Source organism: Saccharothrix syringae (genome assembly GCF_009498035.1).
GTDB lineage: Bacteria > Actinomycetota > Actinomycetes > Mycobacteriales > Pseudonocardiaceae > Actinosynnema > Actinosynnema syringae.
Map to the genome: position 1 here is coordinate 2,334,483 of NZ_CP034550.1, position 115,343 is coordinate 2,449,825.

Annotated in this window: 97 protein-coding genes and 2 pseudogenes (2 of these 99 cut by a window edge); 68 read left to right on the forward strand and 31 right to left on the reverse strand. The window is 73.1% G+C overall.

The annotated features are described in order from the left end of the window. The 4 genes from EKG83_RS11040 to EKG83_RS11055 all read left to right on the forward strand — a co-directional run. On the forward strand, positions 1-355 hold the 3' portion of the coding sequence (locus EKG83_RS11040; RefSeq protein ID WP_033434497.1) for a serine hydrolase domain-containing protein. It extends 671 nt beyond the left edge of the window; 355 of the gene's 1,026 nt are visible here — the last part of the coding sequence; its start codon lies off the left edge, out of view; its stop codon occupies positions 353-355. Positions 356-422: 67 nt separating this feature from the next. After that, positions 423-662: a transposase gene (locus EKG83_RS11045; protein ID WP_033434528.1), complete on the forward strand. Its 240-nt coding sequence runs from the start codon at positions 423-425 to the stop codon at positions 660-662. Positions 663-749: 87 nt separating this feature from the next. After that, positions 750-1,007, forward strand: coding sequence for a hypothetical protein (locus EKG83_RS11050; protein WP_153278010.1), 258 nt, complete (start codon positions 750-752; stop codon positions 1,005-1,007). A gap of 238 nt (positions 1,008-1,245) precedes the next feature. After that, positions 1,246-2,166: a LysR family transcriptional regulator gene (locus tag EKG83_RS11055; RefSeq protein ID WP_063741460.1), complete on the forward strand. Its 921-nt coding sequence runs from the start codon at positions 1,246-1,248 to the stop codon at positions 2,164-2,166. 287 nt (positions 2,167-2,453) lie between these two features. Here EKG83_RS11055 and EKG83_RS48980 read toward each other — a convergent pair whose 3' ends face one another. Next, on the reverse strand, positions 2,454-3,242 hold the full coding sequence (locus tag EKG83_RS48980) for a helix-turn-helix domain-containing protein (RefSeq protein ID WP_033434495.1): 789 nt from the start codon (positions 3,240-3,242) through the stop codon (positions 2,454-2,456). A 96-nt stretch (positions 3,243-3,338) separates the two neighbouring features. On the opposite strand from EKG83_RS48980, the gene EKG83_RS11065 reads away from it, so the two are divergent. Beyond that, positions 3,339-3,689 (forward strand): VOC family protein, encoded by a 351-nt coding sequence (locus EKG83_RS11065; protein WP_033434494.1) that lies wholly within the window; start codon positions 3,339-3,341, stop codon positions 3,687-3,689. Between the two features lie 49 nt (positions 3,690-3,738). Here the strand turns inward: EKG83_RS11065 and EKG83_RS11070 are convergent, their stop codons facing one another. The 4 genes from EKG83_RS11070 to EKG83_RS11085 all read right to left on the reverse strand — a co-directional run bounded on the left by EKG83_RS11070 (position 3,739) and on the right by EKG83_RS11085 (position 11,177). Next, entirely contained in the window at positions 3,739-5,925 is a 2,187-nt protein-coding gene (locus EKG83_RS11070; protein ID WP_033434493.1) for a discoidin domain-containing protein, read from the reverse strand. Between the two features lie 309 nt (positions 5,926-6,234). Beyond that, positions 6,235-7,278, reverse strand: coding sequence for a LacI family DNA-binding transcriptional regulator (locus EKG83_RS11075; protein ID WP_033434492.1), 1,044 nt, complete (start codon positions 7,276-7,278; stop codon positions 6,235-6,237). Between the two features lie 4 nt (positions 7,279-7,282). Further along, entirely contained in the window at positions 7,283-9,739 is a 2,457-nt protein-coding gene (locus EKG83_RS11080) for a glycoside hydrolase family 3 C-terminal domain-containing protein (protein ID WP_051766742.1), read from the reverse strand. Positions 9,740-9,953: 214 nt separating this feature from the next. After that, positions 9,954-11,177, reverse strand: a complete 1,224-nt coding sequence (locus EKG83_RS11085; RefSeq protein ID WP_033434491.1) for an ROK family transcriptional regulator — start codon at positions 11,175-11,177, stop codon at positions 9,954-9,956. Between the two features lie 189 nt (positions 11,178-11,366). Between EKG83_RS11085 and EKG83_RS11090 the strand changes: the two genes are divergently transcribed. From EKG83_RS11090 to EKG83_RS11115, 6 genes are read left to right on the forward strand one after another with little or no spacing between them, the layout of a single operon-like run. Beyond that, the gene (locus tag EKG83_RS11090) at positions 11,367-13,022 is read left to right on the forward strand and encodes an ABC transporter substrate-binding protein (protein ID WP_033434490.1); all 1,656 of its coding nucleotides are present in this window, start codon (positions 11,367-11,369) and stop codon (positions 13,020-13,022) included. Continuing rightward, entirely contained in the window at positions 13,019-14,101 is a 1,083-nt protein-coding gene (locus EKG83_RS11095) for an ABC transporter ATP-binding protein (protein ID WP_033434489.1), read from the forward strand. Before EKG83_RS11090 ends, EKG83_RS11095 begins: the two co-directional genes overlap by 4 nt. Next, on the forward strand, positions 14,098-15,078 hold the full coding sequence (locus EKG83_RS11100) for an ABC transporter permease (RefSeq protein WP_033434488.1): 981 nt from the start codon (positions 14,098-14,100) through the stop codon (positions 15,076-15,078). The genes EKG83_RS11095 and EKG83_RS11100 overlap by 4 nt, the downstream gene beginning before the upstream one ends. A 4-nt stretch (positions 15,079-15,082) precedes the next feature. Continuing rightward, positions 15,083-16,087: an ABC transporter permease gene (locus EKG83_RS11105; RefSeq protein WP_051766741.1), complete on the forward strand. Its 1,005-nt coding sequence runs from the start codon at positions 15,083-15,085 to the stop codon at positions 16,085-16,087. Beyond that, on the forward strand, positions 16,084-17,088 hold the full coding sequence (locus EKG83_RS11110) for an ABC transporter ATP-binding protein (protein ID WP_033434487.1): 1,005 nt from the start codon (positions 16,084-16,086) through the stop codon (positions 17,086-17,088). Before EKG83_RS11105 ends, EKG83_RS11110 begins: the two co-directional genes overlap by 4 nt. A 45-nt stretch (positions 17,089-17,133) precedes the next feature. After that, positions 17,134-18,534: a GH1 family beta-glucosidase gene (locus EKG83_RS11115; protein ID WP_033434486.1), complete on the forward strand. Its 1,401-nt coding sequence runs from the start codon at positions 17,134-17,136 to the stop codon at positions 18,532-18,534. 129 nt (positions 18,535-18,663) lie between these two features. Here EKG83_RS11115 and EKG83_RS11120 read toward each other — a convergent pair whose 3' ends face one another. After that, entirely contained in the window at positions 18,664-20,775 is a 2,112-nt protein-coding gene (locus EKG83_RS11120; RefSeq protein WP_033434485.1) for a discoidin domain-containing protein, read from the reverse strand. A 199-nt stretch (positions 20,776-20,974) separates the two neighbouring features. Here EKG83_RS11120 and EKG83_RS11125 point away from each other — a divergent pair, with 199 nt between their 5' ends. From EKG83_RS11125 to EKG83_RS11150, 6 genes are all read left to right on the forward strand, one after another. Continuing rightward, the gene (locus EKG83_RS11125; RefSeq protein WP_033434484.1) at positions 20,975-21,886 is read left to right on the forward strand and encodes a DUF1996 domain-containing protein; all 912 of its coding nucleotides are present in this window, start codon (positions 20,975-20,977) and stop codon (positions 21,884-21,886) included. A 65-nt stretch (positions 21,887-21,951) separates the two neighbouring features. Then, complete coding sequence (locus EKG83_RS11130; protein ID WP_033434483.1) at positions 21,952-22,707, forward strand: DUF427 domain-containing protein; 756 nt, start codon at positions 21,952-21,954, stop codon at positions 22,705-22,707. 320 nt (positions 22,708-23,027) lie between these two features. Continuing rightward, positions 23,028-23,639: a uracil-DNA glycosylase gene (locus tag EKG83_RS11135; RefSeq protein ID WP_033434482.1), complete on the forward strand. Its 612-nt coding sequence runs from the start codon at positions 23,028-23,030 to the stop codon at positions 23,637-23,639. Positions 23,640-23,926: 287 nt separating this feature from the next. After that, a complete protein-coding gene (locus EKG83_RS11140) occupies positions 23,927-24,160 on the forward strand; it encodes a hypothetical protein (RefSeq protein ID WP_033434481.1) in 234 nt (77 codons plus the stop codon). Positions 24,161-24,201: 41 nt separating this feature from the next. Next, entirely contained in the window at positions 24,202-24,675 is a 474-nt protein-coding gene (locus tag EKG83_RS11145; RefSeq protein ID WP_033434480.1) for a TspO/MBR family protein, read from the forward strand. 81 nt (positions 24,676-24,756) lie between these two features. Further along, the gene (locus EKG83_RS11150) at positions 24,757-25,269 is read left to right on the forward strand and encodes a DinB family protein (RefSeq protein ID WP_033434479.1); all 513 of its coding nucleotides are present in this window, start codon (positions 24,757-24,759) and stop codon (positions 25,267-25,269) included. Here the strand turns inward: EKG83_RS11150 and EKG83_RS11155 are convergent. Beyond that, positions 25,266-25,712: a cupin domain-containing protein gene (locus tag EKG83_RS11155; protein WP_033434478.1), complete on the reverse strand. Its 447-nt coding sequence runs from the start codon at positions 25,710-25,712 to the stop codon at positions 25,266-25,268. The two genes, EKG83_RS11150 and EKG83_RS11155, sit on opposite strands and share 4 nt — an antisense overlap. Continuing rightward, positions 25,709-27,268, reverse strand: coding sequence for a GGDEF domain-containing protein (locus EKG83_RS11160; RefSeq protein ID WP_051766739.1), 1,560 nt, complete (start codon positions 27,266-27,268; stop codon positions 25,709-25,711). Before EKG83_RS11160 ends, EKG83_RS11155 begins: the two co-directional genes overlap by 4 nt. 252 nt (positions 27,269-27,520) lie before the next feature. Here EKG83_RS11160 and ruvC point away from each other — a divergent pair, with 252 nt between their 5' ends. The 8 genes from ruvC (at position 27,521) to EKG83_RS11200 (ending at position 37,068) form a co-directional block, all read left to right on the forward strand. Continuing rightward, positions 27,521-28,150, forward strand: a complete 630-nt coding sequence (gene ruvC, locus EKG83_RS11165) for a crossover junction endodeoxyribonuclease RuvC (RefSeq protein WP_051766738.1) — start codon at positions 27,521-27,523, stop codon at positions 28,148-28,150. Continuing rightward, a complete protein-coding gene (gene ruvA, locus EKG83_RS11170; RefSeq protein ID WP_033434477.1) occupies positions 28,147-28,737 on the forward strand; it encodes a Holliday junction branch migration protein RuvA in 591 nt (196 codons plus the stop codon). The genes ruvC and ruvA overlap by 4 nt, the downstream gene beginning before the upstream one ends. Beyond that, on the forward strand, positions 28,734-29,783 hold the full coding sequence (gene ruvB / locus EKG83_RS11175; protein ID WP_033434476.1) for a Holliday junction branch migration DNA helicase RuvB: 1,050 nt from the start codon (positions 28,734-28,736) through the stop codon (positions 29,781-29,783). The genes ruvA and ruvB overlap by 4 nt, the downstream gene beginning before the upstream one ends. Positions 29,784-30,074: 291 nt before the next feature. Continuing rightward, a complete protein-coding gene (gene yajC, locus EKG83_RS11180; RefSeq protein WP_033434475.1) occupies positions 30,075-30,455 on the forward strand; it encodes a preprotein translocase subunit YajC in 381 nt (126 codons plus the stop codon). 158 nt (positions 30,456-30,613) lie between these two features. Continuing rightward, positions 30,614-32,467: a protein translocase subunit SecD gene (secD, locus tag EKG83_RS11185; protein WP_051766737.1), complete on the forward strand. Its 1,854-nt coding sequence runs from the start codon at positions 30,614-30,616 to the stop codon at positions 32,465-32,467. A 1-nt stretch (position 32,468) separates the two neighbouring features. Beyond that, entirely contained in the window at positions 32,469-33,665 is a 1,197-nt protein-coding gene (secF, locus tag EKG83_RS11190; protein ID WP_033434474.1) for a protein translocase subunit SecF, read from the forward strand. After that, the gene (locus EKG83_RS11195; RefSeq protein WP_033434473.1) at positions 33,662-34,180 is read left to right on the forward strand and encodes an adenine phosphoribosyltransferase; all 519 of its coding nucleotides are present in this window, start codon (positions 33,662-33,664) and stop codon (positions 34,178-34,180) included. The genes secF and EKG83_RS11195 overlap by 4 nt, the downstream gene beginning before the upstream one ends. A 584-nt stretch (positions 34,181-34,764) precedes the next feature. Then, positions 34,765-37,068, forward strand: coding sequence for a RelA/SpoT family protein (locus EKG83_RS11200; RefSeq protein WP_153278011.1), 2,304 nt, complete (start codon positions 34,765-34,767; stop codon positions 37,066-37,068). Between the two features lie 718 nt (positions 37,069-37,786). Here the strand turns inward: EKG83_RS11200 and EKG83_RS47630 are convergent. Next, the gene (locus EKG83_RS47630; RefSeq protein WP_033434472.1) at positions 37,787-38,650 is read right to left on the reverse strand and encodes a peptidylprolyl isomerase; all 864 of its coding nucleotides are present in this window, start codon (positions 38,648-38,650) and stop codon (positions 37,787-37,789) included. Between the two features lie 145 nt (positions 38,651-38,795). Between EKG83_RS47630 and EKG83_RS11210 the strand changes: the two genes are divergently transcribed. The 3 genes from EKG83_RS11210 to EKG83_RS11220 are packed head-to-tail and all read left to right on the forward strand — an operon-like array spanning position 38,796 to position 41,379. Further along, complete coding sequence (locus EKG83_RS11210; RefSeq protein WP_033434471.1) at positions 38,796-39,494, forward strand: MBL fold metallo-hydrolase; 699 nt, start codon at positions 38,796-38,798, stop codon at positions 39,492-39,494. Between the two features lie 2 nt (positions 39,495-39,496). After that, complete coding sequence (gene hisS / locus EKG83_RS11215; RefSeq protein ID WP_033434470.1) at positions 39,497-40,759, forward strand: histidine--tRNA ligase; 1,263 nt, start codon at positions 39,497-39,499, stop codon at positions 40,757-40,759. Then, a complete protein-coding gene (locus EKG83_RS11220; RefSeq protein WP_033434469.1) occupies positions 40,756-41,379 on the forward strand; it encodes a hypothetical protein in 624 nt (207 codons plus the stop codon). The genes hisS and EKG83_RS11220 overlap by 4 nt, the downstream gene beginning before the upstream one ends. 61 nt (positions 41,380-41,440) lie before the next feature. Here the strand turns inward: EKG83_RS11220 and EKG83_RS11225 are convergent, their stop codons facing one another. Both EKG83_RS11225 and EKG83_RS11230 read right to left on the reverse strand, forming a co-directional pair. Next, a complete protein-coding gene (locus tag EKG83_RS11225; RefSeq protein WP_033434468.1) occupies positions 41,441-42,304 on the reverse strand; it encodes a spermidine synthase in 864 nt (287 codons plus the stop codon). A gap of 143 nt (positions 42,305-42,447) precedes the next feature. Next, on the reverse strand, positions 42,448-43,821 hold the full coding sequence (locus EKG83_RS11230; RefSeq protein WP_051766735.1) for a YibE/F family protein: 1,374 nt from the start codon (positions 43,819-43,821) through the stop codon (positions 42,448-42,450). A gap of 166 nt (positions 43,822-43,987) precedes the next feature. Here EKG83_RS11230 and EKG83_RS11235 point away from each other — a divergent pair, with 166 nt between their 5' ends. Beyond that, positions 43,988-44,614 carry a nitroreductase family protein gene (locus EKG83_RS11235; protein WP_084716997.1) on the forward strand — a complete coding sequence of 209 codons (627 nt, stop codon included), beginning with the start codon at positions 43,988-43,990 and terminating at the stop codon, positions 44,612-44,614. Here the strand turns inward: EKG83_RS11235 and EKG83_RS11240 are convergent. Together EKG83_RS11240 and pnuC are read right to left on the reverse strand one after the other, a co-directional pair. Further along, positions 44,604-45,689, reverse strand: coding sequence for an AAA family ATPase (locus EKG83_RS11240; protein ID WP_033434466.1), 1,086 nt, complete (start codon positions 45,687-45,689; stop codon positions 44,604-44,606). The genes EKG83_RS11235 and EKG83_RS11240 overlap by 11 nt on opposite strands. Beyond that, a complete protein-coding gene (gene pnuC, locus EKG83_RS11245) occupies positions 45,686-46,327 on the reverse strand; it encodes a nicotinamide riboside transporter PnuC (protein WP_033434465.1) in 642 nt (213 codons plus the stop codon). The genes EKG83_RS11240 and pnuC overlap by 4 nt, the downstream gene beginning before the upstream one ends. Before the next feature lie 46 nt (positions 46,328-46,373). Here pnuC and EKG83_RS11250 point away from each other — a divergent pair, with 46 nt between their 5' ends. Next, a complete protein-coding gene (locus EKG83_RS11250) occupies positions 46,374-47,624 on the forward strand; it encodes a hypothetical protein (RefSeq protein WP_228122569.1) in 1,251 nt (416 codons plus the stop codon). After that, a complete protein-coding gene (locus EKG83_RS47635; RefSeq protein ID WP_228122570.1) occupies positions 47,624-48,250 on the forward strand; it encodes a radical SAM protein in 627 nt (208 codons plus the stop codon). Before EKG83_RS11250 ends, EKG83_RS47635 begins: the two co-directional genes overlap by 1 nt. 28 nt (positions 48,251-48,278) lie before the next feature. Here EKG83_RS47635 and EKG83_RS11255 read toward each other — a convergent pair whose 3' ends face one another. From EKG83_RS11255 to EKG83_RS11265, 3 genes are all read right to left on the reverse strand, one after another. Beyond that, on the reverse strand, positions 48,279-49,226 hold the full coding sequence (locus EKG83_RS11255) for an IS481 family transposase (RefSeq protein WP_153278013.1): 948 nt from the start codon (positions 49,224-49,226) through the stop codon (positions 48,279-48,281). Positions 49,227-49,334: 108 nt separating this feature from the next. Continuing rightward, positions 49,335-50,738 carry an FAD-binding oxidoreductase gene (locus tag EKG83_RS11260; RefSeq protein WP_228122571.1) on the reverse strand — a complete coding sequence of 468 codons (1,404 nt, stop codon included), beginning with the start codon at positions 50,736-50,738 and terminating at the stop codon, positions 49,335-49,337. 128 nt (positions 50,739-50,866) lie between these two features. Continuing rightward, positions 50,867-51,292, reverse strand: coding sequence for a hypothetical protein (locus EKG83_RS11265; protein WP_228122572.1), 426 nt, complete (start codon positions 51,290-51,292; stop codon positions 50,867-50,869). A gap of 148 nt (positions 51,293-51,440) precedes the next feature. Here EKG83_RS11265 and EKG83_RS11270 point away from each other — a divergent pair, with 148 nt between their 5' ends. The 8 genes and pseudogenes from EKG83_RS11270 to EKG83_RS11305 all read left to right on the forward strand — a co-directional run bounded on the left by EKG83_RS11270 (position 51,441) and on the right by EKG83_RS11305 (position 60,614). Next, positions 51,441-51,830, forward strand: a complete 390-nt coding sequence (locus tag EKG83_RS11270; protein WP_033434463.1) for a hypothetical protein — start codon at positions 51,441-51,443, stop codon at positions 51,828-51,830. 92 nt (positions 51,831-51,922) lie between these two features. Further along, positions 51,923-52,516 (forward strand): TetR/AcrR family transcriptional regulator, encoded by a 594-nt coding sequence (locus EKG83_RS11275; RefSeq protein ID WP_033434462.1) that lies wholly within the window; start codon positions 51,923-51,925, stop codon positions 52,514-52,516. Then, complete coding sequence (locus EKG83_RS11280) at positions 52,513-53,253, forward strand: TIGR03084 family metal-binding protein (RefSeq protein ID WP_033434461.1); 741 nt, start codon at positions 52,513-52,515, stop codon at positions 53,251-53,253. Before EKG83_RS11275 ends, EKG83_RS11280 begins: the two co-directional genes overlap by 4 nt. Next, positions 53,250-54,808, forward strand: a pseudogene (locus EKG83_RS11285) (acyclic terpene utilization AtuA family protein). Before EKG83_RS11280 ends, EKG83_RS11285 begins: the two are co-directional and overlap by 4 nt. Further along, positions 54,805-55,959, forward strand: coding sequence for an acyl-CoA dehydrogenase family protein (locus EKG83_RS11290; RefSeq protein ID WP_033434460.1), 1,155 nt, complete (start codon positions 54,805-54,807; stop codon positions 55,957-55,959). Before EKG83_RS11285 ends, EKG83_RS11290 begins: the two are co-directional and overlap by 4 nt. Continuing rightward, complete coding sequence (locus EKG83_RS11295; RefSeq protein ID WP_033434459.1) at positions 55,956-57,551, forward strand: acyl-CoA carboxylase subunit beta; 1,596 nt, start codon at positions 55,956-55,958, stop codon at positions 57,549-57,551. Before EKG83_RS11290 ends, EKG83_RS11295 begins: the two co-directional genes overlap by 4 nt. Before the next feature lie 7 nt (positions 57,552-57,558). Beyond that, a complete protein-coding gene (locus EKG83_RS11300; RefSeq protein ID WP_033434517.1) occupies positions 57,559-59,454 on the forward strand; it encodes an ATP-binding protein in 1,896 nt (631 codons plus the stop codon). A 2-nt stretch (positions 59,455-59,456) separates the two neighbouring features. Then, a complete protein-coding gene (locus EKG83_RS11305; RefSeq protein WP_033434516.1) occupies positions 59,457-60,614 on the forward strand; it encodes an acyl-CoA dehydrogenase family protein in 1,158 nt (385 codons plus the stop codon). A gap of 1 nt (position 60,615) precedes the next feature. Here EKG83_RS11305 and EKG83_RS11310 read toward each other — a convergent pair whose 3' ends face one another. Next, complete coding sequence (locus EKG83_RS11310) at positions 60,616-61,575, reverse strand: hypothetical protein (RefSeq protein ID WP_033434458.1); 960 nt, start codon at positions 61,573-61,575, stop codon at positions 60,616-60,618. 651 nt (positions 61,576-62,226) lie between these two features. On the opposite strand from EKG83_RS11310, the gene EKG83_RS11315 reads away from it, so the two are divergent. Beyond that, positions 62,227-63,354: a S8 family peptidase gene (locus EKG83_RS11315; protein ID WP_033434457.1), complete on the forward strand. Its 1,128-nt coding sequence runs from the start codon at positions 62,227-62,229 to the stop codon at positions 63,352-63,354. A 189-nt stretch (positions 63,355-63,543) separates the two neighbouring features. On the opposite strand, the gene EKG83_RS11320 is transcribed toward EKG83_RS11315, so the two are convergent. After that, complete coding sequence (locus EKG83_RS11320; protein WP_033434456.1) at positions 63,544-64,002, reverse strand: GNAT family N-acetyltransferase; 459 nt, start codon at positions 64,000-64,002, stop codon at positions 63,544-63,546. A 234-nt stretch (positions 64,003-64,236) separates the two neighbouring features. Here EKG83_RS11320 and EKG83_RS11325 point away from each other — a divergent pair, with 234 nt between their 5' ends. From EKG83_RS11325 to EKG83_RS11345, 5 genes are all read left to right on the forward strand, one after another. After that, positions 64,237-65,418, forward strand: coding sequence for a S8 family peptidase (locus tag EKG83_RS11325; RefSeq protein WP_033434455.1), 1,182 nt, complete (start codon positions 64,237-64,239; stop codon positions 65,416-65,418). Positions 65,419-65,808: 390 nt separating this feature from the next. Further along, on the forward strand, positions 65,809-67,581 hold the full coding sequence (aspS, locus tag EKG83_RS11330; protein WP_033434454.1) for an aspartate--tRNA ligase: 1,773 nt from the start codon (positions 65,809-65,811) through the stop codon (positions 67,579-67,581). Positions 67,582-67,584: 3 nt separating this feature from the next. Beyond that, the gene (locus tag EKG83_RS11335) at positions 67,585-68,526 is read left to right on the forward strand and encodes a DUF389 domain-containing protein (protein ID WP_033434453.1); all 942 of its coding nucleotides are present in this window, start codon (positions 67,585-67,587) and stop codon (positions 68,524-68,526) included. A 112-nt stretch (positions 68,527-68,638) separates the two neighbouring features. Next, on the forward strand, positions 68,639-69,838 hold the full coding sequence (locus tag EKG83_RS11340) for a hypothetical protein (protein WP_033434452.1): 1,200 nt from the start codon (positions 68,639-68,641) through the stop codon (positions 69,836-69,838). Between the two features lie 51 nt (positions 69,839-69,889). Further along, a complete protein-coding gene (locus EKG83_RS11345; protein WP_228122573.1) occupies positions 69,890-70,729 on the forward strand; it encodes an SGNH/GDSL hydrolase family protein in 840 nt (279 codons plus the stop codon). Here EKG83_RS11345 and EKG83_RS11350 read toward each other — a convergent pair. From EKG83_RS11350 to EKG83_RS11360, 3 genes are read right to left on the reverse strand one after another with little or no spacing between them, the layout of a single operon-like run. Further along, positions 70,726-72,531 carry an ArnT family glycosyltransferase gene (locus EKG83_RS11350; RefSeq protein WP_033434451.1) on the reverse strand — a complete coding sequence of 602 codons (1,806 nt, stop codon included), beginning with the start codon at positions 72,529-72,531 and terminating at the stop codon, positions 70,726-70,728. The two genes, EKG83_RS11345 and EKG83_RS11350, sit on opposite strands and share 4 nt — an antisense overlap. Beyond that, a complete protein-coding gene (locus EKG83_RS11355; RefSeq protein ID WP_228122574.1) occupies positions 72,528-73,817 on the reverse strand; it encodes a bifunctional glycosyltransferase family 2/GtrA family protein in 1,290 nt (429 codons plus the stop codon). The genes EKG83_RS11350 and EKG83_RS11355 overlap by 4 nt, the downstream gene beginning before the upstream one ends. A 38-nt stretch (positions 73,818-73,855) precedes the next feature. Continuing rightward, positions 73,856-75,625 carry an ArnT family glycosyltransferase gene (locus EKG83_RS11360; RefSeq protein ID WP_033434450.1) on the reverse strand — a complete coding sequence of 590 codons (1,770 nt, stop codon included), beginning with the start codon at positions 75,623-75,625 and terminating at the stop codon, positions 73,856-73,858. 371 nt (positions 75,626-75,996) lie between these two features. On the opposite strand from EKG83_RS11360, the gene EKG83_RS11365 reads away from it, so the two are divergent. From EKG83_RS11365 to EKG83_RS11380, 4 genes are all read left to right on the forward strand, one after another. Next, a complete protein-coding gene (locus tag EKG83_RS11365) occupies positions 75,997-76,164 on the forward strand; it encodes a hypothetical protein (protein WP_153278014.1) in 168 nt (55 codons plus the stop codon). Between the two features lie 359 nt (positions 76,165-76,523). Beyond that, the gene (locus EKG83_RS11370) at positions 76,524-77,519 is read left to right on the forward strand and encodes a helix-turn-helix transcriptional regulator (RefSeq protein WP_051766733.1); all 996 of its coding nucleotides are present in this window, start codon (positions 76,524-76,526) and stop codon (positions 77,517-77,519) included. A gap of 5 nt (positions 77,520-77,524) precedes the next feature. Further along, positions 77,525-77,674, forward strand: coding sequence for a hypothetical protein (locus EKG83_RS11375; RefSeq protein WP_153278015.1), 150 nt, complete (start codon positions 77,525-77,527; stop codon positions 77,672-77,674). Positions 77,675-77,736: 62 nt separating this feature from the next. After that, positions 77,737-78,042, forward strand: a complete 306-nt coding sequence (locus EKG83_RS11380; protein ID WP_033434449.1) for a hypothetical protein — start codon at positions 77,737-77,739, stop codon at positions 78,040-78,042. A gap of 162 nt (positions 78,043-78,204) precedes the next feature. Here EKG83_RS11380 and EKG83_RS11385 read toward each other — a convergent pair whose 3' ends face one another. Next, on the reverse strand, positions 78,205-79,644 hold the full coding sequence (locus tag EKG83_RS11385; RefSeq protein WP_033434448.1) for a sensor histidine kinase: 1,440 nt from the start codon (positions 79,642-79,644) through the stop codon (positions 78,205-78,207). Then, positions 79,622-80,362, reverse strand: coding sequence for a response regulator transcription factor (locus EKG83_RS11390; protein WP_033434447.1), 741 nt, complete (start codon positions 80,360-80,362; stop codon positions 79,622-79,624). Before EKG83_RS11390 ends, EKG83_RS11385 begins: the two co-directional genes overlap by 23 nt. A gap of 161 nt (positions 80,363-80,523) precedes the next feature. Here EKG83_RS11390 and EKG83_RS11395 point away from each other — a divergent pair, with 161 nt between their 5' ends. The 4 genes from EKG83_RS11395 (at position 80,524) to mug (ending at position 84,193) form a co-directional block, all read left to right on the forward strand. Continuing rightward, entirely contained in the window at positions 80,524-81,069 is a 546-nt protein-coding gene (locus tag EKG83_RS11395; protein WP_063741465.1) for a hypothetical protein, read from the forward strand. 10 nt (positions 81,070-81,079) lie between these two features. Then, positions 81,080-81,760, forward strand: coding sequence for a copper resistance CopC family protein (locus tag EKG83_RS11400; protein ID WP_051766731.1), 681 nt, complete (start codon positions 81,080-81,082; stop codon positions 81,758-81,760). 124 nt (positions 81,761-81,884) lie between these two features. Then, positions 81,885-83,687 (forward strand): bifunctional metallophosphatase/5'-nucleotidase, encoded by a 1,803-nt coding sequence (locus tag EKG83_RS11405; protein ID WP_033434446.1) that lies wholly within the window; start codon positions 81,885-81,887, stop codon positions 83,685-83,687. Then, positions 83,684-84,193, forward strand: coding sequence for a G/U mismatch-specific DNA glycosylase (gene mug, locus EKG83_RS11410; protein WP_228122575.1), 510 nt, complete (start codon positions 83,684-83,686; stop codon positions 84,191-84,193). Before EKG83_RS11405 ends, mug begins: the two co-directional genes overlap by 4 nt. On the opposite strand, the gene EKG83_RS11415 is transcribed toward mug, so the two are convergent. Continuing rightward, entirely contained in the window at positions 84,170-85,144 is a 975-nt protein-coding gene (locus EKG83_RS11415) for a DUF742 domain-containing protein (RefSeq protein WP_153278017.1), read from the reverse strand. The genes mug and EKG83_RS11415 overlap by 24 nt on opposite strands. A 183-nt stretch (positions 85,145-85,327) precedes the next feature. On the opposite strand from EKG83_RS11415, the gene EKG83_RS11420 reads away from it, so the two are divergent. The 6 genes from EKG83_RS11420 (at position 85,328) to EKG83_RS11445 (ending at position 96,243) form a co-directional block, all read left to right on the forward strand. Continuing rightward, the gene (locus EKG83_RS11420; RefSeq protein ID WP_033434445.1) at positions 85,328-85,570 is read left to right on the forward strand and encodes an RNA-binding S4 domain-containing protein; all 243 of its coding nucleotides are present in this window, start codon (positions 85,328-85,330) and stop codon (positions 85,568-85,570) included. A gap of 841 nt (positions 85,571-86,411) precedes the next feature. Continuing rightward, the gene (locus EKG83_RS11425) at positions 86,412-87,893 is read left to right on the forward strand and encodes a sugar transferase (RefSeq protein ID WP_153278018.1); all 1,482 of its coding nucleotides are present in this window, start codon (positions 86,412-86,414) and stop codon (positions 87,891-87,893) included. Positions 87,894-87,906: 13 nt separating this feature from the next. After that, entirely contained in the window at positions 87,907-88,956 is a 1,050-nt protein-coding gene (locus tag EKG83_RS11430; protein WP_153278019.1) for a Gfo/Idh/MocA family protein, read from the forward strand. Positions 88,957-89,015: 59 nt separating this feature from the next. Then, positions 89,016-90,017, forward strand: a complete 1,002-nt coding sequence (locus EKG83_RS11435) for an SDR family NAD(P)-dependent oxidoreductase (RefSeq protein WP_153278020.1) — start codon at positions 89,016-89,018, stop codon at positions 90,015-90,017. An 8-nt stretch (positions 90,018-90,025) separates the two neighbouring features. After that, entirely contained in the window at positions 90,026-91,156 is a 1,131-nt protein-coding gene (locus EKG83_RS11440; protein ID WP_033434442.1) for a DegT/DnrJ/EryC1/StrS family aminotransferase, read from the forward strand. A gap of 245 nt (positions 91,157-91,401) precedes the next feature. Beyond that, a complete protein-coding gene (locus EKG83_RS11445) occupies positions 91,402-96,243 on the forward strand; it encodes a DUF4082 domain-containing protein (RefSeq protein ID WP_153278021.1) in 4,842 nt (1,613 codons plus the stop codon). A 107-nt stretch (positions 96,244-96,350) separates the two neighbouring features. Here EKG83_RS11445 and EKG83_RS11450 read toward each other — a convergent pair. The 3 genes and pseudogenes from EKG83_RS11450 to EKG83_RS11460 all read right to left on the reverse strand — a co-directional run. After that, a pseudogene (locus EKG83_RS11450) lies at positions 96,351-96,888 on the reverse strand (IS110 family transposase); the annotation flags it as partial. A 325-nt stretch (positions 96,889-97,213) separates the two neighbouring features. Beyond that, positions 97,214-98,578 (reverse strand): O-antigen ligase family protein, encoded by a 1,365-nt coding sequence (locus EKG83_RS11455; RefSeq protein ID WP_051764178.1) that lies wholly within the window; start codon positions 98,576-98,578, stop codon positions 97,214-97,216. 1 nt (position 98,579) lies between these two features. Beyond that, the gene (locus tag EKG83_RS11460; protein WP_153278022.1) at positions 98,580-99,713 is read right to left on the reverse strand and encodes a hypothetical protein; all 1,134 of its coding nucleotides are present in this window, start codon (positions 99,711-99,713) and stop codon (positions 98,580-98,582) included. A 76-nt stretch (positions 99,714-99,789) separates the two neighbouring features. Here EKG83_RS11460 and EKG83_RS11465 point away from each other — a divergent pair, with 76 nt between their 5' ends. The 3 genes from EKG83_RS11465 to EKG83_RS11475 are packed head-to-tail and all read left to right on the forward strand — an operon-like array spanning position 99,790 to position 101,591. Continuing rightward, positions 99,790-100,755: a TolB family protein gene (locus EKG83_RS11465; RefSeq protein ID WP_033427312.1), complete on the forward strand. Its 966-nt coding sequence runs from the start codon at positions 99,790-99,792 to the stop codon at positions 100,753-100,755. A 60-nt stretch (positions 100,756-100,815) separates the two neighbouring features. Further along, entirely contained in the window at positions 100,816-101,325 is a 510-nt protein-coding gene (locus tag EKG83_RS11470; protein WP_153278023.1) for a hypothetical protein, read from the forward strand. After that, entirely contained in the window at positions 101,322-101,591 is a 270-nt protein-coding gene (locus EKG83_RS11475; protein WP_033427105.1) for a hypothetical protein, read from the forward strand. The genes EKG83_RS11470 and EKG83_RS11475 overlap by 4 nt, the downstream gene beginning before the upstream one ends. 603 nt (positions 101,592-102,194) lie before the next feature. Here EKG83_RS11475 and EKG83_RS11480 read toward each other — a convergent pair. From EKG83_RS11480 to EKG83_RS11490, 3 genes are read right to left on the reverse strand one after another with little or no spacing between them, the layout of a single operon-like run. Further along, positions 102,195-103,412, reverse strand: coding sequence for a rhamnosyltransferase WsaF family glycosyltransferase (locus EKG83_RS11480; protein ID WP_033427107.1), 1,218 nt, complete (start codon positions 103,410-103,412; stop codon positions 102,195-102,197). Continuing rightward, on the reverse strand, positions 103,409-104,851 hold the full coding sequence (locus EKG83_RS11485) for a lipopolysaccharide biosynthesis protein (protein WP_084715806.1): 1,443 nt from the start codon (positions 104,849-104,851) through the stop codon (positions 103,409-103,411). The genes EKG83_RS11480 and EKG83_RS11485 overlap by 4 nt, the downstream gene beginning before the upstream one ends. Then, positions 104,836-105,885 carry a glycosyltransferase family 2 protein gene (locus tag EKG83_RS11490; protein WP_033427108.1) on the reverse strand — a complete coding sequence of 350 codons (1,050 nt, stop codon included), beginning with the start codon at positions 105,883-105,885 and terminating at the stop codon, positions 104,836-104,838. The genes EKG83_RS11485 and EKG83_RS11490 overlap by 16 nt, the downstream gene beginning before the upstream one ends. Before the next feature lie 81 nt (positions 105,886-105,966). Between EKG83_RS11490 and EKG83_RS11495 the strand changes: the two genes are divergently transcribed. From EKG83_RS11495 to EKG83_RS11505, 3 genes are all read left to right on the forward strand, one after another. Next, the gene (locus EKG83_RS11495; protein WP_033427109.1) at positions 105,967-106,827 is read left to right on the forward strand and encodes a glycosyltransferase; all 861 of its coding nucleotides are present in this window, start codon (positions 105,967-105,969) and stop codon (positions 106,825-106,827) included. A 14-nt stretch (positions 106,828-106,841) separates the two neighbouring features. After that, positions 106,842-108,101: a hypothetical protein gene (locus EKG83_RS11500; protein ID WP_033427110.1), complete on the forward strand. Its 1,260-nt coding sequence runs from the start codon at positions 106,842-106,844 to the stop codon at positions 108,099-108,101. Positions 108,102-108,214: 113 nt separating this feature from the next. Continuing rightward, positions 108,215-109,537: a YVTN family beta-propeller repeat protein gene (locus tag EKG83_RS11505; RefSeq protein WP_033427111.1), complete on the forward strand. Its 1,323-nt coding sequence runs from the start codon at positions 108,215-108,217 to the stop codon at positions 109,535-109,537. On the opposite strand, the gene EKG83_RS11510 is transcribed toward EKG83_RS11505, so the two are convergent. Continuing rightward, on the reverse strand, positions 109,499-110,797 hold the full coding sequence (locus EKG83_RS11510) for an MFS transporter (protein ID WP_084715808.1): 1,299 nt from the start codon (positions 110,795-110,797) through the stop codon (positions 109,499-109,501). The genes EKG83_RS11505 and EKG83_RS11510 overlap by 39 nt on opposite strands. An 85-nt stretch (positions 110,798-110,882) precedes the next feature. On the opposite strand from EKG83_RS11510, the gene EKG83_RS11515 reads away from it, so the two are divergent. The 3 genes from EKG83_RS11515 to EKG83_RS11525 form a co-directional block, all read left to right on the forward strand. Then, positions 110,883-111,665, forward strand: a complete 783-nt coding sequence (locus EKG83_RS11515) for a WecB/TagA/CpsF family glycosyltransferase (RefSeq protein ID WP_033427112.1) — start codon at positions 110,883-110,885, stop codon at positions 111,663-111,665. Between the two features lie 2 nt (positions 111,666-111,667). Beyond that, positions 111,668-113,713: a glycosyltransferase gene (locus EKG83_RS11520; protein ID WP_033427113.1), complete on the forward strand. Its 2,046-nt coding sequence runs from the start codon at positions 111,668-111,670 to the stop codon at positions 113,711-113,713. Between the two features lie 240 nt (positions 113,714-113,953). Next, positions 113,954-115,343: the 5' portion of a serine/threonine-protein kinase gene (locus EKG83_RS11525; protein WP_033427114.1), read on the forward strand. The gene runs 146 nt beyond the window's last position; 1,390 of the gene's 1,536 nt are visible here — the first part of the coding sequence; it begins with the start codon at positions 113,954-113,956; its stop codon lies beyond the right edge, outside the window.

Below are 115,343 nucleotides of genomic sequence, written 5' to 3' on the forward strand. Positions count from 1 at the left end.
CACCCTGATGAACCCCTCCCTGGACTGGGCCGCGGGCGAGATGATCTCCACCACGAGCGACCTCGACCGCTTCCTGGAGGCCCTGCTGGGCGGCCACCTGACCAGTGCCGAGTCCCTGGCGGCCATGCGCACCACCACCCCCACCGGCTCGATCTTCGCCTACGGCCTGGGCCTCCAGCGCTACGACCTGCCCTGCGGCCGATCGGTCTGGGGCCACGGCGGCGAACTGATCGGCTACCTCACCTACGCCGTCCGCGCCGACGACGGGAGGAGGGCCGTGCTGTCCTACAACCCCCTGCCGGGCGAGGTACCGGCAGAAGCCGTGATCGGCCTGTTCAGCGACGTGTTCTGCTGACCGGTCGGTTCGCAGTGAATCGACGTGCCGGCTTCTCCGGCGCAGCGATGCGTTCCGAGATCGCCACGTGCGCGAGGAGGTCTCGACCGATGAGCCGTGGGCTCGTCCGGAGCCGTTGATCCCAGTGGGTCCGAGGCGCTTCCGCCACCCGGGCCGCGGGCGTGCCGACGACCGGGCCGCCTTGGCGGGCATCCTGTACGCGGTGCGCACCGGCATCGGGTGGAACAGGCTGCCCACCGCCCTGTTCGGCACCTCGGGCACGACGTGGCGGCGGCGATTGCGCGGGTGGCGTGGGGCTGGGGTGTGACGGTGGTGCCCGAGCGGCTGCGCGGGTGGCGCGGGGCTGGGGCGCGATGTGGTGGCGGCGGTTGCGCGGGTGGCGTGGGGCTGGGGTGTGACAGCGGTGCACGAGCGGCTGCCCGCCGAGCCGCGCGCCGCCGGGCCGCCGGACCTGTCCGCCACGCCGGTCGACTCGCCCCACCCGCGCCCCCGAAGGGGGACCACACCGGGCCGCCCCCGCTCGACCGACGCGACCTCGGCCCTCGGCACCACCCGGTCCCCGACGCCACGGGCGTCCCGCCCACCGCCACCCCGCCCACCGCGCCACCCCGACCACGACAACCGCAACGACGCCACCCAGCAGACCCGCTGATCGACACCGTCCCGCCGGTCCGGGACGTGCTCGGCACACCGCGCCACCGGCCTCACCCGCTCTACACCGACCGAGGCCACGACCGGACAAGTACCGCAGCCTGCTCCGCGCCCGCGGCATCACTCGGTCATCCTGGGTGCGGGTAGTGGCCGACCGCGGCGACGCCATCACCGGCACCACCACACCGGCCCCGGGAATTACCCGTCCTGCGGTTCCCCACTACCCATACCCTTCGGCCATGAGTCCCCTCGACGTGGACACGCGCGTGCTGCGCTACTTCGTGGCCGTGGCCGAACGGTTGAGCTTCACCGCCGCGGCCCGCGACCTGTACGTGTCCCAACCCGCGCTGAGCAGGCAGATCAAGCAGCTCGAAGAGGACCTGGGCACGGAGCTGTTCGTGCGCACCGGCCGCGAGATCCGCCTGACCGGCGCCGGCGCCGAAATGCTCCCCCTGGCCCGCCGGGTCCTGCACGACTGGCGCGAGACGGCCCGCGTGGTCCGCTCCGCGGCCGCCGCCGAGCGGAACGTCCTGCGCGTCGGCTTCGTGGCCTCCGGCGGCGGCAGCGTGGCCAGGAGGGCGAGGGCGACGTTCGCCGAGCAGCGACCGGAGGTCACCGTCGAGCCCAAGCGCTTCGACTGGGGCGGCGAACCCGACGCCCTGCGCCAGGGCCTGGTGGACGTGGCGTTCGTCTGGCTGCCCGCCGACACCACCGGCCTGCGCTCCCGGGTCGTGGCGACCGAGCAGCGCTACGTCGCCCTGTCCCGCGACCACCGCCTGACCGGACGGCCGTCGGTGTCCATAGCCGACCTCGGCGACGAGCCGCTGATGTGGACGCGCAAGGCGCCCAAGGAGTGGGTGGACTGGTGGGCGGTCAACCCCAGGCCGGACGGCCGCGAACCCGTGTGGGGACCGGAGAACGACAACGTCGAGGAGATGCTGGAGCACGTCGCCACGGGAGCGGCGGTGTGCATCGGCCCCGAGTCGATGGCGCTGTACTACGCCCACCCGGACCTGGCGTGGAGGCCAATCGTCGACATCGAGCCGCTGCGCATCGCGGTGGCCTGGGTGCCGGAGAGCCGGAGCGAGGTGGTGGAGGCGTTCGTGGAGGCGGCGGTGAGGTTGGCCGGCGAGGTCCCGCAGGACGTCCAGGGCGGGTGAGAGGTCCGGCACCTCGCCCCCACGGCCCCGCCGGCGGAGTGCTTCACCGCCTCGACCGGCATGGGGGTGCCGCGCCACGCGATCCTGATCAGCCCCGAGGCCGGGAACCGCGATTCGCGTGGTCGGCGGAGTGCGACTGACTGCCGCCCGCTGCCCCTCGTCGTCCGTCCCCGTCCACCCCGACCGACGAGTTCCGGCCGGCGAGTCCCGGCCGGCGAGTCCCGGCCCGCGAGTCCCACCCAACGAGCCCCACCCAACGAGCCCCACCCAACGAGCCCTGACCAGCGTCAACGACGCGCGAGCAGCCGCCGCAAGGAGGTGGGCGTGTACCCCACGTGCTGCCGCACCGTCCGCGTCATGTGGGCCTGATCGGCGAACCCCAGCTCAACCGCCAACCCGGCCAGGTCCTCCTCACCCGCCTCCAACCGGTCCACCACCCGGTTCACCCGCACCCGGTTGCGGAACCGGGTCAGCGACACCCCGACCTCCTGGCTGAACGCCCGGCTCAACCGGTACGGCGACACCTCCAGCGCCGCGGCCAGCGGCACCAGCCCCACCGCCTCCGGCGCGTCCGCCAGCACCGCCGCGCGGGCCCGGGCCACCACCCGCCGGTCGGGTTCGCCGGGCAGGGGGCGGTGCACCAGGGCGCCCACCCGCTGACCGAGCAGCCGGACCAGCGACTCCGCCACGCCGAACGCCACGTCCGGCCCGGTCAGCCTGCGGTGCGCCAGCGCGACCGCCGCGTCGACGTGGAACGTCTCCCGCGCGGGCCGCCGGTCGCCGAACACCGACAACCACAGGTCGGGCCGCATCCTGACCGACGTGCACCGGTCGCCCCCGCCACCGGGGTGGGCGAACTCCACCGGCTCGTCGGGCAGGCCCACGTACGCCGTGCCGGGCTCGATGTCGTCCGCGCCCCGCCGCGTCCGCCGCCGGAACCGGCCCCGCCGGTTGAGCACCAGCACGTACGAGGGGCACGTCTCGGGCTCGGCCCACCCCTCGTGGTGCTCCTCCGTGCACGTCACCGCGCTGACCTCGAAGTCGTCCGACACCGCCAGCGGAACCGAGGTGATCACCCCTCCGACCGTACGCCGGGGGACGGCAAAAAAGTTCAAGACCGCCCGGTCGGCCGCGCGCGAGGCTTGCGGCACCGAAGCACGAAAGGACCAGTAATGCGCTTGACCTCCGTGATCCTCGACAGTGCCGACCCGACCCGGCTGGCCGCCTTCTACCACGAGGCCACCGGCTGGCCCGTGGTCGACTCCGGCGAGGACTACGCCTCCCTGAGCGCCGGCGACGGCCTGTCCCTCGGGTTCCAGCGCGTCCAGGGCTACCAGGGCGGCGGGTGGCCCGACGACCGCAAGCACGCCCACGTCGACTTCGCGGTGCTCGACGTGGACGGGACGGTGGCGAAGCTGGTCGCCCTGGGCGCGTCGAAGCCCGACTTCCAGCCGGGCGGGGACGGCTGGACGGTCGTCGCCGACCCCGAGGGGCACCTGTTCTGCCTGTCCCGGGCCGAGTGAACGAGCGCGCCCCGCCGGGTCCCGGACCCGGCGGGGCGCGCTCCTCACGTCACGGGTAGTTGACCACGTACCGCTGCTGGGTGGCCAGGTTCGCCGCGCCGCCCACGCCGTTGATCACGTTGTTGATCGTGCCGACGCCGCCGAGGGACACCGTGACCAGGTCGTGCATCCGCACGCCGGACCTGTTGGGCACCTCGAACCCGTTCGCGGTGACCACGTTCGGGTTGGCCTGGTTGAAGCAGTAGACGCCCAGGCCCCAGCCCTCGTGGGTGGTCACGCCGTCGGCCACCTTGTACCCGGCCCAGCCGGGGGAGGAGCCGTTCATCCACGACGCCTGGTTCGGCGGGTCGTACGGCAGCTCGTTCTGGAAGAAGTACGTGCGGCCGCCGTTGCCGTTCCACAGCACGTTGTACTGCTGGTAGTGCTCGACGAACAACCCGTACGCGGTGACGTTGTCGCCGTTGACGACCACGCCGTTGCGGCCGGTGTTGACGTTCCAGCCCACGCCGCTGCCGTGGTCGGCGCGCCACACCCAGGTGTGGTCGACGATCACGTCGTCGCTGTTGATCTCCAGCGACACCGTCGCCTTGCCCGCCTGGGAACCGCCGACGCGCAGGTACACGTCGTGCAGCGAGGTCGGGTTGGCGGCGTGCGAGGCGGCCGCGCCGGTCGGGCCGACCTGGAGCAGGACGGGGGAGTTCTGCACGCCCGCGTCCACCAGGAAGCCCGCGAGCTTCACGCCGTCCACATCGGACACGGCCAGGGCGGCCTTGCCGGTGTCGGGGGACAGGGTCGCCAGGCCCAGGCCGAGCACGACGGTGTTCGGGCGCGTGACGTTGATGGTGTCGGTCAGGCGGTGCACGCCCGGCGTCAGCAGCAGGTGCTTGCCCTGCGCCAGCGCGGCGTTCGTGGTGGCCACCGGCGTGCCCGGCTTGACGATGAAGAAGTCCGCCAGCGAGATGGACTGGCCGGCGGGCGCGCCGGACTCCCAGCTGGTGCCGCGCGAGTTCTGCCGCAGCGCCGGGACGAACACCTTGTACTCGCCGTTCTCGAAGTACAGGAACGGCTTCTCGCGCACCACCGGGGTGGTGTCCACCGTGGTGTGCGACGGGTTCGGGAAGTGCTGCGCGGGCGAACCCGGCGAACCGACGAACACCATGTTCCACACCGAGCCGTTCCAGCCGCCCGCGAGGTTGCTGTTGCGGGTCAGGAACTGCTGCTGCGAACCGGAGACCGTGACGCCGTCGATCTTGCTGTCCACGATGAGACCGCCGGACGCCCAGCCGTCGCCGCCGTTCCACAGCTGCACCTGGCCGCTGAGGTGCATGCGCCGGTACGACGCGGCCTGCGACACCGCCCACCGCTCGACCTGGCCGGCCGGCAGGTTGACGAACAGGTTCTCGGCCTGGCGCCAGAAGTTCTGCGTCGCGTTGCCGAGGTTGTTCGGGTTGTCACCCTGCTGGAGCCAGTCCGCCTCGACGCGCACGTGGCCGTTGAGCCGCACGTCGTCCGGGCGCAGGCCCAGGCCCGCGACCTGCGTGTAGAACCGCAGGTTCACGTCGGCGTCGTACACGCCCGGCTTGTAGAGCACCGCGTAGCGCTCGGTGCCGAACTGGTTGGTCTTCATCTGCGCCGAGATGGCGTCGAGCCTGCTCTGCATCGCGGCCCGGTCGTAACCCGGCCCGTACACCAGCACGTTGGGCCCGAAGTCGGGGTTGCGCGGGTCGGTCGGCGGGATGGTCGGCCCACCGGTCGACTCGGTGTTGACCGCCAGCTCCCACAGGGAGTAGCCGTAACCGGTCGAGCGGGCGGTGCCGTACACGCGGACGTAGCGGCCCGAGCCCGTCACGGCGAGGGTCTGCGTGCCGCCGGTGCCGGTGGTCGTGGAGTAGACGGTGTTCCAGGTGGACGCGTTGTCGGAGAGCTGCACCTGGAACGCGCGCCCGTAGGCCGCCTCCCAGGACAGCGCCACCCGGCAGACCTGTTGCGTGGAGCCGAGGTCGACCTGGATCCACTGCGGGTCGGAGAACGCGCTGGACCAGCGGGTGCCGGTGTTGCCGTCGACCGCGGCCGAGGCGGGCGTGCCCGCGTTCTCGGCGGACGACGCGGTGGCGGGCCGGTTCAGCGCGGCGTTGGACGTGCCGCACTCGGCGGCTTGCGCGGAAGGGGTCGCAGGGTTGAGGACCGCGACGAGGCCGAGGGCCAGCGCGGCGGTCAGCAAACGGGGGAAGCTCATGGTCCTACCTGACGAGGTAAGGGGCGGCAGAGGCCCGGAGCTGTGCCTCCGTGGCACCGGAGGCGCTGAGAGAGCGCTCTCTCGGAGCGTAACGCCCGGGTTGCGAAGACGTCAACGACGGAAGTCCCCGCTGCGTCCCAAGCGGACCGAGGCCCGTTCCCGGCCCGGTTCCGGCTGTTCCGGAGGGGTGCTCGGGGGCCGGGCCGGACCGGGACCCGCGATCACCGACGCCGGTTCCGGGAGGTGATCCGGGAGGTGCCGGAGCCGATCCCCGGCGGTGGTTCGAGACGCGCCCGCGCCCGCGTCGGCTCAGGCCGACTCGCGGACCACCAGCGCCGGCTCGAAGATGACCGACCGGGGCGGCAACCCCGGCTCGTCGACGTGGTCGAGCAGCAGGGACGCCATGCGCGCGGCCATGTCCTCGACCGGCTGGCGCACCGTCGTCAGCCGGGGTCGGCAGGCCAGCGCCGGGCTGCTGTCGTCGAAACCGACCAGCGCGACGTCCTCCGGCACCCGGCGGCCGTGCTTGTGCAGCACCAGCAACGCGCCCTGCGCCATCAGGTCGTTGGCCGCGAACACGCCGTCGACGCCGGGGTGCTCGGCCAGCAGCCGCTCCATCGCCGCCTCGCCGCTGGCCGCGGTGAACCCGCCCTCGGCGATCGGGACGTACGGGAAACCGTGCCGCGCCAACGCGTCCCGGAACCCGGTCAACCGGTCCTGCGAGGCCGGCACGTCGAGCGGCCCCGAGATCGTGGCGACCTGGCGGCACCCGCGCTCGACCAGCAGGTCCGCGGCCAGCCGCGCGCCCGCCTGGTGGTCGAGGTCGACGTAGCTGATCGGCGCGGGCCGGGCCGGGCGGGCGAACAGCACCGCGGGCAGCTTCGCGTCGATCAGGCGGGACGGCAGCGGGTCCTCGGCGTGCGTGGAGACCAGCAGCGCGCCGTCCGCGCTGCCCTGCCGCAGGAACGCCAGCACGTCCTCGCGGGTGCGCTCGGTGTCGGCGACCATCAGCACCGGGTGCACGCCGCGGGTGCGCAGGAAGCCGAGCACGCCGCTGGCCACCCGGCCGAAGAACGGGTCGGAGAGCACCCGGGCGGCGAACGAGTCCTCCTCGCCCTGCTCGCCCGAGCCCGACACGACCAGCGCGATCGTCCCGGCCCGCTTGGTCACCAGCGAGCGGGCCGCGCGGTTGGGCGCGTAGCCGACCTCCTCGATGGCGGCCCGCACGACCTCCTGGATCCGGCGGTCGACGTTCCGCGTGCCGTTGACGACCCGCGACACGGTCGCGCGGGACACGCCGGCGACCCGCGCCACGTCCTCCAACGTCGGCGGGGCCGTCGGCGGTCTGCTCATGCGGTCATTCTGCCACGCTTGGAGAGCGCTCTCCGATCCGCAGCGCCGCGCTGCCCGCGTTGGGGCCCACCACCAGGCCGCCCGACCCGTCCGCGACCCGGGCGCGCCACCGCTCCGGCACCTCGACGTCGACCGTCACCACCTCGCCCGGCCCGGCCTCCGCGTGCGCCCAGCCGACCAGCCCGCCGCCGGTCGCGTAGACCTGGACCAGCTCGCGACCGGCCCGACCGCCGGTGTTGCGCACCCGGACCCGCACCCCCGCCGGGGTCGCCCCGACGTGCTCGTAAGCCCAGGTCGTGTACCCCAGCCCGTGCCCGAACCAGTAGGCGGGCGCGGTCCCGGCGCGGTGCCAGGCCCGGTACCCGATGTCCGCCCCCTCCGCGTAGCGCAGCACGCCGCCCTCCGGCCGCACCTCGGACACCGGCAGGTCGGCCTGCCGGACCGGCCACGTCGTGGGCAGCCTGCCGCCGGGCTCGCGGACGCCGAACAGCACGTCGGCCAGGCCGTGCCCGGCCTCCTGCCCCGGGAACCAGGTCAGCAGCACCGCGGCCACCTCGTCCTGCCACGGCAGCTCCACCGGGCTGCCCGCGTTGACCACGACCACCGTCCGCTCGTTGACCGCCCGCACCGCGCGGACCAGCTCGTCCTGCCCGCCCGGCAGGGCCAGGGAGGCGCGGTCGAAGCCCTCGCTCTCGATCTCCTCGGTGGTGCCCACCACGACCACCGCGACGTCACTGGTCCGGGCCAGCTCCACGGCCCGGGCGAACTCCTCGGCCGCGCCCGGCCGGGGCGGGTCGGCGGCCAGCACCGTCGCCACGCCGGTGTGCTCCAGCAGCTCGCGGCGCGCGACCAGGTCGACCGGCCGCCCCGCGACCAGCCGCGCGGTGACCTCGCGCTCCGGCGGGGTCAGGCTGATCACCGCCGGGTCGTCGGTGTCCAGGGGCACGCGCTCGTCGAGCAGGCGCTCGCCGGCCACGTCCAGGGTGAGGCGGCCGAACCCGGCCACCGACAGGCGCCATTCGCCGTCGACGTCGGGGGTCAGCCTGCCGCGCACCTCGACCGTGCGCGCGCCCGCCACCCGGGCGACGTCGAGCACCCGGCCCAGCAGGCGGCGTTCGGCGGCCAGCTCGGTGCCGTCGGCGTCGAGCTGCCGCACCAGCACGCCGGGTTCGCCGCTGCGCGGGTCGACGCTGTCGAGGGTGGTCAGGGGCGTGGGCCGGTCGCCGAGGCGGACGCCGGGGGTGTGCACGACCTCGGTGACCTCGCGCAGGCCGTCGAGGAACGAGACCACCGACTCGGGGTAGACGCCCGCGCTGCCGCCGCCCTGGATGCGGGTGGCGGCGGCGTTCGGCCCGAGGACGGCGACCCGCGTGCCGGGGGAGAGCGGCAGGACGCCGTCGTTGCGCAGCAGCACGGTCCCCTTGGCGACCGCCTCGCGCAGCAGTTCCCGCGACGCCTCCACGCGCGGCGCTTCCACCCGCGATGCCTCCACGCGCGGCGCTTCCACCGGCGGCGTCTCCACCCGCGATGCCCCCACCGGCGGCGTCTCCACCCGCCGCGTCTCCGGCGTCTCCGGCGTCTCCACCTGCGGTTCGACCGGTCGGGCGCCGTCGAGGGCGCCGACCCGGGCGGCCAGCCGCAGCAGGCGCTTGACCTTGGCGTCGACCGCGGCCTCCGGCACCTCGCCGCGCTCCACGGCGGCCACCAGGTCGCGCCACGGCCCGTCCGGACCGGGCATGGCCAGGTCCTGCGCGGCGTTCGCGGACGCGGCGGTGGAGCGGACCGCGCCCCAGTCGGACACGACCAGCCCGTCGAAGCCCCACGACCCCTTGAGCGGTTCGGCCAGCAGCGGGTTCTCCGACATCGTGGTGCCGTTGACGCCGTTGTAGGCGGACATGACCACCCACACCCCGGCGCGCACGGCATGCTCGAACGGCACCAGGTAGACCTCGCGCAGGACGTCCTCGTCGACCCGGGCGTCCAGGGTCATGCGCTCGGTCTCGGAGTCGTTGGCGACGTAGTGCTTGGCCGTCGCCGCGACGCCACCGCCCTGCACGCCGGTGATGTAGGCGGCGCCGATGCGCGCGGTCAGCAGCGGGTCCTCGGAGAAGCACTCGAAGTGCCGCCCGGCCAACGGCGTGCGGTGCAGGTTCAGGGTGGGCGCGAGCAGCACGTCCACCCCCTTGCGCCTGGCCTCGGCGGCCAGCAGCAGCCCCAGCCGCTCGACCAGCCCGACGTCCCAGGAGGCGGCCAGCGCGGTGGGCGAGGGCAGGGCCACCGACGTGCTGCGCTCGTCCCACCCCTGGCCGCGCACCCCGATCGGCCCGTCCGACATGACGATCGACCGCAGGCCGATCTCCGGTTCGTCGTGCGTGCGCCAGTCGGTCGCCCCGGTCAACAACCGCACCTTGCGCCCCAGCTCCAACTTGCCGACCAACGCGTCGAGATCGACCTCGTCCACCCTTCCCCCTCTACCTCGGAGAGCGCTCTCCCATCACCCTCACTTCACCTCCGCCCCCTGTCAACACCCCGAACGTGGAACTCGGGGGTCCGGAACGCATGACACGCGAGGTCTGAGCGCATGACACGCCGGTGTAAAAGCATGAACCCGCGCGTGTCATGCACTCAGGGCCGGCGTGTCATGCGTTCGGGGCCGGTGAGTTCTGCGTTCAGAGTCAGGCGATGTTGGTGTGGGGGGCCGGTTTGCGGGGGTCGGCGGCGCCTTCGAGGAGGGCGGCGACGGGGAGGGTGGCGGCGCCCACGGCCACGGCGTCGGGGCCGAAGCGGCCCAGTTCGATGGAGATCTGGTCGTACGGGTGGCGCAGGGCGTGGGCCCGGGTGGCCTCGACGATGCGGTCCAGCTGGTGGGCGCCCAGGGCCAGCCCGGCCCACCCGCCCAGCACGATGCGCTCGGGGTTGAACAGGTTGACCAGGTTGGCGATGCCGGCGCCGAGGTAGCCGGCGGTCTCCTCCAGCACGCGGGCGGCCGTCCGGGAGTGCGCGGCGGCGGCGATCAGGGCGTCCACGGTGGACTGCTCGTCGGTGCCGGCCAGCACGCGCCCGCGCGCCCTGCGGTACCGGTCGAGGATGGCCTCGGCGCCCACGTACGCCTCCAGGCAGCCGCGCGCGCCGCACCGGCACGGCCGACCGCCGTAGGAGATGGTGGTGTGCCCCCACTCGCCGGCGGAGCTGGTGGCGCCCCGGTACACGCCGCCGTCGGTGACCACGGCCGCGCCGACGCCCGAGCCGATCAGCGCTATCACCACGTGCCGCGCCCCGCGCCCCGCGCCGAACCACATCTCGGCCTGGCCCTGCGTCTTGGCGCCGTTCTCCACGTACAGCGGCCAGGTGCCGCCCGCGGCGCGGATCAGGTCCTCCAGGCGGACCGCGTCCCACCCGATGGTGGGCGCGTGCACGACCGCCGCCGCGCCCTGCTCGACCGTGCCGGGGACGCCGATCCCGACGCCGAGCACGGTCGACACCGGGACGGCCGCCGCCGCGACCACCTCCCGGACCGACGACGCGATCAGCGACGCCACGGCGGCGGGGGAGGAGGGCGACAGGGCGTGGTCCCGGGCGGCGAGCTGGGTCAGGCCCAGGTCGAACAGCTCGACCTTGATCCCCGTCTCGCCCACGTCCACCCCGACCACGTGGCCGAACGCGGGGTTGACGCGCAGCAGCACGCGCGGCCGGCCGCCGTCCGAGTCGACCGAGCCCGCCTCCACCACGAGCCCGTCCTCGACGAGTTCCGCGGTCACGTTGGACACCGTCGCGGCGGACAGCCCGGACCGCGCGGACAGCTCGTACCTGCTCAAAGGCCCGTCGAAGAAGAGGGTCGACAACAGCGTCGAACGGTTCTGCCGACGCAGGTCGCGGACGGTGGTGCGCTTCGGGGCCACGCCGTCGACCTTAGTTTGCGACTTAAAATTAGACTAAGTTTGTAACGTGTTCGTTATTGACGTGACTTGTCTCACCGGGGTTGGCTCTCCAGCAACACCGGGACGCCCGGCGTCCCAACCGCGATGGCACCCGCGGTCCGCACCACCCCGAGAGCGCTCGCCCTCCCCCCGTCCCGACAAGGAGAACCCATGCGACTCAGGCGAACGTCCGCCCTCGCCGTCGCGGCAGCACTGCTGTTCTCGGCCGCCTGCTCGTCGAGCAACCAGGGCAGCCAGAACACCCAGACCGGTGTGCTGAACGTGGGCATGCCCAACGGTCCGCAGACCGAGAACAACAACCCGTTCCTCAACTCGTCCGCGGCCAGCTCGCTGGGCTACCGCAGGCTCATCTTCGAGCCGCTGGCGATGGTGAACGAGGTCAAGATCGGCGAGGAGCCCAAGCCCTGGCTCGCCACGAAGTGGGAGTGGAGCGACAACTACTCCAAGCTGGCCCTGACCATCCGCGAGGGGGCCACCTGGTCGGACGGCAAGCCGCTGACCGCCGAGGACGTGGCGTACACCTTCCAGCTGCTGCGCGACAACCCCGGCCTGAACATCGAGGGCGTCCCGTACACGGACATCTCGGTGAGCGGCAACGTGGTCAACGCCGGCTTCCCGCGCTCGCAGTTCGTCAACCAGAAGAAGATCCTCGAACAGCTGATCGTGCCCAAGCACATCTGGTCGACGATCGCCAACCCGTCGACCGAGACGCTGAAGAACCCGGTCGGCAGCGGCCCGTACACGCTGAAGACCTTCACCCCGCAGACGGTCACCCTCCAGGTGCGCGACAGCTACTGGCAGGAGCTGCCGCAGGTCAAGGAGGTCCGCTACACCTCCTACAGCGACAACAACGCGCAGACCACCGCGCTGGCCACGGGCGCGTCCGAGTGGAGCTTCGTGTTCATCCCGAACTACGAGGCCGTCTACACCTCCAAGGACCCCGCGCACTTCAAGCTCTGGTTCCCGCCGGTGCTCGGCGTGCACGGCCTGTGGTTCAACACCAAGAGCAAGCCGTGGGACAACCCGGCGCTGCGCCGCGCGGTGAACCAGGTCATCAACCGTGACGACATCTTCACCCAGGCCGAGGCGGGCTACTTCTACCCGAAGGTCGACAACATCACCGGCATCCCCAGCGCCGGTGAGGCCCTGCTCGCCCCCGAGTTCAAGGGGCAGGCGCTCAAGGTCGACATCGACAAGGCCAAGAAGGAGCTGACCGACAACGGCTTCACCTACGACGGCGACAAGCTCAAGGACCCGTCGGGCCAGCCCGTCACCATCAAGATGACCGTGCCCACCGGCTGGTCGGACTACGTGACCAGCCTGGAGATCATCAAGGACAACGTCTCCAAGATCGGCATCGAGGCCACGGTCGACCTGCAGAACGCCGACTCGTGGACCAAGGCGCTCGACACCGGCGACTTCCAGGCCGCGCTGCACTGGACCAACAACGGCGCGACCCCGTACGACATCTACCAGTCCATCATGGACGGCGCGCTGTTCAAGCCGATCGGCCAGGCGGGCGTCAACGGCAACTACGGCCGCTACGAGAACCCCGAGGCCACGCAGCTGCTCAACGAGTACGCCAACGCGGCCGAGGAGGCGGGTCGCACCGAGGCCCTGCACAAGCTCCAGCGGCTGTTCGTGCGGGACATGCCGGTCGCCATCACCTCCGCGGCCAACGGCGGCGGCCAGTACAGCACCAAGAACTGGGTCGGCTGGCCGGACGACTCCAACCCCTACGGGCCCGTCCAGCCCACGCTGGAGAACGCGCTCGACGTCGTCATGCACCTGAAGCCGGCCGCATGACAACGGGCACGACGCCGTCGGCCTCCGAGACCACCGAGGTGGTCCTGGAGGCCGACGGCCTGACCAAGCACTTCCCGATCCGCAAGCGCGGGCGCGAGCTGCTGTCCCGGACCACGCGCGCGGTGCGCGCGGTCGAGGACGTGGACCTGCGCCTGCGCCGCGGTCGGGTCACCGCGCTGGTCGGCGAGTCCGGTTCGGGCAAGTCGACCGTGGCCCGCCTGCTGGCGCAGCTGTACCCGCAGACGTCGGGTGCCGTCCGGCTGCACGGCGAGCCGGTGGACGCCAGGGGCAGCCGGCGGTTCCGCGCGTACAGCAAGCGGGTCCAGATGATCTTCCAGGACCCGTTCGCGTCGCTGAACCCCGTGCACACCGTGCGCTACCACCTCACCCGGGCGCTGAAGATCCACGGCAACGCGGGTTCCTCCGCCCAAGACCTGGAGCGGGCGCTGGCCGACCTGCTCACCCGCGTGCAGCTCACCCCGCCCGAGCGGTACGTGGACAAGTTCCCGCACGAGCTGTCCGGCGGCCAGCGCCAGCGCGTGGCCATCGCCCGGGCGCTCGGCGCGGACCCCGAGGTGCTGCTGGCCGACGAGCCGGTGTCGATGCTGGACGTGTCGATCCGGCTCGGCGTGCTCAACCTGCTGCGCGACCTCAAGGAACGCCTCCGGCTGGCCGTCCTCTACATCACCCACGACATCGCCTCGGCGCGCTACTTCGCCGACGAGACGTTCGTGATGTACGCGGGGCGCGTGGTCGAGGGCGGCGACAGCGAGACGGTCACCCAGCGGCCCGCCCACCCGTACACGCAGCTGCTCATCGACTCCGCGCCGGACCCCGACCGGCCCGCCGCGGAGGAGAAGGACGGCGGGACGGGCGAGCCCCCGTCGCTGATCAGCCCGCCCGCGGGCTGCCGGTTCAACCCGCGCTGCCCGCACGCCATGCGGGTGTGCACCCGGGAGGTGCCCCCGCCGTTCCCGATCGACGACGGCCCGGGGCACTTCGCCGCGTGCTGGCTCTACGGCGAGGTCACCGGCGCGGACGCGGAGAAGCCGCGCGCGAGCCGCGAGGAGGTGCTGTGAGCTACCTCCTCAAGCGCATCGCGTTCTACCTGTTCACCGCCTGGGCCGCGGTCACCATCAACTTCTTCGTCCCGCGCCTGATCCCCGGCGACCCGGTCCAGGCGCTGATCACCCGCAGCCGCGGCCAGATGACCACCGACGCGGTGCAGTCGCTGTACGTGCTGTTCGGCCTGGACAAGAACACCAGCCTGCTGGAGCAGTACTTCAGCTACCTGGGCCAGCTGCTGCGCGGCGACCTCGGCCTGTCGTTCACCTTCTTCCCCACCCCGGTGTCGGAGGTGATCGGCGACGGCCTGCCGTGGACCCTGGGCCTGGTCGGCGTCACCACGGTGCTCGGCTTCCTGCTCGGCACCGGCCTGGGCACGCTGGTCGGCTGGCGGCGCGGGTCGTGGGCCGACTCGCTGATCCCGATCACCACGTTCCTGTCGTCCATCCCGTACTTCTGGCTGGGCCTGATCGCGATCGCCCTGCTCACCGGCCCGGACAGCTTCTTCCCGGCGTCCGGCGCCTACGACCCGGGCCTGGTGCCGGGCTGGGACTGGGAGTTCGTCGGCAGCACGCTGCGCTACGGCCTGCTGCCCGCGTTCACGATCCTGATCTCCTCGATGAGCGGCTGGATCCTCAGCATGCGCAACATGATGGTGACGGTGGCCTCGGAGGACTACGTGACCGTGGCCCACGCCAAGGGCCTGCCCGAGCGGCGGGTCATGGTCGGCTACGCGGCGCGCAACGCGCTGCTGCCCAACGTGTCCGGCTTCGCGCTGTCGCTGGGCTTCATCGTCGGCGGCACCCTGCTGGTGGAGATCGTGTTCTCCTACCCGGGCCTGGGGCTCCAGCTGTTCCAGGCGGTCGGCGCCAAGGACTACCCGCTGATGCAGGGCATCTTCCTGATCATCACGCTGTCCGTGCTGCTGGCCAACTTCCTGGCCGACGTCGCCTACCTCGCGCTGGACCCGCGCACCCGACGGGAGGGCTGAGCCGATGGCAGTCGTACCCACGACCACCGCGGCGACCCCGGTCGCCACGCCCGCCAAGCGCCGCAGGCTGCGGTTCGTGGCCAACCCCAAGGCCACCGCGGGCCTGGTCATCATGGGCTTCTTCGTGCTGCTCGCGGTCGTCGGGCCGTGGATCGCGCCGTTCGACCCGTCCGAGCGCACCAGCGACCTGCTCCAGCCGCCGTCCGCGGCGCACTGGTTCGGCACCACCCACCTCGGCCAGGACATCTTCAGCCAGGTGGTGGTCGGCACCCGCAGCGTGGTGTTCGTCGGCTTCGTGGCGGGCGTGCTGGCCACCGTGCTGTCGATCATGGTCGGCGTCACCTCCGGCTACCTCAGCGGTGCCGGCAGCGAGGGCCTGTCCGCCCTGTCGAACGTGTTCCTGGTGATCCCGGCGCTGCCGCTGATCATCATCATCACCTCCAGCCTGCCCGAGACCACCGTGCTCACCATCGCGCTGGTCATCGGCCTGACGTCGTGGGCGTGGGGCGCGCGGGTGCTGCGGGCGCAGACCCTGTCGCTGCGCAACCGCGACTACGTGGAGGCGGCGCGCGCCACCGGCGAGCGGACCTGGCGGATCATCGTGTTCGAGATCCTGCCCAACCTGACCGCGGTCATCGCCTCCGGCTTCGTCGGCACGGTGATCTTCGCGGTGACCTCGCTGATCACCCTGGCGTTCATCGGCGTCAGCGCGGGCAACGACTGGAACTGGGGCACCATCCTGTACTGGGCGCAGAGCCAGCAGGCCCTCGCCCAGGGCGCGTGGTGGTGGTTCGTGCCCGCGGGCCTGGCCATCGCGCTGCTGGGCACCGCGCTGTCGCTGCTGAACTTCGGCATCGACGAGTTCGTCAGCCCCCGGCTGCGCGGCGGCGGCCGGACCAGCGTCAAGACCGCCGACGGGCGCACCGTGAGGATGCGCGTCGGCTTCACCCCGGTGCTGTCCACCCCGGTGCAGCCCACCCCGGTCCTGGGCGAGGAGGCCAAGCCGTGACCGACGCCGTGCTGGAGATCCGCGGCCTCAACGTGGACTACGGCCTGGGCGACCAGGCCGTGCACGCGATCCGCGACGTCAACCTCACCCTGCACCGGGGCGAGGTGCTGGGCCTGGCGGGGGAGAGCGGCAGCGGCAAGTCCACCCTCGCCTACGGCATGACCCGGCTGCTGCCGCCGCCGGGCGTCGTCGCGGGCGGCGAGGTGCTGTACCACGGCGAGGACGGCCCGGTGGACGTGCTCCGGATGACCCACGCGCAGCTGCGCGCGTTCCGCTGGGCGCAGACCGCGATCGTGTTCCAGGGCGCGATGAACTCGCTCAACCCGGTGCACCGGATCTCGACCCAGCTCACCGACGTGATCAAGGCGCACCGCCCCGGCATGACGGCCGCGGCGCGCCTGGACCGGGCCCGCGAGCTGCTGCACCTGGTCGGCATCGCCGCCGACCGGCTCGACAGCTACCCGCACCAGCTCTCCGGCGGCATGCGGCAGCGCGTGATGATCGGCATGGCGCTGGCGCTGGAGCCCAAGGTCGTCATCATGGACGAGCCGACCACCGCGCTGGACGTGGTGGTGCAGCGGCAGATCCTGCGCCAGCTCGTCGAGCTGCGCGAGCGGCTGGGCTTCTCGGTCGTGTTCATCACCCACGACCTGTCGCTGCTGGTCGAGTTCTCCGACCGGATCGCCATCATGTACGGCGGGCGGATCGTCGAGGAGGCGAACTCCGCCGAGCTGTACCGGGACCCCAGGCACCCCTACAGCGCCGGGCTGCTCAACTCCTTCCCCGCCCTGCGCGGGCCCAAGCGCGAGCTGACCGGCATCCCCGGCTCACCGCCGGACCTGCGCGCCATGCCGCCGGGCTGCTCGTTCCACCCACGCTGCCCGCACGCGATGGAGCGCTGCGGCGCGGAGGTCCCGGTGCTGGGCGTGCCCCTCGACCACGTGGGGCCCGACCGCACCGCGGCCTGCTGGCTGCACCCCGTTCACGACAACGGTCTCTGAACCCGGGTCCACGACAACCCGGTTCGGAAACCCCAGAGGAGATCCATGGACACCACGGCGCCGACCGTCGGGCTCGACCCCGCGATCGACACCCTGCCCGCCTCGTTCCGCTGGGGCGTGGCGACCTCCGCGTACCAGATCGAGGGGGCGCACGACGAGGACGGTCGCACACCGTCCATCTGGGACACCTACTGCCGGACCCCGGGCATGGTGCACAACGCCGAGAACGGCGACGTCGCCTGCGACCACTACCACCGGATGCCCGAGGACGTCGCGCTCATCGCGTCGCTGGGCGTGGACACCTACCGGTTCTCGGTGGCCTGGCCGCGGGTGCAGCCGCGCGGCCGGGGCCCGGTCAACCCCGCGGGCCTGGCCTTCTACGACCGGCTGGTCGACGAGCTGCTGGGCAAGGGCGTCGACCCGTGGGTCACGCTCTACCACTGGGACCTGCCGCAGGAGCTGGAGGACGCGGGCGGCTGGCCCGCCCGCGACACCGCCTACCGGTTCGCCGACTACTCGATGCTGGTCTTCGACGCCCTGTCCGACCGGGTGCGCACCTGGACCACGCTCAACGAGCCGTGGTGCTCGGCGATGCTCGGCTACTACGAGGGCCGCCAGGCACCCGGCAGGCAGGACTTCGGTGCCGCCATCCACGCGGTGCACCACCTGCTGCTCGGCCACGGCCTGGCCACGCAGCGGATGCGCGAGGCGGCCACCCGGCCCACCGAGTTCGGCATCACGCTCAACATGAGCCACTCCTCGCCCGCGAGCGACAGCGAGGCCGACCGCGAGGCGGCCCGCCGCGCGGACGGGCTGTCCCGGCGCATCTACCTCGACCCGCTGGTCAAGGGCTCCTACCCCGAGGACGTGGTGGCCGACCTGGCGCTGCGGGACGTGAAGATCCCGGTCGAGCCCGGTGACCTGGAGATCATCCGGCAGCCCATCGACGTGCTGGGCGTGAACTACTACTCCAGCCACAAGTTCGCCGGCACCGACGAGGACGGCAACACCACCGACGCCGACGGGCTGCCCGTGGACCGCACCCTGCGGTTCGGCCTGCCGGTGACCGCGATGGACTGGGAGATCATCCCCGAGGGCTTCACCGAGCTGCTGGTGCAGATCTCCCGGGACTACCCGGGCGTGCCCATGGTGATCACCGAGAACGGCGCGGCGTTCGACGACGAGGCCGACGAGTCCGGTTTCGTCCGGGACGACGACCGCACCGCCTACCTGGAGTCGCACATCGCGGCCGTGGCCAAGGCGCGCGAGCTGGGCGCGGACGTGCGCGGCTACTTCGCCTGGTCGCTGATGGACAACTTCGAGTGGTCCTACGGCTACGAGAAGCGGTTCGGCCTGGTGCACGTGGACTACGACACCCAGGTCCGCACGCCCAAGAGCAGCGCCCTGTGGTACCGGGACACCATCCGGCGCGTCAAGGGCGGCTGACGTGGTGAGGGGCGCCCCGCGGTCGTGACGCGGGACGCCCCTCCTTCGTGCGCGCAACCCACTCCAGGACGCGCACACGGCCGATGGCCGGGAGGACCCACTCCTCCCGGCCATCGCCCGTCTTCGCGGTCAGCGCCGGTAGACGCCGAACTCGTAGAGCGAGTAACCCCAGCCGGTGCCGCGCTGGGTGGCGTGCAACCGCACGTACCTGCCGCCGGCGGTGACGTCGATCGAGTCGACCCCGCCGTTACCGGTGGTGGTGCCGTACACGGTGCGCCAGGTGTTGCCGTCGTCGGACACCTGGACCTCGTAGGCGCGGCCGAACGCACCCTCCCACACCAGCTGCACGTGGTTGAACGTGGTCACCGCGCCCAGGTCGACGCGCAGCCACTGCGGGTCGGACCAGTCGGTGGCCCAGCGGGAGGCCGCGTCGCCGTCCACGGCGTTCGACGGCGGGAAGGGGGCGCCGTCGCCGACCTGCTGGTAGGACGAGGCGGTGACGGGCCGGTTGAGGGCGATGTTGGTGCCCGCGGGCCGCGGTGCGACGACCCGGACGGACCTGGTCTCGATGCCGATGTTGCCGCGGCCGTCCTCGGCCATCACGTACACCTTCCACACGCCCAGCCGGTCGGGCGCGGTGACGGTGAGCCGGTTGCCGTTGACCTGCACGGGGGTGCCGGCCAGGCCACCGCTGTTGTCGACGTACTTGGAGTTGAACGCGGCCGACCAGGTGATCGGGTCGCCGTCCGGGTCGCTGGCCGCCACGTCGACGTCGAGCCGCGCGCCGGCCGCGACGGTGGTGGGCAGGTTCATCGCGGTGATCACCGGCGGGGTGTTGGCCGGCGTGGCGCCGCCGAAGGCCCGCTGCACCGAGTAGAACGACAGCCGCTTCTTGCCGCCCGGGGTCAGGTTGAACCACACCGCGCCGAAGTCCCACTCGGTGCCGTAGTGGAACAGCGTGCCGCCGAAGGACACGCCCCGGTGGCCGGTGATGCAGTTCCACGCCCGGGTGTAGCCGTCGCGCTTCTGCACGTCGGTGGGCTCGGCGGGCACGCCGTTGACGTCGTCCGGCACCTCCCACTCGCCGGGCGGGCCGGCCTCGGTGAGCAGGTAGGGCTTGGTGTAGCCGCCCGCGACCCAGTCGTCGCGGACCTTGCACACGTTGCCGTAGGAGTTCACCGAGTACAGGTCGAGGTCGGGTGCGTGCGCCTTGAGGTAGGCCCACGCGCCGGTCCACGCGTCGGTGTTGGTGACCGGGTGGTCGGCGTCGACGGCGTGGATGGCGCGGGCGGCCTCGTTGACGTACCGGGCGTAGGCCACCCGCTGGTTCTCCAGCTCGGTGCCGGAGAAGCAGTTCTGCAGGCCCAGGATGGACTCGTTGCCCACGTTCCACATCAGCACGCCGGGGTGGTCCCGGTAGGTGGTCACCCACTGCCGGATGGTGTCGAGCATGGACGTCTTGTAGGCGGTGTCGGTGACGTAGTCGACGCAGCCGCCGGAGCCGGGGCCGCCACCGGGTTGCAGCCAGAAGCCCAGCATGACCCGCATGCCGTTGGCCGCGGCGGCGTCGAGCAGCGGGCGGCTGGTGGCGTCGGTGCCCCACGTGCGCAGGGTGTTGACGCCCAGCGAGCGCAGCTCCGGCATGTACCGGGCGGCGTCGGCGGCGGGCGGGCCCCAGGTCAGGCCCTTCACCGTCCACGGCTGGCCGTTGACGGTGAGCTGCCAGTTGCCCTGGGAGCCGGTGACGCGCACGGCGCCGGGCGCGGTGGTGCCCTGGCTGCCGTAGACCCGGAACTCCCAGAGCGAGTAGCCGTAGCCGTTGGCGCGCTGGGTGCCCAGGACGCGGACGTGCCGGCCGGTGCCGGTGACGTCGAAGCCCTGGCGGCCGCCCGTGCCGTTGGTGGTGGTGTGCACGGTGGTCCACGCGCTGCCGTCGGCGGAGACCTGGAGCTGGAACGCGGTGGCGTGGGCGGCTTCCCAGTCCAGCTCGACGCGGCTGACGGTCGAGGTGGCGCCCAGGTCCACGCTGAGCCACTGGGGGTCGCTCCAGGCGCTGGACCAGCGGGTGCCGGCGTCGCCGTCGACGGCCGCCGACGCGGGCGTGCCCGCGCCTTCGCTCGACGAGGCGGTGGCCGGTTTGCCCTGGGACAGCAGCACGGGGGCCGCCTGCGCCTGGCCCGGGACCACGAGGAGTCCCAGGAGCAGCGCGGCGGCGGTGCCGGCGGATCGGAGGCGGTGCATGGCGTCTCCTGCTGGAGTTGTCGGGTCGACGTGCGGGAGAGCGCTCTCTCAACCCGGCTCGAAGTGTTGCGAACCGGTTGCGGATCTGTCAACGGTCCCTCGGGGAACGGCGTCTTGACACTCGGGTGGAGCAACGGGCAACCTCATTTCGGAGAGCGCTCTCCCAACTACGTTCGTCAACGTAGGCAGGAGGACACAGGTGTCCCGAAAAACCCGCGTGCCGGTCGCCCTGGTGGCCGGCCTCGTCGCGAGCGTCCTGTCGGTCGCCGCGCCGTCCGCCCAGGCGGACGACCTGGTGACCCACCACGAGTTCCAGGCCAACTGCTCCGTCACCCACCACCGCCCGGACGACCCGATCGTCTTCCCGCGGCTGCCCGGCGCGTCCCACATGCACACGTTCCTGGGCAACCCGACCACGACCGCCGCCACGACGACCGACTCGCTCAAGGCCGGGCAGACCAACTGCAAGACGCCCGACGACAAGTCGGCCTACTGGTTCCCGACGCTCTACAACGGCGACCAGGTCGTCGCGCCCAGCGGGCCGCAGGTCGTCTACTACAAGTCCGGCGTCCTGGACTACCGGCAGGTCCGCTCGTTCCCGGCCGGGCTGCGGTTCGTGACCGGCAGCCCGTCGGCCACGCAGGACCAGTTCCGCACCGCGCCCGGCGCGGTCGAGGGCTGGGAGTGCGGCGACAGCTTCAAGAACTGGGACTTCCCGTCCTGGTGCGCGCCCGGCAGCCAGCTCAACATCCGCTACCAGGCGCCCAGCTGCTGGAACGGGCGCGACCTCGACTCGGCCGACCACAAGTCGCACATGGCCTACCCGGACCGGGCGACGCTGGTGTGCCCGTCGACGCACCCGGTGCCCGTGCCGATGCTGGAGTTCAAGATGGCATTCCCGGTGTCGGGTGACATGTCGCGCGTCCGGCTGTCCAGCGGGCGCGGCTACACCTGGCACTACGACTTCATGATGGCGTGGGACGGCCCCACGCTCCAGGCGCTGGTGAGCCACTGCATCAACGGCGGCCTCCAGTGCGACCCGCGCGGCTACGACCAGTACAAGCCGGACCGGGGCGCGGCCCTCGGGCCGGACTACCGCCTGCCGCGGTGACGCCCGATCCCGGGGGCGCCCGTTCCCCGGCGTCCCCAGGATCCCCGCGCGGGTAGCGTCGTGCCATGAGCGCTGCTGCCGAACGCGGCCGGGTGCGGGTGGAGACCGGCTTGAAGCGGGTCCGGGCGTACCTGGGGGGCGAGCTGGTCGCGGACACCACCCGGCCGGCCCTGGTGTGGGAGAAGCCGTACTACCCCACGTACTACGTGCCCGTCGCGGACGTGCGGGCCACCCTGGTGCCGACCGGCGAGGTCAGGCACTCCCCGAGCCGCGGCGACGGCCGGGTGCACGACGTGCGGACCGCCGCCGGCACCGCGGCCGGCGCGGCGCAGCTGTTCCCCGACTCCCCGCTGGAACCGCTGCGCGACCTGGTCCGGCTGGAGTGGGACGCGATGGGCGAGTGGTTCGAGGAGGACGAACCCGTCTACGTCCACCCGCGCGACCCGTACACCAGGGTGGACGCGCTGGCGAGCAGCCGCCACGTCCGGGTGGAGGTCGACGGCGTGGAGGTCGCGAACTCCCGCCGCCCGGTGATCCTCTACGAGACCGGCCTGCCCCCGCGCTACTACCTGCCCATGACCGACGTGCGCGTGGACCTGCTGCGCCCGACCTCCCTGCGCACCGCCTGCCCCTACAAGGGCACCGCCGAGTACTGGTCGGTAACCCTCCCCGACGCCACCCACGACAACCTGGCCTGGTCCTACCGCACCCCCCTCCCCGAGAGCCAGAAGATCGCCGGCCTGATCGCCTTCTACAACGAAAAGGTCGACATCCACCTGGACAACACCCACCTCCCCCGCCCCCGAACCCCCTTCTCCTAACCCCACCCCCGCGCGTGTCCTCCACCCAGACACCGCGTGTCCTCCACTCAGACCGCGCGAGTCGAACCTCCAGACCCGTCGTGTCGAACCTCCGCGACCCCCGAGTTCCACATTCACGCACCTCAGGCGTTCGACCCGGGGGGCGCGAACGTAGAACTCGGGGGTCCTGAGCGTTCGACACGAGGGTCCTGGAGGGTCGACTCGCGGTGTTCGAGTGGAGGACACGCGGTGTCCGAGTGGAGGACACGCGGGGTTAGCGGGGGGTGGGGGGTGCCGCCCGGACGGCGGATGGTCGGGGTTGGGCCGTCCGGGGACGCTTCATGACCATGGATGTCTTCCCCACCGTGCCGAGAGCCCACCGCAACCCCGTGGTCGTCGCTCGGAAGACGGCCCTGCTCACCGCGCCCCACATGGCGAAGCTGACGGAGTTCGCCCGGCGGATCGCGACCGAGCGCAAGGCCGACGTCCCGCTGTTCGACCCGGCCGGCGGTGGCGTCAACAGCAAGGTGCTGCTCCTGTTGGAGTCACCGGGGGAGGGGTCCGCCAAGTCCGGCATCAACTCGCTGGACAACGACGACCCGACCGCCGCGAACGGCTTCACCGCGATGGCGGAGGCGGGCCTGTCGCGGCGGGTGTGCCTGAGCTGGAACGTCGTGCCGTGGCAGCTCAACGGCCGCAACCCCACGCCCGCCGACCTGCGGGCGGCCGTGCCGTACCTGGTCGAGCTGCTGCGGATGCTGTCGGGCCTCCAGGCGGTGGTGGTGCTCGGCCGACCGGCGGGCACGGGGTGGACGCTGTCCGGGCGCGGGCACAAGCTCAAGGTGTTCAACGCGCCGCACCCGTCCCCGCTGTCGATCAACCGCGACCGGGCCACCCGGTGGCCGCAACTGGTGGATGCCTTCCGGCAGGCCGCGGCGGTGGTGGCCGGGTGAGGTCGAATCGGGGTGCGCCCGGAGGGCCGCCGGAGGCCGGCGAGTAGCCGATGAGGAGTCGCCGGTGGAGGAAATCGAGTTCGCGGGAGTAGGTGGTTGCGGGATCGTCGGTCGCGCGGGTGGTCGGTCGGGCAGGGGGGGAGGGATCGCCGCCTCGGGCCGGGGAGTGCCCTGGAGTCCACGGAGTGGTGGGCGCGAGGGCGAGGTTTTCCCCGCGGGGTGTCGATCCGGGGCAGTCTGCTTCGTCGAACGGGTAGTGAGCCACCCGAACGCGGAGGGAGAGCACCATGGACACCACCACCATCACCCCGAGGGACCGGGCCGTGCTGCGGGCCGTCGCGGCCGGGCGCTGCGCGTACGCGTCCGGCACGCTCCTGGTCGACGGGATCTGCTGCTGCGACCAGTTCGTCGGTCCCAGACTCGTCCGCGCCGGCCTCATCGGCGACCGGACCGGCCCGGCGCGGCTGACCCCGGCCGGCCGGGCGCTGCTGGCCGGCGACCTGGCCCCGCGGGCCGCCTGAGCCGTCGTGCGGGGCCCGCGGGTCCTCCCTAGCCTGGGTGCATGACCCACCTGGCGGCACGACGCCCCCTGGCCGGCCTCGCGGTGTTCGTCGCCGCGGTCGCCGCGACGGCGGTGGTCGGCGCCCTGGCCGCGACCTCCGCCCCGGCCGAGTACGAGCGGCTGGTCACCCCGTCCTGGGCACCGCCCGCCTGGCTGTTCGGTCCGGTGTGGACCGCCCTGTACGCGCTGGTCGCGGTGTCCGGCTGGCTGTTCTGGAAGCGGTTCGGGGCCACCCGGGAACTGGGCCTGTTCGCCGTCCAGCTGGTCCTCAACGCCGCCTGGACGCCGCTGTTCTTCGCCGCCGGCCGCTACGGCTGGGCCCTGGTCGACATCGTCGCCCTGCTGGTCGCCGTCGCCGCCCTGGTCGTGCTCTTCGGCCGCCGGCACCGGCTCGCGGCGTGGCTGCTGGTGCCCTACCTGGCCTGGGTCGCCTTCGCCACGGCCCTCAACGCGGGCATCCTCGCGCTGAACTAGAACCCTCCGCGATCGCGGACCGGAGTTGTCCGCATTGGGCCATAGCGTGGTCTCGACACCGCAACCGGAGGGACGAACCCGATGACCACCGCGACCACCCGCACCGAGATCGACGACCTGCTGACCGCCCTGGCCCAGAACCGCCACTTCCTCCGCTTCACCGCCAACGGCCTGACCGACGAGCAGGCCAGGCTCCGGCCGACCGCCAGCGAGCTGTCCATCGGCGGCCTGATCAAGCACGTCAACACGGTCGAGCGGGCCTGGGTGCGGTTCGCCGTCGGCGGCGCCGAGCTGATGGAGAGCCACGACGGGGAGGCCGACCAGGACTGGGCCGACGGCTTCCGGCTGACCGGGCGCGAGACGCTGGAGGGCGTGCTCGCGGCCTACGAGGAGACCGCCCGCGCGACCGAGCGCACGCTGCGGGGGCTCGACCTGGGCACCGCCCACCCGCTCCCCGTCGCCCCCTGGTTCGAGCCCGGCGCCTCCTGGACCGTCCGCCGCGTGGTGGCGCACCTCATCTCCGAGACCGCCCAGCACGCCGGGCACGCGGACATCCTCCGCGAGACCATCGACGGCCAGAAGACGATGGGCTAGCGCCGGCACAGCCGGCGGATCGCCCCCGCGTGGTCGGGGTAGGCGGGGGCGAGGTCGTCGGCCGCGCCGAAGGTCACCACGTCGTCGGTGTAGGGCGGCACCACGACCGTGCCCACCAGCGACCACCCGCCGACCGGCTCACTGGCCTGCCACACCCCGGCGGGCACCACGACCTGCGGCCGCTGCCCGGCGGCCAGGTCCGGGCCCAGCACCGGCGTGGTCACGCCCCCGCCGGGGTGCAGGAGCAGCATCCGCAGCGGCGCGCCGGCGTGGTGGGCGTAGACCTCCACGTGGTCCAGCCGGTGCACGCCGGAGAACTCGCCCTCGCGCAGCAGGTAGTAGATGGCGGACACCTCGGGCGAGCGCCACGACTGCCCGAACCACCCGCCCTCGACCGGCAGCTCGGCCAGCCCCAGCGCCGCGATCACCTCGTCCGCGTTCACGTCATCTCCGGGTTCATCCCGGCGGCCACGTCGGCACCCACGTCGGGGTCGACCTCCCCGTGCACCACGACCATCCCCTTGCCCAGCCGCTTGGCCGTGTACATCGCCGCGTCCGCGTTGCCCAGCAGGTCGTCCGCCGTCAGCGCCGGGTCGAACGCCTCCCGGTGCGAGATCCCGATCGACGCCCGGACCACGTGCGCGCCCGCCGCCGTCCGGTGCGGTTCGCGCAGCGCGTCCAGCACCCGCCTGCCGATCTCCTCCGGCGGCTGCGGGTAGCCGTCGACCAGCACGCCGAACTCGTCCCCGCCCAGCCGCGCCACCAGGTCCTCCGCCCGCACGCAGCGCTGGAGCCGCGCCGCCACGATCCGCAGCACCGCGTCGCCCTCGGCGTGGCCGTAGTTGTCGTTGACGTCCTTGAACCCGTCCACGTCGATGAACAGCACGACCAGCGGTGCGGGCCCGGCCAGCGCCGCGTCCAGCCGCTCCCGGAACAGCGCCCGGTTGGCCACCCCGGTCAGCGGGTCGTGGTAAGCCTGGTGCCGCAGCCGCTCCCGGCTCACGCGCAGCTGCTCGACCAGCTTGACGTTGTCGATCAGGGTCAGCAGCTGCCGCGCGATCACCAGCAGCACCACGCCCAGGCCGACGTAGATCTCCAGCGGGTTCAGCCGCACCCCGGTGGCCGTGCCGACCACGATGAACAGGCCGGTGACCATCATCGGCAGGTACGGCACCAGCAGGTGCAGCAGCTCGCCCGCGCGCAGCCGGGCCGTGCCGTGCCGCTCGCGCCCGCCGCCGCCCGGCGCGATCGCGCTGAGGAAGAACAGGGCCGGGCACACCATGAACCCGATGTCGGCGGCCGTCGGGATGGCGGTGGCGCCCTGGCTGACCAGGTACGCGAACATCCAGCCCGACGCCGACTGCGCCACGCCCGCCAGCGCGATGAACAGCACGGGCAGCTGCCGCACCGAGCGGTGCGTCCACGACGAGACCAGCAGCACGACCAGCATCACCAGGTACGCCGCCGGGTGCGCCACGACGGTGGCGAACCCCGGTCCCGAGGTCGCCCAGGCGCGGACCATCGACTCCAGCAGCGACACCCAGGTGAGCACGAACAGCGAGCCGACCACGATCAGCCCGTCCAGCACGACCACCAGCTTGCTGCGGTGCCCGGGCAGCGTGCCCGAGCCGCCGTGGGACAGCACCACCACCGCGCACAGCGTCAGCGTGGGCACCAGCATGAACCCCAGCGGCGCCAGCGTCGACGACGGCAGCGACACGCCGAGGAACACCTGGCCCCAGATCCACGCGCACAGGCCCACCACCAGGCTGGCCATGGCCGCGGTCATCCACAGCCGCCAGCGCCGCGCCACGCCCGGCCGCCGCCGGGCCGCCCGCCAGTACGACACCATCGCGGCGGCCGCGGCGACCAACTGGGTGAACTTGTCGACCGCCACCGAGGCGGACCGGTCCAGCACGCCGGAGACGACGAGGCAGACCAGGGCCAGCACCAGGGCGCAGACGGCTGCGACGATGACGCCGAACCGCCTCAGGGTCATGGCACCCCGCCTATGCCGCGACTGGAGTCGATCAGGTGGACCGAGCCACTGTAGTGACTTTCGTGACGCTGTGTCGATCGGGGGTGCCCCTTGGTGACACTGCGCGTGTCACGGGCGTGGGGGACCCCGCGACCCTCTAAAGTTTCGAACGGGTGTTCGCCAACGCCCGCACGATGCCAGGGCGCCCTGACGGTACACCGCCGGGACGCGGTCGGGGCGGGCTCGTCGGGGCGGGCGGTGGAGAGGAGCGGCGTGCGCGTGTTCGGAGTCGACCCCGGCCTGACCCGGTGCGGGTTCGGGGTGGTCGACGGCGGTCCCGGGCGCACCGTGCGGCCGGTGGCCGTGGACGTGGTGCGCACGCCCGCCGACGCCGACCTGGCCGTGCGGTTGCTCCAGCTCTCCGACGCCGTCGAGCGGTGGCTGGACACCTACCAACCGCAGGTGGTGGCCATCGAGCGGGTGTTCAGCCAGCACAACGTGCGCACCGCCATGGGCACCGCGCAGGCGGGCGGCGTGGTGGCGCTGTCGGCCGCGCGCCGCGACCTGCCGGTCGTGTTCCACACGCCCAGCGAGGTCAAGGCCGCCGTCACCGGCTCGGGCCGGGCGGACAAGGCCCAGGTCACCGCCATGGTCACCAAGCTGCTCGGGCTCAAGACCGCGCCCAGGCCCGCCGACGCCGCCGACGCCCTGGCCCTGGCCATCTGCCACCTGTGGCGGGCGCCCATGCGGTCGCGGCTGGAGGAGGCGCAGGCGAGGGCGGCCGAACTGGCCCGGGCGCACCGCGCGAGACTGGCGCAGGCAGTCGCCAGGACGGAAGGCGTCGCCAGGACGGGAACCGCGGCCAAGGCGGGAACCACCAAGACCGGAGGGAAGGCCCAGTGATCTCGTCGCTGCGCGGGCAGGTGCTGTCCATCGGACTCGACCACGCGGTCGTCGAGGTCGGGGGCGTGGGCTTCGCCGTGCAGGCCACCCCCGCGACCCTGGCCGGCCTGCGCCGCGGCGAGGAGGCCGTGCTGGCCACCTCGCTGGTGGTCCGCGAGGACTCGCTGACCCTGTTCGGGTTCGCCGACACCGAGGCCCGCGAGCTGTTCGGGCTGCTCCAGACGGTGTCCGGGATCGGCCCGCGGATCGCGCTGGCGACCCTGGCCGTGCTGGAGCCGGACAAGCTGCGGGCCGCGCTGGCCGAGGGCAACGTCACCGTGCTCACCCAGGTGCCCGGCATCGGCCGCAAGGGCGCCGAGCGGCTGATCATCGAGCTGCGCGACAAGGTCGGGCAGCTGGCGCCCGCGCCGGGCGCCGAGCAGGGCACCGGCCAGGTGCGCACCCAGGTCACCGAGGCCCTCCTCGGCCTCGGCTTCCCGGCGAAGCACGCCGAGCAGACCGTGGACGCCGTGCTGGCCGCGGACGGCACCCTCGGCACGTCCGAGGTGCTGCGCCGCGCCCTGGCCACCCTGGGGCGCAAGCGGTGAACGCCGAGGAGGACACCCTCAACCCGCTGCCCGACCCCGCGGAGCGGGACGTCGAGTCCACCCTGCGACCGCGCGACCTGGGCGAGTTCGTCGGCCAGCCCAAGGTGCGCGAGCAGCTCGAACTGGTGCTGCACGGCGCGATGAAGCGGGGCGCGCCGCCGGACCACGTGCTGCTGTCCGGGCCGCCCGGCCTGGGCAAGACCAGCCTCGCCATGATCATCGCCGCCGAGCTGGGCGCGTCGCTGCGCATCACCTCCGGCCCGGCCCTGGAGCGCGCGGGCGACCTGGCCGCGATGCTGTCCAACCTGGTCGAGGGCGACGTGCTGTTCATCGACGAGATCCACCGGATGGCCCGCCCCGCCGAGGAGATGCTGTACCTGGCGATGGAGGACTTCCGGGTCGACGTGGTCGTCGGCAAGGGGCCCGGGGCGACCAGCATCCCCCTCGACATCGCGCCGTTCACCCTGGTCGGGGCCACCACCCGGTCCGGCGCGCTCACCGGGCCGCTGCGCGACCGGTTCGGCTTCACCGGCCACATGGAGTTCTACGACCCCGACGAGCTGGAGCTGATCCTGCGCCGCTCGGCGGGCATCCTCGGCGTCGACCTGCGCGAGGAGGGCGGCCGGGAGATCGCGCGCCGCTCGCGCGGCACACCCCGCATCGCCAACCGGCTGCTGCGCCGGGTGCGCGACTACGCGGAGGTGCGGGCCGACGGCGCGGTCACCCGCGAGGTGGCCCGGGACGCCCTGGCCGTCTACGACGTGGACGAGCTGGGGCTCGACCGGCTGGACCGGGCGGTGCTGGGCGCGCTGGTCCGCTCGTTCGGCGGCGGGCCGGTGGGCGTGTCCACGCTGGCCGTGGCCGTGGGGGAGGAGCCGACCACGGTCGAGGAGGTGTGCGAGCCGTACCTGGTGCGCGCCGGGATGCTGGCCCGCACGCCGCGCGGCCGGGTGGCGACCGCGAGCGCCTGGCTGCACCTGGGGTTGCAGCCGCCGGCCCGGGCGCCGGGCGAGGGCACCCGGTCGCTGTTCGACGAAGGCGCGTGACGGCCCCGTCCGACGACGGTGCGTGACGGGGACGCTCGGGCGTTTCACCGGAGCGTGGCTCGGGTGGCCGAGCGGCCGTGACGGTGCGTCACGGTCGGGTGGCGGTGACGCCTGCCGGTGCCGCATCGGGCGCTGCGCCGGACGGGCTGTTCGCCGCCGCCGGTCGGGGTTGGGCGACGCCTCCGGGGGACCGGGATGACTGACCTGGCACAATCAGCACCTGCACCCCAAAAAATCGGACGTTCCGGGCGCACCTCCGCGTCATCCGCGCGTCCGGCTGATCGGAGAATCATGGAATCCTTGTTCTTCCCGCTGCTGCTCGTGCTGCTCGCGGTGCCGCTGTTCCTCAGCGCCCGGAAGCAGAAGCGGGCCGTCGCGGAGCAGCAGGCGCTGCTGAAGTCCTTGGAGCCGGGTGACCGGATCATGACCACCTCCGGGCTCTTCGCGACCGTCGCCGACGCGAGCGACGACACCACGATCGACCTGGAGGTCGCCCCCGGCGTGGTGACCACCTGGCTGCGCCAGGCCATCCGCGAGAAGGTCGCCGACGACGTCGAGACCACCGACGCGGTCGTCGACGACGTCGAGGACGTCGAGGACGTCCAGGGCGAGACCCCCGCGGCCGAGCTGCACCAGGACGTCAGGGAAACCCCGCAGGACACCAAGAAGTAAGCCCCGCGGGGTGGGGGCGGGCGCCCGCCGGGCGCCTACCCGGGCTCGGAGCCGGCAACTGTGAAAGTGCCGACTCCGGGCAGTGACGCGCAGCTCACACCGCTAGGGGTACGCTGCGCCCTCGCTGACCTTGTCAACTATCAGGAGACGGACGGACCGTGGCACCTCCGGCCGGGCAAATCCGCCCCGCGAAATACCTGGGCGCGTTTGTCCTCATCGTGGTCGCGCTGTACTCCCTGGTGTTCTTCACCGGGGGCGGCAAGGCGACCCCCAAGCTCGGTATCGACCTCCAGGGCGGCACGCGCGTCACGCTGACCGCCCGGGCTCCTGATGGCCAGGCGCCCACCGAGGAAGCGCTCAACCAGGCCCGCGAGCTCATCGAGACGCGCGTCAACGGCCTGGGCGTCGGTGGCGCGGAGGTCATCCGGGACGGCGACAACCTGGTGATCACGGTCCCCGGCACCGACAGCGAGGGCGCCAAGCGGCTCGGTCAGACCGCGAAGCTGAACTTCCGCAAGGTCATCGGCTCGCCGGTGCCCAACGCCGCGCCCGAGACGTCGATGCCGTCCACGACCGGCAGCGCGGCCCCGACCTCCGGCTCCGCGGCGCCCACCTCGGGTGCCGAGGCCCCGGCCACCACCGGCAGCGCGCCGTCGGAGAGCGTCTCGGCGCCCACCACCACCGCCCAGGGCCGCCCGGCCCCGCTGGTGGAGCAGCAGCCGGAGACCACGACCGAGGCGCCGCCGTCGACCGACCCGTCCGCGCCGGCCACCGACCCGTCCGCCCCGGCGGAGCCGCAGGTCGACTGCCGCGCGGTGTTCAACGGCCAGTACTCCGAGGACCCGACCAAGGCCATCGAGGAGGCCCGCACCTGCCGGCAGGACGCCCAGCTGACCACGCTGGACGCGCAGACCGTCTCGCAGGCCCTCACCGCCTTCACCTGCCCGTCGACCGACCCGCTGCTGGGCAACGACGACCCGGCCCTGCCGCTGCTGACCTGCAACCAGGACAACACCGAGAAGTACGTCCTGGCGCCGGTCTTCCCGCCGAAGGACGGCAGCGTCAAGGACGACGACTACAGCCTGTACTCGCGGCTGACCGGTGAGGACATCGACAACGCCGTGGCGGGCACCGACCCGCAGGGCGCCGGCTTCATCGTCAACCTCACCTTCAAGGGCGAGGGCGGCACCAAGTGGGGCCAGTTCACCTCGGCGAACGTGCAGCAGCAGGTCGCCGTCGTGCTGGACAGCCGGGTCGTGTCCGCGCCGAACATCAACGAGGCCATCCTCGGCGGCAGCACCCAGATCAGCGGCCGGTTCAACCAGGCCGAGGCCACCGGCCTCGCCAACGTGCTCAAGTACGGCTCGCTGCCGCTGTCGTTCGAGGCGTCCGAGGCCGAGACGGTGTCCGCGACCCTGGGCCTGGCGTCGCTGAAGGCCGGCCTGCTCGCGGGCGGCATCGGCCTGGCGCTGGTGTTCGTCTACTGCCTGTTCTACTACCGCCTGCTCGGCGTGCTGACGATCCTGTCGCTGGCGCTGTCCGGCGTGGTCGTCTACGCGGTGCTGGTGCTGCTCGGCCGCTGGATCGACTTCACCCTCGACCTCGCGGGCGTCGCCGGCTTCATCGTGTCGATCGGTATCACCGCGGACTCGTTCGTGGTGTTCTTCGAGCGGTTGAAGGACGAGGTGCGCGAGGGCCGGTCGTTCCGCTCCGGCGTGCCGCGCGCCTGGGTCCGCTCCCGGCGCACCATCCTGTCGGCGGACGCGGTCAGCTTCCTCGCCTCGGCCATCCTCTACATGATCGCGGTCGGCCAGGTGCGGGGCTTCGCGTTCACCCTCGGCATGTCGACCGTGCTCGACCTGGTCGTGGTCTTCCTGGTGACGCACCCGCTGGTCGCGCTGGTCTCCAAGTCGAAGAAGCTGTCCAACCCGAAGCTGACCGGCCTCGGCGGTGCCGTCCAGGCCGCCGTCGACGACCGTGCCGCCAAGGGCACCGCGGTGAAGGGGGCCTGACGTGTCCGAGCCCAAGAAGCTTGGGGTTTTCCAGCGGCTCTACGTCGGCAACGGCGCGTTCGACATCATCGGCAAGCGCAAGCGCTGGTACGCGATCTTCGGGTTCATCCTGCTGGTCTGCGTGCTGTCGATCGTGCTCAAGGGCTTCAACCTGGGCATCGACTTCACCGGCGGCACGCGCATCCAGATGCCCGCGCAGGGCGCGTCCGGCTCGATCTCGGTCGAGGCGGCGGAGCGCAGCTTCGCCGACGCCCTCCAGCGCGACCCCACCGCGGTGCAGACCGTGGGCACCGGCGACGCGGCGACCATCCAGATCCGGTCGGAGACGCTGAGCGCGGACGACGTCGCCAAGCTCAAGGCGGGCCTCAACGAGGACCTGCAGCCCAACGGCGGCGTGGGCGCGATCAGCGACAGCGCCGTGTCGGCGTCGTGGGGCGGCCAGATCACCACCCAGGCCCTGATCGCGCTCGCCGTGTTCTTCCTGGCCGTGGCGATCTTCCTGGCGGTCTACTTCGAGTGGCAGATGGCGGTCGCCGCGCTGGTCGCGGTGCTGCACGACGTGCTGATCACGGCCGGCATCTACTCGCTGGTCGGCTTCGAGGTCTCGCCCGCGACGGTGATCGGCCTGCTCACCATCCTCGGCTTCTCGCTGTACGACACGGTGGTGGTGTTCGACAAGGTCAAGGAGAACACCCGGGGCCTGCTCGGCCTCACCCGCCGCACCTACGGCGAGGCGGCCAACCTGGCGGTCAACCAGACCCTGATGCGGTCGATCAACACCTCGCTGATCGCGCTGCTGCCGGTGCTGGGCCTGCTGGCGATCGGCGTCGGCCTGCTCGGCGTCGGCACGCTGAAGGACCTGGCGCTGGTGCAGCTGGCCGGCATGGCGGTCGGCGCGCTGTCGTCGATCTACATCGCGACCCCGGTCGCGGTGGACCTGAAGATGCGCGACCCGCGCTACAAGGCGCAGGCGTCGCGGGTGCGCGCGCGGCGGGAGAACCAGGCCCGCAAGGCGGCCGCCGCCGGTGCCCCGGCGGACGCCGCCGCCGACACCGCGGTGGTCGAGTCGACCGACGACGAGGCCCTGCAGGCCGAGCTGCGCCGGGAGAAGGCCGTGGCCGCGGCCGCGGGCACCCCGTCCCGGACGGCCAAGTCCGCCGACACCCGCCGCCGCCCGACCGGCAAGAAGCACCGTTGAAGCTGGACCGCGCGCTGAGCCTCCTGCGTGAGGTCCCGGACTTCCCCCGGCCGGGGGTCGTGTTCCGGGACCTCACGCCGGTGCTGGCGGACCCCGACGCGCTGCGCGCCGTGGTCGACGCGTTGCAGGACAAGATCGACCCCGACACGCAGGTGGTGGCCGCCGTCGAGTCCCGCGGCTTCCTGCTGGGCGCCGCCCTCGGGTACGGCTGGCGGTACGGCGTCGTGCCGCTGCGCAAGCCGGGCAAGCTGCCGGCGGTGTCGCACCGGGTGTCGTACGCGCTGGAGTACGGCGAGGCGACGCTGGAGCTGCCGGAGGGGGCCGTCCAGCCCGGTCAGCGGGTCGTGGTGGTGGACGACGTGCTGGCGACCGGCGGCACGGCGGCGGCCGCGTGCTCGCTGGTGGAGGCCGCCGGTGGGGTGGTCACCGGGGTGTCGGTGGTGCTGGAGATCCCCGCGCTGGGCGGTCGTGAGCTGCTGGCGGGGCGGGACGTGAGCGCGCTGCTGGCGGTGTGAGCGCGCTGCTGGCGGTGTGAGCGGCTGTTGGTGGTGAGCCGGGTGAGCCGCCGGCTGCACGGTCCCGATGCAGATGAGCGGGCTCAGTGCCGGCAGCACGGCGAGCGCGATGGCGCTGAGGTCGAGCGCCCTGAGGATCGCCGGGACCGGCGTGTGGTCCCATCGGGCCGGGGAGAGGACTTGAGGGTCGCGGCCAAGCCCATGCAGGGCGGAACGGCCGCTCGGCTGTCCACAGCCCTCGTTCGACTGTTCGCAGTCCTCGTTCGACTGGTCAGCCCTCGTTCGGCCGGTCAGCCGTCGTTCGACCAGTCAGCCCTCGTTCGACCAGTCAGCCCTCGTTCGACCGGCCCCGCTGTCGGTGCTTGCCGGCATAATCGATTCAGGGGTCCCCTTGGCGGGGACGCCTGCGAAGCGTGGCCCTGGGCCGGCGAGGCGCGGACCTGCGAGGGGAAGCGCGGGCCCTGCGACTGGTTGGACTGAACCTGTGGTGCTGCTCGTCGTGTGAAGTGCACCGCTCGTCGGCTCGTCGGCGAGGCTTCACCCCGGACGGAGTTATCCTCGGTTCCTAGACCCGAGGAGCGTGGTTGAGCCAGGACATCGAATCCGCCGCCCAGTCGACGCCACCCGTGCCCGCGCGGCCCGCGTCGGCCACCCGGCGCGTCCGCGCGCGATTGGCCCGGCGCATCACCGCCCAGCGGGCCGCGCCGGTCAAGCAGGTGCTCGAACCGCTCGCGGCGGTGCACCGGGACCTGCACCCGAAGGCCGACCTGGCGCTGTTGCAGCACGCCTACGACGTGGCGGAGGAGAAGCACCGGCCGCAGCGGCGGAAGTCCGGCGACCCCTACATCACCCACCCGCTGGCCGTGGCCACGATCCTCGCCGAGCTGGGCATGGACACGACCACGCTGGTCGCCGCCCTGCTCCACGACACGGTGGAGGACACCGACTACTCGCTGGACCAGCTGCGCCAGGACTTCGGCAACGAGGTCGCGCTGCTGGTGGACGGCGTCACCAAGCTCGACAAGGTCAAGCTCGGGGCGGCGGCCGAGGCCGAGACCATCCGCAAGATGGTCATCGCCATGGCCAAGGACCCGCGCGTGCTGGTCATCAAGCTCGCGGACCGCCTGCACAACATGCGCACCATGCGCTTCCTGCCGCCGGAGAAGCAGGCCCGCAAGGCGCGGGAGACGCTGGAGGTGCTGGCACCGCTGGCGCACCGGCTGGGCATGGCGACGGTGAAGTGGGAGCTGGAGGACCTGGCGTTCGCCATCCTCCAGCCGAAGAAGTACGACGAGATCGTGCGGCTGGTCGCGAACCGGGCGCCGTCCCGGGACACCTACCTGAGCGGTGTGATCAACGAGCTGTCGCAGCAGTTGGAGGGCGCGCGGATCACCGCCAAGGTGGAGGGGCGGCCGAAGCACTACTACTCGATCCACCAGAAGATGATCGTGCGCGGTCGGGACTTCGACGACATCCACGACCTGGTGGGCGTGCGCATCCAGGTGGACGAGGTCCGCGACTGCTACGCGGCGATGGGCGTCGTGCACGCGTTGTGGCAGCCGATGCCCGGGCGGTTCAAGGACTACATCGCGCAGCCCCGGTTCGGCGTGTACCAGTCGTTGCACACGACCGTCATCGGGCCGGACGGGAAGCCGCTGGAGGTGCAGATCCGCACCTACGACATGCACCGGACGGCCGAGTACGGCATCGCGGCGCACTGGCGGTACAAGGAGACGCGGGGCACGCACAGCGGCAAGGCCGTCGAGGTCGACGAGATGGCCTGGATGCGGCAGCTGCTGGACTGGCAGCGGGAGGCCGCCGACCCCGGTGAGTTCCTGGAGTCGCTGCGGTTCGACCTGGCGGCCCGGGAGATCTTCGTGTTCACCCCGAAGGGTGACGTGGTCACGTTGCCGACCGGGTCCACGCCGGTGGACTTCGCTTACGCGGTGCACACGGAGGTCGGGCACCGGTGCATCGGGGCCCGGGTGAACGGGCGGCTCGTGGCGTTGGAGCGCAAGCTGGAGAACGGTGAGGTCGTCGAGATCTTCACCTCCAAGGCCGAGGGGGCCGGGCCTTCCCGGGACTGGCTTTCCTTCGCCGCTTCGCCGCGGGCCAAGGCGAAGATCAAGCAGTGGTTCGCGAAGGAGCGCAAGGAAGAGGCCATCGAGGTCGGCAAGGACGCGATCGCGAAGGAGGTCCGGCGGGTCGGGCTTCCCCTGCAGCGGTTGGTGTCGGCGGATTCGATGGGTGCTTTGTCCACCGAGCTGCACTACCCCGACGTGTCCGCGTTGTACGCGGCGGTGGGGGAGGGGCACACGTCGGCTCGGCACGTGGTCCAGCGGTTGGTCGCCCAGTTGGGCGGGGTGGAGCACGCTGAGGACGAGCTGGCGGAGCGGTCCACGCCGTCCACGGTGGCCCGTCGGCGGGTCACCGGGGATGCCGGGGTCATCGTCAAGGATGCCGCCGATGTGTGGGTGAAGCTGGCTCGGTGCTGCACGCCTGTGCCCGGGGATGACATCCTGGGGTTCGTCACCCGGGGTGGTGGGGTTTCGGTGCACCGGACCGACTGCACCAATGCCGATGAGTTGTTGAAGACGCCCGAGCGGTTGTTGGATGTCGAGTGGGCGCCTTCTTCGTCTTCGGTGTTCCTGGTGGCGATCCAGGTCGAGGCTTTGGATCGGCATCGGTTGTTGTCGGATGTGACGAAGGTGTTGGCGGATGAGAAGGTCAACATCCTGTCGGCTTCGGTGACCACTTCTCGGGATCGGGTGGCGGTGTCCCGGTTCTCCTTCGAGATGGGGGATCCCAAGCATTTGGGGCACGTTTTGAAGGCTGTTCGGTCGGTGGAGGGGGTTTATGACGTGTACCGGGTGACTTCGGCTTCCTGATTGTTTGGTTCACGGGCTTTCGGTTGGCCGCATCGGGGGTTCACGGGCGGGCGCTCGCCGCTGGGCAGGCCGCCGGGGGAAAAGCGGGCTCGTGCCCTCCCGCATGGCCTGCCGGAGGCAACCACCCTTGTCAAGGGCCCCGCGAAAAGCGTGCGGGACCCTTGACAAGCGCGGTAGGGCTGCGCCCAGGCCATACGGGAGACCACGAGCAACCCCCCAGTGAACGAACACGCCACTCCCGTACGTGGTCACGCTCCCACCGGCGTGTCATGCATTGAAGCCGGGCGAGTCATGCGTTTGGGGCGCGCGAGTCATGCGTTGGGGCCGGGCGTGTCATGCGTTCAAGCCGGGCGTGTCATGCGTTCAGACCGCGCGAGTCGAACGTTCAGGCCCGTCGTGTCGAACGTTCCGGGCCCCCGAGTTCTACGTTCAGGACCGGCGTGTCCTCCGGTCCGACACCGCGTGTCCTCCAGTCGGACACCGCGTGTCCTCCGGTCGGACACCGCATGTCCTCCACTCGGGCACGGTGAGTCGAACGTTCAGGACCCTCGTGTCGAACGTTCCGGACCCCTGAGTTCCGCGTTCGGGGTCGGTGGGGCGGCGTCAGCGAAACGTCAGTGGTGGCTGCGACCATGCGCTGTCGGCTTCGGCCGACGGGGAAGGCGCAGGGCCCGGCACCCACTGGGTGCCGGGCCCTGCGTGTGCTCCTGGGGTCTGGTCAGGCGACCGTCACGCTCTCGAACTTCACTTCCTTGTTCGGCTTGCCGCCGCCGGGGGACGGGTCGAACGAGCCGTCGTGGCCGGCTCGGGCCACTTCGTCCACGAGCTTCAGGCCGGCTTCGTCCACGCTGCCGAAGACCGTGTAGTCCGGGGACAGTTGGGCGTCGCCGTAGACGATGAAGAACTGGCTGCCGTTCGTCCCCTTCTGGGTTTCCTGGTCCAGGCCGGCGTTCGCCATCGCGAGGTAGCCGCGGCCGTAGGTGAGTTCCGGCCACGTCTCGTTGTCGAACGTGTAGCCGGGGCCGCCGGAGCCGGTGCCGGTCGGGTCGCCGCACTGCAGCATCTGCAGGCCCTCGGTGCCGATGCGGTGGCACGTGGTGCCGTCGTAGTAGCCCTGCTTGGCCAGGCTGATGAAGCTGTTCACCGTGCACGGCGCGAGGGCGCGGTCCAGGGTGAGCTTCAGCTCGCCGATGTTGGCCTTGATGGTGGCCGCCGCGGTGCCGGTGGACGGGATGCCGGTGGCCTCGGGGGCCTTGGTGCCCTCCTTCGACGCCGGTTCCTTGGACGCCGGGTACTCGCAGTTCACCGGGTTCGCCAACGCCGTCGGGCGGGTCGGCAGGGGCTTGACCTCGCTGGGGATCGTGATCGGCGCCGCGCTGGTCGTGCTGGCGGCCGCGGCGTCGGTGTTGTCGTCGCCGGGGCGGGTCGCCACGTAGTAGATGACGCCCGCGGCCACGATCACCGTGCCGAAGACCGAGACGATGGCGACCCAGCGGCGGCGCTTCGCGCGCTCGGCCCTGCGGGCGAGCTGACGTTCCAGCTTCCGCTTCGCCTGCTCGCGGCGCTGTACGTTGGTCGGCACCTCAAACCTCCCTGGCTCTCCCGTCGACGGCGACGATCGGTGAGCAGTCTAGGGGGCTCGTATATGGCTGGTGTGTGCCGGATAGGCTGGTTGGCGGGGTCCACAGGGATCCGTTGTCGATCCGTTGCCGTCGAGAGGTGATCCCGTGCTCGTGATCGGGTTCCCGACCGGCGCCCTCCAGGCCAACTGCTTCCTGCTGGCCACGGGCGCGGGCGGGCCGTGCGTGGTGGTCGACCCCGGCCAGGACGCGGCCGAGCCGATCGCCGAGGCGCTGCGCGAGCACCGGTTGTCCCCGGTGGCGGTGCTGCTCACGCACGGGCACTTCGACCACTGCTTCTCCGTCGCGCCGGTGTGCGACGGCAACGACGTGCCCGCGTGGGTCCACCCGGCCGACCGGGGGATGCTGGCCGACCCGCTCAAGGGCATGAGCCGCGAGTCGATGGCCTTCTTCGGCGGCAGGCTGGAGATGCGCGAGCCCCGCGAGGTGCGCGAGCTGGCCGACGGCGCCGAGCTGGACCTGGCCGGGTTGCGGCTGACCGTCGACCACACACCGGGCCATACCGGCGGGTCGGTGATGTTCCGCACCGGCACCGAGGAGGGCGGGCGGCTCGTGCTGTCCGGCGACACCCTCTTCGCCGGGGCCATCGGACGCACCGACCTGCCGGGCGGGGACCACCGCGCGATGCTGACGTCGCTGCGCACCAAGGTGCTGACGCTGGCCGACGACACGGTGGTGCTCCCCGGCCACGGGCCCACGACGACCATCGGCCGCGAGCGCGCGGGCAACCCGTTCCTGCTGGAACTGGGGCCCGACGCGCCGGCCGCACCCCACCGAGGACTGTAGAAGTGAGCACTTTCTCCGCGCCCAAGGGCGTGCCCGACTACTTCCCGCCGGTCTCGGCCTCGTTCCTGGCGGTCCGCGAGACCCTGGTCCAGGCCGCCCGGCTGGCGGGCTACGGCTACATCGAGCTGCCCGTGTTCGAGGACACCGCGCTGTTCGCGCGCGGCGTCGGCGAGTCGACCGACGTGGTCAGCAAGGAGATGTACACGTTCACCGACCGCGGCGGGCGTTCCATCACGCTGCGTCCCGAGGGCACGGCCGGCGTCATGCGGGCGGTCATCGAGCACGGCCTGGACCGGGGCCAGCTGCCGGTGAAGCTCGCCTACGCGGGGCAGTTCTTCCGCGCCGAGCAGCCGCAGGCCGGGCGCTACCGGCAGTTCCACCAGGTCGGCGTCGAGGCCGTCGGCGTCGACGACCCCGCGCTGGACGCCGAGGTCATCGCGGTCGCCGACGCCGGGTTCCGCGCCCTCGGGCTCACCGGGTACCGGCTGGAGCTGACCTCGCTGGGCGACGCCACGTGCCGGCCGCAGTACCGGGAGACGCTGCAGGCGTTCCTGGCGAAGCTGCCGCTGGACGAGGAGACGCGCCGGCGCGCCGAGATCAACCCGCTGCGCGTGCTGGACGACAAGCGGCCCGAGGTGCGGGCCCTGCTGACCGACGCGCCGCTGATGGTGGACCACCTGTCGGCCGAGTCGCGGGCGCACTACGAGCAGGTCAAGGGCTACCTGAACGACCTGGGCGTGAAGTTCGCGGAGAACCCGCGGATGGTGCGCGGGCTCGACTACTACACCAAGACCACGTTCGAGTTCGTGCACGACGGGCTGGGCGCGCAGTCCGGCATCGGCGGCGGCGGGCGCTACGACGGGCTGATGGAGCAGCTCGGCGGGCAGCCGCTGTCCGGCGTCGGCTTCGGGCTCGGCGTCGACCGGGCGCTGCTGGCCTGCCAGGCCGAGGGGCTGGCACCCGGTGACGTCGCTCGGTGCGACGTGTACGGGGTGCCGCTGGGCGAGGCGGCGAAGTCGCGGCTGGTCGCGCTGGCGGCGCCGCTGCGGGCGGCCGGGGTGCGGTTCGACCTGGCCTACGGCGGCAAGGGCCTCAAGGGCGCGATGAAGGGCGCCGACCGGTCGGGCGCGCGGTTCGCGCTGGTGCTGGGCGAGCGGGACATCGAGGCCGGGGTCGTGCAGCTCAAGGAGCTGTCGTCCGGCGAGCAGGTGCAGGTGCCCCTGGCGGACGCGGTGAACTCGGTGCTGGGGGCGTTGGGCCGGTGAGCGGGCACATCCCCCTGGACCTGCTGGACCCGAACGCGGTGCGCAGGCGCGCCCGCGGGGTCGCGGTCGGCGCGCTGGTCGTGGCCGCCGCGTTCGGCGGCGTCCTGGGGCTGCTCGCCGGTCGGACGGCCGGGCTGGTCACGGGCGCGGTGTTCGCCGTGCCCCTGCTGCTGCTGGCGGTCTCGGAGGCGCGGCGGCGCGTGTGGCTGGAGGGTCACGTGCTGTCCGTCCGCGCTTTCGGGACGCGGTCGGTGGACCTGCGCGGTGCCGACCAGCTCGACCTGCTGGTGACCGACGTGCGGGGGACGCGCACGGTCGGGCTGTTCGTGCGCGGCGGCGGCAAGGCGATCAACCTGGCGCTGGCCATCTACGCGGGGACCGGGGGGCGCGAGCAGGGCGTGCTGGCGCTGCGCCGGCTGGCCGACGTGCTGGCCGGGCGGGGTGACGCGCCGGGGCTGGTGTTCTCCGAGCTGCTGGTGGCGCAGCTGCGCGCGGAGGCCCGCGGGCTGGCCGCGGCGGACCGGCCGCTGTACCGGCTGGGGTCGATGGCGCCGGCGGGGCGGTTGGCGCAGAAGCTGAACCCGGAGGCGATCTCGCGGTTCGTCGCGACGCTGGACTGAGGCGGGGCCGAGGACGCGCTCGGCTGCCTCCTGCTGCCGGGGACCCCTGCGCGGCGCGGCCTCAATCGACCGACAGGCCCCACGTGCCCCTGGGCGGCGGGGGTGACTGGGTGGCGGTCTCGTCCGTGGTCGGCGGTGCGCCGCCGATGAAGCGGGTCAGGGACGACTCGTGCTCGACCCGCCCGGGGAACGGGTCGCCCGCGGTGCGGCGGGTCAGGTCGGTGACCGGCAGTTCGGCGTCCGAGGCGACCAGGACGAAGTTGCCGAAGCGGCGGCCGCGCAGGACGGCGGGTTCGGCCAGGACGCACGCGTGCTCGAACACGGCCCGCACGGTGGCCGCCTGGGCCTTGGCGAACGCCAGGTCCCGGCCGTCGCCGATGTTGGCCGTGTAGACGCCTCCCGGGCGCAGCGCGCGGGCCGCCAGGGTCACGAACTCCACCGACGTCAGGTGCGCGGGGGTGCGGGCGCCCGCGAACACGTCCATCACCACCAGGTCGAACGCCGCCTCCGGCGCCTTGGCCAGCACGGCCCGCGCGTCGCCGTTGCGGATGCGCAGGCGCCAGGTGCGGTCCAGCGGCAGCACGCCGCGGACCAGGTCGACCAGGGCCGCGTCGATCTCGACCACCTGCTGGCTGGAGCGGGGGCGGGTGGTGGCGATGTAGCGGGGCAGGGTCAGCGCGCCGCCGCCCAGGTGGAGGGCCCGGATCGGGGTGCCCGGCTCGGCCACCAGGTCGGTCACGTGGCCCAGCCGGCGCACGTACTCGAACTCCAGGTGGGTGGGGTCGTCCAGGTCCACGTGCGACTGGGGCGTGCCGTTGAGGCACAGCGTCCACGCCCGCGGGACGTCCGGGTCGGGGACCAGTTCCGCGATGCCCGAGTCCACCTCGCGGCTGATGGTCTCGTCGGCCTTCCGGATGCGTCCCACGTCGGACAACCTATCCCGGCAGGGCCCGCGCGCCGTGCGGCCGGTCGACCACCCGGGTCGGTGGGACCCCCGTGGTCCGGCTGGGTGCGGTCCGCAGCATGCCCGTACGGTACCCACCCCTACCAGGGGGGCGGGTGTGGATTTCACTCGTCGGTGGGACGGGGACGGGTCCGGGGGCGCCGCCACGGGCCCTTGGCCGGGTCGTAGCCGGTGCGCAGGTCGCCCACCACCCGGTGGTGGCGCAGGTCCGGTTCCCGGTAGGGGGTCGGCGGCGCGACGGCCTCGACGGCCTCGGGCTCCCCGCCACCGGCAACGGCCTCGCGGCCCGCCACGAACGCGGCCAGCGCCGTGGTGATCGGCACCGCCGCCACCAGGCCGACGCTGCCCACCAGCGTCCGCACCACCTCCTGCGCCACGTCCTGCGCGGTCAGCACCTCGGCCAGGCTCCGCCCCGACAGCGAGAACGCCAGCAGCAGCGGCAGCGCCGTGCCCGCGTACGCCATGACCAGCGTGTTCACCACCGACGACAGGTGGTCCCGGCCGATCCGCGACCCGGCCGCGTACAGCTCCCGGAACCCCAGCGCCGGGTTGGCCCGCCGCAGCTCCCACACCGCGCTGGTCTGCGTCACGGTCACGTCGTCCAGCACGCCCAGCGCGCCGATGATGGTGCCCGCCAGCAGCAGGCCCCGCGTGTCGACGCCCGCGCCGAGCAGCGACACCAGGTTGGCGGTGTCCTGGTCGAGCCCGGTGAGCCTGGAGAACGCCGAGAACGCCGCGCCCAGCACGCCGATCAGCACCAGGCTCGCCAGCGTCCCCAGCACCGCCGTGGACGTGCGCGCCGACACCCCGTGCGTCACGTACAGCACCACGAACATGATCAGCCCGGCGCCCACCACGGCCACCGGCAGGGGGCTCTCGCCGGCCAGGATCGCGGGCAGCACGAACACCACCAGCACCAGCAGGCTCAGGCCCAGCGCGCCCAGCGACGCCAGCCCCTGCCACCGCCCCAGCACCAGCACCGCCGCCGCGAACAGCACGCCGAGCAGCAGCAGCGGCGTGCCGCGCTGGAAGTCGACCAACTGGTAGGACGCGCTGCCGGCGGGGTCGCCGCCGCTGAAGGACAGCACCACCGCGTCACCGACCGCGAACGACGGGGTGCCCGGCTGGTCGGGCACGGGCACCTGCACGTCCCGGCCGGCCGCCGCGCCGTCGGTCATCCGCACGGTGACCAGCACGCAGCCGGTGGCGCCCGGCTCCCGCGCGTCCGGCCCGCACCCGCCCCGCGCCACCGCGGTCACGTCGCCGCGCACCGGCACCTGCGCCAGGCCCACCTCCGCGCCGGTGCGCTGGTCGTGCCCGAACGGGTAGAGCACCAGCGCGCCGACCACCGTCGCCAGCACCAGCGGCAGCAGCAGGACCAGCAGCAGGGTGCGGACCTTCCGGGAGGCGGGGCCGGTCGGGCGGCCGTGTCCGTGGCCGTGCGCGGCGATCAGGTCCTTGACGTGCACGGCGCACATACTGCCCGACGCGCCCCCGGCGTCCGGCATCCGGACGTTCCGGTGCGGATTTCGCGCCGACCACTTCAACCCGGGCGGTCGCGGTGCCAGGCTCTGGCACGTGACCACGAACTGGACACCCAACCACGGAGAGCCCTTCGACCCGGTGCCCTACCGACCCGCCCGGATGCCGGTCGAGGAGTCCCTGCGCGCGGCCGCCGACCTGCGCGCCCGCATGGACGCCCGCCGCACGGTCCGCATGTTCTCGCCCGACCCCGTGCCGGAGCGGGTGGTGCTCGACGCGATCGCGGTCGCGGCCACCGCGCCCAGCGGCGCGCACCAGCAGCCCTGGACGTTCGTCCTGGTCCGGGACCCGGAGGTGCGCCGCCGCATCCGGGAGGCGGCCGAGGAGGAGGAGCGGGTCTCCTACGCGGGCCGCCTCGGCGAGGAGTGGCTGGCGGCGCTGCGCCCGCTGGGCACCGACGACGTCAAGCCGCACCTGACCGACGCGCCCGCGCTGATCGTCGTCTTCCAGCAGCGCTACTACCTCGACGAGCACGGGGTCAAGCGCAAGCACTACTACGTCGACGAGTCGGTGGGCATCGCGGTCGGCATGCTGCTGACCGCGCTGCACCTGTCCGGGCTCGCCGCGCTCACCCACACCCCCTCGCCGATGGGCTTCCTCGGCGAGGTGCTCGGCCGCCCCCGCAACGAGAAGGCGTTCGCGGTGGTGCCGGTCGGCTACCCGGCCGACGACTGCGTGGTGCCCAACCTGGTCCGCAAGTCCCTGGACCAGGTCCTGGTCACCGTCTGACCGGGAGCGGGTCGGCGAACCGGAAGTGCCGGGCGAACGCCTCCCCGCAGGCCGCCAGGGCCTGCCGCAGCCGCTGGTCCGGCGACCCCGTGACCAGCCGCCACGGCACGCCGCGCGCCTCCAGGCCCGCCCGGAACAGCCCGGTCATCCACGCCCGCAGGTGCTCGCCGTCCCGCCAACCGTCCTGTTCGAACGGCACGCCCTCGTGGTCGGTCAGCAGGTACAGGGCGGGGCGGTGGGCGTCCGGCGCGATGTCCGGGCGCGGCGCGCCCAGGTAGCGGTGCCCCCACACGGTGGCCGCCCACGGGTCGTTGTCGCACACCAGCACCGGCCCGGTGACCGCCGCGTCGGCCAGCTCCCCCTGCCGCCGGGCCACGTCCTGGAAGTCACCGACCGTCCACACCAGACCGTCGACGGTCGCCGCCGGGTCGAACGCCCGGGCAGCCGCCAGCTTGGCCTCCGTGTGCGCCCGGCCGTACTCGGGCACCCACGGCGCGCCCAGGTGCTCGGCGAGCCGCCGCGACAGCGTGGTGGTGCCGGTGCTCTCCGCGCCGAGCACCACCACCCGGGCGCACAGGCCGACGCGGGTCGCCCGGGCCAGGTGGTGCCAGTGCGCCCGCGGGTCGGCCCGCACCGCGGTACCCGACACCGGGAACGCCGACCGCTCCAGGTCCACCAGCACGTGGCGCGCGCCCAGGCGCTTGGCCATCTCGTCGCCGTAGTGCTCGCTGGAGAACACCGCGTCCACGGCCGCGCCGGCCGGGTCGCCGTCGGCGATCGCGCGCCGGGCCAGCACCGCCCGCGCCACGCCCATGTGCAGCTCCCACACGGCGTCGCTGCCGAAGTCCATCTCGTGGTCGTCGACGTCGCCGAGCACCACCAGGCCCGGCGTGCCCGCGTGCTCGGCGCGCAGCCACGCCACCCGGTCGGCCACCGGGATCGACTCCGCGGCCGACGCCAGCACGGTCACGGTCGTGCGCCTGCTCCGCGCGGCCGCCGCGCGGACGAGGTTGTGGTGCCCGGCGTGGGGCGGGTAGAACTTGCCGAGCACCAGTGCGTGGTCGAAGTCGGTCACGCGGCGACCCGCTCGTCCGCGCGCAGCGCCTTCGTCCAGTTGCGCAGACCCAGCACGCACAAGGCCATGAAGCCGACGTAGAGGATCGATGTCAGCCACAGGTCCTTGTAGGCGTACAACGGGACGTAGATGACGTCCGCGGCGATCCAGAGCCACCAGCACTCGACCTTCTTGCGGGTCTGGCCCCACGTCGCCAGCAGCGAGAGCGCGGTGGTCGCCGAGTCGGCCCACGGCACGGTGGAGGAGGTGAACGAGGTGAGCACCCACACCAGCAGCAGGGTGCCCGCGACGCCCGCCGCCAGCAGCGCCCACCACTGGGTCGCGGTGGTGCGGCTCACCGGCAGCGCGGAGTGGTCCTCGCCGCCGCGCAGCCACGCCCACCAGCCGTACAGGGCCAGTGCGATGTAGACGACCTGCAACCAGGAGTCCGCGTACAGGCCGCTGGTCGCGAACAGCACCAGGAAGGCGAGGTTGTTGAGGATGCCGATCGGCCAGTTCCAGGGGTTCTGCCTGGCGACGAGCCACACGCACAGGGCGCCGGTGACGAAACCCGCCACCTCTCCCCAGCTCGTGGTGACACCGGCGAAGGTGACCGCGGGGGTGTTGAAGGGCCACAGGATGATGTCCAGCAACGACACGGGAACTCCGTTTGACCATGTTTCGAACACGTGTTCGAATGGGGGCATGAGGTGGGACGGGCAGAAGGACGGGGCGGACCGGCAGCGGGCACTGCCGGGGTTGGCGGGACTGGTGCGCAGCGTACGAACCCCGGGCTTCGCGGACGTGGTGTTCCACGAGGTGCGCGCGAAGTCCGTGCTCGACAAGGTCCCCGGTGACGGCCTCCCCTTCTCCTGGACGGTCAACCCGTACCGCGGCTGCACGCACGCGTGCACCTACTGCCTGGCCGGTGACACCCCGGTGCTGCTGGCCGACGGCCGCACCAAGCCCATCGCCGAGCTGGCCGTGGGCGAGGAGGTCTTCGGCACGCACCGGGGCCGGTTCGTGGTCACCCGCGTGCGCGCGCACTGGAAGACCACCAAGCCCGCCTACCGGCTGACGCTGGGCGACGGTACGCAGGTGGTGGCCAGTGGCGACCACCGGTTCCTCACCGACGAGGGCTGGCGGCACCTCACCCCCGGCCGGTGCGAGGACGCCGAGGAGCGGCCGCACCTGGCCCGGGGCGCCCGGCTGGTCGGCACGGGCCGGTTCGCCACGCCGCCCGCGCACCTGCCCGACTACCGGCGCGGCTACCTGTGGGGCGCGGTGCGCGGCGGCCCGCCGTCCGACCCGGACGTGCTGGCGCGCCTGCGCGAGTTCGGCGGCGGCGTGCCGCGCGAGCACGAGCTGGTCGAGCCGCCCGCCGAGCCGGGCGAGGAGTGGACCAAGGGCTTCCTGGCCGGGGTGTTCGACGCGCGCGGCAGCTCGACCGGCGGCGAGCTGGTGCTGTCCAGTCCGGACGGTGCGGTGTTCGACGCGGTGGTGCTGGGCCTGCGCCGGCTCGCCGTGCCGCACGTGGTCGAGGTGCGCGGCGTGCGCGTCGTGGGCGGCCTGGCCGAGCGGCTGCGGTTCCTGCACCTGGTGGGCCCGGCGTTACCGCGCGGCAACGCGGTCGAGGGCATGGCCGTGCCCGCGGGGCCCGGCCTGGAGGTGGTGTCGGTGGAGGCGCTGGGCGTGTCCCGGGCGCTCTACGACATCACCACCGGCACGGGCGACTTCGTGGCCAACGGCCTGGTGAGCCACAACTGCTTCGCCCGCAACAGCCACACCCACCTCGACCTGGACGCCGGGCGCGACTTCGACACCCGGGTGGTGGTGAAGGTCAACGCGGTGGAGGTGCCGACCGCCCAGCTGCGCTCGAAGCGCCGGCGGCGCGAGCACGTGGCCATGGGCCCGACACCGACCCGTACCAGCGGGCCGAGGGCCGATACGCGCTGATGCCGGGGATCATCCGGGCGCTGGCCGACTCCGGCACGCCGTTCTCCGTGCTCACCAAGGGCACCGTGCTGGCGCGCGACCTGCCGCTGCTGCGCTCGGCCGCGGGCTCGGTGGAGGTCGGCGTCGCGGTGTCGCCGGCCCTGCTGGACCCGGAGCTGCAGGACCGCCTGGAACCCGGCACGCCGAGCCCCCGGGCGCGGCTGGAGCTGGTGCGCCGGGTGCGGGACGCGGGCCTGCCGTGCGGGGTGTTCGTCGCGCCGGTGCTGCCCGGCCTGACCGACTCGGACGAGCGGTTGGACGACCTGCTGGGCCGGGTGGCCGAGGCGGGCGCGACCGGGGTGACCGTGCTGCCGCTGCACCTGCGGCCGGGCGCGCGCGAGTGGTTCGCCCGCTGGCTGGTCCGCGAGCGGCCGGACCTGGTGGACCGGTACCGCGCCCTGTACGCGCGCGGGTCCTCTGTGGACGTGCGCTACCGGCGGCGGCTCGCCGCGCGCGTCGGGCCCCTGCTGGAGCGGCGCGGGCTGGGGTCGCGCGGGCGCGACGACGAGGACGCCTGGCCGGCCGGGAGCCTGCCCGCGTCGGCGCCCGCCGCGCCGGTCGTGCCGGAGCAGCTGACCCTGCTCTAGCTGTACTGACTCGTGACGTTGTTGACGTCTAGGCGGCCAGTCGGGTGGCGGGTGGCTGGCCGCCCAGGGCGCTGTGGGCGCGGCGGGTGTTGTAGTGCTCGACCCAGTCGGGCAGGGCGGTCAGGCGGTCGGTGTTGGAGGTCCAGGCCCGGGCGTAGGCGAACTCGTGTTGCAGGGTGCGGTTGAAGCGTTCGGCTTTGCCGTTGGTCCAGGGGCAGCCGGGTTTGGTGAAGCGGCGTCGGATCCCGAGGGCGACGCAGACCGCCCGCCAGTTGCCGCCGACGCGGTAGACCTTGGCGTTGTCGGTGAGCACCCGCAGCACCACCACGCCCCGGTCGCGGAACCAGGCCACCGCGCGATGCAAAAACCCCGCGCAGGTGAGGTCCTTCTCGTCGGGCAGCGCCTCGACGTAGGCGATGCGGGTGCGGTCGTCGACGGCGACGTGCAGGTAGTCGTAGCCGATGCCCCGGCCGCGGGCGGCCTCGGTGCGGCCGTGCACCCGCCACCCGCCGCCGTCGGGGACCCGGCCGAGTTTCTTGACGTCGACGTGCAGCAGGTCGCCGGGGCGGGGGCGTTCGTAGCGGATGCCGGTGTGACGGCGCCGCACCGGCAGGCCGGTGAGCGGGTCGACCGCGGCCAGGGCGGGCTCGTCGCGACGGCGCAGGACCCGGCCGATGGTGGAGGCGGGCAGCCCGAGCAGCCCGGCCAGGTGCACCGGCCCCCGCCGTACCCGCCGGCGGACCGCGAGGATGCGGTCCTCGACCTCGACCGGGGTGCGGCGGGGGCTGCGGTGCGGGCGCGAGCTGCGGTCGAGCAGGCCGGCGTCGCCCTCACGCCGGTGCCGGGACAGCCACTTGTGCACGGTGGCGCGGGAGATGCCCAGCTGCTCGGCGATGCAGGCCGGCGACCACCCGGCGGCGCGGCGGGTCACGATCAGCCTGCGGGCGTGCAGGGTGGTACGGGCGTTACTGTGCACGCGAGGACCTCCGTGTGCCGATGGGATGCGTCAGACACATCCACTCCGCCCGGAGGTCCTCCCGTGTTCAACCTGACACGCCGTCAACAACCTGATTAGTCACTACATCTAGCGCGTCCCGGCCTGCACCGACTGCGGGAACAGCAGCACGCGGTCCGGGTCGTACCGCCGGGCGACGCGGCGCAGCCGGGGCAGGTTGTGCCGGTAGGCGGTGGCGGCCCAGTCCTCCTGGAGCGGGTCGAGGTAGTTGACGTAGGTGCCGGTGCCCACCAGCCGGGCCAGCTCCCGCTGCACCTCGTCGACCTCGCGCGTGACCCGCTCCGCCGGCAGGGCGCCGACCTGGGCGAAGGGCTGGAGCGAGGTCACCGCGCCCCGGTGCGGGTAGGCGGTGTCGGTGGGCGAGGGCCGGTCGACCGCGCCGCCCAGCGCGTTGGCGATGAGCAGCACGCCCTCGCGGCCGCGCAGCGTGCCCGCGACCGCGGCGGGGTCGGTCCAGGAGCGGTCCGCGATGCGCGACGAGCCCCGGAACGCGTCCCGGGGGAGCTGGTCGACGCTCATGACGCCGATCGCCGTGGGGTAGTCGACCTCGGCGTCCTCCAGCGGCGCCCGCGCGCCCACGTCGGCCAGCAGGCGGGCGACCTCGGCGCGCAGCGCCGCCGCCGGGGCGACCGCGCAGCCGGTGAGGTCCACCGAGCCGTCCGGCAGCACCACGCACGTGCTCGACACCGCCTCCGGCACGGCCGCGCCCCACGGCTGCCACGCCCCGAGCACGTCCGCCGCCGCGCCCGCGGGGAACCGGACGCGGAACACCGTCAGCAGCTCCGGTGCCGGGACGGTGGCGAACTCGAAGGACGTGACCACGCCGAAGTTGCCGCCGCCACCGCCGCGCAGGGCCCAGAACAGGTCGGGCTCGCGGTCCGGCGAGGCGGTCAGCAGGCGGCCGTCCGCGGTGACCACGCGCGCCGACCGCAGCCGGTCGCAGGTCAGGCCGAACGTCCGCTCCAGCCAGTTGAACCCGCCGCCCAGGGTCAGACCCGAGATGCCCACGGACGGGCAGTTGCCCAGCGGCAGGCAGCGGCCCGCCGCGGTCAGGGCGGCGTAGATATCCCGCAGCCGCGCGCCCGCGCCCACCGCGATCGTGCCGTCGGGCCGCACCTCGACCCGCGACATCGGGGCGAGGTCGACCACCAGGCCCTCGTGCGGGGTGGAGTGGGCGGCGTAGCTGTGGCCGCCGCTGCGCGCCGCGACCCGGACGCCCGAGCGCCGCGCCTCCTCCAGGCAGTGCTGCACGTCCTCGGGGCGCGCGCACCTCGCCACCGCGGCGGGGAGGTGGTGGTCGTACAGCGAGTTGTACGGCAGCCGCGCGGTGTCGTAGCCGTCGTCGCCGGGCAGCAGCAGCGCACCGGACAGCCGCGCCCGCAACCGGGCCCACCGCGGCGGCCGCGCGCCCGGTGCCGCACCCGCCAGGGCGGCCGCCGCCCACCCCAGCACCTTCCGCCGTGAAGGGACCACGCCGACCTCCTCGTCCGCGAACCCCCATGGAACAGGGAGCGCTCCCACGACGGCACCGCTGATCGGCCGTCGGGCGCGCGAGAACCGGGTCGGGGCCCGCGAGGGGCCCCGACCCGGTCCGCCCGCCGTCAGGCGAGCTGGATCGCGCCGAAGTTGACCACCGTGGCGGGCGGGCCGCACACGCCGCGCAGGTTGTACGTGCCCACGGCGGGCAGCACGGCGCTGAAGTAGCGGTTCCCGTCGGAGCAGTCCAGGAACAGCTGGATGGCGCCCGACGTCACCTGGCAGGTGAAGTCGACGAGGTAGAACGGCGCCCGGCCGAAGTAGTTGCACGCGAACACCGCGTTCGTGCTCACGTCGTCGCTGGCCATCTGCCGGTGACCCGTCACCGGGGCCACCCCCTCGGACCATCCGAGGTGCCGGGCCGCGGCGTCCGCGGCGGGCGAGGCGGAGGCCGCCGCGGGTGCGACGGCGAGGGCGGCGAACAGGGCGAGCAGGACGAGCAGCGGTCGCACCACCGCCGGGGCGGCGGAGCCGTGCGGGGCGAGTCTCATGGTGTCCCTCTCCTGATGGGCCGGTGGACCGCCGATCGGTCACACCGGGTGGAGCGGAATCAGCCTCCTGACCTCGACTGGACGTTCGCTGAACGTTGTTTGGACAGGGCTCGCGCCCTGTCGTACGCCGTACGGTACGATGTACGGCATGAGTGCTGTGACGGGGTTCGTGCCGACCGACGAGGACGTCGCCGGCGTGCTCGCGTGGTTCGAGGAGTGGGACGCGCTGGCGGTCGCCAAGGACGTCGAGGCGATGGCCGGGATGGCGTTGTTCCCGGTCAACGCGGTGACCGACGGGTCGGCCCAGAGCTGGGACCGCGCGCGGTTCCTGGCCGACATGGGGGCGAACCTGGGTGGAGGGGACGTGAGGATGGAGTCGGTGCGCACGCCGCACTTCGTCAGCGCCGACCTGGTGTTCGTGATCACCGACGCGACCATCACCGTCGGGGGGCACTCGCAGGTCGTGCGGTACGGGGACCTGCTGGTCAAGACCGGTGGGCGGTGGCTGTTCCAGACGATGGTGCAGGGCGGGTGGTGAGCCGGGGCGGGTGGTGAGCCGCCGATCCCGCACGACCGGGTCACTTACAAACAGTCTTGACTGTTTGTAAGTGACCCGGAACACTCGCCCCCATGACCACCGGACCCGCGACCAGGCAGCGGCAGGCCGACCGCAGCCGCGAGACCCGGCGGAAGCTCATGAAGGCGACCGTCGAGTGCCTGGTCGAGCTGGGCTGGGCGGGCACCACCACCACGGTGGTCGCCGAGCGCGCCGGCGTGTCGCGAGGCGCCCAGCTCCACCACTTCCGCACCCGCGGCGAGCTGGTCGCCGCCGCCGTCGAGCACCTGGGCGCGGAGAGCGTCGAACACCTCCGGGAGCGCGCCGAGCGGGTCAACGGCAGCGTCGTGGCCGTGGTCGAGCTGATCGCCGACTTCTACGCCAGCGACCTGTTCACCGCCGCCCTCGAACTGTGGGTCGCCGCGCGCACCGACCCCGACCTGCGCACCGTGGTGGTGCCGCTGGAGGCGCGCCTGGGCCGGGAGACGCACCGGCTGGCCGTCGAGCTGCTGGGCGCCGACGAGAGCAGGCCGGGGGTGCGCGAGGCCGTCCAGATCACCCTGGACCTGGTGCGCGGCCTGGCGCTGGCCAACCAGCTCACCGACGACGGCAGGCGCCGCGAGCGCATCGTCCGCCACTGGGCGCGGATGCTGGAGGAGTCGCTGTGATCCACGAACTGCTGGCGGACCTGAGCGCGGAGAGCCAGGTGCTCGACGACCTGGTGGCCGGCGCCGACTGGGCCACCCTCACCCCGGCCGAGGGCTGGACGATCGCCCACCAGATCAGCCACCTGCGGTGGACCGACCGGGTGGCCGCGCTCGCCGCGCGCGACCCGGACGGGTTCGCCGAGGCCCTCGGGACGGCCACCCCCGACATGGTCGACCGGGGCGCGGAGGAACCGGTCACCCTGGCCGAGTGGCGCGCCGGCCGCGAGGAGCTGGCCGAGGCGCTGCTGGCGGTGCCGCCGGGCACCAAGGTCCCCTGGTTCGGCCCGCCGATGAGCCCGGCGTCCATGGTCACCGCCCGCCTGATGGAGACCTGGGCGCACGGCCAGGACGTGGCCGACGCGCTGGGCGCCACCCGCGAGCCCACCCACCGGCTCCGGCACGTGGCCCACCTGGCGGTGCGCGCGTTCGGCTACGCGTTCCTGGTCAACGGCCTGCCCGCGCCGACCGACCCGGTCCGCGTCGAGCTGACCGGCCCGGCCGGGGAGCCGTGGGCCTGGGGCCCGCCGGACGCGGCCGACCGGATCACCGGGCCCGCGCTGGACTTCTGCCTGCTGGCCACCCAGCGCCGCCACCGCGACGACCTCGCCGTCACCGCGATCGGCCCGACCGCGTCCGCCTGGCTGCCCATCGCGCAGGCGTTCGCGGGACCTCCCGGCGCCGGGCGGGGGAAGTCGTGATCCGCATAGGCAACGCCTCGGGCTTCTACGGCGACCGCTTCACCGCCGTGCGGGAGATGCTGACCGGCGGTCACCTGGACGTGCTCACCGGCGACTACCTGGCCGAGCTGACCATGCTCATCCTCGGCCGCGACCGGGCGAAGGACCCGCGCCTCGGCTACGCCCGCACGTTCCTGCGCCAGCTTGAGGACGGCCTCGGCGAGGCGCTGGAGCGCGGCGTGAAGATCGTGTCCAACGCGGGCGGGCTCAACCCCGAGGGCCTGGCCGAGGCGGTCGACGCCCTCGGCCTCGGCGCCGAGGTCGCCTACGTGACCGGCGACGACGTGCGCGCGGACTTCCCCGAAGCGCTGACCGCCAACGCCTACCTGGGCGCGTGGGGCATCGCCGAGTGCCTGGGGGCGGGCGCGGACGTGGTCGTCACCGGCCGCGTCACCGACGCCTCCCTGGTCGTCGGCCCGGCAGCGGCCCACCACGGCTGGCGGCGCGACGACTGGGACGCGCTGGCCGGCGCCACGGTCGCCGGGCACGTGCTGGAGTGCGGCACCCAGGCCACCGGCGGGAACTACTCCTTCTTCACCGAGATCGACGCCGAGCGGCCCGGTTTCCCCGTCGCCGAGGTGGCCGCCGACGGCTCGGCCGTGATCACCAAGCACGAAGGCACGGGCGGCGCGGTCACCGTCGACACCGTCACCGCCCAGCTGCTCTACGAGATCGGCGCGCCCGCCTACCCGGGCCCGGACGTGGTCAGCCACTTCGACACGATCCGGCTCGACCCGCACGAGCGGGGCGTGCGGATCTCCGGCACGAGGGGCTCGCCGCCGCCGGACACCCTCAAGGTCTGCCTCAACACCCTGGGCGGGTTCCGCAACTCCACCACGTTCGTGCTCACCGGGCTGGACGTGGAGGCCAAGGCCGCCCTGGTCCGCCGCCAGCTGGAGGCGGCCGTGGGCGGGCGGGACCTGACCTGGGCGCTGGCCCGCACCGACCACGCCGACGCCGACACCGAGGAGACCGCGAGCGCGCTGCTCCACGTCACCATCAAGACCTCGGACCCCCGGCGCGCCAAGGCGTTCTCCCGCGCCGGCATCGAGCTGGCGCTGGCCTCCTACCCCGGGTTCCACGTCGCCGCGCCACCCGGCGACGGCACGCCGTTCGGCGTCTACCGCGCCGCCCACGTCCCCCGGGAGTCGGTCCCGCACCGGGCGGTGCTGCCCGACGGGCGGGTGGTCGAGGTATGAGGGTCCCGCTGGGCACCATCGCGGGCGCGCGCTCCGGCGACAAGGGCGGCGACGCCAACCTGGGCGTGTGGGTGCGCACCGACGCGCGGTACGAGTGGCTGCGCGCGGAGCTGACCGTCGAACGCCTCAAGGAGCTGCTGCCCGAGGCGGGCGAGGTCGACCGGTACGAGCTGCCCAACCTCAGGGCGCTCAACTTCGTGCTGCACGGCCTGCTCGGCGACGGCGTGGCCTCGTCCACCCGGTTCGACCCGCAGGCCAAGGCGCTGGGGGAGTGGCTGCGCTCCCGGTACGTGGACGTCCCCGAGGAGCTGCTGTGAGCACCACCGGCGAGCTGTTCGACACCCCGGAGCGCCGGGACCTGCGCGCCACCGTCCGCCGGTTCACCGAGCGCGAGGTGGTGCCGCACCTGGCCGACTGGGAGCGGGCCGGCGAGCTGCCCCGCGAGCTGCACCGCGAGGCCGCCGCGCTCGGGCTGCTGGGCATCGGCTTCCCCGAGGCGGTCGGCGGCGCGGGCGACCTGCTCGACACGGTCGTGCTCACCGAGGAGCTGATCCAGGCGGGCGGCTCGTCCGGCCTGGTCGCCGGGCTGCTCACGCACGGCATCGCGCTGCCGCACATCGTCGACTCGGGCAACGCGGACCTGGTCGACCGGTTCGTCCGGCCCACCCTGGCCGGCGAGCTGATCGGTGCGCTGGCCGTCACCGAGCCCGGCGGCGGCTCGGACGTGGCGGCCCTGCGCACCACGGCCCGCCGGGACGGCGACCACTACGTCGTCAACGGCACCAAGGCGTTCATCACCTCCGGGGCGCGCGCCGACTTCGTCACCACGGCCGTGCGCACGGGCGGTCCGGGCCACCGGGGCGTGAGCCTGCTCGTGGTGGAGCGCGGCACGCCCGGCTTCACCGTCGACCGCAGGCTGGAGAAGATGGGCTGGCACTGCTCGGACACCGCCGAGCTGTCCTTCGTCGACGCCCGCGTGCCCGCGGCGAACCTGGTGGGCGCGCGGGACGCCGGGTTCGCGCTGATCATGCGCCAGTTCCAGGTCGAGCGGATCTCCCTGGCCGTGCAGGCGTACGCGACGGCGCAGCGCGCGCTGGACCTCACCGTCGCCTACACGCGCCGGCGCGAGACGTTCGGCAAGCCGCTGATCGCCCGCCAGGTGGTCAGCCACCGGCTGGTGGAGATGGCGCAGCGCGTCGACCTGGCCCGCACCTACACCCGCGAGGTGGCCGTGCGGGCGTCGCGGGGCGAGGAGGTCGTGGCGCAGGTGTGCTTCGCCAAGAACGCGGCGGTGCAGGCGTGCGCGTTCGCGGTGGACGCGGCGGTGCAGCTGCACGGCGGCGCCGGCTACCTGCGCGACAGCGAGGTCGAGCGCCACTACCGGGACGCGCGCATCCTGGGCATCGGCGGCGGCGCCACCGAGGTGATGGCGGAGCTGGCCGCGAGGCGATTGGGGTACACGGCATGACCACGTTGCGGAGCGCGCTGGACCCCCGGTCGCCCGGGTACGCGGCGAACCGGGAGGCGTTGCTGGCCAAGCTCGCCGAGCTGGAGGCCGAGCACGCCAAGGCGCTCGCCGGCGGCGGGCCCAAGTACGTCGAGCGGCACCACGGGCGCGGCAAGCTGCTGGCCCGCGAGCGGGTCGAGCTGCTGCTCGACCCGGACAGCCCGTTCCTGGAGCTGTCGCCGCTGGCCGCGTGGGGCACCGACTACCCGGTGGGCGCGAGCGTGGTCACCGGCATCGGCGTGGTCGAGGGCGTGGAGTGCGTGGTCGTCGCCAACGACCCGACCGTGCGCGGCGGCGCGAGCAACCCGTGGACGCTGCGCAAGACCTTCCGCGCCAACGACATCGCGCTGCAGAACCGGCTGCCGCTGATCGGCCTGGTCGAGTCCGGCGGCGCGGACCTGCCCAGCCAGAGCGAGATCTTCATCCCCGGCGGGCGCGCGTTCCGCGACCTGACCCGGCTGTCCGCCGCGGGCATCCCCACCATCAGCGCGGTGTTCGGCAACGCCACCGCCGGCGGCGCGTACGTGCCGGGCATGTCCGACTACGTGATCATGGTGCGGGACCGGGCCAAGGTGTTCCTCGGCGGCCCGCCGCTGGTGCGGATGGCCACCGGCGAGGAGGCCGACGACGAGTCGCTGGGCGGCGCGCACATGCACGGCACCACCTCCGGCCTGGCCGACTTCGTGGCCGCCGACGAGGTGGACGCGATCCGGCTGACCCGCCGCGTGGTGGCCCGGCTCAACCGGCGCAAGCTCGGCCCCGCGCCCAAGCCCTCCCGGCCGCCCCGGCACGACGAGGAGGAGCTGCTGGGCCTGGTGCCCACCGACCCGCGGGTGCCGTTCGACCCGCGCGAGGTGATCGCCCGGCTGGTGGACGGCTCGGAGTTCGACGAGTTCAAGCCCGACTACGGCACCAGCCTGGTCACCGGCTGGGCCGACCTGCACGGCTACCCGGTCGGCGTGCTGGCCAACGCGCGCGGCGTGCTGTTCAGCGCCGAGGCGCAGAAGGCCACCCAGTTCATCCAGCTCGCCAACGCCGCCGACACCCCGCTGCTGTTCCTGCAGAACACCACCGGCTACATGGTCGGCGCCCAGTACGAGCAGGGCGGCATCATCAAGCACGGCGCGATGATGATCAACGCGGTGTCCAACAGCCGCGTGCCGCACCTGACCGTGGTGATGGGCGCCTCCTACGGCGCGGGCAACTACGGCATGTGCGGCCGGGCCTACGACCCCAGGTTCCTGTTCACCTGGCCCAACGCCAAGTCCGCGGTGATGGGCCCGGCGCAGCTCGCGGGCGTGCTGTCGATCGTGGCGCGGCAGGCCGCCGCGGCCAAGGGGCAGCCCTACGACGACGAGCACGACGCCGCCATGCGGCGCGTGGTCGAGGAGCAGGTCGAGCAGCAGTCGCTGGCGCCGTTCCTGTCCGGGCGGCTCTACGACGACGGCGTGATCGACCCGCGCGACACCCGCACGGTCCTCGGCCTGTGCCTGTCGGCGATCCACAGCGGACCGGTCGAGGGCGCCACCGGCTACGGCGTCTTCCGGATGTGAGGTGGCGATGATCCGCAAGCTGCTGGTCGCGAACCGGGGCGAGATCGCCCGCCGGGTCATCCGGACGTGCCGGGAGCTGGGCGTGTCGCCGGTGGCCGTGTGCTCCGACCCGGACGCGGGCGCGCCGCACGTGCGCGAGGCCGACGCGGCGGTGCGCCTGCCCGGTGCCGCGCCCGCCGACACCTACCTGCGGGCCGACCTGCTGGTGGCCGCCGCGCTGGCCGCCGGCGCGGACGCCGTGCACCCCGGCTACGGGTTCCTGTCCGAGGACGCGGCGTTCGCCCGCGCGGTGGTGGCCGCCGGGCTGACCTGGGTCGGGCCCGCCCCCGGGGTGATCGAGGCGATGGGCTCGAAGGTCGCGGCGAAGAAGCGGATGGCCGCGGCGGGCGTGCCCGTGCTGCCGGAGCTCGACCCGGACTCGGTGGTGGAGTTCCCGCTGCTGGTCAAGGCGTCCGCCGGTGGCGGCGGGCGCGGCATGCGGGTGGTGCGCTCGCGGGCGGAGCTGGCCGGCGCGGTCGAGTCGGCGCGGCGGGAGGCGGAGTCGGCCTTCGGCGACGGCACGGTGTTCTGCGAGCCGCTGCTCGAACGCGCCCGGCACGTCGAGGTGCAGGTGCTGGCCGACGCGCACGGCACGGTGTGGGCGCTGGGCGAGCGCGAGTGCTCGGTCCAGCGGCGGCACCAGAAGATCGTCGAGGAGGCGCCCGGCCCGGCGGTGACGCCGGAGCTGCGGGAACGGCTGTTCGCCGCCGCCACCAGGGCCGCCGAGGCCATCGGGTACGTCGGCGCGGGCACCGTGGAGTTCCTGTGCGCCGATGACGGCGCGTTCCACTTCCTGGAGGTCAACACCCGCCTCCAGGTGGAGCACCCGGTCACCGAGGCGGTGTTCGGCCTGGACCTGGTGGCCTGGCAGCTGGCCATCGCCGAGGGCGAGCGCCTGCCCGCCGAACCGCCCGCGCCGAACGGGCACGCGGTCGAGGTCCGCCTGTACGCGGAGGACCCGGCGCACGACTGGCGGCCCGCGAGCGGCACGCTGCACCGGTTCGCCGTGCCCGGCGACGTGCGCGTGGACAGCGGGGTGGAGGACGGCAGCGAGGTCGGCGTGCACTACGACCCGATGCTGGCCAAGGTGATCGCGTGGGCGCCGACCCGGCGCGCCGCGGTGCGCAAGCTCGCCGCCGCGCTGGAGCGGGCGGAGCTGCACGGCCTGGTCACCAACCGCGACCTGCTGGTGCGCACGCTGCGGCACCCCGCGTTCGAGGCGGGCCGCACCCACACCGGGTTCCTCGACGAGCACGACCTGACCACGCCGCCGGCGTTCGACCCGGGGCCCGCGGCGCTGGCCGCCGCCCTCGCGCTGGCCGAGCGCCGCCGCACGCACCTGCCCCCGGGCTGGCGCAACCTGCCGTCGCAGCCGCAGCGCGCGGTGTTCGAGCACGCCGGCCGGGAGGTCGTGGTGGAGTACCGGCACACCCGCGCGGGCGTGGTCAACGACCTGGGCGCGACGGTGGTGGCCGCGTCGCCGGACGCGGTGGTCCTGGAGCGGGACGGGGTGCGCGAGGCGTTCCCGGTCGCCGTCCACGGCGAGCCGGCCACCGGGATCACGGTGGAGGTGGGGCCGACGAGCACGGGCAGCGTGTCGCTGGTGCTGCGCCCGCGCTTCCCCGAACCCCGGACCGGGCTGGTGGAGGGCGCCACCGCGGCGCCCATGCCCGGCACCGTGGTCCGGGTGTCGGTCGAGGCGGGGCAGCGCGTCGAGGCGGGCGCGGAGCTGCTGGTGCTGGAGGCGATGAAGATGGAGCACCGCGTGCTCGCCGCGCACGGCGGCGTGGTCGGGCGGGTGCTCGTCGAGGCGGGGCAACAGGTCGATGCGGGCGACGTGCTCGCCGTCGTGGAGGCGTCATGACGATCAACTTCACCGAGAGCGAGGAGCGGCGGGCCCTGCGCGCGGCGGTCGCCGACCTGGCCCGCAAGTACGGCCACGACTACTTCACCGCCAAGGCGCGGGCCGGGGAGAAGACCGACGAGCTGTGGGCCGAGGCCGGCGCGCTCGGCTACCTCGGCGTGGCCGTGCCCGAGGAGTACGGCGGCGGTGGCGGCGGCATCGGCGACCTGGCCGCGGTCTGCGAGGAGCTGGCCGCGGCCGGGTGCCCGCTGCTGCTGACCGTCGTCTCGCCCGCCATCTGCGCCACGGTCATCGCCCGCTTCGGCACCGCGGAGCAGAAGCGGCGCTGGCTGCCGGGCTTCGCCGCGGGCACCACGAAGATGGGCTTCGCCATCACCGAGCCGGACGCGGGGTCCAACTCGCACCGGCTCACCACCGCCGTCCACCGCGACGGCGACGAGTGGGTGCTCAACGGCGGCAAGTACTACATCTCCGGCGTCGACGAGGTCGAGGCCGTGCTGGTGGTGGCGCGGCACGTGGACGCCACCGGCAACCGGCTGCTCCCGTCGTTGATGATCGTGCCCACCGACGCGCCCGGCTTCACCTACCGGCACATCCCGATGGAGGTGGTGTCGCCGGAGAAGCAGTTCACGTGCTTCTTCGACGACGTCCGACTGCCCCTCGACGCGCTGGTGGGCACCGAGGACGCGGGGTTGGCCCAGCTGTTCGCGGGGCTCAACCCGGAGCGGATCATGGCGGCTTCGTTCGCCACCGGCATGGCCCGCCGCGCACTCGACCTGGCGGGCGACTACGCCCGCACCAGGACCGTGTGGGACACCCCGATCGGGGCGCACCAGGGCATCGCACACCCGCTGGCGCAGTGCGCGATCCAGGTCGAACTGGCGAGGTTGATGACCCAGAAGGCCGCGGCTCTCTACGACGCTGGGGAGGACCGGGCCGCGGGCGAGGCGGCCAACATGGCCAAGTACGCGGCGGGGGAGGCGGTGGCGGGGGCGGTGGACCAGGCCATCCAGGTGCACGGCGGGAACGGGCTGTCGTCCGAGTACGGACTGGGTGCCATGCTCGCCGCGTCCAGGCTGTCCCGGATCGCCCCGGTCAGCCGGGAGATGATCCTGAACTTCGTGGCGCAGCACACCCTGCGGCTGCCGCGCTCCTACTGAATCACCATTCCCAGCGCAGGCCGACCACGCCGGGACCGAAGTCGAGCGCCACCGCGTAGGCGTAGCCCCAGGTGTCCACCGGGGCCTCGCGCACGTCGGTTGGTTCTCCACCGGTCAAACCGGTCGTGAATTGTTCACAACGCGAGGGTCGGCAACGCGAGTCGTACCTGACCTCCAGGACGTACTCGCGCACCGGGTGCCGGAAGCGGCGCGAGTGGGTGTTGTCGAACGTGGGGTGGTGCGGTGCGACGTGGATCAGCTCGTACTCGACGGCGGTGCGCTCGCCGCGGCGCAGCGGGCGGTCGAACAGCAGTTCGGCGACCATGAGACCGTTGCGCGGGTCGGCGGACACCCGCCCGAGTCTGCACGAGCGCAGGGTGCCGATGACCGGCAACGGGTCGCCGGGCAGCCGGGTGTCGTAGCCCAGCAGCACGCGGTCCACGCCGGACCGCTCGGCGCGCAGCACCTGCCGCGAGCGCACCCGGCGCGTGCTGCCGTCCATGGCGAGTTCCACCTGGTCGCGCAGGCTCAGCCTGGTCAGGTCCTGGTCGGTGCTGGTGTCGACGTCGGCCAGCAGCTCGGCGATCGAGCTGTGGCAGTTGTCGCCCACCCACCCCTCGGGGCCCTGCGCCGGCGGCCGCGGCCTGGCCTTGCCCCGCGGGCGCGGCGGGCCCAGCAGCGTGCTCAGCCCTCCCTCACCGACCTCCAGGATCTCCTCCAGGTGGCTGACGGCGGTCAGCGAGTCCGGTCGTTCGGGTCGCCGCCTGCCCGACTGCCAGTAGCTCAACGCGGCGATGCTCACGGCCACGCCGCGCGCCCGCAGCTTGTGCTGGATCCGCTCCAGGCTGAGCCCCTTGGCCCGGATCGCCGCCCGCAATGCGTCCGCGAAGGGGTCGGCCCCCGCGTCGACCCGTCGGGGATCGCGCAGCCGCGATTCCTGTCCGACGACTGGCGTTGGCATCTTCGCTCCGTTCTCCCGTGGACAAGGCGAGCGACGTTATCGCGAGAAATCGCCGGCACGGTACAGCCGATCGGGTTTGTCGGCGCGGATTTAACCGAATCGGCGGGCAGAATCCGGTCGGCGGTGGAATGCTTGAATTCTCATTAACAGTAGTGGTGTGAAGGTCCCGGACCGGATGATCCGGTGGCTGTCCGCGACCGTCGCGGGTGCCCGACCGGGGGTCCCGCACAACCTTGGCTACGTGGGGTGATGTAGAGCACACTCCCAGCGCTCAAGATCACGCCGCGCCGGCCGCCGGGGGTCGCCCGGCCCCGCACGTGCATGCGCACGCGCACGCCCGGCCGCTAGCTGTACCGGTTCGGCATAAGCGCTGGTCAAACGTCTGCGGGTGGTATCGGGGCGGATGTCCGCCATCGATCGGTCGAACGCGTTCTCCGCAACGGCGCGGAGAACGACTTGTTCTTTCGCAAGAAGTTCCGTGCTATTTCTCCACAGCGTTGAATGGATGTTCAATCACGTCCGCCGGCCCGCGGGGGTTCCCGAACCGACGCCCGCGGGCGGCTCCCGCGGCCCGACCGGGTTGGGCACACTCGGTGAACCCCGGCGCGCGACCCGCGCCGGTTCGCCCTCACCCCTGCGGAGGAACCCCCCATGCGCAAGCTCTTACCGGGCCTCGCCGCGATCGCCCTGGCCGCCGCCGGCGCCCCGCACGCCTCCGCCGAGGCCGCGGTCCTGCACGCGGGCTCGCCGACCGCCGTGCCCGGCAGCTACATCGTCAAGCTGGCCGACGGCGTGGCCGCCGCCGCGGTGGCCGGGCGGTTCGCCGACCGGACCACCCGCACCTTCCCCGGCTCCTTCCGCGGGTTCACCGCCCGGCTCACCCCGCGGCAGGCGCGCCTGCTGGCCGCCGACCCGGCGGTCGAGTACGTCGAGCAGGACCAGTACGTGCACGCCAACGCCACCCAGCCCAACGCGCCGTGGGGCCTGGACCGGATCGACCAGCGCAACCTGCCGCTGGACACGACCTACGGCTACACCACGGCCGGCCGGGGCGTCACCGCCTACGTCGTCGACACCGGCGTCCGCACCACCCACGTCCAGTTCGGCGGCCGGGCCGTGCACGGCTACGACGCGGTGGACAACGACTTCACCGCCCAGGACGACAACGGCCACGGCACGCACGTCGCCGGTGCCATCGCGGGCAGCACCTACGGCGTGGCCAAGGGCGTGCGGATCTGCGCGGTGCGGGTGCTCAACGGCACCGGCAGCGGCACGATCTCCGGTGTCGTCGCGGGGGTGACCTGGGTGACCGACAACGCGGTCAAGCCCGCCGTGGCCAACTTCAGCCTGGGCGGCTCGGCGTCGGTCGCGCTGGACGACGCGGTCCGCAGGCTGATCGCCTCCGGCGTCACCGCCTCGGTCACCGCGGGCGGCAGCAACACCGGCGTCGCCAACACCTCGCCCGCCCGGGTGGTCGAGGCGGTCACCTCCGGCGCCACCAACCAGGCCGACGCGCGGGCCCCGTTCTCCAACTACGGCACGGGCGTGGACCTGTTCGCGCCGGGCGTGGGCATCACCTCGGCCTGGCACACCAGCGACACCGCGACCAACACGCTCAGCGGCACGTCCGTGGCCACCGGCTTCGTCAGCGGCGTGGTCGCCCGGTACCTGGAGACCGCGCCCGCGGCCACGCCGGCCCAGGCGCACGCCGCGGTCGTCGCCCAGGCCACGCCGCTGCCGTGGGGCGGTCGGCTCCTGCACTGGCCGCCGACCGGGTGACCGGGAGGGGCACCCGCGCCACCGCTTCGCAGGACGACGACGGGTACGGCACCGCCACGCCGTCCGCCGCCGCCGGAGCGGCGGACGGCGTGGCGGCTCGACCCGGCGCGGGTGTGCGCCGCCGTCGCGGGGCCGACCGCCCTGCCGGCCGACCGCCCTGCCGGCGGCCCGCCCTACAGGCCGCCCGCCCTACAGGTCGCCCGCCAGGTGGGCCGAGGGGGCGAGCCGGTGGCGCATCACCAGCTCGCCCCCGTCCACCTCGCCGGTCTCGGTGAAGCCGAACGCCGCGTACAGGCCGCGGGCCACCGCGTTGGCCGGCACCACCCCCAGCGCCAGCTCCGACCGCCCCTCGGCGCGGGCCAGCTCGGCGATCGCCGCGAGCCCCTTGCGGCCCAGGCCCCGGCCCTGCGCCCGCCGGTCGATCATGAAGCGGGCGATGTGCAGCACGTCGGGGGAGTCCCGCTCCAGCAGGGTGAACCCGACCAGGTCCTCCCCGTGGTAGAGCGCCAGCGGCTGGAGCTTCGGGCGGTGCACCCAGGCGTCCGCGATGGACTTGAGGTTGGTGGCGACGAAGGTCCGCTGGTCTTCGTGGACCTCCAGGCCGATCACGGCCCGGTAGTTGTCCTCGGTCACGGGTGCCAAGCGCATGGCCGGACGGTAGCGCCGCGGGTTGTACCACGCCTCTCAAATTTCGGGAAACAGCAGGTCAAGTCGATTGTTGACGATGGCGAATAAGTGGTAAATGTTCACACTTCCGGGTAAACCACCTGGTTGCTTACGTTGTGACTGTCAGCGAGGGCAAGGTGGCCCAACGTCACCCACCTGAGCCCTGCAAGCTCCTCGGGTCGAGGTTGGGGTCACCGCATCGAAGAAGGAAACCGCATGCGACAGTCACGACAGGTCCGGTTCCTGGCCGGGGTCGGGGCGACGGCGCTCGCCGTCACCGCGTCCTCCCTGTTGGCCGCCCCGGCCCACGCCGAGGGCGAGATCCGCGCCGCGGACGCCGCGAACAAGGTGCAGAACCACTTCATCGTCAAGCTGAAGGACGGCTCGGCGGCCTCGGCCGACAAGCTGGCCAAGCAGTACGGCGGCCAGGTCGACACCGTGTTCAGCAAGGCGCTCAACGGCTTCACCGTGTCGCTGCCGGAGCAGGCCGCCAAGCGGCTCGCGGCCAACCCGGCCGTCGAGTACGTCGAGCAGGACCAGGTCTTCACCACCCAGGCGACGCAGAGCAACGCGCCGTGGGGCCTGGACCGCATCGACCAGCGCAACCTGCCGCTGAGCACCACCTACAACTACACCTCGACCGGCTCGGGCGTGAACGTCTACGTCATCGACACCGGTGTGCGCATCTCCCACACCACCTTCGGCGGTCGGGCCCGCAACGGCTACGACGCGGTGGAGAACGACAGCGTCGCCCAGGACGGCAACGGCCACGGCACGCACGTCGCGGGCACCATCGCCGGCTCCACCTACGGCGTGGCCAAGGGCGCGACCGTCTACGGCGTCCGGGTGCTGAACGACGCGGGTTCCGGCACCACCGCCGACGTGGTCGAGGGCATCGACTGGGTGACCAACAACCACGTCAAGCCGGCCGTGGCGAACATGTCGCTGGGCGGCGGCGCGTCCAGCACCATCGACGCGGCCGTGCGCCGCTCGATCGCGGCGGGCGTCACCTACGCCATCGCGGCGGGCAACAGCAACGCCAACGCCTCCAACTACTCCCCGGCCCGGGTGACCGAGGCGATCACCGTCGGCGCGACCACCAGCACCGACGCGCGCGCCAGCTACTCCAACTACGGCTCGGTCGTGGACATCTTCGCGCCCGGCTCGTCGATCCTGTCGTCCTGGAACACCGGCGACTCGGCCACCAACACCATCAGCGGCACCTCGATGGCGACCCCGCACGTCGCCGGCGCGGCGGCCCGCTACCTGCAGAACAACCGGTCGGCCACCCCGGCCCAGGTGCAGAGCTACCTGGTCGGCCAGGCGACCACCGGCGTGGTGGGCAGCCCCGGCTCGGGCTCGCCGAACCGCCTGCTCTACCTGGCGCCCAGCGCCTGACCCGCTCCACAGCTCGTCCCAGGGGCCGCCTCCCTCGTCGCGAGGGGGGCGGCCCCGCCCTTTTGCACCCCCCTAGTTCACGCCGCTGACCTGCGCATTAAAGGATCTTGCAATATTCGTTCAGCACCGGTCGGACACACTGGTCTCGCGGCGGTCCCAGGGGGGACGACCCGGGGTAGGCGGGTCGTGGGGGGCGGGCCGCCGCGCTCCTCCTCGGCGGCGCCTGGTGGCCCGACTCCACCGGGCCCCGCCGAGGAGGACCGACCGCGGGCACCCGGCCGGGGGCCGCCGCGGTCCTCCTCGGCGAAACCTGGTGGCACCGGCCACGGGGGCGTTGGCTAGCCTTGACGACCGACCGTCAGTTGAGCTACCCCGAGGAGAGCAGTACCCGTGATGCGCACGCACGAGGCCGGGACGCTCCGCGCCGAGCACGCCGGGCAGTCCGTCACCCTGACCGGGTGGGTGGCCCGCAGGCGCGATCACGGCGGCGTCATCTTCATCGACCTGCGGGACGCCTCCGGCGTGGTCCAGGTCGTGTTCCGCGAGGGCGAGATGGCCGAGCGCGCCCACCGGCTGCGCTCCGAGTTCGTGGTCCGGGTCGTCGGCGACGTCTCCCGCCGCCCCGAGGGCAGCGAGAACCCCGAGCTGCCCACCGGCGAGGTCGAGGTCTACGCCTCCGAGCTCCGGGTGCTCAACGAGGCCGCCCCGCTGCCGTTCCAGCTCGACGACCACCTGGAGGTCGGCGAGGAGGCCCGGCTGCGGCACCGCTACCTGGACCTGCGCCGCAGCGGCCCGGCCAAGGCCATGCGCCTGCGCAGCGAGGCCAACCGGATCGCCCGCGACGTGCTGCACGCCGAGAAGTTCGTCGAGGTCGAGACCCCCACGCTGACCCGCTCCACCCCCGAGGGCGCCCGCGACTTCCTGGTGCCCGCCCGCCTGCGCCCCGGCTCGTGGTACGCGCTGCCGCAGTCGCCGCAGCTGTTCAAGCAGCTGCTGATGGTCGGCGGCCTGGAGCGGTACTACCAGATCGCCCGCTGCTACCGGGACGAGGACTTCCGCGCCGACCGGCAGCCGGAGTTCACCCAGCTCGACATCGAGATGAGCTTCGTCGAGCAGGACGACGTGATCGCGCTGTCCGAGAAGATCCTCCGCGCCCTGTGGCTGGAGCTGGCCGGGCACGAGATCGCCCTGCCGATCCGCCGGATCAGCTACGCCGAGGCCATGGCCAAGTACGGCACGGACAAGCCCGACCTGCGCTTCGGCCTGGAGCTGACCGAGCTGACCGAGTACTTCAAGGACACGCCGTTCCGCGTGTTCCAGGCCCCGTACGTGGGCGCGGTCGTGATGCCCGGCGGCGCCTCCCAGCCCCGCCGCACGCTCGACGCCTGGCAGGAGTGGGCCAAGCAGCGCGGTTCGAAGGGCCTGGCCTACGTCCTGGTCAACGAGGACGGCACGCTCGGCGGCCCGGTCGCCAAGAACCTCTCCGACGCCGAGCGCGACGGCCTGGCCAAGGCCGTGGGCGCCAACCCCGGCGACTGCGTGTTCTTCGGCGCGGGCGACCCGGACACCGCGCGCGCCCTGCTCGGCGCGGCCCGCGTGGAGATCGCCCACCGGGTCGGCTTGATCGAGGAAGGTGCCTGGTCCTTCGTCTGGGTCGTGGACTTCCCGATGTTCGAGGCCGCGGACAAGACCGACGACGTGGCGGTGGGCAGCGGCAAGTGGACCGCGCTGCACCACGCGTTCACCTCGCCGACCCCCGAGTGGGTCGACCGGCTGGAGGAGGACCCGGGCAACGCCCTGGCCTACGCCTACGACATCGTCTGCAACGGCAACGAGATCGGCGGCGGCTCGATCCGAATCCACCGCGCGGACGTGCAGCAGAAGGTCTTCGGCATCATGGGCATCGGCCCGGAGGAGGCGCAGGAGAAGTTCGGCTTCCTGCTCGACGCCTTCAAGTACGGCGCCCCGCCGCACGGCGGCATCGCGTTCGGCTGGGACCGGATCACCATGCTGCTCGGCGGGTTCGACTCGATCCGCGAGGTCATCGCCTTCCCCAAGAGCGGCGGCGGCTACGACCCGCTGACCGCGGCGCCCGCGCCGATCACCCCGCAGCAGCGCAAGGAGGCGGGCGTGGACTTCAAGCCCGCGCCCACCGAGAAGTAGCCGGTGCTGCACCTGCGGGTGGTGAGCCCGGTCGACCGCACCGACGGGGTGCTCGACCTGCTCGGGGCGCACCCCGGCGTCACGCACGTGGTGCTGCTGCGCGGTGCCGCCGTCGACCCCGCGGGTGACGTGGTGGAGGCCGACGTCGCCAGGGAGGCCGCCGACGAGGTGGTGGCCTCCCTGTGCGCGCTCGGCGTCGACCGCTCCGGCGGGATGACCCTGGAGCAGGTCGACACCGCGCTGTCGGACGCGGCCGACCGCGCCGAGGAGGCCGTGCCGGGCGACGGCGCGGACGCCGTGGTGTGGGAGGAGCTGATCGCCCGCACCGGCGAGGAGTCGCGCCTCAACGCCACGTTCCAGGCGTTCCTGACCATCGCGTGCCTGCTCACCGCGGTCGCGGTGGTCACCGACTCCCCGGTCACCCTGGTCGGCGCGATGGTGGTGGGCCCGGAGTTCGGGCCGCTGGCCGCCATCGCGGTCGGCCTGGTGCTGCGGCGCTGGGACCTGGTCCGCCGCGCCGGGACCGCGCTCGCGGTCGGGTTCCCGCTGGCGATGCTGATCACCGCGTTCGGCGCGTGGCTCGGCTCCCGCGCCGACCTGTTCGACCGCGACCTGGCGCTGGCCGGGCACCAGGTGGACTTCGTGTTCGAGGTCGGCCCGTTCTCCTTGATCGTGGCGCTGCTCGCGGGCGCGGCCGGGATGCTCTCGATGACCTCCGCCAAGTCCGCGGCGCTCGTCGGGGTGTTCATTTCGGTCACCACCGTGCCCGCCGCGGGCTACGCCGCCGTCGCCGCGGTTCTCGGGGAGTGGGACATATGCCTCCGGTCGGTTGCGCAGTTGGCCGTCAACCTGGTCGGCGTGGTCGTGGCCGCGGCGCTGGTCCTGGCGCTGCGCAACCGGCGCGGCCGGCGCCGTGACGTGGGCCGACCGTTGTCGAGCGGCTGACTTCGCGTCGATTTCGCCAAAAGGTGGCATCCGGTGCCGGGCGAGCACTACCGTCACGGTGCCCGGACGGGTTCTGTCAGGTCGGGGGCCACCGGGGGTAGGGTCGGAGGCAATGAGCGTGGACATCACCGCCGGCCCGCAGGACATCGACGACGCTGCCCCCTCCGAGCTGGACGACGCGGTGAAGGCGGCGGAGTCCGTGTTGAGCGGGAGGTTCGGAGCGCCGGTCCGGCTGGCCGACCCCGAGGACCTGGGGGGAGCGGGCCGGTCCGTGGTCGCGCGCGTCCGGGTGGCCCACACGCCGTTCTCGCTGCCGCGCACGCTCGTGCTCAAGCGCTACCCCTCGCCGGTGGCCGACCGCGACCCGTTCGCGCACGAGGTGGTGAGCCACAAGCTGCTCACCGCGCTGCCCGGCGAGGACCGGCTGACCCCGGAGCTGGTGGCGCAGGACAACGGCAAGCGGCTGGTGGTGCTGGAGGACCTGGGCAAGGCGCCCCGGCTGGCGGAGAAGCTGCTGGGCACCGACGCGCGGGCCGCCGAGCGGGGCCTGCTGGCGTGGGCGCACGCCATGGGCAGGCTGCACGCGGCCACGGCGGGCCGGGACGCGGACTTCGACGCGCTGATGCGCCGCCAGGGCAGCCAGTGCTGCGCCGACCCGATCGCGGTGGACGTGCACACGGCCCTGGCCGGCCTGCCGGAGCTGCTGGCCGACTCGCTGGGGGTGCCCACCCCGGACCCGGTGCGCGAGTTCGCCGAGCAGGCCGTGCGCGGGTTCGTCACCTCCCGCCGGCGGGCGTTCAGCCCGTCCACCTCGTGCCCGGACAACAACCTGGTGACCAGCCGGGGCGTGCGGTTCCTGGACTTCGAGGGCGGGTGCGTGCGCGACGTCGTGTTCGACGCGGCGTGCCTGCGGGTGCCGTTCCCGTCGTGCTGGTGCGCCTACGGCCTGCCCGCGGGCATGTCGGAGGCGATGGTCGCGGCGTGGCGGGCCGAGGTGTCGTCGGTGTGGCCGGACCTGGACGACGACGCGGTGTTCCTGCCGCGGCTGCTGGAGGCGCAGCTGCTGTGGGTGTGGCTGGGCACGTGGCGCGGGCTGCCGGGGCTGGGCGCGGCGCTGCCGTCCGGGCACCGGCCGCTGGACTCGCCGCCGCGCGGCACGGTGCTGACCGCGCGGTGGGCGCGGCTGCGGGCCGACGCGCTGGCGCTGGGCGTCAAGCACGTCGCGGCGCACGCCGACGAGGTGGTCTCGGCGCTGGTGGCCCGGTACGGGGCGCACGTGGCGGAACTGCCGGTGTACCCGGCATTCCGGTAGCGTTCCGCTGCCCGTACCCCGCCTTTCACGTGGCTGCGCGATCGTTCCGACGTGGCCGATGCGGTGCGCCGGAGGGTGGACAGCCTGGTGGTCCTGGGCGACTCGACGACGGCGGGCGTGGGTGACCCCCTGCCCGGTGGTGGGTGGCGGGGCGTGGGCCCGCTGCTCGCGGCGGCCTTCCCGGGCGCCCGGTACCTCAACACCTCGGTGACCGGGGCGCGGGCGGCCACGGTGCGGCACGGGCAGCTCGGGCCGGCGCTGGCGGCCCGCCCGGACGCGGCGGTGGTGCTGGTGGGCATGAACGACGCGCTGCGGTCGGACTTCGACGCCCGGCGGCTGCACGCGGACCTCGACGCGGTCGTCGGCGCGCTGGCGCGGGCCGGCGCGGTGGTGGTCACCGCGCGGTTCCACGACCACAGCCGGGTGTTCCGCCTGCCCGGCCCGCTGCGGCGGGCGCTGCGCGCCCGGGTCGGGGAGCTGAACGCGGTCGTCGACGCGGTGGTGCTGCGGCACGGCGCCGGGTGCGTCGACCTGGACCGGGTGGCCGGGGCCTACGAGCCCGGGACGTGGGCGGTCGACCGGCTGCACCCCTCGGAGCTGGGGCACCGGCGGCTGGCGGCGGCGTTCGCGGCGCGGCTGGCCGAGCTGGGCTGCGAGGTGCCGGGGCGGGTGTCGCTGACGTGCACCGGCGGGCTGCGCACCACCCCGCTGCACCACGCCGGTTGGCTGGTGGTGAAGGGCGTGCCGTGGCTGTGGCGGCGGGGCCGCGACCTCGTCCCGCACGCGGCGGCGATCCTGTACCGCTCGTGGGTGGGGCGGCCCGAACCACGGGCGGGGGCGGTGGCGCCACCCCCCGTTCCCGCGCCACCGCCCCTGCCGGCCGACGGTTAGCCGAGCTTGTAGACCGTCGTGCCCCCCACGGTGGTCTCCTCGAAGTTGGCCGCCACCCAGTCGCCGATCTCACCGCCGCCACCACCGGGACCGCCGCCCATGCCGCGGCCGCCGACGACGTAGTAGCCGATCCGGCCCTCGGCGACGTACCGCTGGAACTCCTCCAGCGTGGGCGCGGGGTCGCCGCCGCTCCAGCCGCCGATGCCGATGACCGGCCTGCCGGAGTCCAGCGCCAGTTGCGCGGCGCTCTGCGCGCTGACCGTGGCCGCGGCCCACGTGCCGGTGGTGCCCTTGAGCAGGTCGACCAGCTCCTGCGACGTGCCACCGCCCATTTCGCCCATGCCGCCCATCCGGTCGGCGTAGGCACCGGGCCCGGACATCGGGATGGACCCGCTGTGCGCGGTGGCGGCGGTGGCGACGCCGAACGCGGTGGAGGACAGCACCGCGGTGACCGCGGCCAGCGCGGCGACGCGGCGCACGCCCATCACGATCGCGGTGGCCACCAGGACGGTCAGCGCGGCGACGGTCCACCGGACGGCGGGCACCCAGTCGGGGTAGCGGTTGAGCAGCGCGAAGCCCCAGAACCCGGCGGCGGCGACCACCAGCGCGAGCGCCACGCGCACCGGCAGGTGGGCGCGCCCGCGCCACAGCTCGCGGCCGGTGATCGCGACGATCGCGGCCACGCCCGGCGCCGCGGCGACCGTGTAGTACGGGTGGGTGATGCCGCTCATGAAGCTGAACACGACGCCGTTGACCAGCACCCACAGGCCCCACAGCACCAGCGCGGCGCGGGTGCGGTCGGTGCGCGGCGCCCGGCGGGTGAACCACAGCCCGGCGAGCAGGCCGATCAGCGCGGCGGGCAGCAGCCACGAGATCTCGCCGCCCATGCTGGCCCCGAACAGCCGGTCGATGCCGGTGCTGCCGCCGAAGCCGATGTTGCCGTTGCCCATGCCGCCGCCCATGCCGCCGCCGGCACCGCCGAAGATGCGGCCCAGGCCGTTGTAGCCCAGCGCCAGCTCCCACAGCGAGTCGTTGGACGAGCCGCCGATGTAGGGCCGGGACTCCTTCGGCCACACCTCCACCAGCAGGACGAACCAGCCCGCGGACACGACCAGCGCGAGCCCGGCGCCCAGCAGGTGCAGGAACCGCTTGCCCAACGACGTCGGCGCGGCCAGCAGGTAGGCCGCGGTGAACGCGGGCAGCACCAGCAGCGCCTGGCCCATCTTGGTCAGGAACGCGAACCCGACCGCCACGCCCGCCAGCGCCAGCCACCACGCCGAGGCGCGCTCGGTGGCCCGCACCGCGCAGTAGGCGCCCGCCACCATCAGCAGCACCAGCAGCGCGTCGGGCAGGTTGAACCGGAACATCAGCACGGCCACCGGGGTGACCGCGAGCGCCGTGCCCGCCATCAACCCGGCCACCGGGCCGGAGGTCCGCTTCACCGCGGCGTGCAGCAGCCACACGGCCAGCACGCCCTCGATCGCCTGCGGTGCCAGCACGGTCCAGCCGGAGAAGCCGAAGACGCGGGCGAACAACCCGCTGACCCACAGCGAGGCGGGCGGCTTGTCCACGGTGATCACGCCGCCGGCGTCGGAGCCGCCGAACAGCCAGGCGGTCCAGCTCTGCGCGCCGGCCTGGGTGGCGGCGGCGTAGTAGCTGTTGCCCCAGCCGGAGTCGGTGAGGTGCCACAGGTAGAGCACCGCGGTGCCCGCGAGCAGCACGACCAGCGCGGGTGTGGTCCAGTTCCGCCCGGGTGCCGGCGCGGCGGGCGCCGGGGCGGGTGCGGTCAGGGTCGCGGTCATCGGGTGGTCTCCAGGGGGTTGTCGCCCGGGGCGGGGCTGTGGGTGTTCTCGGGGACGGGGCCGTGGGCCGGTTCCGGGGCGGCGGCCTGTCGCGCCCGGCCCGGGCGGAAGACCCAGTTGCGCAGCAGCAGGAACCGCAGCACGGTGGCCAGCAGGTTGGCGCCGACGACGGCGCCCAGCTCGGCCGGCCCGCCGGGCTCGGCGACCCGGTGCACCAGCGCGAGCGAGCCGCTGGTCAGCGCCAGGCCGAGGGCGAAGACGAGCAGCCCCTCGAACTGGTGCCTGCCGGCGTCGCGCCTGCCGCGCACGCCGAAGGTGAACCGGCGGTTGGCCGTGGTGTTCGCGATCGCGGTGACCAGCAGCGCCACCAGGTTCGCGCCCTGCGCGCCGATGCCGCCGCGCAGCAGCACGAACAGCAGCAGGTAGGCCAGGGTGCTGACCACGCCGATCGCGCCGAACCGGACGAGTTGGCGGAACAGGCCCACGGGCACCCCCGGTGTCCTCGGCTCCAGCGGTCGCCTGCCCAGCTGGGCGCTCAGCTCGCCGACCGGGATGCGCCCGGTGGCCAGGCCGCGCATGACCCGGGCCACGCCCTTGAGGTCGGCCACGGCGGTGGACACCAGGTCGACCCGGCTGTCGGGGTCGTCGACCCAGTCGACCGGCACCTCGTGGATGCGGGCGCCCGCGCGTTCGGCCAGCACCAGCAGTTCGGTGTCGAAGAACCAGCCGGTGTCCTCCACGTGCGGCAGCAGCCGGCGCGCCACGTCGGCGCGGATGGCCTTGAAGCCGCACTGGGCGTCGGTGAACCGGGCGGCGAGCGTGCCGCGCAGGATCAGGTTGTAGCAGCGCGAGATGAACTCCCGCTTGGGGCCGCGCACCACCCGCGCGCCGCGCGCGAGCCGGCTGCCGATCGCCAGGTCGGAGTGCCCGGAGATCAGCGACGCCACCAGCGGCGCCAGCGCCGCCAGGTCGGTGGACAGGTCGACGTCCATGTACGCCAGCACCGCGGCGTCCGACGCCGACCACACGGCCTTGAGCGCCCGGCCCCGGCCCTTCTGCGCCAGGTGCACCGCCGCCACGCCGGGCAGTTCGCGCGCCAACCCGTCGGCGACCTCGGCGGTCCGGTCGGTGCTCGCGTTGTTCGCGATGGTGATGCGGAAGGGGTAGGGGAAGGTGCGGGAGAGATCGGCGTGCAGCTTGCGCACGCACGGCCCGAGGTCGCGCTCTTCGTTGTACACGGGGACCACCACGTCGAGCACCGCGGTCGTCAGCGTCGCGAAGGTCATGGCCTCACCGTCGTGCCCGGGGCTTGGCGCTTCGTGTGTCATGCCTGTGCGCCCGCTGTGAGGTCGTAGACGGTCACACCGTCCACTTCGGTCGCGGTGAAGTTCTCCTCGACCCACTCGGCGATCCGCTGGGACGCGTCGCTGCCGGACTCGGCGGGCATGCCCGCGCCGCCCAGGAAGTAGTGGACGCGTCCGTCCTCGACGAGCTGTCGGAACTGCTCCGGCGTCGGTGCGGGGTCGGTGCCGTTGAACCCGCCGACGGCCATCACCGGCATGCCGCTGCCGAGCTGGAACCCGGCCGCGTTGTTCGACCCCACGGCCGCGGCGGCCCACGTGTAGCCGTCGCTCTCGCGGAGCAGGGCGACCAGTTCGTCACCCGGTTCGCTGGCGCTGAGCAGACCACCGGGCCCGCCCATGCCGCGCATCATGGTGAACCCGCCGCCCATCCGGCCGCCCAGCGCCGGGCCCGCGCTGGGGATCGCGCCGGAGTGCGGCGTGGCGGCCGTGGCCACCGAGTAGGCGCCCGGCCCGAGCAGCACGGCGACCAGCGCGACCGGCACGACCGCCGCGGCGGGCGCGACGGCGGCCAGGAACAACCCCACCGCGGCCAGCAGCCCCAGCACCAGCACCACCGAGGCGAGCAGCGCGGACCAGCCCAGCAGCAGCAGGTAGCACTGGAGCGCCGACACCGCCGCCGCACCGGACAGCGCCGCGGCGGCGACGGGTTCGTGCCGCCTGCGCCACAGCGCGAGCGCGCCGGTGCCGATCAGGCCGCCGATGGCCGGTGCCAGGGCCACCGTGTAGTAGGAGTGGATGATGCCGCTCATGAAGCTGAAGACCAGGGCGGTGACCACCAGCCAGCCGCCCCACAGCGCGAGCCCGGCGCGCCCGGTCCGGTCGGCCGCCCACCAGCCGGCGACCAGCAGCACCACGGCGGTCGGCAGCAGCCAGGCGATCTGGCTGCCCATCTCCGAGCCGAGCAGCCGGCTCCACCCCGTGGACCCCCACCCGCCACCGCCGCCGACGCTGCCGACCTCCTCACCGGTCAGCCGGCCGAGGCCGTTGTAGCCCAGGGCGAGTTCGAGCACGCTGTTGCCCTGCGAGCCGCCGATGTAGGGGCGGGAGCCGGCGGGCACCAGCTCCACCGCCAGCACCCACCAGCCGCCCGCGACGACCACCGCCCCCAGCGCCGCGGCCAGGTGCCGGAGCTTGCGCGCCGTTCCCGCCGGCGCGAACACCAGGTACACCAGGCCGAACGCGGGCAGCACCAGGAACGCCTGGAGCATCTTGGCCAGGAAGCCGAAGCCCACCGCCACGCCCGCGAGCACCAGCCACCGCGCCGAGGCGCGTTCGGTGGCCCGCACCGTGCAGTAGGCGCCCGCCACGAGCAGCAGCACCAGCAGCGCGTCCGGGTTGTTGAACCGGAACATCAGCACCGCCACCGGCGTGAGCGCCAGCACCGCGCCCGCGACCAGCCCGGCCGCTTCGCCGGACGTGCGGCGCACAGTGGCGTGCAGCAGGCCGACGCTCGCCACGCCCATCAGGGCCTGGGGGACCAGGATGCTCCACGCGTTGACCCCGAACAGCCGGGCCGACAGGCCCATCACCCAGGTGGCCGCGGGCGTCTTGTCGACGGTGATGGCGCCGGAGGCGTCGGTGGCCCCGAAGAACCAGGCGGACCAGCTCCGGGCACCCGCCTGCGCGGCGGCGGAGTAGTAGGCGTTGGCCCAGCCGGAGTCGCCCAGGCGCCACAGGTACAGCACCGCCGTCCCGGCCAACAACAGCAACAGGGGTAGTCGCGCTCGCATGCGGTCGAGCCTGTCCGGCCGGGCTGGGTGGTCCTTGTGCCCCGCCTGTGAGCCGGCTGTGCGCGGGAAGATCACCCGCACCCGGCGGCTCGCGCCGAACCCGCCCGCTCAAGCCCTGCTTGCGCCCAGCCCTGCCCGGGCCCAGCCCTGCCCGCGCCCGGTGTCCCGCCCCAAGTTTGATGGAGGTGTCGAACACCCGGAGGATTCACGGTCATGGCGGCACCGCGGAAGTACCCCGACGAGTTGCGGGAGCGGGCCACGCGCTTGGCGGTCGAGGCCGGGCACGACCACGACGGACGCGGCCAGGATCGCCACGCACACCCACCCGACCAGCACTGCTGCTCTGACCGGTTGAACTCACCCAGTACCGGGTGATCCGCTGCACCCGGCGGCTGGCCGAGGCGTTCAACTCGTTGCACAAGGTCGAGTTCGTCCGCGATCGCGGCTCGTGGTGGGGCCCGGACGACCCGGAGATCGCGACCGTCGAGTACATCGAGCCGAGAAGCTCACCCGCGCCCGCGATGATCCGGAACGGCTGACTCGCGGCCTGGGCTCGCGGCACCACCCGACCGGGCAGGCCGGCACCGACCGGGTCACGGCCACCGACCCCGCCACCGGCAAACCCACCCTGACCTGGTGGTTCGACCAGGCCGCACTGGACGCCGAAGCCGCTACCGACGGTCTGCCCGGCATTGCCGATCTTCTGCCTCATCGAGCGTTCCGTCCGCCGGGCCCTCGCCCCGGACACCACCACGACCGGGCTGCATCCCGGCTCGCGGTCGACCCGACCCGACCACCATGATCGATCAATCCCCGATTCCGGGGACCACCTCACTCATCGCCATGTGCGAAAGACGGGGCTAGCGTGGCAGTAACTCGACTGTTGAGGGTGACTGCGATGGCGGAGGGTGCCGGGGTGCCCGGGATGGTGCCGGTGGAGCGGGCCGAGCTGGCTACCCGGGACATGGATGTATTGGCTGACATGGTCAGGGAGCTGGTCGTTGACCACACGCCCAGCTTCCGGTGCCCCGACCCCGGCCAGGCCGCTGGGCTGATCCGCTCGGCGACGGCGCAGGGGCTGAACGCGGCCTTGTTCCGTTACCAGGGTTTCGCCTACAGCGCCGAGATGAGCCCGACCAGCCCGCCCATGGCGGTGACGTTCCTCCGGGGCTCAGGTGTCATCGCGACCGCCCAGGAGGAGATCCGGCCCGCGGACGGGGACGTCTTCCTGCTGCCGCCCCACCAGCCCGCCACGGCCACCATCGACCAGATGGAGGCCATCATGCTGCGGATCCCGTGGGCTGCGGCCGCTGATCTGGCCCAGCACCATGCCGGGCTGCCCGCGGGCGAGCTCCGGTTCGAGGCCATGGTCCCGGTCTCGCCGGCCCGGCAGCGCGTGTTCGCCCGGACGGCGCAGTTCATCTGCGGTCAGGTGACCACCTCCGGGGCGGCCGGAATCCACCCGTTGGTGCTGCCGGAGCTGACCCGGGTGGCCGCCGCCGCGTTCCTGGAAACGTTCCCGAACACGACGATGACGGCCGGGTACGTGCCCGGCCCGGGCTGGGTGGCGCCGGCCGCGGTGCACCGGGCGGTCGTGTTCATCACCGAGAACGCCGCCCAGCCGGTCACGGTCGCCGAGATCGCGGCGGCGGCCGGGGTCACCGGCCGGGCGCTGCGGGAGGCGTTCCTCCGTTATTTCGAGATCACGCCACAGGGTTTTCTGCGCCGGGCCCGGCTGGAGCGCGCCCACGCCGACCTCACCGCCGCCGAACCGGGCAGCGGGGTGACCGTCGCCGAGGTGGCCCGCCGGTGGGGCTGGGCCGGCAGCAGCCAGTTCAGTGCCGCCTACCGGCAGCGGTTCGGGGTCACGCCCGGCCGCACCCTGCGAGGCTGACGGTGGTGCCCCCCGAGGTCCGCACCTCTGAAATCGAGGTCTCCGGTGCGGAGGGGATGGAACACCTCCTCACCGGTGCCTACGGCACGTCCACCCGCATCCGCGCCGATGGCGGCCCGCATCTGATGCGCCACCACCGACCGACGCGGGCCTGATCCCCCTGGCTGCCGTCCACCAGTCGGCCGACCTCCAATGCGAGGTCGAGCCGCTGCACACGGTGGTCGTCAACCGCGCGTTGACCTCGCAGGGGGAACGCGCCGGCGGCTCCAGCGACCGCCGCTACGGCACCGGGGAACTGTTCGTCAACAGCTACCCAGACCTGCCCTGCACCGCCCGGTGGACGCCCGGCCAGATCGACAACACCACCATCGACCCGGCCCTGCTCGCCCACGTCGCGGCGACCGCCCCCGCCCGCCGCCCGCGGTCGCTGCGGCTCACCGCCCTGGACCCCTGCTCACCGCAGGCCGCCGACTACCGCCGCGCCTACGGCACCGCCCCCAGCCAGACCCTGCGCGACGGCTGACCAAGACTGACGCCGGACGCACCCGCCCCGGCAACGACCTCGCCCTGGACGCGCTGCAGATGGCGATCCGGCGCCGACCTGACCGGATCGGTGCGTCACGGCGACCGCGGCGTGCGGCACCGGGTGATCCGCTCAACCCACCTGTGCCGACCCCACCGCGGCTCAGCGCGGCAGCCGGACCGTGAAGGTGGTCCGGCCCGGCCGGCTCGTCACCCGCACGCCGCCCTGGTGCGCCGCCACCACCGCGGCCACGATCGACAGCCCCAGCCCGGTGCTCCCCGCCGCCCGCGAGCGGGACGTGTCGCCGCGCGCGAACCGCTCGAACACCTCGCCCTGCAGCTCCTCGGGGATGCCCGGCCCGTCGTCGGTGACCGCGACCTCCACCGCCCCGCCTCCGACGCCGATCGAGGTCACCACGGTCGTCCCCGGCGGCGTGTGCACGCGGGCGTTGGACAGCAGGTTCGCCAGCACCTGGTGCAGCTTGTGCTGGTCACCGGTCACCAGCACGGCGTCCGGCGGCAGCCGCAACCGCCACTCGTGGTCGGGCCCGGCGATCCGCGCGTCGCTGACCGCGTCGACCACCAGCCGCGACAGGTCGACCGGTTCCCGGCCCAGCGGCCGGCCCGCGTCGAGCCGGGCGAGCAGCAGCAGGTCCTCCACCAGCGACGTCATCCGCACCGCCTCGGACTCCACCCGCCGCATGGCGTGCCCGACCTGCGGCGGCACCTCGTCGTTGCTGCGGCGGGTCAGCTCCGCGTAGCCGCGGATCGCCGCCAGCGGCGTGCGCAGCTCGTGGCTGGCGTCGGCGACGAACTGCCGGACCCGCGTCTCGCTGGCGTACCGGGCCTCCAGCGCGCTGCCGACGTGGCCGAGCATCTTGTTCAGCGCCAGGCCGACCTTGCCGACCTCGGTGTCGGGGTTGGCGTCCTCCTCGGCCACCCGCTCGGCCAGCGCCACCTCGCCCTTGTGCAGCGGCAGCTCCGCGACCCGGGTGGCGGTCTCGGCGACCCGGTCCAGCGGGCGCAGCGCCCGGCGCACCACGAACGTCCCGGCCAGGATCGCCGCGGTCAACCCGGCCAGCGACACCCCGCCGAGGATCAGGCCCAGCTGCCACACCGTGCTGTTCACGTCGTCCAGCGGCAGGCCGGTGATCAGCGTGTCGCCGGTCCGGGTGACGGTGGAGATGACCCGGAACTCGCCGAGGTCGCCGCCCAGGTCCACGGTGCGGGGCCCGCTGCCGGTGGCGCCGGCGACCAGCGCGCTCGCCTCGCTCGGCAGTTGCTCGGCCTGGGCGCTCTCGTCCAGCCGGTAGCCCTCCCGGCCGCCGTCCGGGGAGGTGACGACCAACAGCGTGCCGAGGTCGAAGCCGGGGCCGCCCAGCGGTCTTTCCGGCCGGGGGTTGCCGGGCAGCGGGGGCAGCATGCGGGTGGCCCGCTCGGCCGCCAGCTGCAGCTGCTCGTCCAGCCGGCCGACGAGGAAGTCGCGCAGCGCGAACCCGCTGACCACGCCGATGATCGCGCACAGCACGGCGAGCAGGGCCAGTTGCCCGACCAGCAGCCTGGTCCGCAGCGACCAGGTCCTAGGTCGCAGGCTTGAGGACATACCCGGCGCCCCGCATCGTGTGGATCATCGGCGCTCTGCCGGCGTCGATCTTCTTGCGCAGGTAGGAGATGTAGAGCTCGACGATGTTGGCCTGGCCGCCGAAGTCGTAGTTCCACACCCGGTCCAGGATCTGCGCCTTCGACAGCACCCGCCGGGGGTTGCGCATCAGGAACCGCAGCAGCTCGAACTCGGTCGCGGTCAGGTCGATCGACCGGCCGCCCCGGCGCACCTCGCGGGTCTCCTCGTCCAGCACCAGGTCGCCCACCACCAGCTCGGTGCCCGCGCTCGCCTCGGTGACGCCGGTGCGGCGCAGCAGGCCGCGCAGCCTCAGCACGACCTCCTCCAGGCTGAACGGCTTGGTGACGTAGTCGTCGCCGCCCGCGGTCAGCCCGGCGATCCGGTCCTCCACGGCGTCCTTGGCGGTCAGGAACAGCACCGGCAGGGCCGGGCTGTCGGCGCGCAGCCTGCGCAGCACCTCCAGGCCGTCGAAGTCGGGCAGCATCACGTCGAGCACGACCACGTCCGGGCGGAACTCGCGCGCGACGCGCACCGCGGACGTGCCGTCCAGGGCGGTGCGCACCTCCCACCGCTCCATCCGCAGGGCCATGGACATCAGCTCGGCGAGCGTCGACTCGTCGTCGACCACGAGCACCCGTACCGGACTGCCGTCCGGGCGGCGGAGTTCAGGGGAGGCCCCTGCGGCGGACACTGAGCGCATGCTCCCATCGTCGGCGCGGCCCTTGAGCCCCTGCTGTGCCGACCCTGTGTACCACCTGTGAACGGCTCCCGCAGGTCAGGGCGCGATCGGCGGGCCGACGCACAGCCCACGCCCAACGACCGCACAGCCCACGCACAGGCGGACCCGCGACGGTGGTGACCATGAGCACCGAACCCGAGAACCCGACCTGGGGTGACCAGCCGCCGCCGCAGGCCGCTCCCGGTAGCGGCTGGAACGGCCGCAGGACACTCGTCGCGGTCGCGATCGCCGTGGGCATCGCCGCCGCCGGTGGCGGGGTCATCTACGCCGCCAGCAACTCCGAGGCGGCCCAGCAGGGCATGGGCGGGCCGCGCGGCTACATGATGCGCGGTGGTCCCGGCATGGTCCTCATGGGCGGCCCGTTCGGCGACTCGCAGCACGGCGAGTTCCAGAACGGCGAGGTCACCGAGGTCTCCGACTCCTCCATCACGGTCAAGAGCGGCGACGGCTACACCCAGACCTACAAGATCGACGGCGACACGAAGGTCAACGGCGGCAAGGGCGACCTGGACGACATCAAGACCGGTGACCCCGTCACCGTGGTGTCGACCGAGTCCACCGCCGACAGCATCATGGCCGTCGGCGACGTCATGCGGGGCGGCGGGGACGGTCGGCAGCAGGGCGGCCGGCCGCCTGCGGACGGGCAGGGGACACCCCCGACGCGGTAGAACTACCGGTATGACCCGACTGGCGCTCTCGGCGCTGCTGGCGGCACTGGCCCTGTTCGGCACGGCGTCCCCGGCACTCGCCCACACCGAGCTGACCTCCAGCGACCCGGCGAACGGGGCGGTGCTGCCGCAGCGGCCCACGCGGCTGACGCTGACGTTCACCGAACCGGTGCCCGCCGAGAGCGCCACCATCACCGTGACCGGCCCGGACGGCAGCGCGTGGCCGCTGGGCGAGGTCGGCGCCGAGGGCACCAGCCTGGTCGTGCCGATGAAGCAGAGCGGTGCGCCGGCAGGCCAGTACCGGTTGACCTGGATGGTGCAGTCCCTGGACGGCGACTTCGTCGACGGCGTCATCACCTTCACCATGCCCGCGCCGGCCGCCGCGCAGCCGCCGCCCACCACGGCCACCGCGTCCGCGCCGACCACCACCACGACCGGCGCGGCCGCCTCCACCACCACCGGCGCGCCGACCACCACGACCACCACGACCACGTCGGCCGCCGCGGTTCCGGAGGCCGCCCGGGAGGACGACGGCGGCGGGGTGCCGCTGTGGGTGTGGATCGCGGCCGCGGTGGTGCTGGTGGCGATCGGCGTGGCGATCGCGCTCGGCCGGCGCAAGGGGGAGTCCGAGCCGGGTGCCGGGGCTTCGGGCGCCGGCGCCTCGGGAACCGACACCGAGCCTGCCGAGTAGTCCACCCCGGTCGGCCGGGCGCTGGTCGCCCGGCCGACCGTGCGTGCCTCGCGTGCGTGCCTCGCGTGCGTGCCTCGCGTGCCTGCCGGTCGCCCGGTCAACCGTCAATGACTACGGTCACCCCATGACCGGTTCTCCTCTGCCCCGCCGCGCCCTGCTCGCCGGCGGCGCCGCGAGCGTCCTCGCCGCCGCCGGGTTCCGCTCGGTGGCGCACGCCGCCCCGGACGACCGCGCGGCCGGGGCCCGCCGGTTCACCCTGACCGTCATGGGCACGACCGACCTGCACGGCAACGTGTTCAACTGGGACTACTTCGCCGACCGCGAGTTCGACGACTCCGCCCACAACGACATCGGCCTGGCGAAGCTGTCCACCCTGGTCAAAGCGGTCCGCCAGGAGCGCGGCGCCCACCGCACCCTGCTGATCGACGCGGGCGACACCATCCAGGGCACCCCGCTGGCCTACTACTACGCCAAGGTCGAACCCATCGGCCGCCGCAAGGTGCACCCGATGGCCACCGCCATGAACGAGCTGGGCTACGACGCCGCCGCGCTGGGCAACCACGAGTTCAACTACGGCATCCCCCTGCTGCGCGCGTTCGAGAAGCAGCTCGACTTCCCGCTGCTGGCCGCCAACGCCCTGGACGCGACCACCGGCAAGCCCGCGTTCCGGCCCTACGTGATCAAGACCGTGTGGCGCACCGGCGCCGCGCCGCTGCGGGTCGGCGTCCTCGGCCTGACCAACCCGGGCATCGCCATCTGGGACAAGGCGAACGTCGAGGGCCGGATGACCTTCCCCGGCGTGCTGGAGCAGGCCAGGCACTGGGTGCCGAGGGTGCGCGCGGCGGGTGCCGACGTCGTGGTCGTGGCCGCCCACTCGGGTGCCGACCTGTCCTCCTCGCTGGGCGACCTGCTGCCGTTCCCGGAGAACTGCTCGGCGCTGGTCGCCGAGGAGGTGCCGGGCATCGACGCGATCCTGGTCGGCCACGCCCACACCGAGATCGCGCAGCGCTTCGTCACCAACAGGGCCACCGGGAAGCAGGTGCTGCTGACCGAGCCCCTGTTCTGGGGCAAGCGGCTGAGCCTGGTGGAGTTCGACCTGGAGTGGACGCCCCGCCGGGGCTGGCAGCCGACGGCGTCGCGCTCGCAGGTCCTCAACACCAACACGGTCCCCGAGGACCGGGTGATCGTCGACAAGCTGCGGGCGGACCACGAGCGCGTGGTGGCCTACGTCAACTCCAAGATCGGCACGTCGAAGGCCGCCATGTCCGCCGCGACCTCCCGGTACGAGGACACCGCCGCCCTCGACTTCGTCAACCGGGTGCAGGCCGAGGCGCTGAAGGCGACCCTGACCGAGGCGCTGCCGGTGCTGTCGCTGGCCTCGCCGTTCAACAAGGCCGCCGCGATCCCGGCGGGCGACGTGTCCGTGCGCGACGTGGCCGGCCTCTACATCTACGACAACACCCTGTTCGGCGTGCGGCTCACCGGCGCGCAGCTCAAGGACTACCTGGAGCGCTCGGCCGGCTACTTCAAGGCGGTGGGCACGGCCGGACCGCACCAGCCGGACGCGCTGACCAACGCGAACGGCACCCCGGACTACCTCTACGACGTGGCCGCCGGCCTGGACGCGCCGCTCACCTACGACATCGACCTGGCCAAGCCGGTCGGGCAGCGGATCGCGGGCCTGGCCTACGGCGGCACGCCCGTGGCGCCCGACCAGGCGTTCGCGGTGGCGGTGAACAACTACCGGCAGTCCGGCGGCGGCAACTTCCCGCACATCTCCACCGCTCCGGTGCTGCACAACCGGCAGTTGGAGATCCGGCAGCTGCTGATCGAGTGGGTGCAGGAGCGCGGCGAGATCGACCCGGCCGCGTTCGCCTCCACCGACTGGCGGCTCGTGGTCGACGGGGCGCCGGTGGTGGTCGCGTGACGCTGCCCGACGTGCTGAAGCCGGGGTTGGACGTGCTGTTCTGCGGCATCAACCCCGGCCTGCTCTCGGCGGCCAAGGGGCAGCACTTCGCGCGGCCGGGCAACCGGTTCTGGCCCGCGCTGCACCTGTCCGGCTTCACCCCGCGCCTGCTCAAGCCCTCCGAGCAGGACGAGCTGCTCGACCTCGGCCTGGGCATCACCAACCTGGCGGCACGCCCCACCGCGCGGGCCGACGAGCTGGCGGACGAGGAGCTGCGGGCCGGTGGCGAGCGGCTGACCGAGGTGGTGCGGGAGTACCGGCCGAGGTTCGTGGCGATCGTGGGCGTGACGGCCTACCGCACGGCGTTCGGGCGCAAGACGGCCCGCGTCGGACCGCAGGACGAGCGCATCGCCTCGGCGCGGCTGTGGGTGCTGCCGAACCCGAGCGGGCTCAACGCGCACTACAGCCTGGCCGCGCTCGCCGAGGTGTTCGGTGAGCTGCGGTCAGAGGTTGCGCAGGCCGACTAGCACCCGTTCCAGCAGCGCCAGGTCGGGACCGCCGGGCGCGGCGGCGTTGTCGTGCACCGCCATCACGCCCATGCTGATGAGGTCGCCGATGAGCACCCGCGCCACGCCCAGCGGCACCGCCAGCAGCGCGGAGACCTCGGCGACCGAGCGCGGGTGGTTCGCGCACATCTCCACGATCGACCGCTGCTCGTGGCTGGAGTCCCGCATGGCGATGGCGATGCCGCTGTCCTCCAGCGAGACCAGGGTCTCCAGCCTCAGGTCGTGGTGGGAGGACGTGCGGCCGCCCGTCCACGCGTAGGGGCGGACCAGCGGCCCGGAGAACTCCTCGACGGGCTCCGGCTCCGGCTCCGGCGCGCGGCCGGGCGGGACCACCGGCTGCCCACCGGTGACGGCTTCGGCGAAGGGCGCGGTGTCCTCCAGCTCCGCTCCGCCCCGCTCCTCCCAGCCTTGCCCCGCCCACCCCTGCCCGGCCTGCCCGCGCTCCGCCCCGGTCTGCCGGGCCCACCCCTGTTCCTCGCGCTCCCACCACTCCGCCCGGCTGGCCCGCTCCTCCTCCGCCCGCCGCTCCTCCGCGTCGCGCCAGGACTCCGCGTCGCGCCAGGACTCCGCGTCGCGCCAGGACTCCGCGTCGCGCCAGGACTCCGCGTCGCGCCGGGCCCCCGCGTCGCGCCAGGACTCCGCGTCGCGCCGGGCCCCCGCGTCAGGTAGGGCCTGCGCCTCCGGCCCGTTCTCCGGGCCGTGCCCGCCCCCCGCTTCGCCCCGCTCCTCTTCCCGCTCCAAGCTCCGGCGCAGGGCGGCCGAACCGAACCGGGCGCCCGTCGTGCCCACCTCGCCGCGCAGCGACCGCCGCCGCCGGGGCGGCTTGGGCTGCTCGACCGACCTCTCCTCTAAGCTCCGGCGCAGCGCGGGCGAGCCGAACCGGGCACCGGTCGTGCCCACCTCACCGCGCAACGACCGACGGCGTCTTCGCTCACCACCGCCGGCGGGATCCGGGTCCGAGCTGGCTGTGCTCACATTCCGGGAACCGTAGACCGAACCACGTTCGGCGGATGTCGACCGTGTTTCCAGTGCGTGCAATCCTGGTTAACCGGTGCTCGTGCGGAAGCTTCCGGGCCCCTGCGCGATGATGGTCGCGTGCGCATCCGCGAGGTGGCGATCTCCGACGACATGATCAGGCTGGGCCAGTTCCTCAAGCTGGCCGGCCTGGCCGACAACGGCGCCCACGCCCGTGAGCTGGTCGAAGACGAAGAGGTGACGGTCAACGGCCGCGTCGAGACCCGCCGGGGCGCCCAGCTCAAGCACGGCGACGTGGTGGCCGTCGGCACCGAGAAGGTCCGGCTGATCGCCGAACCCACCCCTCCCGCCGTTCACATGTGAACAAGCGCTCACGTACCCCTACACCCCCTCACCCCCCCCGCCCAACCCCCGGTGCCGGACCGGAGGACACGCGGTGCCGGACCGGAGGACACGCGGGTTCAAAAGCTCCGCCTCGCGCGTGTCCTCCACTCGGACACCGCGTGTCCTCCGGTCAAGCACCGCGTGTCCTCCGGTGGGACATCGCGTGTCGTTCGGCGGGGCAGCGGATGCCGTCCGGTCGGGCGGGGAAAGCCGGCCGTCGGGGCAGCGGCTCGCCGGCGGGACGCGAGGGGCGGGCGGGGATTGTCCGGGTGGTGGACGTGGTCTCGGTCACTCTTGATCGGCCGGCCGGGTGGTAATTGGCGGGGCGGGTCGCCGGAAGTGGCGAGTCCGTTGCGCCGAATAGCTGCTCCCGGTATGTGAAAGGGTGATGGCCCGTCCGCCCTGCTGCGGGCGTGCTAGGGCCTGAAGTCCTTTTTCGGCTCATTGCGGCTGCATTTCGCCCGGTACCGAAAAGCCCCCTGTAACGCCGCGGGCCCCCCGAGCGATGTTCTTGGCCCGCGCCGCCGCGGACCGGTGACGACCCAGGTACGAGGGGTGCCCGACCGGAACACCCAAGCGTGGCGGGTGCGTGACCCGAAGTCACCTCGCGACACGTACGGGTGTGCGCCGGGTGTCGCACCGGTGAATCAGCATCTGGACCACCTTCACCCTGTGTGTAACGCGCGGCCGGCGCCCGACGAATGACGGTTGGCGAGGCTGAAAAAGCCCGCCGCAACATTTGCTGTACACCACACGCGGGTCCGTCGGGGATGCCCTGCGAACGAAGCACGTCCGTACCGGCTCAAACCGGGGGAGCACGATGAGCGAGCAGGTCCAGCACACGAGGCACAGACCGGTCACCGGTGGCGCCACGACCCGGCGCACCACGAGTCCCACCGTCAACGGCTGGGAACCCGCCTACCGCTACGGCGTGATCGCCGCCGACGTCCTGTGCACCTTGCTGGTCGTCGTCATGGCGGGCGCCGTGCTCCAGGCCCGCCACACCTCCGTCGGACCGCTGTCGCTGCTCGCCCTGGAGGCGATCACGATCGGGGTGGTCCTCGGTTCGCTGTTCCTCAACCGCGTCTGGAACACCACGGTGCTGGGCCAGGGCGCGGAGGAGTTCCGCCGGCTGGGGCGCGGCCTGTTCGCCTCGGTCGTCGCCCTGGGCCTGGGCGCGCTCGCGGCGGAGCTGCCGGGCGCCCGGCTGTGGGTGTTCCTGGTCGGCCCGGCGATCGCGCTGGTCGCCTTCCCGGTCCGCTACCTGCTGCGCCGCCCCCTGCACCGGGCCCGCGGCGAGGGCCGCTGCCTGCTGCCGGTGCTGGCGGCGGGCAACGTCGACACCGTCAAGGACCTGGTCTCCCGCACCCGCCGCGCCCCGCACCTGGGCTGGCGCGTGGACGCGGTCTGCACCGTCGACGGCCGCGCGCAGATCGGCGTCGAGCTGGACGGCATCCCGGTGGTGGGCCGGTTCAACGAGCTGGCCGAGCAGGTGCGCCGCGGCGGCTACCGGATCGTCGCGGTCACCCCCGACGCCTACTGGACGCCCCGCCGCCTCCAGCAGCTGGCCTGGGACCTGGAGGGCACCGGCACCGAGATGGTCGTCGCGCCCGCGCTGATGGACTTCGCGGGTCCGCGCCTGCACGTCACCGGCGTGCTCGGGATGCCGCTGCTGCGGGTGACCGAGCCGTCGTTCACCGGCTTCCGCCGCGTGGTCAAGGCGACCGTGGACAAGATCGGCTCGTGCGCGCTGCTGGCGCTGCTCAGCCCGGTGCTGCTGGCCGTCGCGGTGGCGATCATGGTCGACACCAGGGGTCCGGTGCTCTACAAGCAGCGCCGGGTCGGCAAGGACGGCGTGCCGTTCACCATCCTGAAGTTCCGCACCATGGTCACCAACGCCGACGCGCTGCGCGCCAAGCTGGAGCAGCTCAACGAGGGCGCGGGCGTGCTGTTCAAGATGAAGCGGGACCCGCGGGTCACCGCGGTCGGCCGCGTCCTGCGCCGCTACTCCCTCGACGAGCTGCCGCAGCTGTTCAACGTGCTCGGCGGCTCCATGTCGCTGGTGGGCCCGCGGCCGCCGCTGCCCGAGGAGAGCGCCAAGTACGGCCCGGACGTGCGCCGCCGGCTGCTGGTCAAGCCGGGCCTGACCGGCCTGTGGCAGGTCTCCGGCCGCAGCGACCTGTCGTGGGAGGAGTCCGTGCGGCTCGACCTGCGCTACGTGGAGGACTGGTCGCTGGCCCTCGACGCGTTGATCCTGTGGAAGACCTTCCGCGCCGTGTTCGGCGGCCAGGGGGCCTACTGAGATGGGGAACGGGATGGACCAGCCGATCGGCATCGCCGTCGTCGGCGCCGGCTACTGGGGCCCCAACCTGGTGCGCAACGCCCAGGCGACCCCCGCGCTGAAGCTGCGCTACCTGTGCGACCTGGACACCGAGCGCGCGCGCCGCGTGCTGGGCGACTACTCGACCGTGCGGGTGTGCGGCTCGCTGGACGACGTGCTGGCCGACCCCGCGGTCGACGCCGTCGCCATCGCCACGCCGGCCGCCACCCACCTGCCGGTCGCCCTGGCCGCCCTGCGCGCGGGCAAGCACGTGCTGGTGGAGAAGCCGCTCGCGGCCAACTACGCCGACGGCCTGGAGCTGGTGCGCGAGGCCGAGGAGCGCGGCCTGACCCTGATGCTGGACCACACGTTCGCGTACACGCCGGCCGTGCAGCACCTGCGGCACCTGGTGCGCAGCGGCGAGATCGGCACCGTGCGGTACCTGGACTCGGTGCGCATCAACCTGGGCCTGGTGCAGCCGGACGTCGACGTGTTCTGGGACCTCGCGCCCCACGACCTGTCGATCTTCGACGCGATCCTGCCCGACGGCGTGCGCGTCGCCCGCGTCTCCGCGCACGGCTCGGACCCGATCGGCGCGGGCCGCGCCTGCGTCGGCCACCTGACCCTGGAGCTGTCCGACGGCGTGCTGGCCCACGTGCACGTGAACTGGCTGTCGCCGACCAAGATCCGCACCATGATCGTCGGCGGCTCCCGCCGCACGGTCGTCTGGGACGACCTGAACGCCGTGCAGCGCCTGTCGGTGCACGACCGGGGGGCGGACCTCGCCGACAGCGACGAGAACCGCCGCCAGGCGATCGTCTCCTACCGCCGCGGCGACACCGTGGCCCCGGCGCTGCCGGAGCGCGAGGCGCTGCGCGGGGTGATGGCCGAGTTCGCCGCGTCCATCACCGAGAAGCGCGCGCCGCTGACCGACGGCTCGTCGGGCCTGCGGGTGCTGGCCACCCTCGAAGCCGCCTCCGCGAGCCTGGCCGCGGGCGGCGAGTTCGTCGCCGTCGACCGGGTCGGCCCACCCGCCACACCCTGAGCACCAGCACCAACCGCGCGGGCAGCGGCCCCGCGTGCACTACCGGGAGGAACAGCACGATGTCGGGAGCGGCTCAGCCGATCGAGGGGCAGCGCGCCCTGGTCACCGGAGGCGCGGGCACCATCGGCTCGGCCGTGGTGGACCAGCTGCTGGCGGCCGGCGCGGCCGAGGTGGTGGTGCTGGACAACTTCGTCCGGGGCCGCCGGGAGAACCTGGCCGACGCGTCCGCCGCGGCGGGCGACCGGCTCACCGTGGTCGAGGGCGACATCGACGACCGCGCCCTGCTCGCCGAGCTGACCCGGGGCACCGACCTGGTGTTCCACCTCGCCGCGCTGCGCATCACCCAGTGCGCCGAGCAGCCGAGGCTCGCGCTGGAGTGCCTGGTCGACGGCACCTTCAACATCATCGAGGCGTCCGTCGAGGCCGGCGTGAAGAAGGTCGTCGCCTCGTCGTCGGCGTCGGTGTACGGCCTGGCCGAGGAGTTCCCGACCACGGAGCGCCACCACCCGTACAACAACGACACGTTCTACGGCGCGGCCAAGGCGTTCAACGAGGGCATGCTGCGCAGCTTCAAGGCCATGCACGACCTGGACTACGTGGCGCTGCGCTACTTCAACGTCTACGGCCCGCGCATGGACGCCCACGGCAAGTACACCGAGGTGCTCATCCGCTGGATGGAGCGCATCGCCGACGGCCGGCCGCCGCTGATCTTCGGCGACGGCGCGCAGACCATGGACTTCGTCCACGTGCACGACATCGCGCGCGCCAACGTCCTGGCCGCGCGGGCCGACGTCACCGACCGCGTCTACAACATCGCCGGCGCCGAGGAGACCAGCCTCAAGGGCCTGGCCCTGGCGCTGCTGTCCGCGATGGACTCGGACCTGCCCCTGGAGCACGGGCCGGAGCGCGAGGTCAACGGTGTGACCCGCCGGCTGGCCGACATCTCCGCCGCGGCGCGCGACCTCGGCTGGAAGCCCGAGATCGGCCTGGAGGACGGCCTGCGTGGGCTCGTGCGGTGGTGGGTCGGGCTTGGTGCCGAGGCCGCCGAGGCGGTCCGGTGATCCCCGTCATGAAGCCCTGGCTCGGTGACGCGGAGGCGCAGGCCGCCTCCGCCGCCGTGCTGTCCGGCTGGGTCGCGCAGGGCCCGAAGGTCGCCGCGTTCGAGGACGCCTTCGCCCGCCGCGTGGCCGCGCTGCACGCGGTGGCGCTGTCCTCGTGCACCACCGCCCTGCACGTGGCGCTGCACCTGCTCGGCGTCGGCCCCGGCGACGAGGTCGTCGTGCCGTCGCTGTCGTTCATCGCCACCGCCAACGCGGTCCGCCACTGCGGTGCCGAGCCGGTGTTCGCCGACGTGGAGCCGGAGACCGGCAACCTCTCCGCGGCCACCGTCGCGCAGGTGCTCACCGAGCGCACCAGGGCCGTGGTCCTGGTGCACCAGGCCGGCGTGCCCGCGGACGTGGAGGCGCTGCGCGACCTGTGCCGCCCGCGCGGGGTCACCGTGGTGGAGGACGCGGCCTGCGCGGCCGGGTCGACCTACCGCGGCGTGCCGGTCGGCGCGGACGCGGAGCTGGCCGCCTGGTCGTTCCACCCGCGCAAGCTGATCACCACCGGTGAGGGCGGCATGCTCACCACCGACCGCGAGGAGTGGGCGGTGCGGGGCAGGCGGCTGCGCGAGCACGGCATGAGCGTCAGCGCGGCCGAGCGGCACAGCGGCGGCGGCGCGGTGGTGGAGAGCTACCTGGAGACCGCGTTCAACTACCGGATGACCGACATCCAGGCCGCGATCGGCCTGGTGCAGCTGGGCAAGCTGGACGCGATCGTGCGGCGCAGGCGCGAGCTGGCGGCCCGCTACCACCGGCTGCTCGCCGACGTGCCGGGCCTGCGCGCGGTCCGCGACCCGGAGCACGGCACGACCAACTACCAGTCGTTCTGGGTCCTGCTCCCGGACGACGCGCCGCTGTCGCGCAACGACGTGCTGGCCAGGCTCGTGGAGCGGGGCGTGTCGGCCCGCCGCGGGATCATGGCCGCGCACCGGGAACCCGCCTACGCCGGGCACCCGCGCGGCGACCTGCCGGTGACCGAGCGGTTCACCGACCGGTCGCTGATCCTCCCGCTGTACCACGACCTGGGCGAGGCCGACCAGCTCACGGTGGTCGACGAGCTCAGGGCGGCGCTGGACCTGCCGCTGGTGTCGCACTAACCCCGCCGGAAGACCGGCCACCCCACCCGCGGGCGACAGCCGCCCGCGGGTGGGGTCTGCCGCGTGGTGACCACGCTCCGTAACGGACGGTAGTTCCTCGGCAATCGGGGGAAAACCTTGTTCCTCCGGGTGTAACACGCCAATTGAGATCCGCGACGATCGGAGCAACAGCACTCCGCTGGTTGATGTAGTGTCCGCGCGATTACCCGCAGTAGCCGTCCGCTTTGTCCGAGAGGTGAATTCCCATGACCGCCGTCCCGACCCGGGCCAGACCCGTGCTAGCGGTGTACCTGCTGAGACTACTGGTCGTGACGGCGCTGGTGGTCTCCACCATCGTGGTCGTCGGCGTGTTCCGGGCACCCGAGGCGGCGGCCGCCCCGTGCGACGCGCCCGTGGTCAACAAGGTGGCGTGCGAGAACACCAAGACCGGCACGCCGGACTGGCAGGTGACCTACCGGGACGACTCGATCCTGGGCTACACCACGGACATCAGCGCGGCCCCCGGCGACCAGGTCGACTTCAAGATGCTGACCAGCGCCTCGTCCTACTACATCGACATCTACCGGCTGGGCTGGTACCAGGGCGTCGGCGCCCACTTCAAGGAGCGGATCACCCGCGAGAAGGCCCAGAACCAGGACCCGTGCCTGCGCGGCACCGACGGCAGCGCGCTGATCGACTGCGGCAACTGGGAGGTCTCGCTGAGCTGGAAGGTGCCGCTGGACGCGGTTTCCGGCCTGTACTACGCGCGGGCGCACCGCAACGACACCGGCGCCGAGAACGAGATCGTGTTCATCGTCCGCGACGACACCAGCACGTCGAAGATCCTGTTCCAGACCTCCGACTCGACCTGGGTGGCCTACAACCGGTACGGCGGCAACAGCCTGTACTTCGGTGACGGCCCCGGTCAGGGCGGTCAGGCGTACAAGGTGAGCTACAACCGGCCGTACACCGGCGGTGACGGTGACGACAACTTCATCTTCAACGCCGAGTACCCGATGTTGAGGTTCCTGGAGCGCAACGGTTACGACCTGAGCTACACCACCGACGTGGACTCGGCCCGCCGCGGGCACCTGATCAAGAACCACAAGGTGTTCATGGCCGTGGGCCACGACGAGTACTGGTCGAACGAGCAGCGGGCCAACGTGGAGGCCGCCCGGGACGCGGGCGTGCACCTGGCGTTCCTGACCGGCAACGAGATCTTCTGGAAGACCAGGTGGGAGAAGTCCATCGACGCCTCCCACACCGACTGGCGCACGGTGGCCTGCTACAAGGAGACCAAGGGCACCCAGAGCGACGGCCTGCCCGACTGGACCGGCACCTGGCGCGACCCGCGCTACCCCGACCAGGACGGCGGCCGGCCCGAGAACGCCCTGCTGGGCAACCTCTTCACCGTCAACGGCCGGCGCGAGGACTCGCTCCAGGTGCCCGCCGCCTACGGCAAGATGCGGCTCTGGCGGCACACCGACCTGCAGAACATGGCCGCCAACACCACCTACACCTTCGAGCCCGGCACCCTGGGCTACGAGTGGAACTCGGTGGAGGACAACGGCTTCCAGCCCGCCGGCGTGGCGCAGCTCTCCCGCACCACGGTCACCATGTCCGAGGGCCCGTACGTGCTGCAGAACCACGGCGACTACTACACCCCGGACACCAAGACCCACGCGATCACCTACTACCGCCACCCCAGCGGCTCCCTGGTGTTCGGCGCGGGCACGGTCCAGTGGGCCTGGGGCGTGGACGACGAGCACGCGTTCCTGACCAACACGCCCACCTCGGACCGGAGGATGCAGCAGGCCACGGTCAACTTCCTGGCCGACATGGGCGTGCAGCCCACCACCCGCCAGTCCGACCTGTTCGAGGCGAGCGCGAGCACCGACGCCACCGCGCCGGTGGTGGCGTTCACCAGCGTGCCGCCCGCCTCGACCGTCGGCACCGCCTACAGCTTCTCCGGCACGGTCACCGACGCCGCCGGCCGGGTCGCCGGCGTCGAGGTGTCCACCGACGGCGGCACGCGCTGGCACCCGGCCAACTGGCAGGCCGGCCAGAACGCGTGGAGCTACACCTACACACCGAGCCAGTCCGGCCCGGCGAGCCTGCGGGTGCGCGCGGTCGACGACTCGCTCAACCTGTCCGCCCCGGTGACGGCCACCCCGGGCGTGAACGCGCGCACCTGCCCGTGCGGGCTGTGGACCGACGCCGACAAGCCGGGCGTGGCCGACAGCGGCGACCCCTCGCCCCTGGAGCTGGGCGTCAAGTGGCGCGCGAACAGCGACGGCTACGTGCGCGGCGTGCGGTTCTACAAGGGCGCGGGCAACACCGGCACGCACACCGGCACGCTGTGGTCGGCGAGCGGCCAGCAGCTGGCCACCGGCACGTTCCAGAACGAGACCGCGAGCGGCTGGCAGACGCTGGTGTTCGCCCAGCCGGTGCAGGTGACCGGCGGCACCACCTACGTCGTGTCGTACTTCGCGCCCAACGGCCACTACTCCTACGACCTGGAGTACTTCCTCGAACAGCCCCGCCGGCTGGAGCCGATGACCGGGCTCGAGAACGGCGAGGACGGCACCAACGGCCTGTTCCGCTTCGGCTCCCCGGGCTTCCCGACCCAGTCGCACTGGGGCAGCAACTACTGGGTCGACGTGGTGTGGGCGCCGGACCCCGGCCCCGACCTGCGCGCGCCCCTGCTGGTGTCCACCACGCCGCTGGCCGGCGAGGGCACCGTCGCGCTCACCCCGTCGATCTCGGGCACCTACGACGAGGTGATCGCGCCCGGCTCCGCCCAGTTCACCGTCACCGGCCCGAGCGGCGCGGTGTCCGGCTCGACGGCGCTGTCCAACGGGGACCGCACCGCCACCTTCACGCCGACCCAGCCGCTGACCCCGAACACCGCCTACACCGCGGCGCTGCGCGTGTCGGACGCGGCGGGCAACCAGACCACGCAGTCGACGTGGTCGTTCACCACCGGCGCGACCAGGCCCGCGGCCTGCCCGTGCACGATCTGGGACGACTTCGCGCGGCCCGCCGCCTACGCGGCCGACGACGGCACGCCCACCGAGGTCGGCACCAAGGTCCGGTTCAACGGCAAGGGCGAGGTGCTGGGCATCCGCTTCTTCAAGGGACCCGGCAACACCGGCACGCACACCGGCACCCTGTGGTCGTCCACCGGCCTGCTGCTGGCCACCGGCACGTTCGAGAACGAGAGCACCACCGGCTGGCAGAAGCTGACCTTCGCCTCACCGGTCGTCGTCCAGGCCAACACCACCTACGTCGTGTCCTACTACGCCCCCAACGGCCACTACTCGGTCACCCCGGGCGGGTTCTCCGGGCAGGGCGCGGGCTACGGCGCCATCCGGGCGCTGGCCGACGGCGTGGACGGCCCCAACGGCGTCTACCGCTACGGCGCGGGCGGCGGGTTCCCCGAGTCGACCTACAACGCGACGAACTACTGGGTCGACGTCGTCTACCGCAACGGCCTCAACGGCGACACCACGCCGCCGACGATCACCAACCGGACGCCCGCGCCGGACGCGGTGAACGTCGCCGTGACCGGCACGCTGACCACGACGTTCAGCGAGCCGGTCGACCCGGCGTCGGCGCAGGTGTGGCTGACCGACCCGCGCGGCGCGAAGCTGGGCGGCGCGATCTCGCTGTCGGGCGACCAGAAGACGGTCACCTGGACGCCGGGCGGCAGGCTGGTGCCCAACACCCGCTACACGGCCAGCGTGCTGATCGCCGACGCCAACGGCAACCCGATGCCGGAACCGGCGACGTGGTCGTTCACCACCACCTCGACCGCGATCTGCCCGTGCACGCTGTTCAGCGCGGCCACCGTGCCGACGGTGCAGTCGGCCGCCGACTCGGGCACCTACGAGCTGGGCGTCCGGTTCACCCCGACCGCGGGCGGCCGGATCACCGGCGTGAAGTTCTACAAGGGCACCGCCAACACCGGCACGCACACCGGCACGCTGTGGTCGGCCGGCGGCCAGCAGCTGGCCACCGGGACGTTCCAGAACGAGACGGCGAGCGGCTGGCAGACGCTGGTCTTCGCCAACCCGGTGTACGTGTCGTCGGGCGTCACCTACACCGCGTCCTACACCACGACCACCGGCAAGTACGCCGTGGACGGCGAGTACTTCAGCGGGTACTCGGTGGCCTCCGGGCCGCTGAGCGCGCCCGCCGCGGCCAACGGCGGCAACGGCGTCTTCCGGTCCGGCACGGGCTTCCCGACGAACTCCTACGCGGGCGGCAACTACTGGGTCGACGTGGTGTACCTGCCCAACGACGACAACACCCCGCCGGCGGTCGTCGGGCGCACCCCGCTCGACGGCGCCACCCAGGTGTCGCGGACCGCGCCGCTGACCGCGTCCTTCGACGAGCCGGTCGACCTCGCGTCGGCGCAGTTCACCCTCGTCGACCAGGGCGGCGCGAAGCTGGCGGGCACGCTGGCGCTGTCGGCCAACCAGCAGCAGGTGACGTGGACCCCCGCGGCACCGCTGGGCGGCGGCACGACCTACACGGCGAGCCTGCGCGTCGCCGACGTCTACGGCAACGTGATGACGGCGCCGACGACGTGGTCGTTCACCACGACGACCGCGGGCAACTGCCCGTGCTCGCTGTTCAGCGCGGCCACCGTGCCGACGGAGGTGTCCTCGGGGGAGACCGACGCCTACGAGCTGGGCGTGCGGTTCGTGCCCTCGGCCAACGGCGCGGTCACCGGCATCAGGTTCTACAAGGGCGCGGCCAACACCGGCACGCACACCGGCACGCTGTGGTCGGCCGGTGGGCAGCAGCTGGCCACCGGCACGTTCCAGGGCGAGACCGCGAGCGGCTGGCAGACGCTGGTGTTCGACCAGCCGGTGCAGGTCGACGCGGGCACGACCTACGTGGCGTCCTACTACGCGCCCAACGGCCACTACTCGGTGGACACGGGTTACTTCATGGGCAACTCGGTGACCAGCCCGCCGCTGAGCGCGCCGGCGTCCGCGGAGGGCATGCTGAACGGTCTTTACAAGGCCGGGCCGGGCTTCCCCGGGCAGTCCTACGCGGGCAGCAACTACTGGGTCGACGTGGTGTTCACGACCGGGTGACGGCTGTTCCGTGAACGCCGAGGCCGCTGCCACCGGTTCACCGGTGGCAGCGGCCTCGGGGTGTCGGTAGTGGGTTTTGGTGCGGAGCATGGCAGGACGTCGCAGCGTCGTCGGGCCAGGCGGATCAGGGCGGCGTAGGCGGCCGGGTGGGCGGAGCCGGCGAAGCCGGAGGCGTCGCCGACTTCGAGCAGGATGCGGGCGGCGGTCGGAGACCCCGGTGCCGGGCATCGGGGTCAGGACCTCGGCGAGAGGGTGCGCATCAGGCATCCCTTCGACCTCGCCCGTGATGGCCTTTCGTTGATGGAGCACGGTTTTGAGGCTGTCGGCGAGCCTGGGCAGCACGGTGTCGGCGGCCGTGGTGCCGGGAACGGTCACGGTCTGTTCGACCAGCCTGGCGTCCATGCGGGGTGCGTGGGCGGTGGCGTGGGCGTCGCGGGCGTCGGTCTTGGCGTTGCCGGGGTGGAGGTCGGCGATGCGGCACATGGCCAGGCCGGGCAGGTAGGCGACCTGGTGCCCGAGGGCGCGGGCGGCCGTGACGGGCAGCGGTGCGTCGTGCAGGCGTTTGCCGGTGGCGTCCAGGGCGACGGCGTGGTGTTCGCCCTTGCCCACGTCCAGGCCGAGGAACACCTGGTAGCCGCTGGTCATGCTGGGGTTCTTCCGTCTCGTGCCGGGTGGTCGCGGGTCGGGCATCGTCGGCCGGCGGCCACGTTACGACGAGACCTGCCCGAAGGTGGCCGTGTCCCTGTCGGCGGTCCGGCGATGCCACCGGGTCCGGTGACACCACCCCCGGATCATGCGTTCGACCGGAGGCGCACGTCATGCCCGACCCGGCGACCACAGCTCCTTGATCAGGAACCACGAAGAAGGCAACGGGAGATGCCGCTGTTCCCGTAGGTCACGCCGGCCCGAGCGCCCTGGTCACCCGAGGGCCGCGGCCGGTGCCCGGTCCCCTCGTCGGCAGCCGGTACCGCTACACCGAGGGCGACAGGGGCTTGGCGCCCTCGCCCTGACCGCCCTCGCCCTGACCGGGGTCGCGCGCCCCGCCCCGCCGCTCGGCCAGGGCGATGCGCAGCGCCGCGCCGGACAGGCCGACCATGGTGAACACCATGCCGGTCGCCACGCCGAAGCTCAGCAGGTCGAACGTCGCCGAGGCGATGCCGCCGACCAGCACGGCCGCCAGCAGGCAGCTCGCCAGGCCCTTCAACGCCTCGTCCCCGCTGACCAGGCGCGTGCGCACGGTCGCGTAGCAGGCCGCCAGGAACATCCCGATCAGCGCGAACAGGCCCAGGTAGCCGTTCTCGATCAGGGTCAGCAGGAACTGGTTGTCCAGGATCGTGTACTTCGTCGGCAGGAACGTGCCGAAACCCCGGCCCAGCAGCGGGTTCAGGTCGATCTGGTCCGCCGCCGCCTCGTAGTCCGCGGTGCGCGCCTTGACGCTCGGGTCGTCCTCGATGTTGGCGAACATGCCGCGGATCGTGCCGAACAGGCCCGGCACGGTCAGGCTCGCGCCGAGGAAGAACACGACGCCCAGCACCGCCACGGTCATCCGGCGGCGGCGGGGGAGCGTGAGCACCAGCACGACGACCGACACGGTCATGCCGAGGATCGCGGTGCGCGACAGCGCGGTCAGCCCGCCCAGGCCCACCAGGGCCAGGCACAGCCACCAGCGCACCTGCGGCGTGCCCTCGTCGCGGGAGCGGAACACGTAGTGCACGCCCAGCGGCACCGCCATCGCGCACACCAGGCCGTACTCGATGGGGTGGTTCGTGGTGCCGGTGGGCCGGCGGAAGATCGACCGGCTCTCCATCGCCGAGTAGGCGTTCTCCTGGACGCGCAGGCCGGGCAGGCTCACGTAGGAGGCCAGGTCGACGCCGGCGCCGAACTGCACCAGGCCCACGAACGCGATCATCGCCGAGCACACCAGGATCAGCTTGAGCACCTTGTCCAGGCGCTCGCGGGTGCGGATGGCGTCGCAGGCGAAGATCGCCACGCTGATGGTGGCCACGATGCGCACCATGCTGCTGTCGGCCACGGTCAGCTCGTCGGTGGGCAGCCAGCGGCGCGTGGCCACGGCGTAGGTGGCCAGGTGCATGGCCAGGTAGATCAGCACGGCGGTGCGCAGCGCGTTGCGGCCCTTGCCCATGCCGAGGCTGTCCACCATGTGGGCGGACAGCGACAGCACGCCCAGCAGCAGCGCCACCACCAGGGCGGGCGGCAGGGTCATCGGCACGAACGACAGCACCAGCCGGGCCGGGATCACCAGCAGCGCCAGCAGGTAGGCGCAGACGAGCGTGGCGCCGTCCGCGCGTTGCCGCACGCGGGTCGGGGCGCTCATCTCACCGGGGGTCTTCGTGCGCGGGCCAGCTCGGGGCGCCGGGCTTGGGCTGGTCCGGCTGCCCGACGGCGGCGATCTTCACGGTCTTCTCGCTGGCCGTCGGCTGCACCTTGACGGTCTGCTCGCTGGCCGTGACCGGCCTGCGCGCGGGCGGCCGCTGGGCGGGCGCGCCGGGCTGGTCGGGCCTGCGGGGCTGCCCGTTGACCGGGGGCCTCGGCGCCGCGCCCTGGGTGCCCTGCTGTGCCTGTCCCGGCGCCCCCTGCGGGCCCTGAGAGGCGTTCTGGGGCCCGTTCTGGGGCGTGTTCTGGCGCGGTGCCTGGTTCTGCGTCTGGTTCTGCGTCTGGTTCTGGTTCTGCGCCTGGCCCTGCGGTGCCGGGCGGGTCTCGGGGGCCGCCTCGTCCGCCTTCGGCGCCTCGGCCGCGCCGCCGCTCTTGTCGTCCTCGTCGTCGGGGGTGCCCGCGGCGTTCCCGGCGGCCTCGCGGCGGCGCTTGAGCCTGCCCATCACGCTGTCCGAGGCGAACGTCACGGCGAGGGTGAACAGCATCATCAGCACGAAACCGGCACCCGCGTACCGGACCTTGCCGCCGATCTGCGCCTCCGCCGTGGTCGGGTTGACGATCACCTGCGAGGTGATGAACGTCGGCTCCGGCGCGTTGAGCTTGCGCTGCTGCTGCTCCAGCTCCGAGCGGGCGAAGTCGAGCACCGTGGTGACCAGCTTCTCGGCCTCGTCCGGTGACTCGCAGTCGGTCACCACGAACAGGAACGGGCCGTTCTGCCCGCCGCCGGAGGCGGTGAAGTTCGCGGTCGAGCCCTTGGTGATGCCCAGGTTCTCGCGGGTCTTGGGGTCCGCGAGGATCTGGGCGATGATCTGCGAGGTGGTCGACAGGCTGCCGTCGAAGGCCAGCAGCGGGTTGATCCTGACCGCTTCCTCGGGCGAGACGTTCTCCGAGAAGGTGCCGCCGGCCGACGGCGAGGTGAACACCACCACACCGGTGGACTCGTAGCGGGTCGGGATCGACACGAACACGCCCGCCGCCACGCCCACCGCCAGGAGGGCCGACGGCAGGGCGATGTACCACCGCCGCCGCAGGACACGAAGCGCGCCCCAGAAGTCCATCCGTTCCCCGATCCGCATTTACCCTGCGTAGAGGTGCGCAAGGGTGTTGTTACCCTGAAATCGGCCGACTCGCGCCTTCTCGTTACAGGTGGTGATGGATTTGGGCTCCCGGCGCACCGTGCTCGCCGTCGCCGCCATCGTACTGGTCGTCGTGGCGGGCGCGGTCTACGTGCTGGCGGTCGCCCGCGACGTGCCGCCGGTGGCGCCCGCCGCCGCGGCGGCCCAGGGCGACCTGCTGTACGTGGAGCTGGCCGACGGCCGGTCGCGGGTCGAGCAGGTGAGCCTGGCCGACCCCGGTTCGCCCGGCGCCACCGACCGGACGTGCCAGCGGTTCTACCGGGCGGCCGGCACCGAGGTGTGCCTGAAGCTCTCCGGTCCCGGGCCCACCTACGCGGCGGAGGTGTCGCGCGACGGCGCCGTGGTGCGGACCGTCCCGCTGCCGGGCATCCCCAGCCGGGCCAAGGTGTCCGCGTCCGGCCAGGTGGTCAGCTGGACGTCGTTCGTGACGGGCGACTCCTACGCGGTGCCGGGCGGCTTCTCCACCCGCACCGGGTTCCTGGACCTGCGCACCGACGAGGTGGTGGAGACCCTGGAGGGCTTCACGGCCGACGTCGAGGGCCGGCCGCACGGCGCGGAGGACACCAACTACTGGGGCCTGACCGTCGGGGCGGACGACCGCACGTTCTACGCCACCCTCGCCTCCGGCGGCTTCACCTGGCTCGTCCAGGGCGACCTCCGGTCCCGCACCCTCCGCTCGCTGCGCCGCGACGCCGAGTGCCCGTCCCTCTCCCCGGACGGCACCAAGATCGCCTACAAGAAGCGCATCGGCCGCCTGGGCCCCTGGGATTTGGCAGTGCTCGACCTGGCCACCGGCGAGGAGCGGCGCCTCCCCGGCACCGCGGGCGTCGACGACCAGGCCACCTGGCTGGACGGCACCCGCCTGGCCTTCGCCGCCGTGCCCAAGGACGCCAGGCAGCCCGCCATCCACCTCGTCCCCGCCGACGGCTCCGCCCAGGCCCAGCTCCTGATCCCCGACGCCACCAGCCCCTCCCCGGCCTGACCCCGCGCGTGTCCTCCACCCGGACACCGCGTGTCCTCCACTCCGGCACCCCGCGCGGTCGTGACCTGCGCGACCGCTCCGCCAAAAGGACACTTGCGTCCAGGGGGAAGGGAACCCGACAACTTCGCGAAATTCGGCGGGCGCGTGAAACCGCGGGTACCGGCGATCAGTTCCGCCTCGGCCAACTCCTTCTGCACCGGTGGCAACGCCACGAGCATCCGGGACTTCACCACCGGCGGCACGAGCTACACCCGGAGCCGCGGCGGTGACGACTTCGCGTTCGACGTGACGTCCGGGATCGCCGTCGACATGCGCTGGTCGAAGTGCTCGGACTCCAGCGTGCACGGGTCCGCACATCCAGTACGGCGGCTACACCTCGACCGGCTCGTTCAACGGCTACACCTGCTGGAACCACAACTTCGCCCGACCCGGAAGGCGAGTGTCGCGCCCGAACGCTTTGGGAAAACGGTCGAGGAAGGTCGGTGGAATGTGCTCGAAGAAAGCGGTCACGGTCATCGCGGCGATTTTCGCGACGACGATCACCGGGTGTTCGCGGCAGGCGCCCGGTGAAACCGGGGGATCGGTCCCCGGCCAGGACGCCGCGGGCGTCGACCAGCCGGGAGGCGCACGCCCGCGTCACCCAGCTGGCCGAGCGCATCCGGGACTTCATGGCCGCCGGCGCGGCCGACACCGCCTACTCCGCGGCCGACGCCCAGAGCATGGTGACGATCTGGAACACCTGCGCCTGGACGCTCCAGCTGGTCGACGACACCAAGCCGTGGCGACCGCGCCAGTTCATCACCGCCAACGACTGCGACAAGGGCTTCACGCGGTGATCCGCCCGCGCGCTGCTGGCCGCGTCGTGCACCTCGCCGGGCGATCCGGCGGCGGGACCGCGGCGGTCGGCACCAGGCCGCCCGCCGCGACCGTGCGCGTCGAGAACCGCGACATCTACCAGACCGTCCGGCTGGAGGGCGTGGTGGAGGCGCACGACCCGGCCGCCGTGACCGCGCCCCGGGCGGGCCGCTTCGTGCCCGCGGTCCGCGAGGGGCAGGCCGTGGTGGCCGACGCGCTGCTCGGCACCGTCCGCTGCCCGCCCGCCGACACCCGGGCCGGGGGCGCGACCGCCACGACGACCGCGGCGTGCGCGAACCTCCAGGTGCGGTCGCCGAGTCGACCACGTGACGACGTTGCACGACGTGCCGGTGTTCGGCACCTGCGCCGAGCCGAACAAGTCGATCGCCGCGAATGCCCTGACCGGCCGGAACGTCCTGGAGCTGAGCCGTTCACGACCGCGGTCGGCGTCGGTGTACCGGCGGTGCGACCACGCGCACCTCCTGATCCCGCGCGTCCTCCACCGGGCACGCGGTGTCCGAGTGGAGGACTCGCGGTGCCGGAGTGGCGGACTCGCGGTGCCGGAGTGGAGGACTCGCGCGGGGTCAGAGGTCCAGGGAGCGGCGGAGGAGTTTTTCCAGCTCGTGGCCCGCGGCGTCCCAGGAGCGGGAGGAGACGCTGGTGGAGGCGGTGCGGGAGAGGGCGGCGAAGTCGGGCGTGGTGACCACTTCGGACAGTGCGCGGGCCAGGTCGTGCGGGGTGGCGGGGGCGTAGCGCACGTAGTTGTTGTCCAGCACGACGCGGTTGTGCGCGGCGTCGTTCACGACCGGGATGCAGCCCGCGGCCAGCATCTCGTGCGGCACCAGGGACACGTTGGTCATCGACAGGGTCAGGCCGGCGTAGGACCGGTTGTAGATGTCGTTGAGCCGGTCGGGGGTGACCAGGCCGTGGTCGACGTGCCGGGGCCCGAGCGAGCCGATCTTCTCGCCGTAGGTGTGGATGTGCAGGTCGGGGTGCTTCGCGGCGAAGATCTCCAGGGCCAGCAGGCCGATCTCGATCGCCCGGCGGGGCGCCAGCCGCCTGGCGTAGAACACCACGCCGTCCCGCGGCACGCCCGCCCGCACGTGGTACCGGTCCGCGTCGCAGCCGAAGTCGAAGTGGTCGGCGGCCATGCCCAGCTCGGTCCGCAGCTTGTCGGCCAGGAAGCGGCCGGCGGTGAAGCCGTGGAAGCCCATCCGGTAGGTGTTCTCCGCCAGCGCGGACAGCCCGCCCACCGGGAAGAACCACGGCTCGTAGTCCTGCACGAGGTAGAACCGCTTCCCCGCGCACGGGTCGTTGAACGCCGGGTAGGCGGTCATCCACGCGGTGGCGAACACGGCGTGCGCGTCGGCCATCCCGTCCAGCACGTCGAGCACCGGCCCGCGGAACCCCGGGTACGCCGACCGGATGCCCGGCTCGTGGTCCACCGCCCGGCTGCCGTACACGTCGTACAGGTACAGCCGGCAGGTGTGCCCCAGCGACTCCAGGTGCTCGACCAGCCGGAACATGGTGGTGTGCCCGCCGGAGCCGGGCGCGGGCGGCGTGCTGATCCAGTTCACGGTCAGCCGGCCGTCCGCGGGCACGGGCGGCACGACCACCGGCCGCGGCGCGCCGAGGTCCGCGGCCCGCACGTCCTCCAGCCGCACCGGGAACACCTCGGCGTCCGCGCCGAACCGGCGTGCGGCGGTGTGCAGCGCGCGGGCGCCGAGCCCTCGCACCCCCTGGTCGCGCACGATGCGCGAGACCTGGTGCGCGCGGCGCTGCAACTGCTGGACGACCCTCACGCGTTGCTCCTCCTCAGCAGCCCCAGCACCTCGTGGCGCAGGGGGAAGACGACGGCGGCGTAGGCCAGCGACGCGGCCGCGCCGCCCACCAGCAACCGCAACAGCGGGTCCGCGACCAGTTCCTGCACGCCCACCGCGACCGCGACCATCACCGCGCCGCCGAGCACCGGGCGCGCCACGGCGGCACCCAGGTCGCGCGCCCGCACCCCGTAGGGCCGGAACGCCACCAGGTACGCGGGCACGATGAACACCAGCACGACCACGCTCTGCGCCGCGGCCACACCCCGGATGCCGTCCACGTGCGCGCCCAGCGCGAGCAGCGGCACCAGCGCGACCAGCCACACCAGGTGGATGACCAGGATGGCGCGCGACCGCCCGGCGCTGGCCAGGTAGTCGTACCCCAGCTCCAGCGCCACGCGCAGCGCGCCCAGCAGCACCAGCAGCGCCAGCGCCTGCGCCGCGGGCGCCCACCGCTCGCCGTAGACGACCCGGACCAGCGGGTCGGCCAGCACGGCCAGCAGCACGCACGCGGGCACGGTGGCCAGCGACAGCAGCCGCAGCGCGCGGGCGAACGTCCGCGTGAACACCGCCGGGTCGTTCCTGACCTGCGAGAACGCCGCCAGCGAGACGCTGCGCACCGGTTGCGAGAACGCCGCCACCGGCCAGTTGGCCAGGTTGAACGCCAGCAGGTAGTACCCCAGCGGCACGGTGCCCAGCACGCTGCCGACCACGATCTGGTCGACGTTGAGCACGCCGAACACCAGCAGGCTGGCCCCGGCCAGCGGCAGGCCGAACGCGAGCAGCTCCCGCGCCTGCCGGGCGTCGAACCCGGGCCGGTAGCGCTGCTCGGTGTAGGCGAACATCACCCCGGCCGACACGAGGTTGGTCGCGATCCGCGACCACGCCAGGCTCCAGGCGCCGAACCCGAGCACGGCCAGCACCACCACGACGGTCGTGCCGACCACGAACGCGGAGGTGTCCGCCACGAACTTGTGGTTCTGCCGGAACTCGCGCTGGAGCAGCGCGCCCGGCACCGCCGACGCGCCCGCCACCACCAGCGACACCGACATGAGCTGGATCACGCCGGTGGCCTGCGGCGTGCCCATGGCGCCGGCGAACCACGGCGCGCCGACCACGCACACCAGGCACAGCAGGGCGCCGGAGGCGATCGACAGGGTGGTCACCGTCGGCGCCAGCTCCGCCACCGGCTTGTCGCTGCGCACCAGGGCGACGCTCACGCCCATCTCGCTCACGCTGAGCACGATGTTGAGCACCACCAGCGCGACGGCGAACACGCCGAACTGCTCGGGCGCGACCAGCCGGGCGACGAGCACGCCCACGCCGACCTGCCCCAACCGCTGCAGGAGGCTGTTGACGGCGCTCCACCTGATCGCCGAGGTGACCTTGCGCTCCAGGCCGGCGGTCACTGGCCGCGCCACTTCCAGATCTGCTTGCCCACCAGGCCGCGCCCCCGCTTGACCAGGTGCGACCCGACGAACACCTGGGTCCGGCTGCACACCTTCGGCCCCAGGGCGCGCCGCCGCCGCAGCGCCCGGTGCTCGGGCAGCCGGGCGGTGGCGGGGTAGACGCGGCGGGCGAAGTCCTCCAGCTCGTCCACCGGGATCTCGGCGAGCTGGTCGCGGTCGTAGGCGCGGACCGCGCGCCACAGCGCGTCCCTGGCGATGGACCGGTTGGCCAGCTCGCGCAGCCGCGGCGGCAGGTCGGGGTGCTCGCGGAAGAACAGGTCGAACACGGCCTGCCGCTGCTCCAGGTCGGCGAACAGCGACGAGAACCGGGTGCGCATCATGCTCTGCTGGTGCACGCGGTAGTACGCGGCGGGCTCGCCGCGCACGTAGCCGACGTCGGACACCGCGGCGATGCGCATCCACATCTCCAGGTCGCCGGCGTGCGGCAGGTCGGGCCGGTAGCCGCCGACCCGCTGCTGCACGGACGTGCGCACCACGGCCTCGGGCGAGGACAGCACGTTCTGCCCGGTGCGGCAGCGCGCCTCGATCCAGTCCACACCGGACCACACGGTGCGGCCCGCCGGGGGCGCGACCACCTTCGGCAACGCTTCGCGGTCGCGGTAGTACACGACCCGCCCGTAGACCATGCCGACCCCGGGGTTGGCCTCGAACACCCCCGCGGCCCGGGCCAGCCAGCCGGGGGCCAGCAGGTCGTCGGCGGAGAGCAGCACGGTGTAGTCGGCCTTGGCCCACTCCAGCAGGCCCTCGTTGTAGGTCGCGATGTGACCCGCGTTCACCTCGTGGCGGCGGCCCTCGACGCGCGGGTCCCGGGTGAGCTCGGCCACCACTTCGGGCGTGTCGTCGCCGGAGGCGTCGTCGATGATCAGCACCCGCACGTCCACACCGGGCTGGTCGAGCACGCTCCGCACGCATGCCCGCAGGAACCGCGCGTAGTTGTAGCAGGGTATGACCACGTCGACCGTGGGTCGTGCCGAGGGCTCAGTCACGACCTACTCATCGCGCGCGGTGCCGGATCGTTAACGGTCCGCCCCGGATCCCGATGTACGGGACAACGGGAAGGGGTTGTGATGGACCACGTCATTCTGACGCGCTTCAACCTGCCGTCCGTGGGCGCCGAGAGCGTCGTGCGGGCGCGGGAGGGGTGGTTGGTCGAGCGCGTCGGGCTGTTCGAGCGGTACTGCCTGCCCTCGGTGGCGGCGCAGACCAGCGCGAACTTCCGGTGGCTCATCTACTTCGACCCGGAGAGCCCCGGCTGGCTCAAGGACAGGATCGCCTCCCACGGCGACGCGTACACGCCCGTGTTCCGCACGCGGGTGAGCCGCGAGGAGCTGCTGGAGGACATCACCAAGCTCTTCCCCACCAGGGGCGACGGCCTCATCACCACCAACCTCGACAACGACGACGGCCTGGCCACCGACTTCGTCGCCCGCCTCCAGGCGGCCCGCCCCACCGGCCGCCGCACCGCGCTCTACCTGGCGAACGGCCTGGTCAAGAGCCCGGGCGGGTTGTACGCGCACCACGACCCGGACAACGCGTTCGCCTCGATGCGGGAGGGCTGGGACGACCCGGTGACGTGCTGGACCGACTGGCACAACCGCCTGCACCGGCACGCCGAGGTGCTGTCGCTGGGCGGCGCGCCCGGCTGGCTCCAGGTGGTGCACGGGCGCAACGTGAGCAACCGCACGCGCGGCCGGCTGGTGTCACCCGTCCCGCACCGGGCGCGTTTCGGCGCGGCGCTGGACGACGTGCCCGAGCCCGCCGGGCGGGTGATCGCCCGTGACCGGTTCGTGGGACATCCCTTGCGGGTGGCGCGTGACGGGGCCAGATACTTGGCCAAGACGACGGCGATGCGGCTCCTCGGCCCCGGTGGCTTCGAGAAGGCCAAGCAGGTACTGGCCGCGCGCGGCCGCCCCGGAACCCCCAACTGAACTGGAGCGCGACCATGATCGGACCGCGAGCATTACTGGCGGTGCTGCTCCTCACGACCGCCTGCACGGCCGAGGCCGAGGTCCGGCCCCGGCCGCCGGCCGAGCCGGTCGTCCTGCCCGGCCCCTCCGTCGACTACTACGAGAAGTGGGCCAACGGGCCCAACCCCGCCGGCGACCCGACCGTGTTCCCGGTCAACGTCTGGATGCAGGACCCGTCCGGGGTCGAGAACGGCGAGAAGCTGGGCCGCGCCTACCCGCGCATCGGCGTCGACTCCGGCATCGGGCTGTGGGAGGACCAGTGGTGGTACCTCCGCCAGGAGGGCCTGTACGAGACCGACTGGCGGGTCTACGTCGACCCGGTGCGCCTGGACACCGTGCTCAAGGACACCGAGCACGCGCGCAACTACGTCGGCTACCTGGTCGCCGACGAACCGGACATGAACAAGGTCTACGGCGACGTGTTCAACCCCGACATGCAGCCCTCGGCCATCCTCAAGGCCGCGAACGAGGTGCGCGCCAAGGACCCGACGCGGCCCACCTACCTCAACTTCAGCCCCTGGATGGGCACCCCGACCGGCCAGATCGGGTACGGCCACGTCGAGAAGTCCTACGAGGAGGACATGCGGACGTACTGCTCGGCCGCGGACCTCGTCTCGGCCGACTACTACGCCTGGACCCACCCCGACCGCAACCACACCGTCGGCGCGTACGCCTACGGCGAGGTGATCGACACCATGCGCAAGTGGTGCGGCCCGGACAAGCCGATCTACGGCTTCGTGGAGACCGGCCACCCGCACACGCACGGCGAAATCATCGACGCCGACCAGCTGGAGTCGGCGGTGTGGAACACCGTCCTGCACGGCGCGACCGGCATCAACTACTTCGCGCACAGCTTCTACACCGACGGCAAGGGCGAGTACTCCAGCGTGCTGACCCGCCCGGAGATCACCGCCCGGGTGACCGCGGTGAACGCGCGGCTCAAGGCGCTCGCGCCGGTGCTCAACTCGCCCAGCCTGTCGGGCGTGGCGGCCCGCAGCGACAACGGCATTCCGGTCGCCGTGCTGCACAAGCAGCTCGACGGGCAGCGGTGGGTGCTCGCGCAGACCGACGGGAACAAGGAGAACCCCAAGAGCCTCCCGGCGAAGGTCGAGCTGAGCGTGCCGGTGCGCTCCGGTCGGGCGACCGTGGTCGACGAGGACCGCACCGTGCCGATCGTGAACGGGAAGATCGTGGACGACTTCAAGCCGTACCAGGTGCACGTCTACCGGTTCTGACGGGCGTACTTCCGGGCAGACCGCGGCCTTCGGGCGGTTGCGGCTAACGGGCCGGCGGCAGGGCGCGATTGGGGCAGTGCGGGACCCCAGTCGACGCCCACCCCCGGAGGCCGATGGTGCACAGATTCATCCGCAAGGCGACCGCGACCGGCGGCGCCGCGGCGGTGGGGGCGGCGCTGCTGCTCGTGCCGACCGCCACCGCGAACGCCGAGCCCACCCGGGTGCTCGGGTACGTGGCCAACAACGGCGGTGGGGTGTCCGTGCTGGACACCGCCACCGACGCGGTCACCAGCACGATCGGCGACTCCACCGCCGGCTCGCCCTACGGCGTGGGCGTGGCGTTCGACGGCGCGCGCGGCTACGTGACCAACGTCCGCGACAACACGCTGACCGTCATCGACACGCCGACCAACACCGTGGACGCGGCGGTGCCGGTCGGCGACGGCCCGGCGGGCGTGGTGGTCGCGCCCGACGGCGGCCACGTGTACGTGTCGAACTACCGGGCGGGCACGGTGTCCGTGGTGGACGCGGCCACGCTGACCGCCACCGAGACCATCCCGGTCGGCCCGAACGCCGACGGCGTGGCGATCAGCCCGGACGGCTCCCGGTTGTACGTGGCGCACGACGTGGTCGGCCCCGGCACGGTGTCCGTGGTGGACACCGCGACCAACACCGAGGTCGCCGAGGTCGCCACCGGCAGCACGCCGACCGCGGTGGCGGTGACCCCGGACGGCGCGAAGCTGCTGGTGGTCAACAAGCTCTCCAACAACGTGGCCGTGGTGAGCACCGCGACCAACGCCGTGATCGGCACCATCCCGGTCAGCTTCATCCCGCACGGCATCGCGATCTCGCCCGACGGGGCCCGCGCGTACGTCACCAACAGCGAGAACCACACGCTGTCCGTGGTGGACGTCACCGCGCTGACCCACGTCGCGCAGGTCCCGGTGGGCAGCAGGCCCGTCGGCGTCGCCCTCACCCCGGACGGCGCCCGCGCGTACGTGACGAACTTCAACAGCGGCACGGTGTCCGTCGTGGACACCGCGACGCTGGCCGTGGTCGACACCGTGCCGGTGGGCGAGAACCCGGTGGGCATCGCGATCCACGCGGTGCCGCCCGCGCCGACGAAGCTCACCGCGGGGTACGCGCAGCTCCAGACCCGCCTGCTGTACTTCCAGCTGCGCGGCCTGGACGCCACCCTGGTCGAGTCGCACACCGGCCGCCCGGTGGTCGGCGAGCAGGTGTCGTTCCGCACCGTCAAGGGCCACCCGCTGTGCACCGCCACCACCGGCGCCACGGGCAAGGCGACGTGCGACGCGAACGTGCCGCTGGTGGTCGGCCTGGCCACCCTGCTGCGGGGCTACACCGCCGGGTTCGCCGGCGACACCGCCCACGGCACGTCAGCCGCCCACGGCGGCGTCGTCCTGAGCCTGCTGTGAGCCACCGCCCGGTGAGCCACTGCCCGGGGAGGCATCCCCGTGGGGGGCGCTTCCCCGGGCGGTGAGCCACCACGCGGCCAGCACGGCGACCAGCAGGGAGCCGATGGCGGCGTGGACGGCGGTGCCGAAGGCGGCGTACTGGAGCAGGAAGCCGAACGCCACCGAGGACGCGAACCGGGCGAGGGCCTGGCCGGTCTGCACGACGGCCAGGCCCGACGCCCGCAGCGTCTCCGGCACCAGCGCGCTCACCCGCGCGGACAGCACGCCGTCGGTGGCGGCGTAGAACAGGCCGTGCAGCAGCAGCGCCGCGCCCGCGCCCCAGTAGCCGGTGCCGGGGGCCAGCAGCAGCAGCGCGTAGACGCCGAGCAGCAGCACGTGCCCGCCCAGGAACACCGGCCACCGGCCGACCCGGTCGGCCAGCCTGCCCGCGGGCGCGGCGGCCAGCAGGAACACCAGCGCGGTGCCCAGCGGGAACAGGGCGAGCAGGCTCAGCGGCGCGCCGGTGGCCTCCTGCACCAGGACGAACACGAACGCGTCGGACAGCGTCGCCAGGCCCAGCACCGCCGAGGCGACCGCCACCCGCCGGTACCCGGTCCCGCGCAGCAGCGCCAACCCGGCCCGCACCGACGGCTTCGGCCCCGACGGCGCGGGCGCGGGGTGCTCCCGCACGAACGCCGCCAGCACGATCAACCCCACCACCGCGAAGCAGCCGCTGACCACGAACACCGGCCCGGCGACCACGCCGATCCAGTACAGCAGCAGGAACGTCACCAGCGGCCCGAGCAGCGCGCCGACGGTGTCCATGGTGCGGTGCACGCCGAACGCCGCGCCCAGCCGCTCCGGCGGCGTGGCCAGCGAGATCAGCGCGTCGCGCGGCGCGGTGCGCAGGCCCTTGCCCGCGCGGTCGGCGGCCAGCGTCGCGCCGATCCCGAACGCCGACGCGCCGACCACCGGGAAGATGAGCTTCGTCACCGCCGACAGCCCGTAACCGGCCGCGGCGACCGCCTTGTGCCGCCTCGTGCGGTCGGACAGGTGCCCGCCGACGAGCCGCAGCACCGCGGTGGCGCCGGTGTAGAGCCCGTCGAGGAAACCGAACTGGGCGTAGCTCATGTTGAGCGAGAACAGCAGGTAGACGGGCATGAACGCGGTCACCATCTCGGCCGACACGTCGGTCAGCAGGCTCACCGCGCCCAGGGCGACCACGGTGCCCGGGACCTTGCCCCTGACCCGGTCGCGCGGTCGGGCGGACGCTACGTACATGCCCCGGATATCGGTCACGGGCGGTGACCGTTACCGGTGTCGGGCTCGCGGTAACGGTGCCCGCGCCGCCGCCGATGACGCGGGTATGCCGGACATCTCGCAGGCCCGCGTCCGCGTGGGTGCCGTCGACGTGTGGGCCGTCGCCGAGACCGGCGTGGCCGAGCACGTCGCCGGGGCGTGGCGGCGCGCCGAGGGCGGCGCGATCGTCACGGCCAACGTCGACATCGTGCGCGCCGCCACCCGCGACCCCGCGCTCGCCGCGCTCATCGCCGGCTCGGAGGTCGTCGTGGCCGACGGCATGCCGGTGGTGTGGGCGGGCAGGCTCGCGGGCGTGCCCGTGCCCGAGCGGGTCACCGGTTCCTCGCTGGTGTTCACCCTCGCCGGCGCCGCCGCCCGCGAGGGCCGCTCGGTCTACCTGCTGGGCGGCAACCCGGGCGTGCCCGAGCGCGCCGCCGCGGTGCTCGCCGAGCGGTTCCCGGGGCTGCGCGTGGCGGGCACGGACTCGCCGCCGTTCGGCTTCGACACCTACCCGGAGCTCACCGCCGAGGCCGTGGCCAAGGTGGTGGAGGCCAAGCCGGACCTGGTCATGGTCGGCCTGGGCTTCCCCAAGCAGGAGCGGCTGATCCGGCTGCTGCGCGCGGAGCTGCCGCGGACCTGGTTCCTGGGCTGCGGCGCGGGCATCCCGATGGCGGCGGGCGAGTTCCGCCGCGCCTCCGGCGTGGTGCAGAAGGTGGGCGCCGAGTGGCTGCACCGCCTCGCGCTCGAACCGCGCCGGCTGGCCAAGCGCTACCTGCGCGACGACCTGCCGTTCGCGTTCCGCCTGCTCGGGGGCGCGCTGCGCACCCGGTTCCGCCGTCCGGGGGAGTAGAAGTGCCGCTTGCCGTGGTCGTGGTGACCTACCACAGCGCCGACATCGTCGAGGACTGCCTCAGATCGGTCGCCGCCGCGCTGGAGTCCATCCCGGACGGTCGCGTCGTGGTGGTGGACAACGCCTCCGCGGACAACACCCTGGAGGTCGTCGCCCGGGTCGCGCCCGACGCGCGGGTCGTGGCCCGCGCCTCCAACGACGGGTTCGCCGCGGGCGTCAACGCGGGCTTCGCCGCCGCGCCCGACTGCGACGTCCTGGTGCTCAACCCCGACGTCCGGCTGGCACCGGACGCCATCGCGCTGCTGCGGGCCGCCCTGGCGATGCCGGGCACGGGCATCGCGGTGCCGCGCCTGGTCGGTGCCGACGGCGCGCCCCAGCCGTCGTTGCGGCGGGCGCCGAACCCGCTGCGCGCCCTGGGCGAGGCCGTGCTGGGCGGCACCCGCGCCGGCCGCCGCGAGGCGCTCGGCGAACTGGTCGTCGACCCCCTGCGCTACGACACGGCGGGCACCGTGGACTGGGCGACCGGCGCGGCGTGGCTGATCTCCCGCGAGGCCCGCGAGGCGACCGGCGTGCTGGAGGAGCGGTACTTCCTTTACTCGGAGGAGACCGAGTACATGCTGCGCGCCGGCGACCGCGGGTACGCCGTGCGCTACGAGCCGCGGGCGCGCGCCGTGCACTTCGGCGGTGAGCAGTCCACGTCACCGGTGCTGTGGTCGATGGCCACCACGAACCGGGTGCGCATGGTCCGCGAGCGCCACGGCCGCCCGCGCGCGTTCGCCATGTGGCTGGTGGTGCTGCTCAACGAGCTGCTGCGCGCGCCGCGGCACGCCAAGCACCGCACGGCCGCCCGGGACCTGCTGGCCTGGCGCCGCTGGCCCGCGCGCCCCGGCGCCGGCGCCGAACCGGGCTGGATCTGCTTCTCCGCGCAGGACTGGTGGTACCACAACCGGGCGCACTCGGACTTCCAGCTGATGCGGTCGATGGCCCGGCACCGCCGGGTGCTGGTGGTCAACAGCATCGGCATGCGGATGCCGACCCGCGGCAACAGCACCCACGTGTCCCGGCGCATCCTGCGCAAGCTGCGCAGCGTGGCCAAGTTCGTGCGCCGGCCGCTGCCCGAGTTCTACGTGATGTCCCCGCTGCCGCTGCCATTCTACGGCTCGCCGCTGCTGCGCCGGGTCAACGCGGTCCTGGTGCGCGCCCAGGTGCGCCTGGTCGCCACCGCGCTGCGCATGCGCACCCCGGTCGTCATGGTCACCATCCCGACCGCGTGGGACGTGGTCGCCCCGATGCGCAGGCACCGCCTGGTGTTCAACCGCTCGGACCGGCACTCGGACTTCCCCGAGGCCGACCGCGCCGCCATCGAGGCCCTGGAGCACGAGCTGCTGACCCACGCCGACCACGTGGTCTACGTGTCCAACGCCCTGATGGAGGAGGAGCGGCCGCGCACCGGCGCCCGCGCCCACTTCCTCGACCACGGCGTGGACGTCGACCACTTCACCGCCCGGCCCGCGCACGAGTGGCCCGACGACATCCGGTCGGTCCCCGGCCCGCGCGTCGGCTTCTTCGGCGCCCTGGACGACTTCGTGGTCGACTTCGACCTGCTCGAACGCCTCGCCGCCGAGCTGCCCGAGGTCTCCCTGGTGCTGATCGGCGACGCCACCCACCCGATGGAGCGCTTCGACAAGCACCCCAACGTCCACTGGCTGGGCTTCCGCCCCTACAGCCTGATCCCGGCCTACGGCTCGGCCTTCGACGTGGCGATCATGCCGTGGCAGGACAACAGCTGGATCAAGCACTCCAACCCGATCAAGCTCAAGGAGTACCTGGCCCTGGGCCTGCCGGTGGTCAGCACCGACTTCGCCGAACTGGCCGCCTACACCGACCGCGTCCGCGCGGCCACCACCCACGCCGCCTTCGTCGACGCCGTCCGCCTCACCCTCGCCCAGGGCGCCCCGCTCCCACCCGCCGCCCTCCGGGCCTCGGTCCAGCCCCACTCGTGGCACTCCAAGGCCACCACCCTCCTGCGCCTGACCACCACCCCCTGACCCCGCGCGTGTCATGCGCTCAACCCGCGCGTGTCATGCGCTCAACACCCGCGAGTCGAACGTTCAGCACCCTCGTGTCGAACGTCCGGCACCCCCGAGTTCCACGTTCGGGCACCCCCGACCACGTCGTGAGGCACCCTCGGAAGCGCATCCCGCCCCGAGGTTGCGCCGCTGTGGTCTGCGCCCCGTATTCGGCGACCCCGGACGAGCGGGGTGGCGGGCACATCTAGTGTGGGTGTCGTGCAGCCACTGCCCCCGAACGCCCCGTCGCGGATCGGCGACTACACGCTGCTCGCCGCACTCGGTCGCGGCGCGATGGGGTCGGTCTACCTGGCCCGCTCGCGCGGCGGCCGGCCGATCGCGATCAAGGTCGCGCGCCCCGAGCTGGCCGACGACCCGCAGTTCCGCGAGCGCTTCCGCCGCGAGGTCGAGATGGCCCGCTCCGTCGGCGGGTTCTGGACCGCGACCGTGGTCGACGCCGACCCCGACGCCGAGCGCCCCTGGATGGCCACCGAGTACATCGCGGGCCTGAGCCTGCACCAGGCCGTCCAGGACCACGGCCCGCTGCCGGAGCGCGCCGTGCGCCGCCTGGCGGCCGGCCTGGCCGAGGCGCTGGTCGCGATCCACGCCGCGGGCCTGGTGCACCGCGACCTCAAGCCGTCCAACGTCCTGCTGGCCGACGACGGCCCGCGCGTGATCGACTTCGGCATCGCCCGCGCCCTGGAGCACTCCGCGCTCACCGAGGCGGGCATCGTGTTCGGCACCCCCGGCTACCTGTCGCCGGAGCAGGTCGTCGGCCAGGCCATCACGTCCCAGAGCGACGTGTTCGCCCTCGGCTCGATCCTGGTGTTCGCGGCCACCGGCAGCGGCCCGTTCGGCGAGGGCGCCACCTCCGCCCTGGTCTACCGGGTGGTGCACCAGGACCCGGACCTCACGCGCGTGCCGCCGTCGCTGGTGCCGCTGATCGTGCCGTGCCTGGTCCGCGAGCCGGCGAACCGGCCGACGCCCGCCCGGCTGCTGGAGCTGATCGGCCCGCCGTCGGCGGAGCCGTCCTGGCTGCCGGCGAGCGTGCGCACCGTGGTGGAGCAGCGCCACACCGAGCTGGGCAACCTGCCGAACAAGCCGCCGACCCGGGTCATGGTCGACGAGCCGCCGGCGAAGCCGCCGACGGTGGTCAACCCCCACCCGACCGGCATCGCCCCCGTGCCGCCCAAGTCGCCGACCCGGGTCGCGCCGGTGGCCGAACCCGACCCCAAGGACGTCAAGCGCACCGGCGCCCGCTTCCGCACCTCGCGCGCGGTCGGCCTGGGCTGGGCCGGCGCGAACCTGGCCGCGGCCACCGTCACGGGCTGGTTGGCCAACGAGCAGAACGGGGCCGTCGCCCCGGTGCGGCTGGCCGCGTTCATCGCGTTCGTGGTGTTCATGGTCGCCGCGATCCGCCTGCTGATCGGCGTGATGGCCACGCCGCTGACCCTGGACGTCGGCCCGGAGGGCATCACCCTGTCCGACGGCCAGCAGACCCGCCGGCTGCCCTGGTACGCCGTCGCGCGGGTCAAGGTGGAGGCCCACCACGCCCGCCCGTGGCTGGTGGTGTGGCTGGTCAGCGGCGCGCGGCCGCCGGAGACGCTGG

What these genes read in the sequence shown, in the direction of transcription:
- yajC (WP_033434475.1), top strand. Translation starts at nt 30,075, where the DNA reads ATGGAATCCTTGTTCTTCCCGCTGCTGCTCGTGCTGCTCGCGGTGCCG.
- EKG83_RS11385 (WP_033434448.1), bottom strand. Translation starts at nt 79,644, where the DNA reads ATGTCCTCAAGCCTGCGACCTAGGACCTGGTCGCTGCGGACCAGGCTG.
- EKG83_RS11465 (WP_033427312.1), top strand. Translation starts at nt 99,790, where the DNA reads ATGGATTTGGGCTCCCGGCGCACCGTGCTCGCCGTCGCCGCCATCGTA.
- EKG83_RS11090 (WP_033434490.1), top strand. Translation starts at nt 11,367, where the DNA reads ATGCGACTCAGGCGAACGTCCGCCCTCGCCGTCGCGGCAGCACTGCTG.
- EKG83_RS11340 (WP_033434452.1), top strand. Translation starts at nt 68,639, where the DNA reads ATGAGCGTGGACATCACCGCCGGCCCGCAGGACATCGACGACGCTGCC.
- EKG83_RS11315 (WP_033434457.1), top strand. Translation starts at nt 62,227, where the DNA reads ATGCGCAAGCTCTTACCGGGCCTCGCCGCGATCGCCCTGGCCGCCGCC.
- EKG83_RS47635 (WP_228122570.1), top strand. Translation starts at nt 47,624, where the DNA reads ATGCCGGGGATCATCCGGGCGCTGGCCGACTCCGGCACGCCGTTCTCC.
- EKG83_RS11150 (WP_033434479.1), top strand. Translation starts at nt 24,757, where the DNA reads ATGACCACCGCGACCACCCGCACCGAGATCGACGACCTGCTGACCGCC.
- EKG83_RS11130 (WP_033434483.1), top strand. Translation starts at nt 21,952, where the DNA reads ATGAGCGCTGCTGCCGAACGCGGCCGGGTGCGGGTGGAGACCGGCTTG.
- EKG83_RS11355 (WP_228122574.1), bottom strand. Translation starts at nt 73,817, where the DNA reads ATGACCTTCGCGACGCTGACGACCGCGGTGCTCGACGTGGTGGTCCCC.
- EKG83_RS11395 (WP_063741465.1), top strand. Translation starts at nt 80,524, where the DNA reads ATGAGCACCGAACCCGAGAACCCGACCTGGGGTGACCAGCCGCCGCCG.
- EKG83_RS11140 (WP_033434481.1), top strand. Translation starts at nt 23,927, where the DNA reads ATGGACACCACCACCATCACCCCGAGGGACCGGGCCGTGCTGCGGGCC.
- EKG83_RS11460 (WP_153278022.1), bottom strand. Translation starts at nt 99,713, where the DNA reads ATGCGGATCGGGGAACGGATGGACTTCTGGGGCGCGCTTCGTGTCCTG.
- EKG83_RS11320 (WP_033434456.1), bottom strand. Translation starts at nt 64,002, where the DNA reads ATGCGCTTGGCACCCGTGACCGAGGACAACTACCGGGCCGTGATCGGC.
- EKG83_RS11135 (WP_033434482.1), top strand. Translation starts at nt 23,028, where the DNA reads ATGACCATGGATGTCTTCCCCACCGTGCCGAGAGCCCACCGCAACCCC.
- EKG83_RS11055 (WP_063741460.1), top strand. Translation starts at nt 1,246, where the DNA reads ATGAGTCCCCTCGACGTGGACACGCGCGTGCTGCGCTACTTCGTGGCC.
- EKG83_RS11390 (WP_033434447.1), bottom strand. Translation starts at nt 80,362, where the DNA reads ATGCGCTCAGTGTCCGCCGCAGGGGCCTCCCCTGAACTCCGCCGCCCG.
- EKG83_RS11500 (WP_033427110.1), top strand. Translation starts at nt 106,842, where the DNA reads ATGATCGGACCGCGAGCATTACTGGCGGTGCTGCTCCTCACGACCGCC.
- EKG83_RS11250 (WP_228122569.1), top strand. Translation starts at nt 46,374, where the DNA reads ATGAGGTGGGACGGGCAGAAGGACGGGGCGGACCGGCAGCGGGCACTG.
- EKG83_RS11270 (WP_033434463.1), top strand. Translation starts at nt 51,441, where the DNA reads ATGAGTGCTGTGACGGGGTTCGTGCCGACCGACGAGGACGTCGCCGGC.
- EKG83_RS11505 (WP_033427111.1), top strand. Translation starts at nt 108,215, where the DNA reads ATGGTGCACAGATTCATCCGCAAGGCGACCGCGACCGGCGGCGCCGCG.
- EKG83_RS11230 (WP_051766735.1), bottom strand. Translation starts at nt 43,821, where the DNA reads ATGTGCGCCGTGCACGTCAAGGACCTGATCGCCGCGCACGGCCACGGA.
- EKG83_RS11160 (WP_051766739.1), bottom strand. Translation starts at nt 27,268, where the DNA reads ATGACCCTGAGGCGGTTCGGCGTCATCGTCGCAGCCGTCTGCGCCCTG.
- EKG83_RS11425 (WP_153278018.1), top strand. Translation starts at nt 86,412, where the DNA reads ATGAGCGAGCAGGTCCAGCACACGAGGCACAGACCGGTCACCGGTGGC.
- EKG83_RS11400 (WP_051766731.1), top strand. Translation starts at nt 81,080, where the DNA reads ATGACCCGACTGGCGCTCTCGGCGCTGCTGGCGGCACTGGCCCTGTTC.
- EKG83_RS11440 (WP_033434442.1), top strand. Translation starts at nt 90,026, where the DNA reads ATGAAGCCCTGGCTCGGTGACGCGGAGGCGCAGGCCGCCTCCGCCGCC.
- EKG83_RS11105 (WP_051766741.1), top strand. Translation starts at nt 15,083, where the DNA reads ATGGCAGTCGTACCCACGACCACCGCGGCGACCCCGGTCGCCACGCCC.
- EKG83_RS11430 (WP_153278019.1), top strand. Translation starts at nt 87,907, where the DNA reads ATGGACCAGCCGATCGGCATCGCCGTCGTCGGCGCCGGCTACTGGGGC.
- EKG83_RS11295 (WP_033434459.1), top strand. Translation starts at nt 55,956, where the DNA reads ATGACCACGTTGCGGAGCGCGCTGGACCCCCGGTCGCCCGGGTACGCG.
- EKG83_RS11325 (WP_033434455.1), top strand. Translation starts at nt 64,237, where the DNA reads ATGCGACAGTCACGACAGGTCCGGTTCCTGGCCGGGGTCGGGGCGACG.
- EKG83_RS11310 (WP_033434458.1), bottom strand. Translation starts at nt 61,575, where the DNA reads ATGCCAACGCCAGTCGTCGGACAGGAATCGCGGCTGCGCGATCCCCGA.
- EKG83_RS11275 (WP_033434462.1), top strand. Translation starts at nt 51,923, where the DNA reads ATGACCACCGGACCCGCGACCAGGCAGCGGCAGGCCGACCGCAGCCGC.
- EKG83_RS11445 (WP_153278021.1), top strand. Translation starts at nt 91,402, where the DNA reads ATGACCGCCGTCCCGACCCGGGCCAGACCCGTGCTAGCGGTGTACCTG.
- EKG83_RS11405 (WP_033434446.1), top strand. Translation starts at nt 81,885, where the DNA reads ATGACCGGTTCTCCTCTGCCCCGCCGCGCCCTGCTCGCCGGCGGCGCC.
- EKG83_RS11265 (WP_228122572.1), bottom strand. Translation starts at nt 51,292, where the DNA reads ATGAGACTCGCCCCGCACGGCTCCGCCGCCCCGGCGGTGGTGCGACCG.
- EKG83_RS11360 (WP_033434450.1), bottom strand. Translation starts at nt 75,625, where the DNA reads ATGCGAGCGCGACTACCCCTGTTGCTGTTGTTGGCCGGGACGGCGGTG.
- EKG83_RS11115 (WP_033434486.1), top strand. Translation starts at nt 17,134, where the DNA reads ATGGACACCACGGCGCCGACCGTCGGGCTCGACCCCGCGATCGACACC.
- EKG83_RS11300 (WP_033434517.1), top strand. Translation starts at nt 57,559, where the DNA reads ATGATCCGCAAGCTGCTGGTCGCGAACCGGGGCGAGATCGCCCGCCGG.
- EKG83_RS11235 (WP_084716997.1), top strand. Translation starts at nt 43,988, where the DNA reads ATGCCGGTCGAGGAGTCCCTGCGCGCGGCCGCCGACCTGCGCGCCCGC.
- EKG83_RS11455 (WP_051764178.1), bottom strand. Translation starts at nt 98,578, where the DNA reads ATGAGCGCCCCGACCCGCGTGCGGCAACGCGCGGACGGCGCCACGCTC.
- EKG83_RS11070 (WP_033434493.1), bottom strand. Translation starts at nt 5,925, where the DNA reads ATGAGCTTCCCCCGTTTGCTGACCGCCGCGCTGGCCCTCGGCCTCGTC.
- EKG83_RS11435 (WP_153278020.1), top strand. Translation starts at nt 89,016, where the DNA reads ATGTCGGGAGCGGCTCAGCCGATCGAGGGGCAGCGCGCCCTGGTCACC.
- EKG83_RS11510 (WP_084715808.1), bottom strand. Translation starts at nt 110,797, where the DNA reads ATGTACGTAGCGTCCGCCCGACCGCGCGACCGGGTCAGGGGCAAGGTC.
- EKG83_RS11095 (WP_033434489.1), top strand. Translation starts at nt 13,019, where the DNA reads ATGACAACGGGCACGACGCCGTCGGCCTCCGAGACCACCGAGGTGGTC.
- EKG83_RS11495 (WP_033427109.1), top strand. Translation starts at nt 105,967, where the DNA reads ATGGACCACGTCATTCTGACGCGCTTCAACCTGCCGTCCGTGGGCGCC.
- EKG83_RS11145 (WP_033434480.1), top strand. Translation starts at nt 24,202, where the DNA reads ATGACCCACCTGGCGGCACGACGCCCCCTGGCCGGCCTCGCGGTGTTC.
- EKG83_RS11370 (WP_051766733.1), top strand. Translation starts at nt 76,524, where the DNA reads ATGGCGGAGGGTGCCGGGGTGCCCGGGATGGTGCCGGTGGAGCGGGCC.
- EKG83_RS11075 (WP_033434492.1), bottom strand. Translation starts at nt 7,278, where the DNA reads ATGAGCAGACCGCCGACGGCCCCGCCGACGTTGGAGGACGTGGCGCGG.
- EKG83_RS11515 (WP_033427112.1), top strand. Translation starts at nt 110,883, where the DNA reads ATGCCGGACATCTCGCAGGCCCGCGTCCGCGTGGGTGCCGTCGACGTG.
- EKG83_RS11350 (WP_033434451.1), bottom strand. Translation starts at nt 72,531, where the DNA reads ATGACCGCGACCCTGACCGCACCCGCCCCGGCGCCCGCCGCGCCGGCA.
- EKG83_RS11120 (WP_033434485.1), bottom strand. Translation starts at nt 20,775, where the DNA reads ATGCACCGCCTCCGATCCGCCGGCACCGCCGCCGCGCTGCTCCTGGGA.
- EKG83_RS11065 (WP_033434494.1), top strand. Translation starts at nt 3,339, where the DNA reads ATGCGCTTGACCTCCGTGATCCTCGACAGTGCCGACCCGACCCGGCTG.